The organism is Vibrio alginolyticus NBRC 15630 = ATCC 17749 (genome assembly GCF_000354175.2).
GTDB lineage: Bacteria > Pseudomonadota > Gammaproteobacteria > Enterobacterales > Vibrionaceae > Vibrio > Vibrio alginolyticus.
In genome coordinates this window covers 1,730,147-1,812,170 of sequence record NC_022359.1, presented here as the reverse complement: position 1 = coordinate 1,812,170, position 82,024 = coordinate 1,730,147, and the positions used below count along the sequence as shown (strand labels likewise).

Genomic DNA, 82,024 nt, shown 5'->3' with positions numbered 1-82,024 from the left:
GAAAATAACCTTATAAATACCACCGAATTGTGTCTAATCTAATCTTATCAGACGAAGGCTTCAACCATCGGAGAGACAAATGTGAGCTTTTTAGACAATCTTTTAGAGAATAGTGATTAACTGAGCAAAACTTGTTTGTATTTTAAACTCATTATGTAGACGATTTTATATTCCTCGTGTATTTGGGCCTTTACCGCTGAGCTATTATTAAGAAATGTTTGGTCTGTTAAAAAGGATTGGGTACACTTGCGCGACCAGAATAGTGAGAGATAGATCAATGGCAAATACAGCAGCCGCATTACATATTCTTGTGAAGCACAAAGAGCAAGCGGAAGACATAATCAAGCAACTGAAAAAAGGCGCAAAGTTTCAGACATTAGCGAAGAAGTATTCAACTTGCCCGTCAGGCAAACGCGGTGGTGACCTTGGTGAATTCCGCCGTGGTCAAATGGTACCTCAATTCGACAAAGTGTGCTTTTCTGGCGAAGTGTTAACGCCGCATCTAGTTAAAACCAAGTTCGGTTGGCATGTTGTAAAGGTGCTTTACAGAACATAAGGCTTGGTATCGACCTAAACATTGTCAGATGAAACCCACAAGCATTAAATATCATCTGCACGGTCTCTTTTAACCAATCACTACCGTTATGACATGGCAGATACATTCTGATCTGCCATGCCCCACCAAACGCTAATCTTTCCAAACTAGAAACTCATTTATATGCAGTTAACTTGGCTTTTCTCATAAGTCGTTATCCTATTTCAAGCTTTGGTATGAGAATACGTTTGCTGGTTGTATCAATTATCAATGCTATTCCTTGCTGGCGAACTTTGGTTCATGTTCGGGCGCCATTCGCATATGATAGCGACCTTATAAAAATTAACCCCGTTCATAATTTAAGATGTCCCTGACTCATAAAGACTATTTTAAAATCGCATTTCCTTTCATTGTTTCTACTGTTACCCAACCATTGTTGGGGGCGGTGGACACCGCGGTGATCGGTAAACTCGGTGTGGCTGAGATGATTGGTGGTGTAGCGATCGGCACCGTCATCATGAATACCTTGTATTGGCTGTTTGGCTTCTTCCGCGTCAGTACTACCGGGCAAAGTGCAATCGCATTAGGTAAAAATAGCCCAGAGGATCAAGCGAGTAGCTTATTGCGTCCTTTCGTGCTTTCGCTCTGCCTTGGCTTGATTTTCATTGCGTTGCAGTCCGTGATTTGGATGGGGGCAGAGCTGATTATCTCCCCTGATGCAGTCGTGGCCGAAAACGCTAAGACTTACTTCGATATCATGATCTTTGGTGCGCCGTTTGTACTGCTGAACTACACCGTGATTGGTTGGTTGATGGGGCAGGCGAAAGCCAAAGAAACCTTGTTCACGCAAGTGTTTGGTAATGTTCTGAACATCGTGCTGGATATCGTATTTGTGTTGTACTTTGATATGGGCATTGCTGGTGTTGCGGTGGCGACACTTATCGCGCAAATCTCGACGTTTGTTATTGGTGCGGTGCTGGTGTTGAAAACCTGTCGCTTCCCGCTGTTTGATCACATTCAGACCGCAAAAATGACGCGTAAAGCTCTCAAAGTCATTGCGTCTTCCAATATGGATCTGCTGCTTCGTACTGTGTGTCTATTGGTGTTCTTCAACATGATGGCGCGTGTAGGCTCTCAGCTTGGTTCTGATGTGCTTGCTGCGAACGCAATCATGATGCAAGTGACCTTTATCGTCAGCTACATGTTCGACGGTGTAGCGAACGCGTCGAGCGTCTTTGCAGGTAAAGCGGTAGGCCAGAAGAATACGACATTGCTTGATAACGTGATTAAGCTAAACACGCAATGGACCGCGGCGTTCGTTGTTGTCTTGACCTTGCTGTTAGTGCTGTTCAAACACCAAGTGGTGATGTTGTTTACCACCTTGCCAAACCTTGTTGAACTGTATCTAGACATGAGCCCTTGGTTATTGGCATTCCCGTTGGTTGCTGGTTTTGGTCTTACGTTTTACGGCATCTTTACCGGTACAGGGACGACGCGACCAGTGCGTAACTCTACCTTTCTAACCATGGTGTTGTTCTTAGTGACTCAATTTATTGCGGTGCAATATTGGGGCAACCACGGTTTATGGCTGGCATTCACTCTGTTCTACGTTGGGCGCTTTGTCTTCTTGTTCCCATACCTCGAACAAGTCAAACAAAAGTGTCAGTAATTCACACTGTCACAAACGACCTAATTTAGATGTTCTTATAACAAGGGTGGAGCCATCTGCCCTTGTTGATAAATCTGAAAAAGGTGATGAAATAACCCCTCCGACTGGTTTCCTTGCTTTAACCCGCATGATATTATTTGTGATGTTATATTATTACATTTATTTTGATGCCGTGATTTCTCGACCAATACTCTCCGTTAATAATCTCAGCCTTACAGACTCAGAGCGCACACTCTTCAAAGACATTTCTTTTGAGCTGTTTCAAGGTGAAGTTCTTGCCATTATGGGACCTTCCGGCATTGGTAAATCCATGTTGTCGAAAGCCGTCGCAGGTTTTTTGCCGTCTGATATTTGGGTAGACGGAAGTATCCAGCTTAACAGCAGTGAAGTCGCACAAACTGTCATGCTGCAACGCAGTCAGTCGCAGCGTCCCGCGGTCATTTTCCAAGATGCACTCAAAGCACTGAATCCATTGGCCTCTGTCGAACAACAACTGTGTTTGGCATTGACGGGCAACAAAACGCGCTTGTCTTCAGCAAACCGAGACACGGTGACGACCTTGTTGTCTCAACTCGGATTTGCGGATCCAAAAGCAGCATTGGCGCAGCATCCAAGTCAGCTATCTGGTGGTCAGCGCCAGCGTATTTGTATTGCCATTGCATTGCTTGGTAGTGCCAACTTGATCATCGCTGATGAGCCCACCAGTGCGCTCGATCCAATCACCGAAGCGGAGATCCTTGAGTTGTTCCGCAGCAGTGTTCAGCAACGCAACATCAGTGGTTTGTTGATCACGCACGATCTGTCTGCGGCTTTGGCGTGTGACAAAGTCTTGGTGATTGCGGACAACACCATGGTGGCTTATGGCGCACCATGGCAAGCCATTCAGCAAAGTTCGCATCCTTTCTGCCAACAACTTGCGCAACTGCTGCCTTAACCTCATCTCTGGAGCCTATTTTGACTAAGCACAACTTGAGCGGGCACACGCAGCCTAAATCGGCGGAAGTTCGCTTTGAGCAAGCCAGTGTTCACTATTACTCCAAACCAAGTTGGTTAGGGGGCAAACCGTTCAAAGCGCTCGAACAATTGGATCTTGCCATCGACACAAAGAACATTGCGATTGTTGGTCCGTCTGGTGCGGGTAAATCGACCTTGATTGAACTTCTGTTTGGTCTTCGTAAACCCACATCTGGTGAAGTGTATGTGTGTGGTTATCCGTTATCGCGTAGCTCGGCTAAGCAGCGACAAGAGTTGTGTCAGCACATTCAGCTGATCCCACAAGAGCCGCAATCGAGCTTGAATCCGTACTACACCGTTCGCCAGATCTTACTGGAGCCGCTAAGCAACATTGGTTTGACGCAAGAGCTTAACGAGAAGGTGGAAAAGGTCTTAGCGGATGTCGGTTTGGATCTCACATTGTTGGATCGTAACCCGCAGCAATTATCAGTTGGGCAAGCCCAACGCGTGGCTATCGCTAGAGCTTTGATTGTCGAGCCTTGTGTGTTGGTTGCCGATGAGCCAACCAGCAGCCTAGACCCCGTCAGTCGTAAACAGATTCTCGAATTGTTGGCAGGCATTCAAAAGAGTCGTCAGATGCGCCTGATTTTGGTGACACATGACCTCGATGCGGCACAAACCCTATGCGATGAAATCCTAGTGTTAGACAAAGGACGCGTTGTCGAGCACGGCACGGCACAAAACGTGACAAATAACCCATCGCACTTGATCACGAGAGCCTTGATGAGCGCTCAACACAAAAGTAATGAATTCACAAAAACCATTGGAGAGGTTTCTTATGCACCTTAGTACTCCCAAGTTAGCTTTGTCGCTGGCTTTAAGCGCATTGCTGACGGGTTGTTTTGACTCTGGCGAAAGCAAGCCAGAAGCGGAAAAAGCAGCTGCACCGCAAGCAACGGAAATTCGCGTTGCCATGATGCAACCACCACGCACAGGTTTGTCACCACTTTCAGATGACGCGTTCAAACTGTCACGTTGGAGCACAGCAGAAACGCTAGTGAACCTAAACGATCAGTCGGTAGCAGAGCCTATGCTGGCAACGGAATGGGAACAAGTTGATCCGATGACGTGGCAATTTACAGTACGTAAGGGCGTTAAATTCCACGATGGTTCTGACCTTGACGCCAACGCGGTTGTGAACTCTCTACAAAAAGCATTAGATGCCGCACCTAAGCCACGCATTTTGGATGGTATCGAATGGCAAGTTCGCGCATTGGACGACTTCACTGTTGAAATCAAAACGACCTTTAACGATCCATTGTTGCCAAGCCGTCTATCTAGCCCACAGCTAGCGATCCTTTCTGGTGCTGCATATCAAGAAAACGGTCGTGTTGTGCCAATCAATGCGGGTACGGGTCCATTCGTTCTGACAGAAATCAACGGGACAACCAGCGCAAAACTGAAGCGTTTTGACGGTTACTGGGGTGAAAAAGCAAAAGTAGACAGTATCTTTGCTGAATACGTACCAAACGGTTTTGCTCGTGCTGCTGCACTGCGTACCGGTGAGGCGGATGTCGTTGAAGCGGTTCCTGTATCGCAAATCGCGATGATGGAATCTTCACAGTTGCATGAAGTCGCAATGCCACGTACCAACACGCTTTACCTAAACAACAAATCAGATGTGTTTAGCCAGTTCGGTTTGCGTAAAGCAGCAGCTCAAGCGGTTAACCGTGAGCAAATCATCAAAACGGTTTACGAGAACCACGCCGATTCAGCAAAAGGTTTGTTAGGTCCTGCATTGGCATGGGCTCAACCAATTCGTGACGCGAACCCTCGTATGGAAACCATGGAAATGCGCCACGCGAACGGTGAGAAGATCACCATCGGTACATTTACCGACCGTGCTGAGTTGCCAGAAGTAGCGGTGCTATTAAAGCAACAACTTGAAGCGGCTGGCTTTGTGGTTGAACTAGACGTTCGTGAATACGCACAAATCGAAAACGATGCACTAGCAGGTAAGTTCGATGCGTTCTTGTTGTCACGTGCAACAGTGTTGGATTCTGGTGATCCAGTGGCGTACATGCAAAGTGACTTTAGCTGTAAAGGTTCTTACAACCTAGGTCAGTTCTGCTCTGAAGAAGTGGACGCAGCATTGAAACACGCTGATCGTCAGCCGTTGGGTGAGAAACGCCAACAAGCGATCATCGAAGCAGAAAGCAAAATCCTTGAGCAATACGCTGTGATTCCACTGCTTCACGAGCGTGTAATCCAAGGTGAGAGTGACCGCGTGAAGAATGCACAACGCGACCCACGTGAGCGTCGCCTGATCGACCAGTTTACTGAGGTGAACTAACTCGATGTCGTCTGTTGCCAACATGCGCTCTCGTTGGAGCGCTTGTATGCCTGAATGGTTTACGCGTTTTTTGTCGCGCTTCCTGTCTCTCGGGGTAGTAGTTGTGATGGTGGGTTTGATGCCGGATATTGCCGGTATCGATCCAAGCCAATCAATCCTCCGTGCCCGTGCGGGTGCTCAACAATTGCTGACGGCGGAAGCTCTGCAAGCAATTCGAGAAGATCTTCAACTTGACCGCAGCGCTGCTGAGCGACTGTGGGATTGGTTGACGCTTGCCATGCAAGGTGACTTAGGTGTCTCTTGGGTGAGTGGCGCATCCGTGATGGAGAGCGTTCAACAAACCGCAAAAACGTCGCTATTACTGATGCTTACAGCGCTAGGCATGGCATTTGTAATGTGTATGGCGAGCGTCCTTTACACTGTGCGTCGTTGGCAACAGAATCGTTTAGACAAACATCATGACACGCTCAGTTCGGTGTTGGTCTCACTGCCTGAATACGTGATTGCTTCGTTGCTGATCATGGTGTTTTCCATTTGGTTGGGCTGGTTCCCGCCTTATGGTTGGCAAGGCGTGCAAAACCTCTGGCTACCAAGTTTGGCAATGGCATTGCCTGCTGCTGGTTTGTTCGGGCGCTTGCTCAATGACAGCCTCAAGCGTGTATTGGATGAGCCTTGGGTGATCACTTGGCTATCGGCAAACGTCAGTAAGTTTCAAATCTTACGCTTTGCCTTGTGGCGTGCCGTTAGTAACTTGATTCCTCAAATCGCAATGACGGTGATTGGTTTAACCGGCGGCGCGGTTGCTGTGGAACAAGTGTTTTCCATTCCGGGCATCGGACGACTAATCTTAGGTGCAGCGAAGTCACAAGATCTGCCGATGCTGCAAGGCGGCTTGTTGGTGTTGTTGGTGTTCTCGATGTTAATCAGCAGTGCGAGCATCTTATTGCAACGTTGGTTACTCGGGCACAGTGTCACAAGTGGCAAGTTGATCAGCAGTCACAGCACGTTCCGTTTTACCCAAAGCACCACCAAACGTATCGTCAGTGCCACAATCTTTGTCTTGCTGATTGGTTGTGCTGGATGGGCGTTAATGCGCGATCCTTACACCATCCAATTTACCCGCCTTGAATCGCCAAGCTTAGCTGCCCCGTTTGGTGCAGATGCGGTCGGGCGAGATCTGCTTGCTCGCGTTGGCGGCGGTATGATGTCGACAATCAAAATGGGCATCATCGCAACGTTCCTAAGTTTGGTGATTGGTTTGCTGCTCGGCTTCGTGACTCGTTATAGCCAAGGCTTAATTGAGATCACCAAAGGTGTGCCATACATTGTGGCGGGTCTGCTGATTGCTGGTCTAACGGGGATGAACCCAAACAGTGCTTTGATTGCGATTGTTATGGTGTCGTGGGCACCATTAGCGGCGCACTGTGCGAGCTTGTTGATGGAAGCCAAAGCGCAGCCTTATACGCATCTTGCGCCCATTTGGGGAACCAGTCAGTGGCAAGTACTCCGTTACTACTTGTTGCCTTACGTACTGCCGCCATTGATTCGTCACGCGTTTCTACGTTTGCCATACATTACGCTCAGCCTGACGTCTCTGAGTTTTATCGGACTTGGCGTTAAGCCGCCAGAACCTGAGTGGGGCTTACTGATTGCAGAGAATCTGCCTTATATCGAGCGCTCACCATTAGGTGTCTTACTGCCAATCTCAGGTTTAGTTTTGATGGCAATTGCGGTGAATTTGATTTTTGATGACAAATGACGAGCAGCGATAAAGCGAAGTGAGCTTCCATATCCAGATGTAATAAGTAATTTGGTAATTTAGAAAACAAAAGGATGTGTTTTCTGCCAGAAAGTACACAGCACGGTCTATGTATATTGGAAGCACCTATAAATTAACGAGTATAAAAGTTACGCGAACTCAGATGTTTAGGTAGTGTTACTCTTTATACACACGTAATCCTTTATCCGTTAATTCTTGAGTGACCACTTCGGATAGGTTTCGATCGGTAATAATTCCGTCCAATTGCTCGATGTCTAATGCATGAAAGCTCGCTATCTGACCGTATTTAGTTGAGTCTGAGATCAGATAATTGGTTTGTGCCGCCTTGATGATTGCTTTTTTAACGAGAACTTTATTTTCATTAGGTGTTGATAAGCCTTTCAAGCTCCAAGATGAAGTCGAAATAAAGGCGATATCAATATTTAGCCCATTCAAGAACTCTGCGACTTTTCCACCAATGGTGGATTGGTTCTCGCGGTCAATTTTTCCCCCAGTGTGGTAAAGCTCACATTCACTGTGCGCCATAAGGAAAGCAGCAATAGAGAAGTCATTGGTGATCACTAAAAGATCATTACGATTTGCTATTTGATGGGCGATTTCTAGAGAGGTTGTTCCCGCATCCAAGTAAATCGTAGCGTCTTGACCAATTAACGTAGCCGCCAGCTTACCAATTTGAATTTTTTCATCCGCTTGTTGCTCGACCTTCGCATCATGGGAAAGTTCGGAATGTAGAGCTTGAGCGAGTTGCACTCCACCAGAAACAGAAACGACTTTACCTGAGGATTCAAGCTTCACGATATCACGACGAATGGTCATATGTGATACGCCAAGGTGGTCGGTTAAATCTGAAATGCTTAACACTTCTTGATGTGATAACAGGGATAATATGGTTCTTTGACGTTCTGCTGGGATCATAGTTTCACTTCTATATTCTTGTTTTTCAGTATCCTACCAATCTTTTCATTTGTTGTGAATATCTGTGAATTATGTTCTCAACGTTGTAAGAACAGCCTTCGCTTGTGTTAACTGCTCGGAATATCTCTGCCCATAAAGAGGTATATATCACGACATTGTTAATTTGTGTGAAAAAATGTGATTCAAAGCGAGGTCTTAGTATTAATCTTCACATATAATCACACCAACCAAACAAGAATTAACAAAGTTTAATAGACCAGAAGGCATTGTTTTTATGAGTGAAGTTCAATCTGTAGGTGTTATCGGTTTAGGCTCTATGGGAATGGGCGCCGCAAAGTCATGTGTGCGTGCAGGCCTAGATGTCTATGGTTTCGATTTAAATTCTCAAGCGCTTGAAGAGTTAGGTTCATTCGGTGCAAAAGCTGTTTCTACAAATGCAGTTGAGTTTGCAGATAAGCTTGATTCGGTTCTAGTTCTTGTTGTGAACGCAGCTCAAGTTAACACGGTCTTGTTCAAGACCGGTCTTGCTACAGCGCTTAAGCCGAATACGCCAGTAATGGTTTCAGCAACCATCTCAGCAGAAGACGCAAAACAAATTGAAGCGAAATTGGCAGAACACAATCTTGTGATGCTTGATGCACCGGTATCTGGTGGTGCTGCAAAAGCAGAATTAGGTGAGATGACTATTATGGCGTCGGGAGCGCAAAGCACATTTGATGCACTTGAACCAGTACTCAACGCAACGGCAGCTAAAGTCTACAACATCGGTGAAGCGATTGGCCTAGGCGCAACTGTGAAGATTATCCACCAATTGCTAGCAGGTGTTCATATCGCAGCTGGTGCTGAAGCAATGGCATTAGCGGCACGTGCAAACATTCCTCTTGACCTGATGTACGACGTGGTGACGAATGCAGCGGGTAACTCTTGGATGTTTGAGAACCGCATGAAGCATGTAGTTGATGGTGATTACTCCCCTAAATCTATGGTCGACATCTTTGTGAAAGATTTAAACCTCGTATCGGACACAGCAAAAGATCTCAAATTTCCACTTCCTCTATCAAGCACAGCACTAAACATGTTTTTGAGTGCAAGCAATGCTGGTTTTGGCCAGGAGGACGACAGTGCCGTTATCAAGATTTTTGATGGTATTGAGCTTCCAGGTGTAGAAAACAAACAGAAATAAGCGCACGTAAAACGGAGAAAAAATGATGTTATTAGGCGTTATCGCAGACGACTTTACTGGCGCAACAGACATCGCAGGTTTTCTTGTAGAAAACGGCATGCGCACAGTTCAGCTTAACGGTATTCCAAAAGAAGAGATTGATGTAAACGCAGATGCGGTCGTGATCAGTCTTAAATCTCGCTCTTGTCCTGTAGATGAGGCAATCGAGGATTCAGTAGCGGCGCTTAAGTGGCTGCAAGCAAATGGCTGTCAGCAGTTTTACTTCAAGTACTGCTCAACGTTTGACAGCACAGCAGAAGGTAACATTGGTCCTGTAACGGATGCACTGCTTGCAGAGCTAGGTGAAGCGTTCACCATTGTCTGCCCATCATTACCAGTGAATGGTCGCACAGTTTTCAACGGCCATCTATTTGTATTCCAAGACTTGCTAAGCGACTCAGGTATGCGTAATCACCCTGTGACACCAATGACTGATTCAAGCCTAGTTCGTATGATGGATGCTCAATCTCAAGGCAAATCTGGCCTGGTGAACTTCCAAATAATTGAACAAGGTCCAAAAGCGGTAATTGAGCGCTTTGAAGAGCTAAAAGTACAAGGCAACCGCTACGCAGTGGTTGATGCATTCAATGCAGAGCATCTTGTCACACTTGGCCAAGCGGCGAAGTCTCTAAAACTGGTAACTGGTGGTTCTGGTTTGGCTGCGGGTATTGCTAAGAACTGGATAGAGAGCCTTGAAGATCAAAGTGATGCGAAGCAAGAGGGGAACCCTAAAAAGGCACCAACCGTTGTGTTATCTGGATCTTGTTCTGTCATGACCAACCAACAGGTCGCTGTTTACAAAGAAAAAGCGCCACACTTTGCTATTGATGTGAAGGCGTGTCTGACGGAAGAAGACTACTCAAATCAAGTGTTTGATTGGGTCATGACCAACATCGAAAGCGAGTTCGCACCACTGGTTTACGCAACCGCAGATGCAGCGGCGTTAAAAGCGATTCAACAAGAGTTTGGCGCGCATGCTTCAAGTCACGCGGTTGAACAATTCTTTAGCCAACTTGCAATCAAACTTCAGCAGCACGGTGTGAAAAATTTCATCGTTGCGGGTGGGGAAACCTCAGGGGTTGTAACCCAAAGCCTAGCCGTAAAAGGTTTTCATATTGGTCCTCAAATCGCACCAGGTGTACCTTGGGTGAAGTCACTTGAAGGCGAGCTTTCTTTGGCTCTGAAATCGGGCAACTTCGGCGATGAACACTTCTTTGCCAAAGCACAGTCGTTTTTTGAATAGGTGAGGTTGTGATGAATAAAGAATTGATGACAGAACAACAACTGCGAGAGCAAATGGTCACTATGGCGCGCTCTATGTTTGAACGTGGCTATGCGACTGGCGGCGCTGGCAACCTTTCTCTAAAACTGCCTAATGGACACTTTCTGGCAACGCCAACTGGTTCTTCGTTCGGCCGCTTGATTGCTGAAGAGCTTTCGGTTGTGGATATTGATGGCAACCATATCTCTGGTGAAAAGCCATCAAAAGAAGTGGCTTTTCATCTGGCGATTTATCGAAATAACTCAAAGTGTAATGCGATTGTGCATCTGCATTCTACTTACTTGACGGCGCTTTCTTGTCTTGAAGGTCTAGACCGCGAGAATGCCATCAAAGCTTTCACACCTTACTTTGTAATGCGCATTGGCGAACTGCCAGTGATTCCGTACCTGCGCCCGGGCGACCCTCAGATTGCTGAAGAACTTGCGCAGCGGGCTAGTGACTACAGAGCTTTCCTCCTGGCGAACCATGGTCCAGTGATCACGGGTACGGACTTTGAAGATGCAGTGGATAACGCAGAAGAGCTAGAAGAGACAGCGAAGCTAGCGTTCATTCTTAAAGACAGCAACATCCGCTACTTAACGGATACTGAGATTCAAGACCTAAAAGGGAGAGGTAAGTAATGGCTAAATTCGCGGCAAATCTGACAATGTTATTCACAGAAGTTCCTTTTCTAGATCGTTTCGAAAAAGCACACCAAGCGGGCTTCAAAGCGGTGGAATACCTTTTCCCATACGCATTCGAAGCGCAAGAACTAGCAAGCAAGATACAGCAGTTTGGTTTTGAGCAAGCGTTATTCAACATGCCTCCAGGTGATTGGGATGCAGGTGAACGAGGTTTTGCAGCTATTCCGGGGCGTGAGGATGAATTTAAAACGAGCGTCGAGACTGCGCTGATGTACGCCAAGGCACTGAACTGTAAAAAGGTTCACGCTATGCCTGGCATTGTTGATTCACGCTTCACTCGTGATCAGCATATTGAAACCTTTATCTCAAACATTCGTTATGCAGCGGATAAGTTTGCCGAACAAGGTGTTGAGCTGATGATTGAGCCACTCAACAATCGCGATGTACCGAACTACTTTGTTGCACATCAACGTGAAGCGGTGGAACTCATCAAACAAGTGGCTCGTCCAAACGTGAAATTGCAGATCGATCTCTATCACGCACAAATTATGGACGGTGATCTGAGTACGTTGATTCGCGATGTGGCGCCATACACAGGCCATATTCAAATTGCTTCTGTGCCTGAAAGGCACGAACCATCGGAAGGCGAACTGAATTACCCACACCTATTCAATGTTTTGGATGACTCTGGTTACCAAGGCTGGATCGGTTGTGAATACAACCCAAGGCATAGCACGCAGCTGGGCCTTAGTTGGGTTAAACCATACCTATAACAATTTTAATTTCTATCCATAAATAACTTGAAACCAATTACAAAAACAAAGGGTCGTGACTATGAATATTATCATAACTGGAGGGGCGGGTTTTCTCGGAACCCTACTTGCCAAATCACTACTAAAAGAAAACAAAGCTGAAAGTATTACTATTGTCGACATTCAAAAGTCGCGCTTAGAGGGCATTGATGACCGAGTCGTTTCTTTAGTCATGGATATGACAAAGCGAGAAAATATAGACCAAGTTATTACTGCCGAAACGACACACATTTTTCATTTAGCGGCAATTGTATCGAGCCATGCTGAGCAAGATTTTGATTTAGGCGTAGCTGTAAACCTGACGACCACACAGTTATTGCTTGAGCGTTGCCGTAAAGTAAACCCTAATATTCGTTTTACGTTTGCTTCATCTTTAGCTGTATTTGGTGGTGATCTTCCGGAAACGATTACACCAATAACAGCTCTTCATCCTCAGTCATCCTACGGGACGCAAAAAGCCATAGGTGAATTATTGGTTAACGACTATGCCCGTAAAGGCTTTGTTAAAGCTGTATCCGTACGTTTACCGACTATTTGTATTCGCCCTGGGAAACCAAACCTTGCCGCTAGTTCTTTCGTAAGCGGAATTATTCGTGAGCCTTTGAATGCTCAAGAATCAAATTGTCCTGTAGACCCTACGCTAAAACTTTGGATATCGAGCCCGTCTAGAGTGGTGGACAATATTCAATATGCAGGGCTAATGCCTTATGAGCAGTTAAATAATCTGTCCTATAGAACGCTTAATTTACCTGGTATTCAAACTACACCAGCTGAGATGATTCAAACAATGGACACTCTAATGGGTAAACAACTTTCTAATTATATTACCTATGAGCATGATGCGGGTATTGATCGTATTGTGAGTAGTTGGCCACAAAAAATTGATTGTACTAAAGAACTGGAGCTTGGATTTAAAGCAGACAGTAATTTCAAGGATGTATTACAACAATTTATTTCTGTTAACAATATGGAGATTGTCTAATGTTACCAACCTCAGTAATTGGACTAATAGTAGCCGTATCAGTCCTTGTTTTTCTTGTATTACGTACAAAAGTACATGTGTTAATTGCGATGTTAATTGCGGCATGTATCGCAGGTATTATTGGTGGGTTAAGTGTTGACGACACGATTGCGACCGTTAGCAAAGGATTTGGTGGAACATTAGGCGGTATAGGGATTGTCATCGGTCTCGGCGTTATGATGGGGGCTATTTTAGAGGCTTCTGGAGCAGGAGAAAGTATTGCCTATAATTTTATAAAGTGGTTAGGAAAAAAGAAAGAAGAGGCCGCTCTTGCTGTAACTGGCTATATTGTTAGCATCCCAATCTTTGTGGATAGCGCGCTTATCATTCTTTATCCAATAGCGAAGTCTTTGTCAAAAACGTCTAATCGCTCGATTTTAACGCTTACGGTTGCTCTGGCGGGCGGCTTGGTCGTAGCGCATCACGCTATTCCGCCGACTCCAGGGCCTTTGGGAGTTGCTGGTATCTTTGGTGTCGATCTTGCCAGCATGTTAGGTTTTGGTTTGATGATCGCAGCGCCTTGTGTCATGGGTATTGTTTGGTATGCAAGATGGTTAGAAAAACAGTTTCCTGAATTCATTCCAACCGAACATTTCTCGAAGTCTAGTGAGCAACTGATTAATGATCACAAAGAGTACATTGCAAGTAAAGAAGCGAAAGACCTACCATCTTTAAGTAAATCTATCGCTCCAATTATTATCCCTATTTTACTTATACTTGCGAAATCAGTGATGGGTTTATTAGAGGGGACTTTCGGTTTCGAAGGGCTGACTGCAACAACATTTGGTCAATTTATCGCTTTTATCGGCAGCCCTACTATTGCACTATCAATAGCGACGTTATTAGCGGTTTACACTTTGGGTAATAACCTTACCAAAGAAGAAGCGAATGAAAAGATGGAACAAGGAATCTCCACTTGTGGCATCATTTTGTTAGTAACAGGAGCTGGTGGCGCGTTAGGTGCCGTATTGCGTGAAACGGGTGCGGGCGCAGAGATTGCTAACCAAGTTGCAGGGCTTCCTATTTCTGCGGTTATGATTCCATTTATTATTGCGACGTTAGTTCGTATTATTCAGGGCTCTGGTACAGTCTCCATGATAACCGCTGCTTCTATATCTGCCCCAGTTTTAGTAAATATTCCTGACGTTAACCTTTTATTCGCAGCGACGGCAGCTACGATGGGATCTCTATTTGCTGGCTACTTTAATGACTCGCTATTCCATATTGTTAATCGACTAATGGGGGTGACTGAGGTTAAGAAACAACTCATTATTTGGACTATTCCAACAACAATTGCTTGGGCTATTGGTGGTTCATTAGTCATGATTCTTAACTTATTCTTCGGATCTCATGGTTCAATCTTTGATCCTGTGTTACCACTTGCTGTACTTTTGGGGTGTGTTGCATTTACAAAATCTTACAGCGCTAAGCACGTCGAATTACAAGAGGTATAAAGGTTTACTTGTACTCTTCCATAAAGTAAAAACCTATCACAATATGTATTTTTATCAGATAGTTTAGAGTTTTTTAATAATATGAACGGCCCTATGTTTGGGCCGTTTTAGTTCTTATAAATAAACTATTTAAATTGAACCGATATAGGTTCCGTTTTCAACTTAATCAATATGAAATGGAATTGTTATTTCCCGCTTAGTAAGCGATTACCTATAAAGGATCTATTCGAGTTTAACCCTAGTGACTTTACTCTAGCGAATTAGGGTTACTTTATATAAGAGTCCAGTACTTTTAATACGACTTCCATATCTTTTTCACGTTGAGTTTTGTCTTCCTCAAGTACAACGTGCTCAAGTAAGTGACCTTTAATTACTTCTCGCATCAAACCATTTACTGCTCCCCGAATAGCGGCAATCTGCTGCAATACATCTTGGCATTCATGCTCTTCTTCCAGCATTTTTTTAAGTCCATTCACCTGACCCTGTATTTTACTGACTCGAGTGTTGAGCTTCTTTTGATCTCTGGTTGTATGCGACATGTCTTATCTTCTTTAAGTTACGGGCCGAGTTATTCTAACTGATAATGTAGCACTCAATTTATACTGGGGGGTAGTATTTAATACTAGGGGGGAGTATAGTTTGCGATAAATTAGAATCAACAACAGAGAACAACAATGGATTTTGTCGCGTTACTACAACAAGGTAATGGGTGGTTCTTTATTCCCAGTGCCATTTTGCTTGGCGCCTTGCATGGTTTAGAACCTGGGCACTCTAAAACGATGATGGCGGCGTTCATTGTCGCGGTGAAAGGAACGGTCAAACAAGCCGTGATGCTGGGTTTAGCTGCCACACTTTCTCACACTGTAATTGTATGGTTAATCGCTGTTGGTGGGATGTATATTAGCCAGAAATTCACCGCTGAAGCGGCTGAACCATGGATGCAACTTATCTCTGGAGTCATTATCGTGACAACCGGCGTATGGATGTTTTGGCGGACATGGAGCGATGAGCGAGCTTGGAACAAAGCTCAGGATCATGCTCGCGACTGGACGACACAAGTTGTGGATACAGGACATGGGCATGTTTCGCTTTCGATTACACAGGAAGGGGACCATCACCGTTTCCAGTTGCGAACACTCAGCGGTAAACCTTTAACTGCTGAAGGTATCAAGGTTTCGGTATCGAGTGATGGTTATCAACCTGCTGATATTTATCACTTTATAGAGCGTGATGGATACTTGGAATCGGCGTCTTGCATTGAAGTCTCTAATGGACTTTCTGTCACTTTGATCATCGGGCACCATGATCATACCCATGACTTTGATGTACATTTCCGTCCTGGTTCTCATTTAGAAAGCGAAGATAAGGAATATCAAGATGCTCACGAGCGCGCTCACGCTTTAGACATTCAAAAGCGCTTTGAGAATCGAGACGTGACGAATGGGCAAATTCTGCTGTTTGGATTAACGGGCGGTTTGATTCCATGCCCTGCTGCGGTAACGGTTTTGCTTATCTGTTTGCAGCTTAAGGCAATGACTCTTGGTGCGACTTTAGTTGTGTCATTCAGTATTGGCTTAGCCTTGACTCTGGTTGCTGTTGGCGTTGTGGCAGCAGTGGGCGTGCAAAAAGCGACATCTAAATGGAGCGGTTTGAATGATGTTGCACGTCGAGCTCCCTACTTATCGGGCGTCTTGATCAGTGCAGTTGGTTTATACATGGGTATGCATGGATACATATCGCTGACGAGTTAAACTCTGTGGTAAAGATTTTTTCCTTTCTTTTTGTATGGGTAATGGCTTAATGCCTTGGTTTGCATATTTTGCTACCGATTCTTGATTGAGAATCACTCGATCTGACATCGCTGCCATATCTACAAACCAAGTCATTCTCGCTTCACCAAGCATCTCGGATTACAACCGCTGCGATTGTGGCTCTAATATCTGAATCTGAGATACTAAATGATAAAACGGGAGCACTGACCACAGCGCTCCCGACGGTCAAAACGCTAATTAGAAGTCTTTTCTTTAATGTTCGATACCAATTTGGTCGCATAGTTAAATTTAACTATGTAAACGTTTCCTTTTTGCGTACTCGTCCCTTCGCCAAACCTCGTAGAAATGTGACGTTTTGAAGACTTTTTTCCTTCTGTCTAAAGTAATCGGGAACCAAGCAGATACATAGTTATAAAGTTATGTCTTGCTCTGCCAAACAGACCCAAAATGCAGTTTGGTTGGTTTTGGAGAAGAAAGGCTTAGCGCTCGATTAATGAGCATCAATTGAATTGTATTGAGACAATTATAATGAAAAGAATCATCTTATTAGCAGTCTGCGCCATGTTTGGTATTGCTGTCGTGGCGAGTATGGCATCAACGTACCTAATTTCGAGTCAGAAAATCGATGACATCATCTTAAACAAATCCCAAGTTCAAGCTGAGTTTCTAGCGGGAAATGCGAGTTATATTTTGGAGAACTCAGCCAATCCAATGCAAGATTTACAATCGCTTGTTGAGGGGCTGAAACAACGTTCAGACGTGAGTTATGCCGTTGTAATTGACCGTAACGTAACGGCAGTAGCCCACAGTGATAAGCACAAGCTGAACAAAACCTATAACGATGAATATACTGTTGAAGGCGCGACGAGAGGTGTTCAACAGTACTCAAAGTGGTATGCCGATGTCCAGAAAGTATGGGTGTTTGACATCATGGCACCAATTTATGTGGATGGTCAGTTATACGGTACTTTTGATATTGGTATTCCTATTACCGAAGTGAGCCAAGCGACGAATGGAATTATTACTTACCAGTTGATCTCTATGGTGGCGATCTTCGTTATGTGTGTTTTGATTCTGTCACTTCTGCTAAATAAACTGATGAGACCGCTTTCTGCGCTTAAAGACGCTCTACAAGACATCTCAAAAGGAGACGGAGACTTAACCGTTCGTTTGCCAGCGAAAGGTAATGACGAAGTCGCGCAAATTTCTTCTGCTTTCAACGTTTTTGTTGGGAAAGTACATGAGATTATTACACAAGTTGTAAATACTGGTGTGGAGCTTAATAGTTCAGCTGTCGCTTTGCGTGGGCAATCTCAACAAGCGCTCACAAGAGGGCAAGAGCAGAACGAGCAAACCATGCTGGTTGTCACATCCATGAACGAAATGATTGCGACGGTCAATGAAATTGCCTCCAATGCTGCTGGAGCGGCAAATGCTGCGAGTGCAGCAAGTAATGAAGCGCAAGATGGCTACACGACGCTAGAAAGAACCAAAACGGCGATGACTAATCTTGAAAACGAGATGAACAGCACTTCCAACATTATCGTGAGTCTTGCTGAAAATACTCAGTCGATTGGTAGTATTCTAGAGGTGATTAGAGGTATTTCGGAGCAAACCAATCTATTGGCTCTCAATGCGGCTATCGAAGCGGCACGCGCTGGTGATGCCGGCCGAGGTTTTGCAGTCGTAGCTGATGAAGTTCGCAACCTAGCGACTAAAACGGCTCATTCTACCGATGAAATTGACAACATGATTCACCAGCTACAAACTGAAGCTCAAAGTGCGGTGAATTCAATGAGCAATAGTAAGGCTCTTATTGAAGAAGGAACGGCAGAAACCGAGTTAGCTCGACAGGCTTTAGAAGCAATAGCTGCACAAGTGACGACTATTTCAGATATCAATACTCAAGTAGCAACCGCAACAGAACAGCAATCAACGGTAGCAAACGAAATTAATATGAACATGGATACCGTCAGCCACTCAGTGAAAAGTGCGCTAACGGCGAGTGAGCAACTAGAAGAATCAAGTCAACAACTCGCGGAGCTATCGCGAACACTCGATCGTCACGTAGGAGCGTTTAGAATCTAAACGCCAACTGACCCTCTTTAATAAAAGCCAGTAAATGTTAATTGCTGGCTTTTTTATTTGAAAAAATCGAGTCTCAAATCGCTTAGCGGTGTTTGTCCTTTCTAGACGATAAAACAGAGTACGATAAATTAGTTGAGTAAAGCTTAGCTAGGCGTTAAGTTTTGCGTTTTGCTTTAAATGTTCAACAAACATAGATATTTTCTTAGCTACATGTTTTCTTGACGAGTAAAAGGCGTAAAGTACTAAATCCTCAGGTTCGTACTCTAGAGTGACGATTTCTAGCTCACCATTTTTGATCTCATTTTGGCATGACTCAATTGGCAATATTGCGTATCCAAGCCCTGATAACGCGCCATATCTGGCGAGATGACCGCTGTTTACTTTGAATGAAGATTGCACAGTTTGAGTAATATGGCCCCCAGCAGGGTTTCTGAATACCCATGGTGCACCATTTACTGCGGTAAGCGTCGTGATGCAGGGAACATGACTTAGATCCGTAATTTTGTAAGGGGGGGCGTATTTCTCAATTAGTTGAGGCGCGGCTAAAATGGCACTGGGCCAGCGTTTTATCTCTCTCGCCACCCAGTTACTGTCTGACAAAGTACCTCTGTGAAAACTCAATATTATATCAAAGCCATCGATAGCATCGCCTTTAGGGGCGAGCGTTGTATCACAATGCAAAGAGATTGCTGGATATTGATTGCAAAAGGAAACAATAGCTTTTGCCAGTACAGGTGTGTCTGGCATAAGAATTCGCAGTTCCCCTGTTACCGTGTGCGAGTGGCGCGTTACAGTTTCTAGTGCGGCGTTGAGTTGCTCCAATAACGGACGAGTGCTGCTATAGAGCTCTTCTCCAGCCTCGGTAGGCGTCATTCGCCTTGTTGTTCTATTGAACAACCTAATGTTTAACTTTTCTTCAAGCAGGGCAATGTGTCGGCTGACATTTGATGTTGGTATGTTCAAACACTCAGCGGCTCGCTTAAAGCTGTTGTTCTCATAAACACAGTGAAAACTTTTTAACCAGATTTGGTCAACGTTATCAAACATTTCATTATCCCACTTTATTGGATTATCAAGCCAGCATATCGCACTTTATCCCTGTACTAAGTTACATACAATTTTATTTACAAGTTTAAGCGAACAAACAACGAGATATCGCGCTAGAACGTAATCAATAGTGGTGAATTTATGAGCTGGTTAGAACGGTTATTTGAGAATAAAAATATAATAGGTTCGCGCAAAGCGTCTATCCCTGAGGGCGTTTGGACAAAGTGTCCTGAGTGTGAACAAATACTTTATCGTGCCGCGTTAAAAGAAAATTTGGAAGTATGCCCTAAATGCTCATATCACATGAGAATGGCTGCGCGTCAAAGGTTGATCTCTTTTCTGGACCATGGAACACAACAAGAGTTGGCAAGTGAGTTGGAGCCACAAGATATTTTGGGTTTTAAAGACTTAAAGCGATATAAAGAGCGAATTGCTTTAGCACAGAAAACGACTGGAGAAAAAGATGCGTTGGTGGTGATGGAGGGCAAGTTATTGGGGCTGCCTGTTGTTGCGTGTGCATTCGAATTCTCTTTCATGGCAGGCTCGATGGGCGCAGTGGTTGGCGAGAAGTTTGTCCGAGCAGTTGAAAGCGCAATTAATACAAAATCTGGGTTAGTATGTTTTTCCGCTTGCGGAGGGGCGCGCATGCAAGAGTCTTTGGTGGCACTCATGCAAATGTCAAAAACCAGCGCCGCGTTAAACCACTTATCTGAGCACAGATTACCCTATATCTCAGTATTGACGGACCAAACTTATGGTGGCGTCTCGGCGAGTTTAGCGATGTTAGGAGACATCAATATTGGTGAACCTAAAGCAAGTATTGGCTTTGCGGGAAGACGGGTCATTGAGCAAACGGTACGTGAAAAGCTACCAGACGAGTTTCAGCGAAGTGAATTTTTACTAGCGCATGGTGCGCTAGATATGATTGTCGATAGACGTGAAATGCGCGATCGCGTTGGCCGCTTACTGGCTAAGTTAACCAACGCGAGGGTGGTCTCAGAATAGGTTGTATTAAAGTTAGACTTAGTACTTGCGTTTATTGAGCCGTAATCATTACAAACCGTTCATTTTGCTCCCATCTTGGTTCCGCATTCATTAGGCTGAGATCCAACGCCGTTTGGTATGGGTCAACAGCAAAATGGTCGCTTACTAACCCCCAGAGCATCCAGTTGATTGCGGTTTCATTCTCGGTAAGCTCTTCGAGTGGCGCTTGGAGGAAAAAGTACTCATCTTCGCCATCGTAACCGAGCCGATCATAGATAATGTAGCGTAGCTCTCGATCCAAATCATGTTGGAGGTTGATTGAGTCGTACAGTTGCTCTTCTGTTGGGCCATTCTCATGGTGATAAACATTGCGTTTTGACTCTTTGCGTAAAGTACCTGCGCCAGTTTCAATGCTTACTTTCTTTTGTGAGTGTTGCTCAAGAACTTGAATGATTTCATCCTCTAGTTGATCGAGTTTACTCAGCAAAACTTGATTGTTTATGTCACCAGCGGGGGAGGCCATCGTTTGGAAGGCTTTCACTCTCTCGTAGACTGCTTTCCCGTGAGGAAGGGCTGCAAAACACTGTTCTTGGAGCGCTTCATTGGCTTGCCAAATGCCCGAGTAGAGCTCGTAATCATGTGTATATGGTGGAAGCTCTTCAGTATCTTCCCCTAATAATTCTCGCCAGTGCTTTTGCCACTGTTCTTCTTTTGCGTGTTTTACACGCGCGTATTGCTTAACCCAGCGGTTACGAAGTTTTACCCCAAAAATGGCAAGTCCCCATGGAGCGAGCAAATAAAAATAATAGTGAGAAGAGTTATCCCAAAAGTAACCGTAAACGTAAACACCAAAAGCAAGCACCCAAGTTCCAATAGTACAAGCAATAACCCCGGACATTATTGATGATTGGCGCTTTGTTTCTCTTAATGTATTACCTTCAGAACATAACCAAAAAATGCCGCCAAAAACAAAGGCAAACGTTGTCATGAAGTAGGCAATCCCCGTTCCCAAAAATCCCCAAAGTGACATGTATTATCCCTAGCCAAATATCTGCTTTATTCACTCATCAATGACTCGAGGAGTAAATGTGTTTGATTTGGCGGAGAATTTACCATTAATGCCAACCTTTTGATATGCACTCGATGACTTATTGGGAATGAGTCACAAATAAAAATAGATGGTATCAAGCATCAAAATTTAATTTAGAACCTTTGATTGTCGTGAACTCTATCTGGAAGAGTTAAGGGGGGCGTTTAAGGGCAATTTTCCTCATAAAGTCGTTATTTAGAAAAAGGTAAATTAATGTTTTTATTGATAATTGTGAGTTTTTGGGGAGTGGGATTGCTCCCATTTAATTAGAGTAAAAGACCTATTTTTGGGAGCGGTTTCATAAATTTTATGACACTGATTTCACTGTTTGAGCTGTAAAGAATATAAACCCCCACTCAATGTATGTTAATAATCAATGAGTGTTGTTATGTCTCATATCCGTTTTTTCCCGCGCCATCGTTTGGCGCTTGCTTGTATGCTAGCGAGTGTGTCTGGCTTCTCTTTTGCACAAAATCAGTGTGCTGTTGCTGATTTACAACAATCGCGAGATCTGGCTACTGCCGTTTCTGGTGCTGAGTATGATTGCTACCACGCTTGGTTTTCAGCACCTTCAGAAACGCTGAATGATATCTATAGTGAAGCGAGCCTAAGCCGTATCCAAGTCGCGCTGGATCAAGAAATCGCTCGCTATCGTGGTGAAGCAGATCAAGCTCGTATTCTAGAGAACCTAGGCGAATTTATTCGAGCGGCCTACTACGTTCGCTACAACGCTGGTACTGGTACACCTGAGTTTTCGCAAGCGTTGAGTCAGCGTTTTGCTCAGTCGACGAACCTATTCCTAAACAACCCTCATGCTTTGGATCAAGGTCGTGAACAAGTTGGTGCAATGAAGAGCCTGACTTTGATGGTTGATAACGTTAAGCAGTTGCCGCTGACCATGGATAGCATGATGGCCGCGTTGATGCACTTTAATCGTGAAACCGCGCAGGACACGCAATGGGTCGATGGTTTAAACAACTTGTTCCGCTCTATGGCAGGCCATGCGGCGAACGATGCGTTCTACCGATACATGGCAAACAATACACACCATATTGATACGTTGGTGAAATTCGCATCTGATAATGCTTGGGCATTAGATACGGATGCAAGCTTTATCGTTTTCAATGCATTACGTGAAACTGGTCGTTTGCTCGCGAGCCCAGATCAGGAGACCAAACGCAAAGCATTGGCAGTAATGCAACAGGTGATGCAGCGTTATCCACTGGGTAGTGAGCATGACAAACTATGGCTTGCTGCCGTTGAAATGATGAGCTACTACGCACCAGAAGGCCTAAATGGTCTGAATATTGAGCAAGCCAAGCAAGATTTAGCTGCACGTGTAATGCCAAATCGTTTTGAATGTCAGGGACCTGCCATTATTCGCTCTGAAGATCTGACTGATGCTCAAGCAGCGAAAGCGTGTGAAGTGCTAGCGGCAAAAGAAGCCGACTTCCATCGAGTTGCGAATACGGGTAATCAACCTGTCGCTGATGATTTGAATGATCGTGTTGAAGTGGCGGTATTCGCGAGTAACGCTAGTTACGTTGATTACTCTTCATTCCTATTTGGTAATACAACGGACAACGGTGGTCAGTACCTAGAAGGTGACCCTTCAAAAGCGGACAATACTGCCCGTTTCGTCGCTTATCGCTACGCGAATGATGAAGATCTCTCTATCTTGAACCTAGAACATGAATACACGCACTATTTAGATGCACGATTTAACCAATACGGTTCGTTCAGCGATAACTTGGCTCATGGTCATATTGTTTGGTGGCTAGAAGGTTTTGCTGAATATATGCATTACAAGCAAGGTTACCAAGCTGCGATTGAGCTGATTGCAGATGGTAAACTGAGCCTTTCCACTGTGTTTGATACCACGTACTCTCACGATACCAATCGTATCTATCGTTGGGGTTATCTAGCTGTTCGATTCATGTTAGAAAATCATCCACAAGACGTCGAAAGCTTGTTGGCATTGTCGCGCTCTGGCCAGTTCGAACAATGGGCACAGCAGGTGACGTCTTTAGGTCAACAATACGATGCTGAGTTTGAACGTTGGTTGGACACATTAAAAGTGGAACCTGAGCAACCTGATACAGACCCAGAGGAGCCAACAGAACCAACAAGCCCTGAAGCACAAGTGACTGAATTGACGGCGAACCAAAGCCTTCAGCTCAGTGGCGAAGCATACAGCGAAAAACTGTTCTACGTTGATGTTCCAGCCAACACCGTTAACTTCAATGTATCTATTGAGGGTGCGGGTGATGCGGATCTTTACATGAGCTACAACAAAGTCGCGCATTACTATGATTTCGAAATGAGTCAATATGCTGATGGCAGCAATGAAGAGATTGTGTTTGAACCAGAGCAAGATGGTTACGTTAAAGCGGGTCGTTACTACATCAGCTTAACTGGACGTGATAGCTATGACTCAGTGAATCTTGTGGCTGCGTTAGAAGTGGAAGCGCAAACACCGCCAACCCAAGTGCAAGATGATTTAGCACCTGTGGTATTAGAGTCTGGTGAAGCCAAAATGCTTACCGTTCACAAGCAGCGTTATGCAGCAGTTTATGTGCCTGAAGGTGTTGAAGAGGTTCGTGTATGGCTAACGGCCCACTCTCAAACTGGTAATGTCGATCTATACGCGAGTAGGGAGCATTGGCCTACAGTAGAGCAGCACGAGTATGCGTCCAACTATGCAGGCAGCAATGAATACCTTGCGATTCCTGTTACTGAAGTAGGGTACGTGCACTTCGCTCTTCAGGCTCCAGAGCAAGGCGATGACGTTGAAATGCTAGTGCACTTCAACTAAAAATTCGATTAACTAAAGTCGAGATAAAACGTCGCTGATACAGCGGCGTTTTTGTTTATATCGGACACGATTATGAACAAACAGCGGCGAATGCTAGTTAATCGGCTGGTTTATCGAGTTATCAGTTGCCCTTTTTCTAAACGGCTTTAGGTTTGTATTGCAATTTACCGCGTACATAAACTTTTTTAGCGACGCGTTCTGTGACCTAGCTTCTGATTTGTGCTTCCCAAATGGATACAATATATATGCACCCCGTGCAATAAAGTGAAAAGGGAAAGACATGAAAACGCTTATTTATGAAACGTTGATTAGCCTTGCTAACCAAGAACCAGAACAACATGCAAGAATCCGACAAAATCTCTATGAACAGTTGGATCTGCCGTTCGATAAGCAGCTGGCTTTGTATTCTTGTGCCCTTGGTCCTGCAAGTTCAGGTAAGTTGGAGAGCAGTCAAGGCATTAACAACGCGGTAGATTGCGCAGTTAAACTGCTTGAAACTCCTGAGCGCTAATTCACTCGTTGTTTTAATCACGGCCCGATCCCCAAGGGCCGTTTTTAATTGCGGTTAAATTGATTTCAACGTTGTTATTACTCTGCTCTTTCCGCTAGCACTTCTTTGAATGCAAACATGCCGTTTAATGCCGTGGGAAACCCTGCGTAGACGGACATCTGCAAAATGATCTCTTTAATCTCATCCTCGCTACAGCCTACATTCAGCGCTGCATTTAAGTGCACTTTTAGTTGCGGCGCGCAATTCCCCATTGCCGTTAGCGCGGCGACGGTTGCGATTTCTCTCGATTTTAGGTCTAAGCCCGGGCGAGCATAAATATCGCCAAACGGATACTCAATGGTGTACTGAGCTAAATCTGGACAAATATCTTGTAAGCTTTCGATGACATTATGACCAGCGTCGCCATCAATTTGAGAGAGTAGTTCTAATCCTTTGTTAAAGCGCGATTGTTCCATCGGTATGTTCCTAGTGAATAAATGTAAACACACCTTAATCGTTAGAGTTAACTCTAAGTCAACGAACTTTTCCACTTGTATACAAGGCAATTTTTTCTTCTAGAGCCGATAAGTGCTTTTTCTGTTGCTCAATGTGGCGTTTGAGGTTTTCTTGGTGTTGTTCTAACAGGGCTTGACGTTGTGGTACAGATTGAGAGCCGACTTCCCTTAATTTGGCATACTCTAGAATCTCTTCAAGTGGCATTGCAGTTTCTTTTAAACGCTTAACAAAGCTTATCCAGTTTAGATCTTTCGAACTATACATTCGATGTCCACTCGCGTTTCTATGGACATGTTTAAGTAAACCGATTTTTTCATAGTATCGAAGTGTATGAGCAGATAGCCCGACGAGGTCAGAAAATTCTTTGATATTCATTATTATCCTCCAAGGTAGAGCATACCCCATAGAGATAAGCTAAGTTTCGCATTTTGAAGTCATTTCGGGACAGATACAAACAGAAATCTTTAGTCTTTTAACGCTAGGTATGGTGATTTACTGGATTTTTGAAACGCGCCAAACGTGATCCATCTGCCAGTTTCGTTTTATTAACAATTGATTACTCAACGGGTTGGCTTGGCTATTTTTATCCTTTGGGCCTATTTTAGGGCGTACATAGGTCTTATGTTCTATCTTTTTAAATTTAAGTTTTTGTTAATCAAAACAATGCCTTAGTTTTATGTTGGTCTGTTCGGGTTGTATGTCGTGTGCCCGTTATTCACTCAGAACGATTTATCGCTGTGCAATGGATGAGTCGCTACGCCTTCGATTTCAGCCTTGAGTTAGTGCTAAAAGGGTGAGTGCCTCTGATGAATAGCTTTTATAATTTCGATTATTGAATTCACTCACAAAAAAATGCAAACAAGTAATCGTGAGTGGAAACGAGCAGGAGAACAACATGAGTGGCTCACAGGAAACACAATCATTCGGTGCAAACGTTATCTTACATGCGTTTGATTGGAAGTATGCTGACATTGCCCAACGAGCAAAAGAAATCCGCGAGCTTGGTTATGGCTCTGTGTTGGTTTCGCCACCAATGAAAAGCGCACACGATGAGCGCTGGTGGCAGCGTTATCAACCACAAGATTATCGTGTTATCGATAATGCTTTGGGTGATACCAAAGATTTTATTCATATGGTTCGTGAACTGGAGCAAGTTGGTGTGTGGGTTTATGCCGACGTAGTGTTTAACCATATGGCAAATGAGGCCCACCTTCGCAGAGACCTTCAGTACCCAAGACAAGAGGTCTTGGAGGAATACCAGAACAACAAACAGAAATATCAGTCGCTAGCGTTGTTTGGCGATCTATCTCAACCACTTTTTGATGAAGAGGACTTTGTTGAAGCATTCGGCATCAAAGACTGGAAAGATAAGTGGCAGGTTCAAAACGGACGTATCACAGGTGGGCCAACCGATCCTGGCTTGCCAACTCTTCGTGTTTGTGACCATGTCGTTGAGCAGCAGCGAGCGTACCTAAAGGCGCTGAAAGCTATTGGTGTGAAAGGTTTTCGTATTGACGCTGCGAAACACATGACGTTAGAGCATCTTAAGCGTGTTTGGACAGACGACATCACGCGGGATGTGCATATATTTGGTGAAATTATTACCGATGGCGGTGCGACGGAAGAAGAGTATCAGCTGTTTCTTGAGCCGTATCTACAGGAAACTCGCCTAGGTGCGTACGATTTCCCTTTGTTCTCAACCATGTTTAAGGCGTTTGCTAAAAAGGGCAGCTTCAAGTCTCTGATTGATCCCTATTGTTTTGGTCAGGCTTTGTCCCCCGGTCGTGCGATTACATTTGCTATCACACATGATATTCCTAACAATGATGTCTTTCTTGATCTCATCATGGACGAGGAAAACGAATGGTTAGCTTATGCCTATATTCTAGGCCGAGATGGCGGTGTGCCGTTGATTTATACCGACTTAAACACCAGCGGTATTAAAGGTAAAAATGGTCAGCCAAGGTGGCAAGGTGCATGGAGCGATCCGAGAATGGCAAAAATGATCCAGTTCCATAATATGACGCATGGCGAGCCGATGAGTGTTCTTGAAGGTAACGATGGCATGCTCGTACTTAAGCGAGGTGACAAAGGTATTGTGGTGCTTAATAAATCACAGCGTCAACAGTCTTTGACATTAAAAACGGATGGCAATTGGGTTGATTTGATGACAGAACAAATCATTCCAACTGACGGTAAGTTAATCGTACCATCTAAGTCGTCGATGTTACTTGTCGCGAACTAGAAGATGTACACACCGAGCTTAGCAACTTCGGTGTGTATGTTTTTCATCGTCATTCACGTTCTGCTGAAGTTCAATAGAAACTCAAACTCTCTCGTTTTTGCTAGAAATTTATGAGCACTCGTTAACGCAACATTCTGCTTTTAAAAAACCAATTACGTCATCTAAGCACTGATACTCTGCAACACAAAAAAGGGTTCTACCCTCGCGGCGCTGGGTGAGAAGACCAGCTGAAGCAAGGCTCGAGATATGATGAGAGAGAGTGGATGCTGGAATGCCAAGCTTTTCTTGTACGCCGCCTACCGCGATACCTTTGTATCCCGCTTTGACGACTTCTTTGTAAATACTTAAACGAGTCGGATGCCCTAACTCTTTTAGTGCTTTAGCAACGGCTTCAAGCTCCATACTGACCTCTAAAGAATGACCACAGTAATTTTGTTTCGATAATAGGGAAAGTCTCGGTAAATGCCAACTATTACGATCTCAGAACAATTTAAATCAGATGAGATTCATACTGGCTCTGCCTTCATGACAACAATTGTCTGTTCTAATGAGACAGATCAATCTTCATTATTATTTCACGCCACGTTCAAAATCCCTCGTCTACACTCAATGTTGAGTTGTCAGTTGGCAGACCAAGGAGGCGGCCATGATTGCGGTTCATAGAGATTATTGTTTGTCTAACAGTTCGGAGTTACATGCCCACGTTAAAGTCAATCCTGTCGGTAAATTAGAAGTTGAGATTGTTGAACTTCAAGAGCGCCACACCACAGAGTTTGATGATTTGTCTTTTGAGAGTCGTGGGTGTGAAACTCGAATCTGTGGTAAAGAAGACACAACTCCGTGGCAGTTCAATCTTGCAGTTACTGATGCGTTAGAGCTTTCTCATTTAGTGGAAGAAGCAAACGAAGAGTATGAGATTTTAATGAATGATCTTATGTAATATCGAGAAGATCATTTTATCCTGCACGGCGTGTGGCTCTGTACTGAAAAAATAAAAACCTCCCAAGTGGGAGGTTTTTAATATGGAGTGCGTTATCGTTGGATAGGCTCTTCTCTTGGTGGTGTTAGCTCTTGGACATTATCTTCATTAAAGTCATCGGCGTAACCTTTAGGTGGCGGTGTCCAACCTCGTTCTGACCGCGATAGTTTGTCATGACGATCTTTTTGCATCTCTTCCGCCATTTTCTCCTCTAACTGAATAAACAGTTGTCGGAAATTGTTGTCATAGCGTTCACCTTCAGAATCATCTTCCCAAGCTTTGTAGAGTATTTCTGACTTACGTGCTTCAACACGCTTATATGTCGCCTTCTGTTGTTCAACAAAGAAGGGGTGAATGCCAAGTGCTTTCATTGTGTGACCGCCCATCTCCAATGCAGAATGGTAGGTCTCTGATTCAATAATATCAGCTCCCGCTTGACGCAAAAGATAGCCATGTCCACGGTCAAAGGCACGTGCAATCACTGTTACTTTTGGGTACGTGTGCTTAACGTACTTCACCAGTTCTACACTCGATTCTTGGTTATCAATCGCCACAACCAACGCAGCGGCGTGCTCAATGCCGGCTGTATGTAGCATATCTGGTCGAGTCGCGTCGCCAAAATAGGCGCGAGTGCCAATCTGGCGCATGTTATCGACTTGGTCAGATTGATGGTCAAGTACCACGGTAGTCACGCCGTTTGATACCAATAGGCGATTCACTATTTGTCCAAAGCGGCCGATGCCGGCGATGATCACCGTGCCTGTTTCCTCAATCGTATCGCTTTCGCGTTCATTTGACTGGCTTTCAAAGCGCGGCAGAATCACTCTATCAAACAGAATAAACAAACCTGGTGTCAGGAACATCGAAATCGCAACCACTAACGCAAGAGTTTGTGAAAGTTCAAATGGGATGACGTGGTTTTGCACTGAAAAGCTTAGAAGCACAAAGCCGAATTCACCTGCTTGAGCCAAGCTTAGGGTAAACAGCCAGCGGTTGCTGCCTTTCACCCTAAATATCAGTGCAAGAATAAACAGCACCAAGGCTTTCAAAACCATCACGCCAATGGTCAATGCCATGACCAACCAGAAATCACCAAAAAGGACCGAGAAGTTGATCCCTGCGCCAACGGTAATAAAGAACAGACCTAACAATAAGCCTTTAAATGGTTCGATGTTGGATTCTAACTCGTGGCGGAATTCACTGTTCGCCAATACAACGCCAGCCAAGAAGGTTCCTAAGGCAGGAGATAAGCCCACTAAGCTCATCAGCGCAGCGATACCAATGACCAGCATTAGTGCAGTTGCGGTAAAGATTTCTCGCAAACCAGAGCTAGCCACATAATTGAGCAGAGGTCGACTTAAAAAGTGTCCACCAACGACGACGATTGCAATCGATGCTGTGATTACGATGCCGTATGCCCAGCCGGGCAACCCCGCAACGAGGCTTAATTCTTCATGGTGCGCTGCGGCTGTTTGAGCCGCGGACTGTGCCTGTTCAATTAATTCAGGTAAGGCCAATAGAGGAATGAACGCCAACATTGGTATCACTGCAATATCTTGAAAAAGCAACACGGAGAAAGCGTTTTGTCCACCTTCCGTCTTCGTTAATCCTTTTTCGCTAAAAGTTTGCAAAACAATCGCAGTAGAAGAGAGGGCGAAGATCAAACCTATGGCTAAGGCTATGGTCCAAGGCTGGTCAAAGTACAAGGCAATACCCATAATCGCCGCGACGGTACCACCGACTTGCAGACCTCCTAAACCCATTAAGCGATTGCGCATCGCCCACAACATTTTGGGTTCGAGCTCTAAACCGACGAGAAACAGCATCATCACCACGCCAAACTCGGCAAAGTGCTGTATTGTTGTTGTTTCTTCACCGACTAAACCGATAATTGGGCCAATGACCACACCTGCGATGAGATAGCCTAAAACGGACCCAAGTCCCAAACGCTTAGCAAGTGGGACTGCAATTACAGCAGCAATCAAATATACGAAGGCTTGTAAGAATATCCCTGTCATGAAGCCTCCTTAATGAGCTCTGGCAATGCGCTGTTAAGCTTGATTAATGACGCCGCAGCTTCAACATCCAACCTATCTTCGACTAAAGCTGTTAGCAGGCTCTTGTACCGCTCAACATGACGAGGGATTCGCCCTTCTTCATCTGCTGTACGTGCGCCAAACATCGCGAGAGGGGCAATGTAGTTCATGCCGGTCAGTGCGGACATTTGTTCAATAGGCGCAAGCAGTTGACGAATCGTAAAGTGGTTGTAGCCCTCTGCCTTATAAGCTTCTTCTTTGCCCCCTGCAGACAGCACACAAAGCATGGTCTTGCCTTGCAGTGCTGTGCCATCTGTACCGTAAGCAAAGCCATATTCCAAAACCAGATCTTGCCACTCTTTTAAAATCGCAGGCGTTGAATACCAATATAGTGGGAATTGGAAAATCACCACGTCATGCTCACGTAAGCGTTGCTGCTCACGGTCGATATTAATATCGAAACGAGGGTATTCGCCATAGAGATCAACACATGTCACGCCTTCAATTTTTTGAGCTTCTTTGAAAAGTGGAGTATTCACTTCTGAACGATGCTGGGAAGGATGAGCAAAGAGAATGAGTACTTTTTTATTTGCCATAGGGATCCTTGCTATCTAAATAACCATGCCCAGTAGGAGCGCGGGTTGGTTAGAAAATGTAACTCATAAATGATCGCCAAGCTAGTTTGGAAAACTGTTTAAGCTGTTTCAATATCAATAAAAAACCACCAAATAAATTGGTGGTTTTGGGAAGTGTTACGTTTTACTAATCATGAATAGGGACGACTAGAATATCCACCGGTGACTTGTTAATTAAGTGTCTGGAGTAAGAAATAATCTTGCTCCAGAAATCTTGGTGGTGGCCACAAATCAGAAGATCCACTTCTTGCTCTTTAATGGTGACCTCTAATTTATCAGCTAAGTCGCCAGTACCTACGAAGAAATGTTTAAGTGGGTAATCCATGTAATCACTAAATGTTTTTAAACATTCCATTGAATGCTCATTCAACGGCCTTTGATCCGGGTTTTCTTTAATGTCTACAAGCTCACGATAGATTTCTCCGTGCGTACCATCAATATGAATAAAGGAGATATCGGAGTCGAGATAGTTTGCCATTGATACCGCTCTGTCGATAAGCACGGTGCTTTCATCTGACAGTTCGAGTGCAACAAGGATATGTTTGTATTTCATAACCACGCCCTTATGTGGATTATCTTTACCCTAAGCATAGTATGGCTTGGATAAAAATTGTGTTGCTAAGATCTCGAAATTGTTCAAAGACTTGTTAAAAAGTTAATGTGATATAACAACTTACTGTGAAACTTTCTTTTTGTTCACATTTGGTTAGAAAGCTTGCTTTTTGAACAAAAAAGCGGCTACACTCTGTGCATCATTTCTCTAGGAGATTACGCCAACATGAAGAACTAAACCTGTCATCCATATTTTTACTTATTTTTTGGATCTGCAGGGTTAGTAGGCGTAGCTCACTTTCCGATATTTCTTTGCAACAAGACGACTTTTTGATTTGACGTATATCGTCGAGCTTTACATAGAGCTTAATGCGTTTGTGCACGCGTTTTGTTGCCATTTCAAATCATAGCTACGGCTGTTGTCCCTGTCATACAGGAGGCAAATTATGCCAGTTTTACAAGCTTTTAATGTTAGCCATCAGTTTGATAATGGCGATACGCTATTCCAGTCTATTTCTTGTTCCATGACTAAACGACGTGTTGGTTTGGTTGGGCGCAATGGCATCGGCAAGTCGCTTTTGGCTTCCATTTTAGCGGGAGAAACTCAGCCTGCCAGCGGTGTTGTGACTGCTCCCTCTTCTTTCATGATGTATCGCCAGCAGCCGTCTGATCTGCTATCAGGTCAGCAATCGATCGCCCAGTTTCTGGGCAAAGATGCGGTCTTGCATGCTTTAAAGCAGATTGAACAAGGTGATGTTTCTGAACATTGGTTCGAACTGGTTGGTGAGCAGTGGGATATTGAATTAAAACTCAAACAGCAGCTCGCTGCGATGGGATTACCGCAAGACCCTGATTTCTCTTGTGCTCGGCTCAGTGGTGGTCAGTTGGCACGTTTGCAGCTATGGCAGTTGTTTGAAAACGAAACGGAGCTTTTGATTCTCGATGAACCATCCAATCACCTCGATACCCAGGCGAAACAATGGCTGATAGAGTCTATGACGCATTTCAGCGGCGCGATTTTACTCATCAGTCACGATCGTGAGCTGCTGCGAGAGATGGAGGAAATTTGGGAACTCTCGGGCCTAGGCTTACAAGTTTTTGGTGGAAATTACGATGTGTACGCCGAGAAAAAACGCACTGAACTGCAAGCGATCGAGAGGCAGTTAGCGCAAGTCGATAAACAGAAAAAACGGTTAGCCGAGCAAGCCCAGAAAAATCGCGAAAAAGCAGACCAACGCGCCGCGCAAGGGAACAAACTGCGCAAAGAAGGCAGTCAGCCCAAAATTTTGCTTGATGGAAAAAAGGATAGTGCGACCGCCAGCGCCTCAAATCGCAATAAGAATGAGCAACTCAGACAAGCGCATTTACAAGCCAAAGAACAGGCGTTGCAATTGCGACATGAGCAACTCAAGGCGCAAAAGCTTTATCTTACAGATAATCCGAACCGTTCGCGAAAAGTATTGTCGATACAAGAAGGTATATTACCTTTTGGGAATTCTACACCTATCACGTTGCAGATTTTTGCGAACGACAAAGTCCATCTCAAAGGGAAAAATGGCTGCGGAAAATCAACCTTGTTAAAGACGTTGCTTGGCGAGTTATCGTTGCAGAGTGGTGAGCTGAAAGTGAATACGCCTTTGTATTATCTCGACCAACATTTTGGTGCAGTGAATCCAAATCTTTCGTTACTTGAGAACGTAATGGAGAGCTGCCAAGAGATGACGGAAAGTGAAGCGAGGACCTTATTGGCCGGGATCGGTTTTCGTCGAGATGCAGTGTTTCGATTGGGGCGCCTACTGAGCGGTGGCGAGAAGATGAAGCTCGCGATGCTGATAGTCAGCCACCAAAATTCTCAGCCTTTGCTGCTGCTTGATGAACCAGATAACCATCTCGACCTCGAGTCAAAAATAATGCTTAGTCAGGCGTTAAATACATACAAAGGTGGATTTGTTCTGATCAGTCACGACCAAGATTTCGCTTCTGAGTCTGGGGTTTTGCGCCAAATCGAGCTGACTTAGACGAAAGAGAGTAAACGCCATCGTAGCTCTTCAGTATTGTTCCCAAGTTCTACACCGCCACTTACTAGTTTGTAGAACTGGAAGGAAATGAGGGAGTTAGGATGGCTTTCACAACTCGTTTAATGAAATTAGATTCATTTTGTCGATATATAGTAGAGTTCTGATGTATTGCACAAAAAGACAACAGAAAAATAAAAAGGAATTTCATGAAAAAGAATACCCTAGCACTCACAACGGCTCTCGTACTCGGAAGTGTGTTGTCTGTGGCGTATGCAAATGAAGCGGCGCAATCGTCGGTTGAACAGGTAAGCCCCAAAGCCATCACGTATCCAACCACACAAAAAGTGGATGTTGTCGATGACTACTTTGGTACAAAAGTGAGTGATCCTTATCGCTGGTTGGAAGACGATCTCAGCCCAGAAACCGCAGAATGGGTTAAGGCACAAAATGCAGTGACGTTTGATTATCTGTCGAAAATCCCTTACCGCGAGCAGATTGAAGAGCGCATCACTAAGCTCATGGACTACGAAAAGCAAAGCCAACCGTTCAAAGAGGGTAAGTTCACTTATTTCTACAAAAATGACGGGCTACAAAACCAAGATGTGCTTTATCGGCAGTTAGGTGATGGCGAAGCAGAAATTTTCCTCGATCCAAATACTTTTAGTGAAGATGGCACCACATCGTTAGCGGGAGTGAGCTTTTCACGAGATGGATCTTTGGTTGCATACAGCATTTCGGAAGGCGGTAGCGATTGGCGCAAAGTCATTGTGTTAGACACAGAAACCAAAAAGCCAGTCGGTGAAACGCTGGTGGATATTAAGTTCAGCGGCATCAGTTGGCTCGGCAATCAAGGTTTCTATTACTCAAGTTATGACAAGCCACAGGGGAGTGAACTCTCCGCGAAGACAGATCAACACAAGCTCTACTTTCATAAGCTTGGGACGAAACAAAGTGAAGACCAACTGATTTTCGGCGGGTTTGAGGAAGAGAAATACCGTTATGTTGGCGGCTATACGTCGGATGATGAACGCTACTTGTTTATCTCAGCCAGCGTATCGACATCGGGTAACAAACTGTTCTTTAAAGATCTGAGTAAGCCAAACAGCCCACTTAAAACCATTTTAGATAACACCAGTTCTGATACTTGGGTAATAGACAACCAAGGCACGAAGCTGTACTTGGTTACGAACCTTAACGCGCCGAACAAACGCGTCGTGACGGTGGATGCGAGTCAGCCGCAGCCCAAAAACTGGAAAGATTTGATCCCTGAAACAAAGAATGTGTTACGCGTTTCTACCGCGGGTGGCAATTTGTTTGCGAGTTATATTGTTGATGCGATCTCGATGGTGAAGCAATACGACATGAACGGCAAACTCATCCGAGAAATCAAATTGCCTGATATTGGCAGTGCATACGGTTTCTCGGGTAAAAAAGAAGAAACCGAAGTCTACTATTCTTTCACCAACTACAAGATGCCAAGCACTACGTATCGTCTGAACATCAAAGATGGTGATAGCGAGGTGTACTACAAATCTAAAGCGCCATTTGATCCAGCTTTGTATGACTCTCGCCAGGTGTTTTACACCTCAAAAGACGGAACAAAAGTGCCGATGATCATCACCTATAAAAAAGGGACACCGATGGACGGCAGTGCACCAACCATCCTATATGGTTATGGCGGTTTCAACATTAGCCTCACACCATCTTTTAGCCCGACACGTGCAGCTTGGTTGGAGCTTGGTGGTGTTTACGCGGTAGCGAACATTCGTGGCGGTGGGGAGTATGGTAAAGAGTGGCACAACGCTGGCATTCAAATGCAAAAGCAAAATGTGTTTGATGACTTTATTGCGGCGGCTGAATTCCTAATGGATGAAAAGGTAACGTCATCAAACAAGTTAGCCATTAACGGTGGATCGAATGGTGGCTTGTTAGTGGGGGCAGTTATGACGCAACGTCCAGATCTGTTTAAAGTGGCGCTGCCAGCAGTCGGCGTACTGGATATGCTGCGTTACCATACTTTTACCGCAGGTGCTGGTTGGGCGTATGACTACGGTACGGCAGAGCAAAGTAAAGAGATGTTCCAATATCTGAAAGGTTATTCGCCAGTGCACAATGTAAAAGCGGGGGTGGAATACCCAGCAACATTGATTACAACCGGTGATCATGATGACCGTGTTGTTCCTGCTCACTCATACAAATTTGCTGCTGAGTTGCAATCGAAGCAAGCGGGTTCAAATCCGACTTTAATTCGCATCGAAACCAATGCAGGACATGGTGCAGGCACACCAACGCGTAAAATAATTGAGACAAATGCAGATATTTATAGTTTTGCACTGTTCAATATGGGAATAGAGAAACTGCAATAGTGCGAATTGTTTGCGTTTTAGTTATCGAAACGCATCGGCGCTTTATCGCTCGATAATAAAAGGGAATCACAGAGAGTGATTCCTTTTTATTTATTATAGGCCTACTATTCTAATCTGATGCTAGGCTAATCAAACTAAGGTTTTTTACATTATTATAATGTTCTAATTAATCTGAAGAGTGTGGTACGATCGAAATGAAACATTGATCGCGATCACCTAAATCCATTGCACTCTCTATTTATATGGTAAAATTAATTAATCATTTGTTCTAATGATAATTGAATTTTCATAATTTTTAATATTTCCTTCTTCATTAGTATTACCAAATTTCAAGTTATATAAGATATAAGTAGCGGTGATTGAACTTTTACGATGCTTTATTTTATTTTAATTAAAACGTCGAATGTTTCGTCATTATTGAATTTGCTTTGATAATTTATGTTATCCAAAGCGAGTTGTGTTGCTTGCTATTTATGATGACCTCATGACGTGAATAATTTTATAATCATTAAAATGGATACAGTTTTATGAATTTAGTGAAACCGTCTGTTGCCATTGTGGTTGCAGCCCTACAACTCGCGTCTTCTGCCTATGCGCAAACAAACAATAGCGAAGAACTACAAGATATGTCTGACCCACTTGCGGTATACACCCAAGCTGGCTTTGGTATTACTGATAAAGGCGCGAACATCAAAATCGGTCAAACTTACCAATCTAGCCAGCCTGGTACCATGGCGATGAACATCATTGAAATGAAAGGCATTGGTGGTGAGCTATTTGGCATTCGCGACAATGACGATCCAATATATGCCAACGTTGATGACAGCATTGACTCTTTCCGACTACGTAATTTCCAAGTAGAAGTCGCAAAAGGTCTAGGCCGTCAATTAGATGTAAACTACGACGTTGATAACGATAAATTAGATGCATCTTATAGCTTTATTCAAGGTCTACCTAAGTTTGGTATGTTGCAGCTATTTCCTTTAGCTGGTGCGGGTGTCACTATTGCTAATGATTTTAGTGGTGATGACAAAGGTTATGAAATTCCAGGTACTTTCACTGTTGTGGGTATGTACTCAAAAATTGAATTAACCGATAAAATCTGGATTAACTACAACCCAATGTATATGCATACGTTGTCAGGGTCTAGTCAATATAAAGATACTTATTACGCGGGTGAAGATAATATCTTGACTCATGAGTTTGCGTTGTCTTATCAAATTAATCCTCGCGCAAATATTCGTTACTTTGCAAACTGGAATGAGCACGTTAATTTCGGTGATGGTGATCACCGTATCGAATTTAACTACCAATTCTAACTCCCTCGTTTATTTCCAGAATAGAAAGTGTGTTTATCCATATATTTAAATATTTAGGCTAGGGCACTTTCTAAATAAAGTAGGTTTATCATGAAAGCCAAATATAAATTTGCGTTGGTATCTATTGCTATATCTTCTGCATTACTATCAGGATGCAAAACTGGCGATATCGCAACGAAAACAGCCCAAGCACCCTCTGTTGAAACCGTTACCCTAACCGAAACAAAAATCACTCCTTATCATACTTTTATCGGTCGAACTGAAGCGGTAAATGACGTTGATATTATGCCTCGAGTCGGTGGCGAATTAACCGCGATTCATTTTAAAGATGGCGATATGGTCGAAAAAGGCCAATTGCTGTTTGAAATCGACGACCGTCCTTACAAAGCGGCACTGGCGTATGCAAAAGCGTCGTTGCAAAAAGCAAAAGCACAACTCGTTCAAACTACGCGTGATGCAGAACGTGTGAAGAAACTCATCAAAGATAAAAGCATCAGTGAGCAGCAATACGATGACGCCATTGCCGCGCACGCCGCAGCGATTGCTTCGGTAGAAGAGGCGAAAGCGACGCTGGTTTCAGCAAGGCTCGATCTTGAGTTTAGCTCTGTGCGTGCTCCTTTCTCTGGCCGCGTGGGTTTCAGCAACTTCCGAGTGGGTGACCGTATTTCGAAAATTCAACTCGTTCCTCTTGTTTCGATCACTCAAATCGACCCAATTCGCTTTGGCTTTGATGTGGATGAGAAGCTCTACCGCCGAGTAAGAAGTGCCATTGATGTGGCTCATCGTAACGATGACAAACTGGATGTTGATTTAACACTGACGCTTTCAGACGGCTCATTGTATCCACTTGATGGCAAGATCTACGCCGTTGGCAACAAGATCGATTTAGAAACAGGCTCAATTCGAGCAGAAGCACAATTCGATAACCCAACTTACGCGCTTATGCCGGGTGAATATGGCAACTTGACCATCAAGCTGCGCAACAAAACCATTGATGGTTTGCTTATCCCATCGGCGGCTGTTCAACAAGACCAAGCGGGTGACTACGTCATGGTGGTTGGTGATGATCACGTGGTGTCTCGTCGTAACGTTGAACTCGGTCAGACCTACGGTGTGAAACGTGCTGTGCTGACTGGTTTGGCGGCTAACGAAAAAGTCATCGTCAATGGTCTACAAAAAGTGCGTCCGGGTGCAACGGTGAAAGACGTTGAGCTACAGAGTGAACAAGGCTGAGTGAGTACTGATGTTAAGTAAATTTTTCATTCACCGGCCGAAGTTTGCTTTGGTGATCTCACTGGCTATGACATTGATGGGCATGATCGCCCTGAAAGTCTTGCCAATTTCTGAGTATCCTCAAATCTCTCCAACGGTAATTACGGTGAGCACCATGTATCCGGGGGCAAACGCGGACGTGGTTAAAAAGACCGTAGCACAACCGATAGAAGCCAAAGTCAACGGCGTTGAAGACATGATTTACATGTCTTCTGTGATTGGTAACGATGGCTCATACACATTGCGTATTTACTTCCGAGTGGGCGCAGATGGCGATATGGCGCAGGTTCGTGTGAACAACTTGGTGGCACAGGCGACGTCGTCTCTACCACAAGAAGTAAACCAAATCGGTGTGACGGTTAAGAAGAAATCTTCCGACATGCTGGGCGTTATCACACTGCGTTCTCCGAAACAGTCTCACGACAGTATCTACCTTTCTAACTACGCGGATCTCAATATTGTCGAGCGTCTAAAACGTATCGAAGGTATGAGTGACATTACGCTGCTGGGTAAGAAAGACTACTCAATGCGTATTTGGTTGAACCCAAATAAACTGGCTACCTTGAAGCTTTCTGCTAGCGATGTTATTGGCGCAATTAAAACGCAAAACATCCAAGTGGCGGCGGGTAAGATCGGTGGTATGCCAGCTCCGGGTGACCAGCAATATCAATATGTTTTGCAAACCAAAGGCCGCCTTACTTCTGCGGAAGAGTTCGAGAACATCATCATCCGCGCGAGCAAGAAAGGTTCTTTGATTCGCTTGAAAGATGTGGCTCGTGTGGAAGTTGGCGCACAAGGTTACGAAGCTGATGGTCGTATGAATAACGAACCAGCCGCCGTTCTGGCATTGTACCAGTTGCCGACAGCGAACGCGCTAGACGTGATGGAACGCGTGAAAGAGGCAATGAAAGAGTACGAGAAATCGTTCCCAGATGATTTGGTTTACGACATCGCTTATGACTCTACCGAATACGTAGAGACATCGATTGATGAAGTGTACGAGACGTTGGTGATTGCGGTACTTCTTGTCACCTTCGTTGTGTATGTTTTCTTGCAGAACTGGCGAGCGACCATCATTCCAACCTTTGCGATTCCGGTTTCCATCATTGCGACGTTCGCAATCATGGGCGTGATTGGCATGACCATTAACACGATCTCGTTGTTTGGCTTGATCCTCGCCATCGGTATCGTGGTGGACGATGCGATCATCGTGGTAGAGAACGTGGAGCGGGTTATCCATGAAGAGCATTTAGACTCGATTCCGGCCACGATCCAAGCTATGAAAGAAGTGACGGGGCCAGTATTGGCAACAACGCTTATTTTGTTGGCGGTATTCGTACCGGTTGCGCTATTGCCGGGTATTTCCGGTCGAATGTTCAACCAGTTCGCAGTCACCATCTGTGTGTCGGTGCTGATCTCTGCGATCAACGCATTAACGTTAACGCCAGCGCTTTGTGCGTTGATGTTGAAATCAACTCACTCGCAACCTATTGCGCCTTTGCGTGCGTTTAATCGAGGTTTTGAAGCAATAACGCGCAAATACCAAGGTTTAGTTGGCTTCTTGAGCCGTCGTATTGTGCTGAGTATCGGTGTGTATGGCGCGCTTATTGCGGTGCTGGCATTTGCGTTCATGACCGTACCTTCCTCTTTCGTACCGAACGAAGACAAAGGCGTGTTCATGGTCGAAATGCGTTTGCCAGACGCAGCAGCATTGCAGCGTACTGCACCATTAATGAAGAAGTACGTTGATGAACTAAAACAGATGGAAGGTGTGGAGAACGTGGTTTCGGTTGCGGGCTTCTCGGTAATTAACATGGCGTCGATTCCAAACTCGGGCATGTTGATCATCAAACTGGATAACTGGAGCAAACGTAAAGACCCTGAGCTACACCAACGCGCATTGATGAATAAAGTTAACCAAATGCTGAACTCAACACCAGATGCCGCTTCGTTCGTTTTCGCGACGCCGGCAATCAAAGGTATGGGTGCGGTAGATGGTTTCAACCTTGTGCTGCAAGACAACTTGGGCCGTTCTCCACAAGAGTTGGCAAAAACAACCGCTGATTTTGTTGCCCAAATCAACCAACTGCCTGAAGTGGCGCGTGCGTTCTCGATTTTCCGTGCCAACATTCCGCAACGTTACATCGATATTGACCGCGATAAAGCGATTTCGATGGGCGTACCGTTGAATGAAATCTTCAGCACACTGCAAGCGCAGTTGGGCGGTGCCTACATTTCTGACTTCAACTTGTTTGGTCGTTCGTACCAAGTGAAAGTGCAAGCAGAAGAGCAATATCGTGACAACATCGACGACATCGACCATCTGTTTGTTCGTTCTAGCTCTGGAAAAATGGTGTCACTGGCAACGCTAGTGAAAGTGAAGCCGATCTTCGGCCCTGATACCTTGTCGAACTACAACATGTTCAGTTCTGCAACCGTGAACGGTGCGCCAGCGCCAGGCTACAGCTCGGGTGATGTTGTAAAAGCCATTGAAAAACTGGCTGCAGAATCTTTGCCAAGTGGTTACTCGTACGAGTGGTCAGGCATGACTTACCAAGAGATGAAAGCAGGCAACATGGCACCAATCGCGTTCGCATTGTCTTTGCTGTTCACCTACTTGTTCTTGGTGGCTCAGTACGAAAGTTGGACCATTCCTGCTGCGGTAATGATGGCGGTTCCAGTCGCGATTCTCGGCGCAATGGGCACGCTACTGCTGGTGGGACAACCGTTCGATTTGTATGTGCAGATTGGTGTGGTCATCTTGATCGGTATGTCCGCCAAAGTGGCGATTCTTATCGTGGAATTTGCCAAAGTTCTGCGAGAAGAAAAGGGCTTATCCATCATTGATGCTGCCAAAGAAGCTGCTCGAATCCGTTTCCGAGCAGTACAGATGACCGCATTTGCCTTCATCTGGGGGGTATTCCCGTTGGTGATTGCATCGGGTGCCGGTGCGGCATCTCGTCACTCACTGGGCTTTGCGGTATTCGGCGGCATGATTCTCTCTACGTTTGTTGGCACGTTACTGACGCCAGTGTTCTTCGTGATGATGCAATCTCTGCGCGAGAAGTTTAAGCGAAAGAAACCCACTGAACTTGAGGTGAGCGAGCAATAACGCTGATTTCAACTGACTGACTCCACAACACCCCCACGCTGTGTGCGATTGGCCAATGCCTTTCATTGATATACAACCACCGTCGCAGCGTGGGTTCCCCTAACAATAATAGGTTTTAACATGAAAAATCTTTCAAAAATCGTCGTAGCGAGCTCTCTACTGACTTGTGCTGCTGCGCAAGCGGGTGGGTTATACCTTTACGAAACTACAGCATCGGATATTGGTTTGGCATCCGCTGGTATGGCGGCTCGTGCGCAAGATGCCTCAGTAATGGCAGCAAACCCGGCTGGTCTGGCGAATGTTTCTGGTAAATCTTTCTCTGGTAACCTGATTGGCCTTTACGGTGACGCGCAACTAGACACGATGACTGGCGATGCGGGCAACGTGATTGGTTTTGTTCCTATGGCGTCGGCATTTTACAGCCAACAAGTGAACGACAAATGGACGCTGGGTATTGGTCTGTATGGCAACTACGGTCTTGGCCTAGAGTACGAAGGTCTTTTGGATAATCATTTAGATATTCCTACAGCAACGACACAAGCGTTGACCATTCAACCTTCCGCTTCTTACCGCATCAATGATCACTGGTCTGTGGGTGCGGCGCTTGGCATTCAGTACGGTATGTATGAAGTGGAAACGAAGGGAGCCTTGAACTTCAATGACGAAGACCAAGATACTCAGCTCAACGGCCGAGTAGGTGTGCTTTATGAAGCAACACCAGGCACGCGTCTTGGTCTGTCTTACTCTTCTGAAACCGAATTTGAATTCGACAATAGTAACTCCATTGCTCCGCAACAACTGATCTTCAGTGCTTACCACGAAGTGAATGATGACCTAGCGGTGATGTGGAACGTGAACTGGCAAGACTGGAGCGAATACACAACCACGCTGAACGTAGAGACACAAGACACTTACCAAATCGCATTGGGTACTCAGTACAAACTGAATGAAAAAATGATGTGGAATGCAGGTTTTGCATTCGATACCAGCATGTATGAAAGTCAATCAAACGGTGACATTACCGTTCCTACTGGCAAGGCGTACCGCATTGGTACAGGCATTGATTACAAATTGGATTCAGAAAACTCAATTGGTTTCGCGTTTGAAGCGATCTTGATGGAATCGTCAAAAACGCCACGCTTACAAGCTGGTTTTGATGAGCCTGCGCTGTACTTCATGAGCATGAGCTACAACTGGAAAAACTAATCATTCCTAATCGCTAAAACGCCTTCCTTACAGGCCATTCTACCCTAACTACCTGCACTGGATGCTGTCACACCATCTAAGGTAGTTAGGGCGCTTCTGTCACATCCAGTGAGTGATGATTCAAAAAGTATCTGCGCAGCTAAGTGCGGGTATTCAACATCTCAAAGGACTAAAAAATGAAAAATAAACTAGCGTTAGTGTGTACGACTTTGTTGGTTAGTACGCTGGCTCATGGTGCCGAGCATCGAGTAAAAGACAATAAAAACAAGTTGGCGGATGACCCAACAAAAGTCATCACGAAATTTGGCGCGTCGTACGCAAACAACTACGATTTTGATGATCAAAACATCTCATTCTCGGGCTCACTTGCGCTTGACCAAGCGCGCAAAATTAACCTGCGTATCAATGATGATGCGAGCGAGTGGCGTATTGGTGGCTCGTGGTTGTTTCCGGTCGGTATCGTGAACTTCAACTTCGGTAAAAATGAATACGTAAACGGCGCGGATCAAACCAACTACAGCGTTGGTACCTTTATGCCGCTAAGTTATTTCGGGATTGAGCCAGCAGGCTTCCAAATTTTCCCAATGGCAGGCTATACGTACAACACTGGTGATGTTCCTGTTTGTGACGGTGCAGAAAGTAGTCTCTGTAGCGAGCCTAACTTTACGGGGACGCCAAGTGCAGAGAATGGCTTCAACATGATGAGCTCTTCAGGCAGTAGCGGTTACGTTGGTGCATTTGCGCTGAAATTGTTTACCAAAGAGCTGACGTTAATCAGCTTCGCAGCAGGCACTTACGGCTCAGAAAACAGTGAAGGAGAGAACTACAAAGGCTTCTTTGGTGGTATTGGTCTTGGTTACCTCGTGAGCAAACGCCACTCTTTTAACGTAATGACGTTTGTCATGGACAACAACACCTATTTGGATGAAGCAGACAAGCGCATCGTGTTATCATATCAATATCAATTTGAATAAATAAAAACGCAGCCCAAATAGCTGCGTTTTTACTTTGATAGAATGAACTAGTGAATTGAGTTGTTTTCTTCGATCTTTTTCTGGTACTGGTGTTTTAATATATACATGCGCTTAACATCGCTGTAAGCGCCGTTAATAAAGTATTCTTCTACAAGGTGACCTTCTTCGATAAAGCCGCACTTTTTGTATAAGTGAATAGCGACTTCGTTATCCACTGCGACTAATAAGTAGATTTTACGTAGATTAAGAATTGAGAATGAGTAATCTAACGCACGATTAATCATCTCTGTCGCATAACCTCGGCCTTGATGCTCTGGGGCGATGATTATCTGAAATTCCGCGCTGCGGTGAATGTAGTTAATCTCGATCAGCTCAACTAAGCCAATTACGATGCCGTCTTCATCTTCGACGACAAAACGCCTTTCAGCGTCATCATGTATATGTTTTCGATAAAGTTCTTCGAGCTCGTCATAAGACTCGTAAGGTTCTTCGAACCAGTAGGCCATGATATTTCGGTTGTTATTCAGTTCATGAATAAAGCGCAAATCAGAACGCTCTAATGCACGCATTTTTAGGCCTTTCTTCATCATTTTTCTCCAATGAGGGCGGAGAATACCTCCGCACTTGATGCTAGAAAATATTACCTTATTTCACAAGAATAGCGCATCTTTTTTTGGAAAATATCCTGTGATTTTCAATGTGGAAACTTAGAGTTCACGACAAATATAAATTAATCTTTACGATAAAAAACTCGATTAGGTGCTTTGCCTAATATCGTATTAAATACCGCGCAACGACTTAGTGTCTTAATCTAAACAAACAAGGTATTCAATATGTTTTCAATCGGTGACGTAGTAGTAGCGACTAAAGGTATCGATCTTGGCGAAATGGTTGTTACAGGTTTAAGCAGTGGCGGTTTTTACACACATGTAAAAGCAGGCGAAAAAACACTAACTTACCCAGCTAAAGATCTTAAGAAAGCATAATTAAATTTGCTCATTCTTATTTTTAACTGGCTTAAAGTTCGTATTAGTTATTTTAAGCGGGTTAGAATCGATAAAAGGTAGCGCAATGAGTCGCTACCTTTTTTTATTTTTTCTACCTTTCTTCACCAATATGAAACTCAACGCGATTTCTTCCAGTTTCTTTTGCCTTGTAAAGTGCTAAGTCGGCGCGTTTAACTAATGGTTCAAATGAGTCGTCGAGACGACAGACTTGAGTTACCCCAATACTCGCGGTGAAGCTCATATCACAACCTGAATGTTGAACGGTCGTCGTTTCTAGTGCATTACGAATCGTTTCTAATGTGTCTAGAGCTTGCTGTGATGAGCGACTTCTTAATACGATGGCAAACTCTTCACCGCCAACTCTGGCAAGTAAGTCACAATCAAGTAGATGACTTTTAATAGTATTAACTGCATGGATCAGTGATTTATCGCCTGCGTCATGACCAAATCGGTCATTGAGGCTTTTAAAATTGTCGAGATCTAAAATAGCAACATGGAAGTCAATGCCCTGGGTTCGGTATTCATTTAGGCGGCTTTCGATTTGTCGCATGAACTCTCTGCGGTTTGGAATACCTGTTAGATCATCCGTCGTGGCGAGGTGCTCCATCTTCATAATCTGTATATGAAGGGCAATGTTTAAAGCAATCCAATTAGCGATGCACTGAAGCTGTGCCGCTTGTTCGTTTGTGTAAATGTGCGTTTGATGATGCGCAACATTAAGCGTTCCTAGGCAGACTTTACCGTGCATTAAAGGCGCGTCCATACACGTACCCATACCATTGGATGCGAGCATCATACAATCGATCTCATCAGATTGCGTAACATCATCGCAGATCATCAGTTGTTGCTTTTTGAACACTCGGCCAACAAACGCTTGATGAATGGGCACTAAAAATTCAGCGGGAATCGCTTTACTACCAGAGAAAGAGTAGACCTTTAGATGATCATTGTTTTCATAAAGTGTGATACTCGCACGGTCAGAATTAAATATACGATTTATCCATTCTGCCACCGTATCAAGTACTTGCTGTAGTGTTTCCGATTGAGCTAAAAAGTGAACAAACCCTATCGGCATACATATCGGACTTTCCATGTTTTGCATCGATAAGTCATCAGGGTTAAAAGTTCTTTCAAGTCTCAATAGACATCTCCTTGGCAATGTTGCAAATACCAACAATAAATTACGTGAAGCTATTTTGTAGAAAATGTGCTTCTTGGTAAGAGTATGGTTTAATTATCGCCGTTTGTGTGCATTTGGTTGCTTAATGTGGGCGTTAACTCACCCTAAATAAGTAAATCTTATACCTATTTATAAGTAAGTCATTACTCAATAAGTGATGTTTTTAAGATGGAAGTACAGAATGAGCCCTTCTGGAAGAGAAGGGCTAGAAAAGGATACAAATGGGGTCAGGTGAGTAGAGACTTAATTGTCTTTGTACTTTTGTAAAATCAACTGACTTATCTGCGCAACGAGCTGGTCCCTAGCTTGAAGTGAGAGCTCGGTTTCTGTGACATAAATACTAATGTAAACAGGTCGATGATTTTCCTTCCATATAATCGCGTTAATGCCACGCGAACCATGACCACCCGCACCAGAACGGTCTGCAATAGACCAACCTGTTGGTAATACAGAACGCATTAACGAGTCTGAAACTTTGTTGTCTTGCATCCAGATTTTTAATTGTACACGAGACTCATAAGACAACGTTTCGCCTTCGATCAAGGTTCGCAGAGTGTTTAGTATGGCGTTAGGTGTGGTTGTATCGCGGCTGTCGCCTGGTGTGGCTTCGTTCAAGCGAGGTTCTATTCTGTCTAGGCGCGTTGCTTTATCTCCAATTGTTCGCAGAAACATTGTTACGGCTTTAGGGCCGCCAATTTCATTTAATACCAAGTTGGCTGCAGTATTATCACTCATTAACATAGCGGCTTCACACGCGTGCTCTATGCGTGTGTTTTGGCCTGCGAGCTTATCCATCACTGGAGACCATACAACGATACTGCGCTCATCGACTTTTGCGGTCGCATTTTTACTTAGCTTACCGCTGTCCATATCACTTAGCATTTTGGCACAAGCTAGGGTTTTGAATGTGCTCATGAGTGGGAAGCGTTCATCGCCACGGTAATCCCAACGCTCGTCTGCTTGGGTATCCCAAACTGACACCCCAATTCTGCTTGAGGTTTGTTGCTCGAGGAGAGAAATGTCCTCATTCAGTTGGGACGCGTAACTTAGGGTTGAGCAAACCATTAGCCCAGCCAACAAAAATAACTTTTTCATGGATCGTGTTCTTCAATTTTAGTTTTAGTTCGCACCGTAGCGATGTCACGTAAACTATAACGAGCCAATACTCTAAACACTGTTAAATCTATGTCTATTTTATGTAGGATTCTTTGCAATACGCTTAAACGGTCTCAATATGGGGAGAAGAGTGTTGCTATCAAGGCCTGTAGTTTGGCTTATATATTACGTCGGTGATTCGGTCATAAAAATATCTTAGCGTGAGACACTGGCTCAGAATTTCTTATCATGAGCTAACGAATAGTTTGATCCAGAGAAATAAAAGGAGCTGAATCATCAGCTCCTTTGTCTAGTTGGATAATTACTTACAGTTCAATCTTTTTAACCATGCCCGATTCTGCATGGCCCGGAATGTTGCACGCGAACTCAACCTTGTTGTCACCGTGGAAGTGCCACAGTAATTGCTTCGCTTTACCTGGTTCTACCGTAACTGCGTTGCCTGAGTCATGCATGTGATCGCCGCTCATTGTCTTCATCATTTCGCGATGTTCTAACTGCTCTTTGGCAGAACCAATCGTGAACTCGTGGTTGATCTTACCTGTGTTCATGACTACAAACTGCACCACATCGTTTGGCTCAATCTTGACGTCTTTCTTGAACTTGATGGTCATGTCATCACCCAAGATTACGTGTACCACCTTGTCTGGCTTTGCCCCTTTCGCTGGCATACCTACTGCCGACATGCCCGGCATATCCATCATATTTGAATGGTCCATTTTACTGTGGTCCATCTTCATGCTGCCGTGGTCCATATTTTCATGCTTCATGTTGCTATGATCCATGTTTGCGTGGTCCATGTTTGAATGATCCATTTGGGCAAACGCAGTCGTTGTTGTTAGAGCTAGAGCAAGCGTGATTAGTGTCTTTTTCATTTTCATATCCTTGTTTTAATTCATTAATAACTTGGTTGCTTCCCCTCAAAACGACATGTTTGAGGGAAAGGTAGGGATTAAGCGTTGTTGTTTACATCACTAGCTTGTGTGCCAGCTTGGTGATTAGTTGCATTGCTTTGGCGCAACTCGCGTTGTTTCCACAGCTTGAAGATGGCTGGAAGTACCAACAGTGTCAGCAGCAGTGCCGATGCCATACCGCCAATCATTGGCGCGGCGATACGTTGCATTACTTCTGATCCTGTACCTTCGCCGTACATGATCGGAATCAGACCAATAATGACCGTCAGTACCGTCATCATTACTGGGCGAACACGCAGGCCTGCACCTTCACGAATGGCATCAGTTAGGTCTTTCGCTTCAAGCTTCTGTTGGCTCTCTTCCGCATCCAGCTTTTTGTAGTGCCATGCTTGGTTGAGGTAGACGAGCATGATGACCCCAATTTCAACCGCGACGCCTGCTAGGGCAATAAAGCCGACCCCAACGGCAATCGAGAAGTTGTAGTTGAGGATATGCATGAGCCATAAACCACCGACCATAGCGAGCGGTAGGGTAAGCATGATGATCATCACTTCGCCAACGCGACGGAAGCTGAAGTAAAGCAGTAGCATAATGATGGCGATGGTGATTGGTACCACGACACTCAAGCGGTCTTTCGCACGCTCCATGTATTCGTATTGACCAGACCAAGCCAGCGAGTAACCCGCAGGAAGTTCCAATTGATCAGCAACAACCTGTTGCGCTTCTACGACGTAAGAGCCAAGGTCACGACCATCGATGTCGACAAATACCCAGCCGTTTGGACGCGCGTTTTCCGTTTTGATCATCGGAGGGCCGTCTTCGTAACGAATGTCCGCTACATCAGCCAGCGCAATACGGGCGCCATTTGGTGTCACCAAAGGTAGGTTTTGCAGTTTAACCACTGAATCACGGTAGTCTTGTGGGTAACGAACGTTGATTGGGTAACGCTCCAAGCCTTCAATGGTTTCACCCACATTCATGCCACCCACCGCAGTGGAGATCACTTGCTGAACGTCTTTGATGCTTAAGCCATAACGCGCTGCGGCACGACGTTTAATGTCGATCGTGACATAACGACCACCTGCTACACGCTCAGCGTAAACCGATGCGGTGCCTTGTACGCCATTAAGAATTGGCTCCAACTGAGAACCGATCTTCTCAATCACTTTCAGGTCAGGTCCGGCGATCTTAATGCCGATAGGGGTTTTGATGCCCGTTGCCAGCATGTCGATACGCGTTTTGATCGGCATTACCCAAGCGTTAGTAAGACCAGGGAACTGAACCAGCTTGTCGAACTCTTTGCGCAGTGACTCGGTTGTTACCCCTTCACGCCATTGATCGCGTGGCTTCAACTGAATCACGGTTTCAATCATGGTGAGTGGCGCTGGATCGGTTGCGGTCTCAGCTCGGCCAATCTTGCCCCATACGGTTTTCACCTCTGGAACGGTTTTGATCAGTTTGTTGGTTTGCTGTAGAAGCTCACGCGCCTTACCAATTGAGATACCCGGATAGGTCGTTGGCATGTACATCAAGTCGCCTTCATCCAGCGGCGGGATGAACTCGCTACCCAGTTTACTGGTTGGGTAGTAAGCCGATGCCATCAGACCTAATGCGATAACAATCATGGTCTTAGGGTATTTTAAGCTGGTGTTCAACAGCGGACGGTATAATGCGACCAAGCCACGGTTAACTGGGTTTTTGTGCTCCGGTAACACCTTACCGCGAATGAAGTAGCCCATAAGCACAGGCACGAGCGTGATTGCCAAACCTGCTGCCGCTGCCATGGCGTACGTCTTAGTGAAGGCAAGTGGCGAGAACATCTTGCCTTCTTGGCCTTCTAAGGCGAACACCGGTACGAAGCTAAGAGTGATGATCAGCAACGAGAAGAACAGCGGTGCGCCAACCTCTTCTGCGGCTTTACCAATCACTTGCCAGCGGTTTTTATCGGTCAGTGGCGTTCGTTCAATGTGCTTGTGAACGTTTTCAATCATCACGATTGCACCATCCACCATGGCACCGATGGCAATCGCAATACCACCCAAAGACATGATGTTGGCATTGATGCCTTGCCAATGCATTACGATAAACGCACTAAGAATACCAACCGGTAGGCTCAGAGCGATAACCAACGAAGAACGAATGTGGAATAGGAACAACGCACACACAATCGCAACGACGATGAACTCTTCTGCAAGCTTCTTCCATAGGTTTTCTACCGCTGAATCGATAAGGGTAGAGCGGTCGTAGGTTGCCACAATTTCCACGCCTTCTGGCAGGCTGCGTTGTAGGTCTGCGAGTTTGTCTTTGACTTTCGCAATCACTTCACTGGCGTTTTCACCAAAGCGCATCACGATAACGCCACCGACCGCTTCACCTTCGCCATTCAGCTCTGAGATACCACGGCGCATTTGTGGACCAAGGTTAATGTCTGCGATATCACCTAATAGCAACGGCGTGCCTTTCTCAGTGACTTTTAGCGGCAGTGACTTGATGTCTTCAATGCTGGTTAGGTAACCCGTGGTACGAACCATGTGTTCGGCTTCCGCAACTTCGATAACGGACGCGCCGGTTTCTTGGTTGCCGTTTTGGATTGCCATGTTCACTTGTTGCAAAGTGAGGTTGTACGCACGCAGCTTGGCAGGATCAATCTGCACTTGATACTGCTTCACCATACCGCCCACGGTCGCGACTTCAGAAACGCCATCCACGGTTTGCAATTCGTATTTCAAGAACCAGTCTTGCAGGCTGCGAAGATCCGCCAAATCATGCTTGCCGGTTTTGTCCTGTAATACGTAGCTGTAAACCCAGCCCACACCCGTTGCATCAGGACCTAGCGTTGGTTTTGCGTTCGGTGGCAGCTTTGGTGCTACTTGGCTTAAGTACTCCAACACGCGTGAACGTGCCCAGTACATGTCGGTATCATCGTTGAAAATGATATAAACGTAAGAGTCACCAAAGAAGGAGTAGCCACGAACTGTCTCAGCGCCTGGCACGGCAAGCATGGCGGTGGTGAGTGGGTAAGTGACTTGATCCTCGACGACTTGAGGAGCCTGACCCGGATAGCTTGTCTTGATGATCACTTGCACATCAGAAAGATCCGGAATCGCATCAACAGGCGTATTCTTTACACTGTAAAGTCCGCCTAATACAAGGGCTAAGGTCGCGACCAACACTAGGAATCGGTTGCTCAGTGACCAACGAATAATTGCATTGATCATAATTAACCCTCGACGGCTATTGTTGCAGGAACTAGCTGTTTAAGAACATAGTCAGATCCTTGTTTTTCAACTAGAAACCGAACTTTCTGTCCTTCTTCAAAACCCGATAGATCAACATCTTCACCCACAGAGAAGTTCATCTCGCCAGCATCCCAGTTCCATTCTGCAACCGGTAGGTGGTTTAAGGTGATCATGCCAAAATCAGTCATCAGCATGCTAATGTCACCAGTTAGCCAAACTTCTGCGGCAATGACGCTGTTGTCTGCCTTATAGTCGATGATTTGGTACTGACCGGACTCCGTCTTTTGCATTTCAAATTCGATAGCCTGACCTTTTTTCAAGTCACCCATTTCAACGCCATCTGCGAAAGTGAAGTTCATTACCATGCCCGGCCAATCCCATTCTGGTACAGGCTGGTGGTTGATGGTCAGCATGCGGTGATCTTTCATCACATCCGTGATCTCACCTTTGGCCCATGCCGTTTCTGCCGCTGCTTCTACACCATTGATGCGAGACAGATCCGCCGACTGGCTTGATTCAGAATCGAGCATGAAGTGAGATGAAGTAACGATCTTATCGCCTTGTTTAAGTCCTTGTAATACTTCGATTTGTTCGCCAGCTTCACGGCCAACTTCAATTCGAGCTGAGCGGTATTTGCCTTCGCCCTCAGCCAGAACAACGCGAGTCATACCGCCAGAGCGAATAACAGATGATTTAGGAATCGTTAATACTGCGTGGTCAGTAACAGGCTGCAAGGCAATATTGGCGAACATGTTTGGCTTCAATGCGCCATCTGGGTTAGGGAATTTAAGGCGCACACGCAACGTACGTGTTTTCGGATCGAGGATTGGGTACACGTAATCTACGACACCTTGCCATTCATTGCCCGGAATCGCGTCAAGGGTCATCGTGGCTTGAGAACCCGCTTTCATCCAGTGCGCTTGACGCTCAAAGACTTCCGCATCAACCCATACATTGTCCAAAGGACCTGCACTGATCACCGCTTGAGCAGGAGACAAATAGCCACCTTCACGCACGTTTAAGCTCGCGATAACGCCATCAGCAGGCGCTTTGATTTCAATGGTTTGCGATGCTTTACCACTACGAGTAATGGATTTGATTTGAGCGCGGTCAACACCAAGCGTTACCAAGCGTTCGGTCGCGCCTTTTACAAGACCTTTGCGGCCAGTGCGGTACGCATTCAGCAATTCTTCTTGTGCTTTAACCAGTTCTGGAGAGTAAAGCGTGAAAAGCACATCGCCTTTCTTCACTTTCTCGCCCACGGCATTGATGTAGAGTTTTTCTACCCAACCCGCCACACGAACGTTGGTTTGCCATAACAGACTTTCATCAAAGGCAATATAGCCAACCGTTTCGATGCGTGGTGATAGCTGTTGCAGTGTCGCGTTTGCGGTTTTAACCCCGAGGTTGTTTTCTACTGAAGGGTCAATAGTCACCGTACCAGGTGCGTCCTGTTCGCCGGATAGGTCTTCTGCGTAAACCGGAATCAAATCCATGCCCATTGGGGATTTACCCGGCTTGTCGCGTTTGTAATTCGGATCCATTGGGGCAACCCAGTAAAGCGGATCATTAGAGCTTGCAGCAGATTCGCCACCCATCGCACTCATGTCGTGAGTCGAGCCCGCAAGAAAATGATTAGCACCAAACCCTAAAGCACCACCAACAATCAGCGCGATAGTTGCAATTTTTAATGTTTTCATTGTTTTACCTTATTTTCCCCTTCACATTTGACGCTACAGCGTTGTTGCCTGCTCTCGTTCACCCAAATCACATAGAGGATCCCTTAGTTTGTTAGGGAAAGTGCTCATGGGATTCTCTCGTTTGCCGCCTAGCTGTAGCCCCAACTGTCTTGGGGAATCACAAATTAATATGTCGAAATAGAGCGAGCTTCCGGTGAAGCCACTTGGTAGTCGAAACCACCGAGTAGGGTGGCTAAATTGCTGTTTGCGATGTTGAGATCGGTCAGCAGACGTTGTTGCTCTAATTGCAGAGCCAACTCGTCTGTGGTGGCAGAAATCACATCGTTAAACTGCGCTGTGTTGTTTTGATAACCTCGCTCAACGGCTTGAATGCGCGCTTTCGCTTGAGGCAATAAGGTGGATTGATAACGTTCTAAGCGTTGGGTTAAGTTGCCGCGATCAACCAGCAAAGTGTTCACCTTGGCATTCATCTGCGTTAGTAAGGTGTCTTTTTGCGATTGTGCCGCGCCAACTTGGTATTGAGCGGCAGCAAGATTGCGATCTTGGCGGTCACCTGTGAACAGCGGAATGTCCATGGTGAGGTAAGCGCTGACCAAATCAGAGGCGGGCTCACCCATCATGTTGTCGGCTTGGCGGTAGGCGTACATTACTTCGACGCCAAATTGTGGGTTGTAGGCTTGCTTAGCAATTTCCACCTGCGTTTTATTGGCAGAAATACTGACGTCGGCCATCTTAACCATCGGGTGTTGGCTGAGTTGTTGATAATGCTTGGTAGAATTCTGACTCGCAGCAAGTTTGCTGTTCAGTGTGTCCCAGTTCAATTGATTGCTCGCGTGCAGAGCCTGTTCGTTTGCCAACCAATCTGACCCCAACCATTCGGAGAGTTGAGAGATAAGACGACGTTGCATTTGTGCGTTGGCTTGCAGTTTCTCATCCAACTTGCTGACTTGAAGTTGGGCGTTAAGCAGATCTTGCGCTTCACTCTTACCAATCGAATAGTTGGTTTGAATAAAGCTTTCCATCTCCTTCATCAACTTGCGGTTCTCAAGCATGATTTGCTCAGCGCGTTGCTGGTAACCAAGTTCTAACCAAAGTTGAGTCATGCTGTTGGCTACCTCAAGCTCACGAGCATGCACTTGAAGCCCAAGGCCGTCGGCTTGTTGATTGGCTTTCTTCTGCTGTAAATCAAGCGTAGAGCCACGCTCAAACTGTTGCATTAAACCAACGGAGATGTTGGTCATTGGGTCTTCATCGAATTTGAAGCTGTCGACAGGCAAGCCACCAAAACCTACTTTTAGTTTTGGGTCCATCAAGGTCGCACTCGCGACGCCCGTTTCACGCATGGCAGCAGATTGCGCTGAGTATTGCTTACGATTGCCATCGTTACTCAAAGCGACGTTGATCAGTTGGGCAAGCTTGGTCGTTGAAGCTCGCTCACTTGATGCGGAATTTTGCGCTGCGTGCGTCTCTTTACCTGCGGCGTTAACCAAGGTTGGCGCAGCGACCAGAGCCACCATAAAAATAGGTGCAGCTAAGCGGTATGGTTTGATATCCATAATCTAAATCCAGTGTTCGCCGGATCGATGGAGGTGCTGATTTTATTGCGGGAACAGTAAAGCCTTGTCACCTCATCGTTCAGGCGCATTAAAACAACCTGCGATACACGCGCAGGGTCGAATGCTAGGACGGATTTAGGCTATAGGAGGTCGGTATAGGTCGCGGCTGACGTGTACGACTGGGGAAGCAACTTCAGGAGTAATAGTTGCGCGATAGACGACGGGCATTGGGCTATTGATAGGATTCGGTAGGGGGACGAAAACTATCGTACACGCGGCAGTGCAGCAGGTATGAACCATGCCAGAGCCTCCACCACAGTTCATGCTGGTTTCTCTTGCATCGCCATCTTCGGACATAGAAGCGTCTGTCATGGAGACGTCCATCATGCCGGGCATACCGCAGTGTTCGCTGTCACTCATCATAGAAGGATGATGAGCCATGCCAGTAGACATCATTTGAATATTCATCAACGGCTCACTGTTCGCCACACTAGATACCAATAGTACTAGCGTCGTGAAGAGAGTTAACCAGATTGTATGCAGCGATTTTAAGTGCATACCTTTTCCCATGTGTTTGATGAAAATGATGAAAACCCTTCGATTCTAAAGGTTAACCTAAGGGTAAGGTCAATCATTTATTACTCTTATTATCAAAATAGTCCACCCCTACAGTTTTCGCACTTTCGAGGGAGTAAAACGTTTGTTAAACACCGAGTGTTGAAAGTTAGCGAAAGAAGCCCTCGCTTTTTATGACACGTGAAAAATGTGGTTTATAAGTTTTACATCACACTAACTTGTCTTACAAATGATTATCCTTATAGAATGCATGGTTTTACTTGTGCAGATTTGGATTTGCTTTGCTGCGGGGGTTGCATGATAGAAATTGTCATCGATGGAAAATATAGAATTGTAGAAGAGGGTCTAACCCTTTTAGAAGCAGCAAAAGTGTGTGGGGTCGAGATCCCATCGCTGTGCGGAATGAACAAAAGTAATGAAAAAGTACCGTGTGACTTGTGTGTGGTTGAAGTCGAAAGCGGCGGTACTAAGCGTGCGTGTGAACTCGAAGTTTACCGCGGCCTTAATGTGGTCACGCAATCAGAACAACTAAGCGAGCACCGCAGAAAAGCACTTAACCGCATCATGACGGACCATTACGCCGATTGTGAAGCGCCATGTAAAACCGCGTGTCCTGCGGGCGTGGATATCCAGTCGTACCTTTATCACATTGCACAGAACGATCATCAAAAAGCGATTGAAGTGATTAAGCGTACGCTTCCTATGCCACTATCGATTGGCCGTGTATGCCCAGCATTTTGTGAGAGCGAATGTCGCCGCTCGTTAGTCGATGAACCAATCGCAATTCGTCAGCTAAAACGTCACGCCGCGGATGCGGATTTGTCTGCGCATGAAGCCTACGTACCGGAAAAGAAACCAAGTAAAGGTTTGAACATTGCCGTCGTGGGCAGTGGTCCTGGTGGTCTAACAGCTGGCTACTACTTATCGAATGAAGGCTACGACGTTACGGTCTTTGAATCCATGCCAAAAGCGGGCGGTTGGTTGCGTTACGGTATTCCTGAATACCGTTTACCAAAAGACATTCTCGATAAAGAAATCGAATTGATGTGCCGCAACGGTATGCAAGTTCACACCAATCAAAAGCTAGGTGTGGATTTCACGCTTTCTCAATTGAGCGAAGAATACGACGCGGTGTGTTTGGCGGTCGGCGCGTCTCAAGCGGTCGAAATGCATTACACAGGCAGTGACCTTGAAGGTTGCTACTTAGGTGTTGATTACCTCAAAGATTACGTGACTGAGCAAAACTATGTAACGGGTCAGAAAGTCGCGGTGATCGGCGGTGGTAACACGGCAATTGACTGTGCTCGTACTGCGCGTCGTGCTGGTGCAGACACCACGTTGATTTACCGTCGTACCCGTGACGAAATGCCGGCAGAAGACTACGAGATTGTTGAAGCGGAACACGAAGGGGTGAAATTCCACTTCTTGACCAATCCTGCAGAAAACCTTGCCGATGAAACCGGACGCGTGAATGCGATTCGTCTAGAGCGCATGGCGTTGGGTGAGCCGGATGCATCTGGTCGTCGCAGCCCTAAACCAACTGGCGAGTTCTTTACCGAAGAGTTCGACACCGTGATTGCAGCAGTATCGCAAAAGCCAGATCTGAGCTTCCTCGAAGGCGAAGATTTGTCGATTCCACTTACGCGCTGGAATACTTCTGATGCCGATGAAAAGACCATGCACACCGGCACGGGTAACATCTTCAGTATTGGTGATTTCCGCCGTGGTCCAGCAACGGCAGTTGAAGCGGTGGGTGATGGTCGTGTTGCGGCAAAAGCAATAGACCTATTTTTGAATGGTGATATGGCGGATATGCCAAAGGCGGCGTTCAACTCACGAAAAGAGAAGAAGCTCTCTCAAGTCGATCCGCTTCACTTCGAGAACATCCAGAAAGTTGCTCGATCTATCATGCCTGAGCTGACTCCAGTACAACGCGAGCAAAGCTTCGCTGAAGTGGAGTTGGGCTTTGATAACGAAGAAGCAATGAAGGAAGCGGCGCGCTGTCTAGAATGTGGCTGTCAGGCAAATACTGATTGTGCGCTGCGTGATTACTCCACCGAATATGAAGCTGAGCAAAGCTTTGACTTCTCCTTGCAGATTAAATCACACCAAGATTGGCTAGATCTTCGTGCGAAAGACTTGCGTCATAAGTACGAAGTTGACCGCAGTTCTGAGTTTATTGAGTTTGATGCTAACCGCTGTATTAGCTGTGGTCAGTGCATCCAAGCGTGCCGCGACAAAGCCGTACACGGTGTACTGAACTTCGTGTGCGATAAACAAGGTCGTCCTGCATTACGTCCTGACGATCGTCCACACTTTGGAAGTAACAAGAATGGCTTAACCCTAATGGGTGATTCGAACTGCGTGCAATGTGGCGCGTGCGTTCAAGTGTGTCCAACGGGCGCAATGGTCGATAGTCGTGACCGTTCACAAGGTCGTACCGAAGATCTGAAAGCGGTCGACACCATTTGTACATACTGTGGTGTGGGCTGTAAGTTGACTATGTTCGTGGATGAAGCAACCAATACGATTCGTTACGTGAAGGGCGGTGACTCGCCAGTGAACCAAGGCATGCTGTGTGTGAAAGGGCGCTTTGGTTTTGATTTCATTGGCAGTGAAGAGCGTCTTACCACGCCATTGATTCGTAAAGACGGTTGGTTGCAGCCTGCAAGTTGGGAAGAGGCGATTCAACTGATTGCGAGCAAGTTCTCTGGCATCAAGCAAGATTTTGGCAGCAACGCATTGGCGGGTTTCTCTTCAGCGAAAACCACCAACGAAGACAACTACGCGTTCCAAAAATTTGTCCGTCGTGAACTGGGCACCAATAACGTCGACCACTGTGCGCGTTTGTGCCACGCATCGAGTGTAACCGGTCTTGAAGCGTCACTGGGTAGTGGTGCAATGACCAACGACATTCCAAGCATTAAGCACTCGGATGTGATCTTTATTATTGGTTCGGATACCACATCGGCGCACCCGATTATTGCTTCACATATCAAACAAGCAATTCGTCACCACGGCGCTCGTTTGATTGTGGCTGACCCGAAACGTGTCGATATGGCAGAGCATGCTGAGCTGTATATGGCGCACCGTCCGGGTACGGATGTGATGCTCCTAAACGGTGTCATGCAGCAGATCATCAAGAACGGTTGGTACGATCAAGAGTACATCGAAGAACGTGTCGACGGCTTTGATACCTTACTGCAAGAAGTGATGTCGCCAGCCTATAACCTCGATAAAGTGGAGTTGGTTACGGGCGTAAAAGCCGAAGACATTCAAGCAATGGCGCGCATGATCGGTACAGCAGATCGTACGGCTGTTTACTACTCGATGGGTATTACTCAGCACACGACAGGTCATGACAACGTGCGTTCTATCGCTAACCTGCAATTGCTGTGTGGCAACATCGGTATTGAAGGTGGTGGTATTAACCCACTACGTGGTCAATCTAACGTGCAAGGCGCGTGTGATATGGGCGCTTTGCCAAACAGCTTCCCGGGCTATCAAAAGGTATACAACCCAATTGTGCGTCAGAAGTTTGCGATTGAATGGAACGCACCAAATCTGCCTTCTGAGCAAGGTCTAACCCTGACAGAAATCATTGATGCGGCTTGCCATCGTGACGTTCGTGGTATGTACATCATGGGTGAGAACCCAGTGTTGAGTGACCCGAACCAAGCGCATGTGATTGAAGGTTTAGAAGCGCTCGATTTCTTGGTAGTTCAAGACATCTTCCTAACGGAAACCGCGCAATACGCGGATGTGGTTCTGCCTTCTTGCTCGTTTGCAGAGAAAGCGGGTCACTTCACCAATACGGAGCGTCGTGTTCAGCGCGTGAATCCGGTTGTCACGGCGCCGGGTGAAGCGAAAGAAGATTGGTGGATTATCCAAGAGATCGCCAATGCCATGGGTAGTGATTGGGATTACCACTGCGTGTCTGATATCACTAATGAAATTGCACGAGTGACACCTCAATACGCGGGTCTTCGTTGGGATGCCATTACGCCAAACGGTGTGCAATGGCCTAGCAACAAGAACAACCCTGCGGGTACTCGCATCATGCACCAAACCCAGTTTACTCGTGGTAAAGGGCAAATGGTGGGCGTACCGTTCCGTTATGCGGCTGAGCTGCCAGATGAAGAGTACCCACTTGTGTTAACGACGGGTCGCGTACTTGAGCAGTTCCACACTGGCACCATGACGCGCAAAACCAAAGGGTTGGATAACCTTGCTGGCCCTCGCGCAATGGTTAGCGTGGAAGACGCAGAAGCACTTGGCATCAGTAATGGTCAGCGTCTGACAGTGTCTACACGTCGCGGCAGCATTGAGATTGATGCCTTTGTGACTAAGCGGATTCAAAAAGGTGTGGTGTTCATTCCTTTCCACTTTGTTGAATCGCCAGTCAACCGCCTAACGACAACGGCAACTGACCCGCATGCGAAGATCCCTGAGTTCAAGGTCGCTGCGGTTAAAGTGGAAGTGAGCGAAAAGACAACGCAGACAGAGTCTCTCGAAGATAGTTACCAACACGTTTAAATTCGGCGAGTCACGTTGTTGTGGGCACTGACAATTTGAGCCTAGTTGATGGGCGGATAATCTACTCTTGATTTCCGCTCTCACTACATTCACTCGGATTGTCTTTTTCTTCAAACTCCTTTTACTTTTCTGTTATCACCGCGCTCCGGTTAGTTTTCCTTTCTTACTTCTTACTTCTTACTTCTTGCTGTCTCTGTGGCGTATTTTTGTTCAAGCCCATGATGAGAGTGCAATAAAGTTTGTTGTTGAGCTTGTCATAGAATTGACTGTCTCTGACTGTCCCCTGTTATTTGGGCAAGTTCTATAACCTAAACTTTGCTCGCTTCCTATACTGAATTAACGAAGCAAGATTTTTATAACAACAAGAGGAAGCTTGTATGACAAGAACAACCTCATTTGCACTCGTTTTATTACTTATGTGCGCATACTTTGGTTACAACCGTTATTATGTATACCCCCAGCAGTTGGAAACACAGGCGAAATCGATGCTAATACAAATGGCAAATCGCGAAGAGTGGGTAGATGTGTTTGAGATGATGAATCGCGTAGACGCGCATAAGGGCCATTTGGAACTTGTTGCTGACGTGACATCCTCTGATGGTCAGCGAGCGTACAGTGAAGGTATTATCACGTACACGGATCGCGAAGGCGTTGTCTGTAAACAGGTAGTGTTCAACTTTAAAATAAACTCTTTGAAAAACTACAATATTTCCGATTTACGAGATTGTTCCTACGGTGAGTACTATTAATATTGTCTGAGAGTTGAGCTCGATAGCACAGTGTATGAATACACCAACAAAAAATAGCCCTTCGTTGGGGCTATTTTTGTTTTTAAGGAATGAACGCAATATCGTGGGATTAGTCGAGTGATTTTTTGAAGCGAAATGAAGCGACAATAAGGCCGATAACAGTGAATCCAAGTAACCAGACTGTATCTCGCCATAGCTCCATTAAATCTGCACCACGCAACACCACACCACGAATAATGCGCATAAAGTGAGTGGCAGGCAGGGCTTCTGAGATCCATTGTGCCGCGACGGGCATTCCTTCATAAGGGAACATAAATCCGGACAGAAGAATCGATGGCAAAAGAATAAACACCGTCATCTGCATGGCCTGAAGCTGTGTCGTCGCAATGGTGGATATCACCAAACCTAAGGTTAAACTCGCGGCGATAAACAGCAGCGTGCCAAACAGTATCTGACTAATGGCGCCGTTTATTGGCACGCCAAATATCCAGTGCCCCAAGCCTAAAATGATAAACACCTGTATCAGACCAACAAAGATGTAGGGAATGATCTTCGCCACCATGAGTTCGATGGAGTGGATTGGCGTAGTAATCAGTAACTCTAAATTGCCGCGTTCCCGCTCACGAACAATGGCTGCACTAGTGAACAAGATCATCGTCATAGTCAGAATCACGCCCAATAAACCGGGGACAATGTTCACCGCCGAGCGCCGACTCGGGTTGTAATACAGCGCAACTTCAAAGGTTTTGGTTGGGGCAGGGCGTATCTCAAAATCAAAATCCGTTAACGGCATGGTTTGTAGCGAGAGAATCGCAGAGCTGATCATGGTGTCTGAACCATCCACAATCCACTGTCCAAGTTCTCGACCTTGCACCATACGTTGGGTTAAGTCGCTAGGCAGAATCAAAGCCGCTCGTACCAAGCCGTCTTGAATGGCTTGCTCGGCTTCTGATGCGGTAGCGAAGGTTTCGACCACATCGACCACTTGTGTGACTTTGACGGACTCGGTAATCACGCGCCCGGCAGTACTGCCACTTTGATCGACGACGCCAACGGGAATGTTGCGAATATCGGTATTAATGGCAAAGCCGAACAGCAGGAGCTGAATCAACGGGATCATCACGACCATGCCAAAGGTAATGCGGTCACGTGAAAGCTGACGGATCTCTTTGATCATTACCGCTTTCATACGGGCAATAGATTTCATCATTGGCGACCTTCTCCCGTAACACTGACAAACACATCTTCCAAGCTCGGGCGAGCAATGTTCATCTCGCAGCCCTCAAGCTCTGGAAAGGTTTGGGTTAACCATTCGATCGGTTGTTCGATGTGCTGGTGGATCAAAATGCGTAAGCGAATGCCGAGCTGTGCGGCAGAACGGACTTCTTCGCGTCGAATGACTTTCTCTTTTAGCTCGCGTAAGTTATCCGCTTTGACTTCGACGATGTTAACGCCCATTTGCGTCATGAGTTCTTCTGGCTCACCATCGGCGCGGATTTCCCCAGCTTCCATGATAGCCAGACGATGGCAACGCTCCGCTTCATCCATGTAGTGCGTTGTGACCAAAATCGTCGTACCTTGGTCAGAGAGATCAAACAACTGCTCCCAGAAATCGCGTCGGTTCTCTGGGTCAACCGCAGACGTGGGTTCATCGAGAAACAACAGTTCTGGTTTATGCATGGTGGCTGCGGCGAGAGACAAGCGTTGTTTCTGGCCGCCGCTCATTCCTCCGACGCGCTGTTTACGCAGTTGGTCGAGACCGTAGGTGGCTAGTTGTTCTTCGATGCGAGCCTTTAGGGCCTTGGTTTCCATACCAAAGATTTGTCCAATAAACTCAAGATTCTCTTGAACCGTCAGGTCATCATAGAGGGAAAACTTTTGTGTCATGTAGCCAATCTTGAGGCGCAGCAATTCCGATTGTTTTGGGATCTCGAGTCCTAGTACATCAACATTGCCCTCACTTGGGCTGAGTAGGCCTGTTAACACACGAATGGTTGTCGATTTACCGCAGCCGTTGGGGCCAAGAAAACCATAAATACTGCCTTTGGGCACATTAAGCGTGATGTTGTTGATGGCGGTGAAGTCACCAAACTTCTTCACTACATTTTCAGCTTGAATCGCGTATTCGGTCATTGGCTTACTCCACCAAATCCACTTGCGCTGGGATACCTGAAGGCAAGGATTGTGCGGAGTCTTGTAGGTCGACTTCTGCTAGGTACATCAAACGCGAGCGTTCTTCCTCGGTAAGCGCGAAATAGGGCGTGAATGAAGGCTCAGTTGCTACCCAACGAACGGTGCCGCTATACGGTTGCTCAACGCCATCTACATGCACGTTAACCGTTTTACCCGGCACAAAGTCGACTCGATAGTTAGCAGGAACATAAACGCGAGCGTATGGGACGCGGCTGGCTTGAATTACGGCAACAATACCATTAACAGGAACGCGTTCACCAAGGTTAAACGGTAGGTTATCTAACAAGCCATCTCGCGTGGCCGTGATGGTGAGTTCTGCCAGCTTTTGTTCTTGCAGTGCTACATCGGCTTTTGCAGCCATGAGTGCGGCTTTCGCTTGTTCAATATCTTCAGGGCGAGAGCCAGCCGTCAGTTTACTGAACTCTTCTTGTGAGGAGTCCAATTCAGCGCGGGCAGAATCTCTGGCTGCTAAAGCGGTGTCTTTTTCTGATTGGCTGATGAGTTTCTTGCGGACTAACTCCGCTTTACGTTGGTAGTTCTTTTGCGCTTCAACCAATTGAGCTTCCGCTCTGGCAACGCGTGCTTGCGCTGCGGCAATGTCTTCTGGTCGCTCACCATTGGTCAATTTCAAAAGATAGGCGTCAGCCTTGGCTTGTTCGGCAACTGCGTGAGCTAAAACGGCTTCTTGGTTCTTTGTATCGAGCTGAACCAGCACTTCTCCTTCGGTGACTTGGCTGCCTTCCTTAATGGGTAGGGCACGAATTATCTCGCTAGAGGTGGCAGTGAAGGTTACGCGGTCACGTTCTAATGTGCCAAGGGCTTGCTGTCCGTCATCTTTGGAACAGGCAGTTAAAAGAGTCAGGGCTAGGGTGCCAAGAATGATTCGCTTCATCATGCGACGCTTCCTCTAAGAAGGTGAGCTCGAACTCGTATCAAGCTATAGAAGAGTATGGGACTGCATTCAGTGTAACGTGAGTCAGTTTTGTCCGGCTAGGAAGTTAATTCCTTCAATATTCATCAATTGATTAATTATTGAAGCTGGCTTGATCCTGCGGAAGCCGTGCTTTACTTGGCTCTTTTAAGTTGATTACATGAAAATCATTTAAACAAAAATCTTGCCTTTCATGTAGAGCACGCCGTCGCCAGATACTCTTACTTGTTCGCCAGTAACTTCACAGTGCAAAATGCCTCCGCGCTGAGAAGCTTGGTAAGCGACCAGTGATGTTTTGCCTAACGCTTCTGCCCAGAACGGTGCTAACCCAGCGTGAATCGAGCCAGTTACGGGGTCTTCGTCACCACCATTTGCAGGCCAAAAGTAACGAGATACAAAGTCTTGTTGATCGCCTTTTGCGGTAACGACCACATCGTAAGGAGCGAGTGTCTTGAGGTGCTCTGAACGGTATTGAACCTCAAGTACCTCCTGCTGGTTGCCGACCACCACGAAATACGCTTGAGGGCTAAGCAGTACGCGTTCCACATCGCAACTTAGGCCTTCAATCAATGCCGAGGGAATATCAGAAACGGCTTTTGGAGGACGAGCAGGGAACGTCATCTCGATCTTACCTTGCGCATTCTTCTCTACGGTGAGGGTCCCTACTTCCAGAGTATGAAATTCAATCGTGCCATTAATGCCAAACTCATCAAACAGAACTAACGAAGAGGCCAGTGTTGCGTGTCCACAGAAATCGATTTCAGTAATCGGAGAGAACCAACGAATCTCATATTGGTTTGCGCCAATGGACTTTAGGAAAGCCGTCTCTGATAAGTTGTTTTCTGTCGCGATATTTTGCATCAATTCTGGGGCTAGCCATTCCTCTAATGGTATCACCGCTGCTGAGTTGCCTTTGAATTGCGTATCGGTGAAGGCGTCCACCACGTAGATATCCAATTCCATTTTCCTTCCTTGTTCCGTGAGCGATTAATTAGCATAAACCAAGTGCAATTAAGAGAGTAAGAAATTTGTGTTAGAATCTTAAAGTGTCAAAATTATAGATTATTTTGTGTTTTTTGATACTTACTGACAAGGGTTCGGACTGCTGGGTACTTACACTAGTGTTGAATTCATTGAAAGGAAGAAAAACATGAAAGCGATCTACAAATCAGTTTTGGCATTGAGTGTTTTTGCGGTCGGTTCTGCCCATGCATTTGAACTCGTGAGTAGAGATATTCAAGAAGGCCACCCGATGGCGAAGACATTTGAATACTCTGGTTGGGGATGTGATGGCGGGAATCAATCACCACAATTGATGTGGAAAGAAGCTCCAAAGGGCACAAAAAGTTTTGCGATCACCGTGTATGACCCCGATGCGCCAACAGGCAGTGGTTTTTGGCATTGGATAGCGTTTAATATTCCATCCACCGTTAGCGAGCTGCCTCGAGGCATTGATATGAACAAGTTAGGCGGCAAAGAATCTCGTATTGACTACGGCACAACGGGGTTCGGCGGCGCGTGTCCTCCAAAGAATGATGGGATGCATCGTTACCAGTTTACGGTGTGGTCATTGCCAACTGAAGAACTGAATTTGGCTGAAAACACGCCTCCAGCCATTGTAGGGTTTACTTTGAATAGTGTTGCTTTGGGTAAAGCGACATTAACCACGACTTACACGCGATAATTGAATATAAGGGGAGAGAATGGGTCACCAATATCAGGTTACGCTGTTTCGTGCGGAGCAGCAGCAGAAGCTTCGTAATGTCAGGATTCACTCCCCAAGCCTTATTCAGATTGTTAAGGGGAGTAAACATCTTTTCTGGAAAGATGAAGTACTCGACATCCATGATCCAAATATCATGCTTTGTGAAGCAAATGCATCCCTAAATTTTGAAAACCTTCCTCTACAAGGGCGATTTCTTTCTCGAATGTTCAGTTTTCACTGTGTGCCTAGCGATGAAATGTTGGAGCTAAGCATGAGCAACGCATTAGGAAACTATGTACCCGTTGTTGAGACAGATAAAGCATTGAAAGCGACGTTAAATGCTTTGTTTTCGTTTGAGCGGGAAAGCTTAAGTGAAGCGACACAACGCTATTGGATTATGGGCCTATATCAGCAGCTAGCTGAGAGAGGGTTATTGCATCGGTTGTTCTCGAGTTCACATATCTCTTTTAGTCAGAAACTTAGTCGTTACTTATCGCGCTCTCCAGGGGAGGAGCATCCATTAGACATGGTCGCGGGGCACTTTGCTATGAGCCGAGCAACATTGATACGCAAACTGAAACAAGAAGGTACCCAGTATCGTGAAGTATTGGCGGAAGTGCGCTTAAATCACGCACTTTACTTGATGCAAAATGGCTCGTATAACGTTGCTATGCTCGCACAGTTGTGTGGTTATCAGTCAGAGGGGCGTTTTAGCCAACGCTTTAAAAGTAAGTTCGGCCTAACGCCCAGCGAGTATATTAAAACGGTAGTGAGTTAATGTTTTACCGCTTTTGTATTTTTTGTGCTTTTTAGGTTAGCCATAATATTTGGCTTTCATTCGCAATGCTACATTCACCAAAGCAATCAACACAGGCACTTCGATCAGCGGGCCAATGACACCAGCAAAAGCTTGGTCTGAGTTTAGGCCAAACACCGCGATAGAAACCGCAATTGCCAATTCAAAGTTGTTGCCTGTTGCCGTGAAAGCAATCGATGCATTTTTGTCGTAGTCGATGCCCATTTTCTTACCAACGAAGAAGCTGACAAAGAACATCAACACAAAGTAGATAGCCATTGGAATTGCTACACGGAATACATCCATTGGCAGTTCAAGAATCATTTCACCTTTCAAGCTGAACATCAGTACGATGGTCGCAAGCAGGGCGATAAGCGTAATTGGTGAAATGCGTGGGATGAACACGTCGTTGTACCATTGTTCACCTTTCGCAGCGACCAGCCATTTGCGGCTTAGGAAGCCCGCTAGGAATGGAATACCAAGGTAAATCAGAACACTTTCCGCGATGTCCATCATCGAGATATCAACCACGAAACCTTCGTAACCAAAGACTGGTGGCAACACAGTGATGAACAACCATGCCATCACACTGTAAGTCACGATTTGGAAAGCGCTGTTTAGTGCAACTAGGGCTGCGCCGTATTCTTTGTTACCGCCACCGATATCGTTCCATACAAGCACCATCGCAATACAACGAGCAAGACCGATCAAAATGATACCAACCATGTAACCCGGATGATCACCTAGGAAAGTCAATGCAAGGATGAACATCAAAATAGGGCCGACAATCCAGTTCATGACCAAAGACAGCGTGATCGCTTTTTTATCTTTCGTCACTGTACCTAGCAGGTTGTAGTTCACCTTTGCGAGTGGCGGGTACATCATCAAAATCAAACCAATCGCTAGCGGTACGTTTGTGCTACCAACTGACATTGACTCGTTCCACTCAGCAACTTGAGGGAATGCTGCGCCAATACCTACACCGATTGCCATTGCAACAAAAATCCACACCGTTAGGTAACGGTCCAAGAAGCTCATTTTGTCGCTGGCACTATTTAAAACTTGAGTAGTCATAGTGTTCTCTTATTCGTTTATCGTCGAAAGGCGATAGTTAAAGGTATAGTTTATCTGTGCACGCCTGACCAGCGTGCAAAGGGAATTAATCAAATAACTTGGAAAATCCTAGATTGAACTGATCAAACGCGTCGCGTTGAATGCGGTAACACACCTTAGGTGGGTTTGGCTCGGCGCTGATAAAGCCAGCTTGCTTTAGAATACGCAAGTGCTCGGAAACAGTAGATTGCGCAAGACCGAGTTCAGAAACCAAATCACTGTTCAAACAACCGCCCATGGTATCGAGAGTGTGCAGGATATGCAGAATGCGCAAACGTGCTGGATGTGACAAAGCTTTTGCTTGTGCTGCTAGAGTTTGTTCTTTCTCGAGCTGTTGTTGTGTTGTCTGAAAAACAACTTCGCACGTGTCGTTGCACTTATCACTCATTCGCTGGCCTTAATAGTTAATCGTCGAATTGCGATAAAGTGTACGCCTGCTCTGTGGAAGATGCAACAAATCGATGAAAAAATTAATCGGGAAATAACGATGAATAAAAAGTTGAAAAAATATCTCTTTTAAAAACAGTAATATAATCAAAATTCAAGTAGGTTACTAAAAGTTAACTAATTGCACTATATTTCTAGGTTACCATAATAAACCACATCCGACGCACAATGGTTATTGCGTCATCTTGTGAACTTATTTAAAGGTAATCCCATGAGCAACGTACTGATCATCAATGCACACGAACCATCACCATACTCAGAAGGTCGTCTAAACGCTTCTCTTGTCGACAAAGCACAGACGCTTCTGCAAGCAAAAGGCCATGAGGTTCGCGTTGTGACAATGCAAGATGAGATCAACGTAGATGAGCAACTCGCACACTTTGAATGGGCTGATCGCGTGATCATCCAAAGCCCAATCAACTGGATGTCTGTGCCTTGGTCATTCAAAAAATACATGGACGACGTGTTTACTGCGGGTATGGGCGGCGCACTGTGTGCATTCGATGGCCGTAGCGCAGAAGAACCAAAGAAAAACTATGGTACAGGCGGCACTCAAACCAACAGCAAATACATGCTGTCACTGACATTCAACGCGCCAGAAGAATCGTTTGATGATGAGAACGAATACCTATTCCAAGGTAAAGGCGTGGACGATTTGATGTTCCACATGCACGCTAACTTCCGCTTCTTTGGTATGTCAGCACTGCCTACATTCGCTTGTTACGACGTGATGAAGAACGCAGATATCGAAAACGATTTTGTTCGTTTCGAAGCGCACATTAACGAAAACTTCTAATCCTTTTAGAAACATAGTGCGAACTGAATGATGAATTGAGATGGACTGCTGCATGCGGTCCATTTTTATTTTCAGCCCTAAACCACCTACTTCAGTAGGTGGTTATCATCCGTTTCGGCTTTGCCTGTAAAACTACTCATGCTAAATGCGTCTTTGATTTTTCCAGAAGTCAAAGAGGACAAATAACATGAGTAGATACAATCAAGCTTCCCACGTATTTTGGCGTTGTCAATACCATATAGTGTGGACGCCAAAGTATCGATTTAGGATCTTGAAGAACAATATAGGTAAAGAAGTTTATCGATGTATTTATGTTTACTGTAATCAACTTGGATGTGAAGTCGTAGAGCTAAACGTACAAGTTGACCACGTACATTTAGTTGTAAAGGTCCCACCAAAGCTTTCGATATCCAAGTTGATGGGGGTATTGAAAGGCAAAATAGCCTTAAAGCTATTTAGCAAGTTTCCTCACCTTAGGAAGAACAGGCTTTGGGGTAATCACTTTTGGCAAAGAGGCTATTTTGTCGATAGTGTTGGAATCAATGAAGAAATAATACGCCGATATGTAAGACATCAAGAGAAGCAAGAGCGAGTAGAGCAGCAGCAATTGGCGCTGGACTAAACAAAGGCCCCCTTTTAGGGGGCTCACACAAAGCCACCTTCTTTAGAAGGTGGTAATTTACTTGTTTGCGGCGAGGTGACGTTTTTATTACTCTAAAGCACTAAATGTATCTAGCTTACTTTTCGTTACCTAGATTAGGTGCGTATCTTGAGGTGTATTGTGGAAAGCAGAATCAGTGTAGATAGCAAAGGTCGTAAGTCAGTGGCGAACGTATGTGCGGAGCCATGTGCTATCGAGAAAGGGATGCGTCTAATTGGTGGTAAATGGAAAGGCTCTTTGATTTTTCATTTGAAAGACGGCCCAGTTCGTTTCAATGACTTAGCACGCATGCTAGGCGGCGCAAGCAAAAAGATGATCGACCAGCGCCTCAAAGAGCTAGAAGCGGAAGGTATGGTGGTACGCAAAGTGATCAGCGATCGCCCAATTGCAGTCAGCTATGAGCTAACAGAGTTCGGCCGTACCGCACTTAAGATTCTTGATGATTTGCGAATTTGGTCTGAAAAGCATCAAATTGAGCTTCGTTAAGACCAAAGTAGTTAATCGCAAACGTCACTCTCTTTTGAAAGCTGATTAACAATACATCGCCGTTTATACCCAAGTAACTTAGATGTGCTTTATTCAAATCGTAATTTGTTTCGTAAAACAACGTACTCTTTCTAGTCAGGCATATCGAAGCTACTTGAGCATAATCGTACTTTTTAACTTTTTGATTTTTAGTTATTATTTTATCATGCTTAATAAGTTGTAGAATAAATCACTCACTTCAGTTGAATTTAAAAAAGCACTATTTAATTCCAGTTTCTTTTCAAAATCGGAATATTTATCGAATTCCTCTTTCTCAACTAAACCTATTGGTGAGTTGTCGTTAACGTGGCTTTCATATTTTTTGATGGTATATAATTTAGACTTTTCGTCAAAATATTGAATTATCTTAATGTTAACGTCAGGTCTCTCCGTATTATACGTGATCGTAATTTTTTCATAATCTTTATTAATCGGAGTCGTAAGCCCTGTAGGGTAGATGATTTTAAACCTATTAATGTCATTCTTCTTCGTGCTTTTATAATGTTTTGAGTATGAAAAGTTTTCAATTGCACTTTTAGTGACGATAATTGACTCACCTTTCTTTAAACCGTATTCGGTACATTCATAATCGTCGACAACCGTAGAATTTCTTTTCTTTTCAATCAGGTAGGACATAGTTGCAGATGTCCCTCCGTGTTCCAGTTTTTGTTGGTTTACAGAACAATAGAAATGACCTTTGTCCACCGTCATTGCGTTGACTTGTTCCGGATTTGAAATGGTGGGATGTATATCTTTTGCTGGATCGTTGTCGCTTCCTCCTGAACCGCATCCAACTAATCCGATACAAACGGCCATATAAAGCAAAGAGATTTTATTCATACTGTATTTCTCAATTAAGATGTGTGATTGCAAATAACGATTAATTACATTTTTATAAAGTGAAATGTTTTTTATTTTAATTGAACGGTGTTTTATTGGTAATTTAATCGTTTGCTTTTATTTTGTCTCTTACGGTATCTATGTTTTCATTTATGGTATGAATTATTAGATTTGCACAATTGTGAGTTGCAATAGGATAATAATCGCTAGCCAACTACTTGTGTAGGTACCGTTATGATTTATATATCCGTTAAGTCTAAGTTTTTAGTCTTAATTTCATGTATTTATCGCGAAAGTGACTTAGAAGTAAATAACTAACGTTGTTTGAGGGGAGCCTGGGCTTCACTGATCTTGTTTTTCATCAAGGCGTTGTATAATGAACAAGGACTCTATTTCCAACTTGTTGATACATATCAGATCTCACGGATCTGATATGCATTCCAAGTTATTCTCACTAAGGCAAGAATCTTAGCTTATTTAAGGATAGAAAGTTTACTTGGGTGTAGAAGATATTAGTAATCCAATGTGCCACGGATAGGGTAGTTATTGTTTGGATCGCGAATCCATGCCAATCCGCGTGATAGCGCGCCAAGCTCAGGGCGAACAAACGGGTTGTTTGAAATATCCACCACGTGTAAGTCGCCGTGTTCATTCACCACAAACAGACCTGGTTCTGCGAAATTATGATCGGTTTCCTGTTCAGATCGAGGAATAGATACATACAAGCCTAGCGTTTTCATTTGTTCTTCGGTCAGGCCGTAAGCGATAGGGAAGCTGATTTCGAGTTTCTCTAGATGCCCCTCTAGCTGTGCTTTTGAATCGCCAGAAACGGCAAGAATATCGACGCCAGCATCAGCGAAAGCCTGTTTGTAACTCTCAAGCTCGTTGAGGTACTTAGTACAAAGAGGGCAGTGTTTACCACGATAAACGAATACTGCTTGCCAAGTCGCATCACCTTGCGGCTGACCCAACGTTACGCTTGAACCATCTAGCAAAGTGGCTTGAAGATGAGGGAAGCTGTCGCCCGCTTTAAGTTTCACTGAAGTTGCCATATTGACTCCCGAATTGGTGGTGTATATCCATGAATGCCCCTTTCTCAACAAAGCGATTGGGGGATGAGACTTCAATGTAGACTCTGTTTTGCTGTGTTTCAACTAGTTAACTTTTAGTAACCTGCAATAAGGTAGTAGAGTGCAAAAGATGAAAAAGCAGAACTTAAGATACAACGAAGTGGGGGTGTAGTATCAGGAGCTAAGTTCTGCTTGAGGTTAGGCTATGACCACTGGAACATATCGTTAAGATAAACCAGAGTCATCACTTCTATTTTATTACTCGATTGAGCTAGGCGTTGCTGAAAAAAGTACGCCATCATTGGCTTCTTCATTTCTTCCTCCTTTACGCTGACGAGTAAATTATGTGTATAAAAGGGGATATAAAAAAGAGAGTGCTTTTGTTGGCTTTTTTCCTAATAACGTAAATATATGGGGCTTTAAAGCCGAATTTGGAGGTTAATTGTGGAAAAGGGGAACAGATAATTAGGAAGTTTTCTTATTTTATTACCGCCAACTTAAGTAAACTATTCCTATCCACAAACTTCACAGATCTAAGGTTGATTCAGTGTCTGATCTCAATTTGTTTCGCTATTACCAACGATTACTCTCGTTTAGCGTTGGTGATGAAACAAAAACCACGTTACAGGACATTGCCGACATCATGTTCACTTCTTCTCGGCATGCTCGTAGCCTGCTAACGCAGATGCAGCAGAAGGCGTGGTTGAGCTGGCACCCGAAAGCTGGGCGGAACCAACGATCGACTCTTATTCTGAATATGGAGTTAGACGTTTTAAAAGAGAGCTTGGCTCTTGAACGTATCAAGTTAGGCAAGTATGAAAAAGCACTGGCGATATTAGATGAAGACGAAATGGCATTTGGCCGTTTGTTAAAAACAACGTCTGGTGCTTCTGTTCAAGAAGGACAGCTCAATATTCAATTAACCTATAAGCGAATGTTTGAGCGCGTCGTTCCACATCAACTTCAGCGTAGCAGCGAACGTTTCTTATTAAGGCAAATCTATTGTTGCTTAGTTTCGAGTGATCACAATGGGAAAGTGCAACCAGAACTCGCACATCACTGGCGTTATGACGAAGACACCTACGAATGGACTTTCTACCTTCGTCCAGGTCTGACTTTTCATAATGGTAATTCCATTGATGCAGAAACAGTGGTTAGCTTGTTTGCAAAATTGAGTTCACTACAGTATTACGAAAAAGAATTGGCACATGTCGCTAACATCACTGCGCCAACGCCATTGAAAGTTGTTTTTAAGCTTAATCGAGCTGACTTGGGCTTTGCTGGACTTATTTCTGGGGTGAAATACGGCATTCAACCAGTAAGCCAAGTTAACGTAGCGAATAACAAGCTGGTGGTCGGAAGTGGCCCATTCTCTGTTGTCGAGCACAATGAAAGTCGTTTAAAACTGCAAGCATTTAATGGTTACTACGCATGTAGAGTTCTAACGGATTTGGTGACTATCTGGATTGTTAATGACGAGCAAATGGAGAACCCGTCATTGGCAGCAAATACGTTGCAAAGGGATGCTTCGCCCGAGGAGGATTTGTGTGGACACTATATGTCGACGCAAAACCGAGAAAACTCATCGGCGAGCAAGCGTAGCCGAATAGAAGATGGTTGCTTATTCACCTTATTTAATCAGCACGCTAAGCACAAACTCTCTTTAGCGCAGCGCCGTTATATTAGTGAGCTAATTCAACCTGAGCACTTGGCCGAAGTGATGCGCCGCGAGAATATTGTGTTTGGGAGTATACCCGCTTATAACCTGCTACCAGGTTGGAAGCCAGTGCTCCGTCCGTTCAGTGAGCCGCTTAAGTTACCTAAACACATTACGATAGCAGGATATAACTATACCGCATTGCGTCGCTGTGCGCGGGCTATTTCTAATCGTTTGGCGAGTGTTGGCAGTAAAGTAGAAATTGTTATGTATTCCTACCGTGAGCTGAACGAGAAGGCTAAGAACGGTGAGCTAAATGAGACAATGGTCGTAACGAACATAAACCTAGATGATAATCGTCATGCCTCAGCGTTCACGAACTTCTTCAGCAACGCTGTGCTATTCCACACTTTGGGAGAAAAGAACGCACAATGGTTAGATGAACAACTACAGAGAGTCAGATCTTTCGTTCCACTTGAGGAGTACCTTAATGCATTGGAGCCAATTGCATCGACGTTGATCAGCGAGTATTGGATTGCACCTATGTTCCACCATACACAAACTTTGCGCTTCCAAGGTGTGTTAGAAGACGTCGCTTTAACTAACTGGGGTTGGCCAGATATTCGCTCGGTGTGGTCAGCGGATTAACTGCCTTAGTTATTTAGCAAAGTGCTGCTTCACGAATTCAATGAAGGCTTTGGTTTTCGCCGATTGATAGATAAGTTGCGGATACACCAAGTACACTGCGTTGTGCTGGTGGTCCGTTTCTTCCGATAGAACCTGCACTAGTCGGCCATTATCAACGTCTTGCTCGACAAAGTAACTTGCTAATCGAGCGATGCCATTGCCGGACAGGGCCGATTCTTTGAGTAGGCGGTTTTCATTGCTTGAAAGCCAACCTTGGGTTTGAACCGTTCCCGTTTTTAAAGGCCATTCTTTTTGATGCAACGTGGTTAAGCATTGATGGCTTTTTAAATCACCTAATGTCTCCGGCGTGCCTTGTTCTTGCAGATACTCAGTAGAGGCAACCAGCCAGTGGTAGTAGTCCAAAAGGTGATGAGCAATCATATTCTCTGGCGGCGTTCTTGTCGCTCGAAACGCAAAGTCGACGCTGGTTTCCGTCAGATTAAACGCTTGATAGCTAGAAAGGATATCGAACTCTACGTTTGGATGTAGAGCGCGAAACGCCACACATAAATCATGCAGTACCGCTTCAGCAAACATCTTGGGAGCGGTAAGCCGAATCAGGCCGTCTATTTGCTCAGATTGCTGACTTAAACTCTTTTCCATTTCCATTACGCGTCGTTTGAGATCTTCCGCTTGCGCAAAGATCGATTCACCTTCTGCCGTCAATCTCACGCTGCGTGTAGTTCGAACAATCAAAGGCGTAGCGAGTTCCGATTCCAATCGCTTGACTTGTTCTGACAGGTAACTTTTAGAAATGCCAAGTTGCTCCGCTGCCCTAGAAAAGTTGAGTGTTTGAGCCACTTCGGCAAACAGCATCAGTTTTTCAATTCTTTTGTAATCTGTCATCTCGATTGTTCGCTAACGAGGATAATGAATTCGATTTTACGGTATTAAACTAATTTTTACGAACGGTAAGATGGTTCGAGTTAATTTCAGAAATTGAAAATGCAGAAATCGGAAAAGTGAGAACAACGATGAACAACCCAACACTACCGCTCGCCAAAACCTTACCTAACGTTAGCCGCTTGGTCTTCGGCTGCATGGGGCTTGGAGGGGAGTGGAATCGCAACCCATTAACCGCCCAAGATGAAAACCAAGCTTATGCCGCTGTAGAGGCAGCATTAGAGGTAGGCATTAATCTCTTTGATCATGCGGATATCTACAAATTCGGTAAGGCAGAAGAAGTATTTGGGCGCATCTTAGCCAATGACTCAACGTTACGAGAACGAATTTATCTGCAATCCAAGTGCAGCATCCGTCTAGGAGATGAGCAAGGTGTGAAGCAGTATGACTTCTCTGCTAAATGGGTGACGGCTTCTGTTGAGAGCATTCTTGAACGCCTTGGCGTGGAAAACCTTGATGTTTTGATGCTGCATCGCCCGGATCCTTTGGTTGAATTTGAAGAACTGGGCACAGCGCTCCAAGCACTGAAACAAGCTGGCAAAGTTAACCACTTTGGTGTCTCTAACATGAACAGTGCTCAAATTGATCTTCTCCAACAAGCTACGGGTGAAGTTATCGTGGCGAACCAGTTGGAAATGAGTCTGGCTAAGTCTGACTTCATCAAGCAAGGCATGGGGCTTCCTTCGTCGGCATCTGATTACGTTGCAGGAACACTGGAACATGCCCGTAAGCACAATATCCAACTGCAAGCGTGGGGCAGTATGGCGCAAGGAAGATTCTCAGAGCGTGGCTTACATTCTGATGATCACAACACCAGACAGACGGCGGAGATGGTGATGGCGCTGGCAGCTGAATATGGCGTGTCGTCTGAGGCGATTGTTTTAGCCTTCCTGACGCGTCATCCAAACCAAATTCAGCCTGTTATTGGTACTGCAAACCCACAACGTATTCGCGCTTGTGCTCAAGTGGAAAACGTCACGCTGTCGCGCAGCCATTGGTATGGCTTGCTCGAGAAAACCCTTGGTCATGAGATCCCGTAGGAGAGAAAAATGAAATACGTACAAGTTCAAACTCTGATTCAAACGGCATTGGAAATTGCGACTGCTCGCAAGCAAAACATTGCGGTTGCCGTGGTTGATACACATGGAGAATTGCTCGGTTTTGCCCGAATGGATGATGTGAGTCTGCAAGCAGGTTTGTTGGCCCAGAACAAAGCTTACACCTCGGCTAGAGACCGTCAGCCTAGCGGCAATCTGGGTGCTTGGGCTCGTGAGACGGGTAAGCAGTTGAGTTATTGGACTGACCCGAAGATCACAGGCTTTATGGGTGGTGTGCCTATAGAACAAGAGGGGAAAATCGTCGGTGCAATTGGCATTAGCGGTTTGGCTGAGCAAGATGATGAAGCACTTGCGATGGAAGTATTAAACGCGCGTTGAGTATAATGTTTATCAGTAGGTGTGATGCTTTGTCCAGCTTTGTACTCACTGTAGGGACTCAAGTTCACAGGCTTCGTCGAGTCACAATGCTATCTAATAGCCTGAAGTAAGCAGAAGTTGAAATCGCGAACTATGATTAATTTATTTGAAAGCTTTGAGGCCTAAATATGTTTCATAAGGTATTCGTTTCGCTATTTTTTGTTCTCCTCTCAGGCTGTGGTACGAGTGACAGCGCGTTAAAAGAGAGCGGTTATGATGAAGCTTATATCCAAGGCTTTCATGACGGTCGGCATAGTGGTATGCAAGAGGCAGGGAATGATTTTGAACACTATATTAAGGACGAAACAAGGTATCAAACCGACTCAGATTATCGACAAGGCTGGGATGCTGGTGAGGTAGAGGGTAACAAGTTACAAAAGCAGGCGACCGCGATAGGACAAGGCATGATTGATAATTCATATGAAGAACGTGATGTCTTTGATCCTGATAAAGTGGCGAAAGATGCAATAAAAGGCGTTGATACATCGGAATTGAAAAGCCTAGAGTAACGGACTGATATAAAGAATAAAACTCGTCATTTGACGAGTTTTTTTTTGTCTAAACGGTTCATGTTTCAACGCTCAACAGGGCATTCATCGTTTGAGTATGAGTAATGTGGTTAATCACCTTTCTTGTTCTTTTGTTCAAGGATTAACGATAACAGGCGAACGAGCAGGGACTGAGCTTCCGGTGAGAGCAATCGCGCTACGGCCGTTAAGTCATTTGCTGTGACATGCTGAACATCACGTACATCTAAAGCAATATCTAGGTCAGTCAAATGAAGCGAACGCAATATGGCACGATATTGTGAGAGTTTAAGATCGGACTCTCCGCGCTCGATCCTTTGATATGTTTTTACGCTCATTCCAGCGATGTTTGCCATTTGCTCACGGGAGAGGCCATTCGATTTTCGTCTTGCGATCAGTGCTTGAATTATTGGGTCTACCTGCATGTGCTCTCCTGAAAGGACAGTTTTGACCTAAACGGAGCAAGAAGTGGACCAGTTTAACCACCACATATTTACCTGCTTTGCAATCAGTATAAAAATAACTGTCTTATAAAAACGTAAATATTTTAGTCAGTTATTAACTCAATGGAAAAGTATCAATCATACAAATCAATAGAAACGAAAGCTTCTATTCGCAAAATGCAACGCATTTTAGATCATTTATTTAGTGAAATTGATCAGCAACATCGTGAGACTAAAGAGAATGTTGTGACACTGATTCAACAGTCACAACAGCGATTGATGAACTACAAAGAGCTTTACCTTCACAAAGAATCGATAAGTGAAGTAGAGCTGCGGATGGCGCATGAAAATATGAGTGAGACTGAGAAGCAGGTCGCCGATATGGGTATTCCAGTGTTAACTTATATCATTGGCGCGCTAGATAAAGCGTATTAACACAGTCGTAAAGTCGGGCGATACAAGATTTATGCAATTTCGATCAATTGATGACATCTAAAAGAAAGGATGCAAATGCTGGGGAACCACACCCAGCATTCGGACACTCATTTACCTATATTTTCGAACCGTAAATCAGTGTTTAGAGGTATGTGAACCAAACAGTGTCGGTACGCAGCGAATAATAGCGATATTGTCCGATCTAGGCTACGTCCTTGGAATCTAACACCTTCACTTAAACTGTAAATTAATCTGTACACCCAGCCAAATTGAGCCATTGAGCACGTTCTTCCTTCTCTTTAAGCGATAAAAGACTAATTAGTGACGAAAAAAACAACACATCTTAGGTAAAAGATAAGAGTTGTTAAAATATATCGCTATAAGATTGACCTTTTGCTTTTCAATCGTCCTGCTTATGCCTTACAATCTTTTCGAACCAAATCCATTCATAACGAATGGGGTTGATGAATTAAGATGAACAATTTTGCTTCGAACCCAAAGTTGCGCACATTTCATCAACGATGACATCGCCAAAAATGACTCTCAAGTGTTCATGTGCAAATGATTAACCACCTTTTGTTGCATGTTTTCTTAGCCATACAGGGCTCTTGTAACATAGTGCTCTTGTAACCAAATTTTGACTAAGTCGGAGCGTTTTGTTGTGTGCTTTAGATAAAGCACAACTGGCGAGAAATTAACGGATTGAATTTAGAGGTATTAACCGTGAACCTAAAACTTGTCGGCAGCTCCCTGATCGTTGCAGGTACTGCTCTTGGCGCTGGTATGCTTGCTATACCAATGGTGCTTGCTCAATTTGGCCTCCTTTGGGGCACTCTTCTTATGTTGTTCATCTGGGCTGGAACGACTTATGCTGCGCTGCTCCTTCTTGAAGCCAGTTGCAAAGTAGGTGGTGGTGTGAGCATGAATGCAATTGCTCGCGAAACGCTTGGTAAAGGAGGTCAGTTGGTAACCAACAGCTTGCTTTACGCCCTGTTAGTTTGTCTATTAATGGCTTACATCATTGGTGCGGGTGATCTGGTACAAAAAGTAACAGCCTCAATTGGGCTTCCAACATCTACGATCTCAAGCCAAGTCGGTTTTACTCTTTTAGTTGGTATCATTGTTTCGGCAGGTACAGGGGTAGTAGATAAGCTGAATCGCGGTTTGTTCCTAGGCATGATCGTAGCGCTGATCCTGACACTTTTTGCGCTTGCACCAAGCGTCTCGTTTGAAGGACTTGATGAGGTTGTGAGCGACGATAAAATGGCACTTATCAAAACCAGTTCGGTGCTTTTCACCAGTTTCGGTTTTATGGTCGTGATCCCATCGCTTGTAACTTACAACAAAGAAGCGAGTAAAACACAGCTGCGTAATATGATTATCGTGGGCTCAACTATTCCGCTTGTTTGTTACCTATTATGGTTGTTAGCGGTTGTCGGCAACCTACCACCTCATGAGCTTGTTCAATACTCCAACGTAACAGAGTTGATATCGGTACTAGGTCAGCAATACGAGGGCTTAGAGTTCATCCTATCCATGTTTACTGGTTTGGCACTACTAACGTCGTTCTTAGGTGTTGCAATGGCGCTATACGATCAAAATGCAGACCTACTGAAAGCAAGTAAGCCAGTGATTTTTGTTACTACTTTTGTGCTACCACTATTAGGTGCTGTATTTGCGCCAGAACACTTCCTAGCTATTCTCAGCTACGCGGGGATTATTCTCGTGTTTCTCGCGGTCTTTGTCCCATTATCAATGACCATGAAAGTGCGCCAAGTGCCGGTAGAAGATGACAATATTTATGAAGCTGGTGGCGGCGCAATGGGAATGAGCATGATCTTCCTATTCGGCTGTTTCTTGCTGTTTGCCCAAGCAGTATAAAATCACGCTAGCTTATTTAAAAACTGAGCCGCTCGTAGTCAAACGGGCGGCTTTTTTGTATTCATAGCCGAACCCAGGCCACTCAAAGTCATCAGCATTTGTGATGTTTGACGTTTCTCTGATAATCACGGTTAGCGCTGACTTTTTAGTAAAACTCCTTAGCGAAAGGCTGACATGTACAGTGATTCACCCTTCTATTATATCGATGTTGATATGAATAAGAGGCTCTGTTGTGTCAAAGCAATTATCTTTTGCCATGGTTGGCGTTATGTTGTCTTTAGGTGTGTTGAGTACAGAAGCGGTGGCTGACCCGAAGCATAAGCATGGACATCGGTACGATCACCATCATGCACATCACCACCATCATAAACACAAGCGCAAGCACAAGCATAAACATAAACACAAACATCGTGACGTTATTTATGTGGAGACCCGACGACCAAGGCGCAGTTACTATTACCATGACCGAATTCCTCGGAATAGTACCTACATAAAGATTGGAGATTTCACTTATCTAAAAGTGGACGACCGCTATTATCGTCGTTCTAATGATCGCTATATCCATGTCGAGTTCAATTAAACTTGAAAGGACACATAGTCGGCGTTCTTGTAATGTTGAGCTTAATAGCACCAACATGGCACATGTAACATCGACCAATACTAGGGTAGAGGGTTAAAAACAAAAACAGCGAGCCGGTGCTCGCTGTTTTCGCTTAAATGAGTGTTAGACAGTAAATCTATTTAAGATTTGATCTTGTTTATGTACATCTTCTTGTTGCGCCTGCATCGCGTCGTTGGTTCGATTTGCCGATTCGGCGACTTGAGTCGATAGGTCTTTAATATTCACCGTATTGTTGTTGATCTCTTCAGCGACAAGGCTTTGCTCTTCCGCTGCTGAGGCAATTTGCAAGTTCATATCTGAAATACGCTGAATCGCGTCACGAATGCGTTGTAACGCACTATTTGCTAAACCCGCTTTTTCAACGGCCTCTATAGCACTACCTTTGCTTTGATGCATGGCATTTGCCACAGATGAAGCGCCAGATTGTAGTTGCTCAATCATAGTACGAATCTCTGTTGTCGACTCTTGAGTACGTTGTGCCAGTGTACGTACTTCATCTGCAACAACGGCGAAGCCTCGGCCAGATTCTCCCGCACGTGCAGCCTCGATTGCGGCATTCAACGCGAGTAAGTTTGTTTGGTCCGCAATATCGTTGATGACTTTTAGAATCGTTTCGATATTAGCGGTAGCAGATTCCAACACTTGTACTTCTTCGACTGCAAGGTCAATGCTATCGGAAAGCATGTTTATCGTTTGTGTCGATTCACCAACGATAGAAGACCCCTCAACCGTTGCTTGGTCGGCTTCTTTGGCTGCACTTGCCGCACCTTGCGCATTATTAGCAACCTCTGTCGCGGTGACAGACATCTCATGCATCGCGGTAGCAAGTTGTTCTAGCTCTTGCAGCTGAGTGTGAATTGCGCCTGCCGAGTCTTTTGCGCCCTCAGCGGTGATTTGAGTTCCGTTTAAAATTTGATCAGAAATACGTTTCGACTCAATGATTTGCTGTTGTAAGTTCTCCATGAACGTATTGAAGTTTGTGGCAAGCTCAGAAAACTCTTGGTCAGTATCTGTTTCGAGGCGTTGTGTAAGGTCGCCTTTCCCTGATGCTACATCTTTAATCGCATTATTTAGCGTGTCCAAAGGACGCATGAGAGTGCGAATCAACAGAGTTAGGGCGATAATAGATGCAATCACGGCAATGATTGAATAAATAATAGCGTTGTTACGGAGCTCTCCTACGGCAGAATAGGCAACCGCTTCATCGATCACCGAACCTACGTACCAGTTCTCTCCAGGAATGTGAGTCAGGTTAACCATGTAGCGGTTGCCATCAATCTCAACATGTTGTGCTGATTGCGTAAGTTCGATTTGTGGGAGGTAGCTACCGACTTTCTCACCGTTGTATTTACTTTGAGGGTGAGCAATGGTTGTGCCATCAGCGGTGACCAGAAATAAGTAACCAGCATCAAACAGATTCACTTGGTTGACCAGATCTGAAAGGGTAGTTAATTCGAGGTCATAAAACATACCGGCTAAAAACTGGCCATTTTCTTTTACTGGCGTACCAACAGAGATGATAACGTTTTTCGAAGACGCATCGACGTACGGATCGGTTACGACCAAATCGCCTTTGCTCTTAGCTGCAATAAACCAAGGACGCTGACGTGG

The 82,024-nt window shown here is 45.1% G+C and carries 70 protein-coding genes (1 of these 70 only partly in view); 41 read left to right on the top strand and 29 right to left on the bottom strand.

Translation table 11 applies throughout. The features are described 5' to 3' along the window. Positions 1-214: 214 nt before the first annotated feature. The 6 genes from ppiC (at position 215) to N646_RS23235 (ending at position 7,270) form a co-directional block, all read left to right on the top strand. Positions 215-556 (top strand): peptidylprolyl isomerase PpiC, encoded by a 342-nt coding sequence (ppiC, locus tag N646_RS23260; protein ID WP_080276970.1) that lies wholly within the window; start codon positions 215-217, stop codon positions 554-556. A 343-nt stretch (positions 557-899) separates the two neighbouring features. After that, positions 900-2,204, top strand: a complete 1,305-nt coding sequence (locus N646_RS23255) for an MATE family efflux transporter (protein ID WP_017821233.1) — start codon at positions 900-902, stop codon at positions 2,202-2,204. Positions 2,205-2,376: 172 nt separating this feature from the next. Beyond that, positions 2,377-3,138 (top strand): ATP-binding cassette domain-containing protein, encoded by a 762-nt coding sequence (locus N646_RS23250; RefSeq protein ID WP_021707652.1) that lies wholly within the window; start codon positions 2,377-2,379, stop codon positions 3,136-3,138. A 20-nt stretch (positions 3,139-3,158) separates the two neighbouring features. Then, positions 3,159-4,007 (top strand): ABC transporter ATP-binding protein, encoded by an 849-nt coding sequence (locus N646_RS23245; protein ID WP_021036047.1) that lies wholly within the window; start codon positions 3,159-3,161, stop codon positions 4,005-4,007. Then, positions 3,997-5,511, top strand: coding sequence for an ABC transporter substrate-binding protein (locus N646_RS23240; RefSeq protein WP_005441857.1), 1,515 nt, complete (start codon positions 3,997-3,999; stop codon positions 5,509-5,511). The genes N646_RS23245 and N646_RS23240 overlap by 11 nt, the downstream gene beginning before the upstream one ends. Positions 5,512-5,515: 4 nt before the next feature. Continuing rightward, the gene (locus tag N646_RS23235) at positions 5,516-7,270 is read left to right on the top strand and encodes an ABC transporter permease subunit (RefSeq protein WP_021036046.1); all 1,755 of its coding nucleotides are present in this window, start codon (positions 5,516-5,518) and stop codon (positions 7,268-7,270) included. Between the two features lie 177 nt (positions 7,271-7,447). On the opposite strand, the gene N646_RS23230 is transcribed toward N646_RS23235, so the two are convergent. Continuing rightward, positions 7,448-8,206 (bottom strand): DeoR/GlpR family DNA-binding transcription regulator, encoded by a 759-nt coding sequence (locus N646_RS23230; RefSeq protein WP_017821540.1) that lies wholly within the window; start codon positions 8,204-8,206, stop codon positions 7,448-7,450. Between the two features lie 274 nt (positions 8,207-8,480). Between N646_RS23230 and ltnD the strand changes: the two genes are divergently transcribed. The 6 genes from ltnD (at position 8,481) to N646_RS23200 (ending at position 14,620) form a co-directional block, all read left to right on the top strand. Further along, positions 8,481-9,389 (top strand): L-threonate dehydrogenase, encoded by a 909-nt coding sequence (ltnD, locus tag N646_RS23225; protein ID WP_005375356.1) that lies wholly within the window; start codon positions 8,481-8,483, stop codon positions 9,387-9,389. 25 nt (positions 9,390-9,414) lie between these two features. After that, the gene (otnK, locus tag N646_RS23220; RefSeq protein ID WP_031777204.1) at positions 9,415-10,671 is read left to right on the top strand and encodes a 3-oxo-tetronate kinase; all 1,257 of its coding nucleotides are present in this window, start codon (positions 9,415-9,417) and stop codon (positions 10,669-10,671) included. Positions 10,672-10,682: 11 nt separating this feature from the next. Beyond that, positions 10,683-11,330, top strand: coding sequence for a 3-oxo-tetronate 4-phosphate decarboxylase (otnC, locus tag N646_RS23215; RefSeq protein WP_005385078.1), 648 nt, complete (start codon positions 10,683-10,685; stop codon positions 11,328-11,330). Continuing rightward, positions 11,330-12,106 (top strand): 2-oxo-tetronate isomerase, encoded by a 777-nt coding sequence (otnI, locus tag N646_RS23210; protein WP_017821538.1) that lies wholly within the window; start codon positions 11,330-11,332, stop codon positions 12,104-12,106. The genes otnC and otnI overlap by 1 nt, the downstream gene beginning before the upstream one ends. 61 nt (positions 12,107-12,167) lie before the next feature. After that, a complete protein-coding gene (gene denD, locus N646_RS23205; RefSeq protein WP_017635260.1) occupies positions 12,168-13,127 on the top strand; it encodes a D-erythronate dehydrogenase in 960 nt (319 codons plus the stop codon). Beyond that, the gene (locus tag N646_RS23200; RefSeq protein WP_005375369.1) at positions 13,127-14,620 is read left to right on the top strand and encodes a GntP family permease; all 1,494 of its coding nucleotides are present in this window, start codon (positions 13,127-13,129) and stop codon (positions 14,618-14,620) included. Before denD ends, N646_RS23200 begins: the two co-directional genes overlap by 1 nt. Positions 14,621-14,886: 266 nt before the next feature. Here N646_RS23200 and rcnR read toward each other — a convergent pair whose 3' ends face one another. Next, positions 14,887-15,159: a Ni(II)/Co(II)-binding transcriptional repressor RcnR gene (gene rcnR / locus N646_RS23195; protein ID WP_005375370.1), complete on the bottom strand. Its 273-nt coding sequence runs from the start codon at positions 15,157-15,159 to the stop codon at positions 14,887-14,889. Between the two features lie 135 nt (positions 15,160-15,294). Between rcnR and N646_RS23190 the strand changes: the two genes are divergently transcribed. Both N646_RS23190 and N646_RS23185 read left to right on the top strand, forming a co-directional pair. Continuing rightward, the gene (locus N646_RS23190) at positions 15,295-16,371 is read left to right on the top strand and encodes a nickel/cobalt efflux protein RcnA (RefSeq protein ID WP_017821537.1); all 1,077 of its coding nucleotides are present in this window, start codon (positions 15,295-15,297) and stop codon (positions 16,369-16,371) included. Between the two features lie 549 nt (positions 16,372-16,920). Further along, entirely contained in the window at positions 16,921-18,480 is a 1,560-nt protein-coding gene (locus N646_RS23185; RefSeq protein WP_017821536.1) for a methyl-accepting chemotaxis protein, read from the top strand. 147 nt (positions 18,481-18,627) lie between these two features. On the opposite strand, the gene N646_RS23180 is transcribed toward N646_RS23185, so the two are convergent. Further along, the gene (locus N646_RS23180; RefSeq protein WP_017821535.1) at positions 18,628-19,527 is read right to left on the bottom strand and encodes a LysR family transcriptional regulator; all 900 of its coding nucleotides are present in this window, start codon (positions 19,525-19,527) and stop codon (positions 18,628-18,630) included. A 141-nt stretch (positions 19,528-19,668) separates the two neighbouring features. On the opposite strand from N646_RS23180, the gene accD reads away from it, so the two are divergent. After that, positions 19,669-20,532, top strand: coding sequence for an acetyl-CoA carboxylase, carboxyltransferase subunit beta (gene accD / locus N646_RS23175; protein WP_017821534.1), 864 nt, complete (start codon positions 19,669-19,671; stop codon positions 20,530-20,532). A gap of 31 nt (positions 20,533-20,563) precedes the next feature. On the opposite strand, the gene N646_RS23170 is transcribed toward accD, so the two are convergent. After that, positions 20,564-21,541 (bottom strand): hypothetical protein, encoded by a 978-nt coding sequence (locus tag N646_RS23170; protein ID WP_017821533.1) that lies wholly within the window; start codon positions 21,539-21,541, stop codon positions 20,564-20,566. A gap of 448 nt (positions 21,542-21,989) precedes the next feature. Here N646_RS23170 and N646_RS23165 point away from each other — a divergent pair, with 448 nt between their 5' ends. Both N646_RS23165 and N646_RS23160 read left to right on the top strand, forming a co-directional pair. Beyond that, a complete protein-coding gene (locus N646_RS23165) occupies positions 21,990-24,416 on the top strand; it encodes a M9 family metallopeptidase (RefSeq protein ID WP_017821532.1) in 2,427 nt (808 codons plus the stop codon). A 280-nt stretch (positions 24,417-24,696) separates the two neighbouring features. Beyond that, positions 24,697-24,927, top strand: a complete 231-nt coding sequence (locus N646_RS23160) for a PAS factor family protein (RefSeq protein WP_005375384.1) — start codon at positions 24,697-24,699, stop codon at positions 24,925-24,927. Between the two features lie 77 nt (positions 24,928-25,004). Here the strand turns inward: N646_RS23160 and N646_RS23155 are convergent, their stop codons facing one another. Together N646_RS23155 and N646_RS23150 are read right to left on the bottom strand one after the other, a co-directional pair. Then, a complete protein-coding gene (locus tag N646_RS23155) occupies positions 25,005-25,382 on the bottom strand; it encodes a carboxymuconolactone decarboxylase family protein (RefSeq protein WP_017821531.1) in 378 nt (125 codons plus the stop codon). Between the two features lie 58 nt (positions 25,383-25,440). After that, positions 25,441-25,797, bottom strand: coding sequence for a MerR family transcriptional regulator (locus N646_RS23150; RefSeq protein ID WP_017821530.1), 357 nt, complete (start codon positions 25,795-25,797; stop codon positions 25,441-25,443). A 520-nt stretch (positions 25,798-26,317) separates the two neighbouring features. Here N646_RS23150 and N646_RS23145 point away from each other — a divergent pair. Further along, positions 26,318-27,667, top strand: a complete 1,350-nt coding sequence (locus tag N646_RS23145) for an alpha-amylase family protein (protein ID WP_017821529.1) — start codon at positions 26,318-26,320, stop codon at positions 27,665-27,667. Positions 27,668-27,775: 108 nt separating this feature from the next. Here N646_RS23145 and N646_RS23140 read toward each other — a convergent pair whose 3' ends face one another. Further along, entirely contained in the window at positions 27,776-28,069 is a 294-nt protein-coding gene (locus tag N646_RS23140; RefSeq protein ID WP_005375388.1) for an ArsR/SmtB family transcription factor, read from the bottom strand. A gap of 244 nt (positions 28,070-28,313) precedes the next feature. Here N646_RS23140 and N646_RS23130 point away from each other — a divergent pair, with 244 nt between their 5' ends. Next, a complete protein-coding gene (locus N646_RS23130) occupies positions 28,314-28,607 on the top strand; it encodes a hypothetical protein (RefSeq protein WP_005375389.1) in 294 nt (97 codons plus the stop codon). A gap of 92 nt (positions 28,608-28,699) precedes the next feature. On the opposite strand, the gene N646_RS23125 is transcribed toward N646_RS23130, so the two are convergent. From N646_RS23125 to N646_RS23115, 3 genes are all read right to left on the bottom strand, one after another. Continuing rightward, positions 28,700-30,664 (bottom strand): monovalent cation:proton antiporter-2 (CPA2) family protein, encoded by a 1,965-nt coding sequence (locus tag N646_RS23125; protein WP_005375390.1) that lies wholly within the window; start codon positions 30,662-30,664, stop codon positions 28,700-28,702. Beyond that, a complete protein-coding gene (locus N646_RS23120) occupies positions 30,661-31,278 on the bottom strand; it encodes an NAD(P)H-dependent oxidoreductase (RefSeq protein WP_005375391.1) in 618 nt (205 codons plus the stop codon). Before N646_RS23120 ends, N646_RS23125 begins: the two co-directional genes overlap by 4 nt. Before the next feature lie 166 nt (positions 31,279-31,444). Then, on the bottom strand, positions 31,445-31,870 hold the full coding sequence (locus tag N646_RS23115) for a universal stress protein (RefSeq protein WP_005375398.1): 426 nt from the start codon (positions 31,868-31,870) through the stop codon (positions 31,445-31,447). Between the two features lie 445 nt (positions 31,871-32,315). Here N646_RS23115 and N646_RS23110 point away from each other — a divergent pair, with 445 nt between their 5' ends. The 7 genes from N646_RS23110 to N646_RS23080 all read left to right on the top strand — a co-directional run bounded on the left by N646_RS23110 (position 32,316) and on the right by N646_RS23080 (position 44,136). Then, positions 32,316-33,887, top strand: a complete 1,572-nt coding sequence (locus tag N646_RS23110) for an ATP-binding cassette domain-containing protein (protein ID WP_017821527.1) — start codon at positions 32,316-32,318, stop codon at positions 33,885-33,887. A gap of 206 nt (positions 33,888-34,093) precedes the next feature. Continuing rightward, entirely contained in the window at positions 34,094-36,253 is a 2,160-nt protein-coding gene (locus N646_RS23105; protein ID WP_017821526.1) for a prolyl oligopeptidase family serine peptidase, read from the top strand. 527 nt (positions 36,254-36,780) lie between these two features. Then, positions 36,781-37,572, top strand: coding sequence for a hypothetical protein (locus N646_RS23100; RefSeq protein WP_017821525.1), 792 nt, complete (start codon positions 36,781-36,783; stop codon positions 37,570-37,572). A gap of 90 nt (positions 37,573-37,662) precedes the next feature. Next, positions 37,663-38,805, top strand: coding sequence for an efflux RND transporter periplasmic adaptor subunit VmeP (gene vmeP / locus N646_RS23095; RefSeq protein WP_005391278.1), 1,143 nt, complete (start codon positions 37,663-37,665; stop codon positions 38,803-38,805). 10 nt (positions 38,806-38,815) lie between these two features. Further along, positions 38,816-41,956: an efflux RND transporter permease subunit VmeQ gene (vmeQ, locus tag N646_RS23090; protein WP_017821524.1), complete on the top strand. Its 3,141-nt coding sequence runs from the start codon at positions 38,816-38,818 to the stop codon at positions 41,954-41,956. A gap of 120 nt (positions 41,957-42,076) precedes the next feature. Further along, positions 42,077-43,162, top strand: a complete 1,086-nt coding sequence (locus tag N646_RS23085; RefSeq protein ID WP_017821523.1) for an OmpP1/FadL family transporter — start codon at positions 42,077-42,079, stop codon at positions 43,160-43,162. Between the two features lie 176 nt (positions 43,163-43,338). Then, the gene (locus N646_RS23080; protein ID WP_017821522.1) at positions 43,339-44,136 is read left to right on the top strand and encodes a hypothetical protein; all 798 of its coding nucleotides are present in this window, start codon (positions 43,339-43,341) and stop codon (positions 44,134-44,136) included. A 47-nt stretch (positions 44,137-44,183) separates the two neighbouring features. Here the strand turns inward: N646_RS23080 and speG are convergent, their stop codons facing one another. Then, a complete protein-coding gene (speG, locus tag N646_RS23075; RefSeq protein ID WP_005375417.1) occupies positions 44,184-44,723 on the bottom strand; it encodes a spermidine N1-acetyltransferase in 540 nt (179 codons plus the stop codon). Positions 44,724-44,969: 246 nt separating this feature from the next. Between speG and N646_RS24810 the strand changes: the two genes are divergently transcribed. After that, positions 44,970-45,122: a hypothetical protein gene (locus tag N646_RS24810; protein WP_005375418.1), complete on the top strand. Its 153-nt coding sequence runs from the start codon at positions 44,970-44,972 to the stop codon at positions 45,120-45,122. A gap of 112 nt (positions 45,123-45,234) precedes the next feature. Here the strand turns inward: N646_RS24810 and N646_RS23070 are convergent, their stop codons facing one another. The 7 genes from N646_RS23070 to N646_RS23040 all read right to left on the bottom strand — a co-directional run bounded on the left by N646_RS23070 (position 45,235) and on the right by N646_RS23040 (position 55,403). Next, complete coding sequence (locus N646_RS23070; RefSeq protein ID WP_021707655.1) at positions 45,235-46,284, bottom strand: sensor domain-containing diguanylate cyclase; 1,050 nt, start codon at positions 46,282-46,284, stop codon at positions 45,235-45,237. 282 nt (positions 46,285-46,566) lie between these two features. After that, positions 46,567-47,418 (bottom strand): carbenicillin-hydrolyzing class A beta-lactamase CARB-56, encoded by an 852-nt coding sequence (locus N646_RS23065; protein WP_017821520.1) that lies wholly within the window; start codon positions 47,416-47,418, stop codon positions 46,567-46,569. A 326-nt stretch (positions 47,419-47,744) separates the two neighbouring features. Further along, positions 47,745-48,311 carry a copper-resistant cuproprotein CopI gene (copI, locus tag N646_RS23060; protein WP_017821519.1) on the bottom strand — a complete coding sequence of 189 codons (567 nt, stop codon included), beginning with the start codon at positions 48,309-48,311 and terminating at the stop codon, positions 47,745-47,747. Between the two features lie 77 nt (positions 48,312-48,388). After that, the gene (locus N646_RS23055; protein WP_017821518.1) at positions 48,389-51,568 is read right to left on the bottom strand and encodes an efflux RND transporter permease subunit; all 3,180 of its coding nucleotides are present in this window, start codon (positions 51,566-51,568) and stop codon (positions 48,389-48,391) included. A 2-nt stretch (positions 51,569-51,570) separates the two neighbouring features. After that, the gene (locus tag N646_RS23050; protein WP_017821517.1) at positions 51,571-53,289 is read right to left on the bottom strand and encodes an efflux RND transporter periplasmic adaptor subunit; all 1,719 of its coding nucleotides are present in this window, start codon (positions 53,287-53,289) and stop codon (positions 51,571-51,573) included. Between the two features lie 164 nt (positions 53,290-53,453). Then, entirely contained in the window at positions 53,454-54,845 is a 1,392-nt protein-coding gene (locus N646_RS23045; protein WP_017821516.1) for a TolC family protein, read from the bottom strand. Positions 54,846-54,980: 135 nt separating this feature from the next. Then, entirely contained in the window at positions 54,981-55,403 is a 423-nt protein-coding gene (locus N646_RS23040) for a hypothetical protein (RefSeq protein ID WP_017635236.1), read from the bottom strand. A 315-nt stretch (positions 55,404-55,718) separates the two neighbouring features. On the opposite strand from N646_RS23040, the gene fdhF reads away from it, so the two are divergent. Both fdhF and N646_RS23030 read left to right on the top strand, forming a co-directional pair. Continuing rightward, positions 55,719-59,957 carry a formate dehydrogenase subunit alpha gene (gene fdhF / locus N646_RS23035; protein ID WP_017821515.1) on the top strand — a complete coding sequence of 1,413 codons (4,239 nt, stop codon included), beginning with the start codon at positions 55,719-55,721 and terminating at the stop codon, positions 59,955-59,957. 377 nt (positions 59,958-60,334) lie between these two features. Continuing rightward, on the top strand, positions 60,335-60,706 hold the full coding sequence (locus N646_RS23030) for a hypothetical protein (protein WP_005375433.1): 372 nt from the start codon (positions 60,335-60,337) through the stop codon (positions 60,704-60,706). 109 nt (positions 60,707-60,815) lie between these two features. Here the strand turns inward: N646_RS23030 and N646_RS23025 are convergent, their stop codons facing one another. The 4 genes from N646_RS23025 to N646_RS23010 form a co-directional block, all read right to left on the bottom strand. Further along, entirely contained in the window at positions 60,816-61,913 is a 1,098-nt protein-coding gene (locus tag N646_RS23025) for an ABC transporter permease (RefSeq protein ID WP_017635233.1), read from the bottom strand. Next, positions 61,913-62,839: an ABC transporter ATP-binding protein gene (locus tag N646_RS23020; protein WP_017635232.1), complete on the bottom strand. Its 927-nt coding sequence runs from the start codon at positions 62,837-62,839 to the stop codon at positions 61,913-61,915. Before N646_RS23020 ends, N646_RS23025 begins: the two co-directional genes overlap by 1 nt. A 4-nt stretch (positions 62,840-62,843) precedes the next feature. Continuing rightward, positions 62,844-63,794: an HlyD family secretion protein gene (locus N646_RS23015; RefSeq protein ID WP_017821513.1), complete on the bottom strand. Its 951-nt coding sequence runs from the start codon at positions 63,792-63,794 to the stop codon at positions 62,844-62,846. Positions 63,795-64,001: 207 nt separating this feature from the next. Further along, positions 64,002-64,793, bottom strand: a complete 792-nt coding sequence (locus N646_RS23010) for a PhzF family phenazine biosynthesis protein (protein ID WP_017821512.1) — start codon at positions 64,791-64,793, stop codon at positions 64,002-64,004. A 187-nt stretch (positions 64,794-64,980) separates the two neighbouring features. Here N646_RS23010 and N646_RS23005 point away from each other — a divergent pair, with 187 nt between their 5' ends. After that, on the top strand, positions 64,981-65,514 hold the full coding sequence (locus tag N646_RS23005; protein ID WP_017821511.1) for a YbhB/YbcL family Raf kinase inhibitor-like protein: 534 nt from the start codon (positions 64,981-64,983) through the stop codon (positions 65,512-65,514). A 19-nt stretch (positions 65,515-65,533) separates the two neighbouring features. Further along, positions 65,534-66,313 (top strand): AraC family transcriptional regulator, encoded by a 780-nt coding sequence (locus N646_RS23000; RefSeq protein WP_017635229.1) that lies wholly within the window; start codon positions 65,534-65,536, stop codon positions 66,311-66,313. A gap of 36 nt (positions 66,314-66,349) precedes the next feature. Here the strand turns inward: N646_RS23000 and arsB are convergent, their stop codons facing one another. Both arsB and N646_RS22990 read right to left on the bottom strand, forming a co-directional pair. After that, positions 66,350-67,405, bottom strand: coding sequence for an ACR3 family arsenite efflux transporter (gene arsB, locus N646_RS22995; RefSeq protein ID WP_017821510.1), 1,056 nt, complete (start codon positions 67,403-67,405; stop codon positions 66,350-66,352). An 85-nt stretch (positions 67,406-67,490) separates the two neighbouring features. Then, positions 67,491-67,832, bottom strand: coding sequence for an ArsR/SmtB family transcription factor (locus N646_RS22990; protein ID WP_009706198.1), 342 nt, complete (start codon positions 67,830-67,832; stop codon positions 67,491-67,493). 270 nt (positions 67,833-68,102) lie between these two features. Between N646_RS22990 and N646_RS22985 the strand changes: the two genes are divergently transcribed. The 3 genes from N646_RS22985 to N646_RS22975 all read left to right on the top strand — a co-directional run bounded on the left by N646_RS22985 (position 68,103) and on the right by N646_RS22975 (position 69,834). Then, the gene (locus N646_RS22985) at positions 68,103-68,687 is read left to right on the top strand and encodes an NAD(P)H-dependent oxidoreductase (protein ID WP_005375454.1); all 585 of its coding nucleotides are present in this window, start codon (positions 68,103-68,105) and stop codon (positions 68,685-68,687) included. 187 nt (positions 68,688-68,874) lie between these two features. After that, the gene (gene tnpA / locus N646_RS22980; RefSeq protein ID WP_017633711.1) at positions 68,875-69,309 is read left to right on the top strand and encodes an IS200/IS605 family transposase; all 435 of its coding nucleotides are present in this window, start codon (positions 68,875-68,877) and stop codon (positions 69,307-69,309) included. A gap of 159 nt (positions 69,310-69,468) precedes the next feature. Continuing rightward, complete coding sequence (locus tag N646_RS22975) at positions 69,469-69,834, top strand: winged helix-turn-helix transcriptional regulator (protein ID WP_017821620.1); 366 nt, start codon at positions 69,469-69,471, stop codon at positions 69,832-69,834. A 195-nt stretch (positions 69,835-70,029) separates the two neighbouring features. Here the strand turns inward: N646_RS22975 and N646_RS22970 are convergent, their stop codons facing one another. Both N646_RS22970 and N646_RS22965 read right to left on the bottom strand, forming a co-directional pair. Further along, complete coding sequence (locus N646_RS22970) at positions 70,030-70,713, bottom strand: hypothetical protein (RefSeq protein WP_017821619.1); 684 nt, start codon at positions 70,711-70,713, stop codon at positions 70,030-70,032. Positions 70,714-71,225: 512 nt separating this feature from the next. Then, entirely contained in the window at positions 71,226-71,765 is a 540-nt protein-coding gene (locus N646_RS22965; protein WP_005385152.1) for a redoxin domain-containing protein, read from the bottom strand. 565 nt (positions 71,766-72,330) lie between these two features. Here N646_RS22965 and N646_RS22960 point away from each other — a divergent pair. Continuing rightward, entirely contained in the window at positions 72,331-74,088 is a 1,758-nt protein-coding gene (locus N646_RS22960) for an SgrR family transcriptional regulator (protein ID WP_017821618.1), read from the top strand. 9 nt (positions 74,089-74,097) lie between these two features. On the opposite strand, the gene N646_RS22955 is transcribed toward N646_RS22960, so the two are convergent. After that, positions 74,098-74,973, bottom strand: a complete 876-nt coding sequence (locus N646_RS22955) for a LysR family transcriptional regulator (RefSeq protein ID WP_017821617.1) — start codon at positions 74,971-74,973, stop codon at positions 74,098-74,100. A gap of 128 nt (positions 74,974-75,101) precedes the next feature. On the opposite strand from N646_RS22955, the gene N646_RS22950 reads away from it, so the two are divergent. From N646_RS22950 to N646_RS22940, 3 genes are all read left to right on the top strand, one after another. Next, positions 75,102-76,070, top strand: coding sequence for an aldo/keto reductase (locus N646_RS22950; protein ID WP_017821616.1), 969 nt, complete (start codon positions 75,102-75,104; stop codon positions 76,068-76,070). A 9-nt stretch (positions 76,071-76,079) separates the two neighbouring features. After that, positions 76,080-76,466, top strand: a complete 387-nt coding sequence (locus tag N646_RS22945) for a GlcG/HbpS family heme-binding protein (RefSeq protein ID WP_017821615.1) — start codon at positions 76,080-76,082, stop codon at positions 76,464-76,466. A gap of 167 nt (positions 76,467-76,633) precedes the next feature. Then, a complete protein-coding gene (locus N646_RS22940) occupies positions 76,634-77,014 on the top strand; it encodes a hypothetical protein (RefSeq protein WP_005375467.1) in 381 nt (126 codons plus the stop codon). A gap of 110 nt (positions 77,015-77,124) precedes the next feature. On the opposite strand, the gene N646_RS22935 is transcribed toward N646_RS22940, so the two are convergent. Next, on the bottom strand, positions 77,125-77,457 hold the full coding sequence (locus N646_RS22935; protein ID WP_005375470.1) for a helix-turn-helix transcriptional regulator: 333 nt from the start codon (positions 77,455-77,457) through the stop codon (positions 77,125-77,127). A gap of 141 nt (positions 77,458-77,598) precedes the next feature. On the opposite strand from N646_RS22935, the gene N646_RS22930 reads away from it, so the two are divergent. The 3 genes from N646_RS22930 (at position 77,599) to N646_RS25045 (ending at position 80,371) form a co-directional block, all read left to right on the top strand. Beyond that, entirely contained in the window at positions 77,599-77,910 is a 312-nt protein-coding gene (locus tag N646_RS22930) for a hypothetical protein (RefSeq protein ID WP_005375472.1), read from the top strand. Positions 77,911-78,633: 723 nt separating this feature from the next. Further along, positions 78,634-79,791: an amino acid permease gene (locus N646_RS22925; protein ID WP_017821614.1), complete on the top strand. Its 1,158-nt coding sequence runs from the start codon at positions 78,634-78,636 to the stop codon at positions 79,789-79,791. Between the two features lie 232 nt (positions 79,792-80,023). Further along, entirely contained in the window at positions 80,024-80,371 is a 348-nt protein-coding gene (locus N646_RS25045) for a hypothetical protein (RefSeq protein ID WP_017821612.1), read from the top strand. 144 nt (positions 80,372-80,515) lie between these two features. Here N646_RS25045 and N646_RS22915 read toward each other — a convergent pair whose 3' ends face one another. Beyond that, positions 80,516-82,024: the 3' portion of a methyl-accepting chemotaxis protein gene (locus N646_RS22915; protein ID WP_017821611.1), read on the bottom strand. It continues 363 nt past the right edge of the window; only the last 1,509 of its 1,872 coding nucleotides appear in the window; its start codon lies beyond the right edge, outside the window — the gene reads right to left on this strand; it ends in the stop codon at positions 80,516-80,518.

Coding starts and splice junctions, on each gene's coding strand:
- ppiC (WP_080276970.1), top strand. CDS start 215: ATGTTTGGTCTGTTAAAAAGGATTGGGTACACTTGCGCGACCAGAATA.
- N646_RS23255 (WP_017821233.1), top strand. CDS start 900: ATGTCCCTGACTCATAAAGACTATTTTAAAATCGCATTTCCTTTCATT.
- N646_RS23240 (WP_005441857.1), top strand. CDS start 3,997: ATGCACCTTAGTACTCCCAAGTTAGCTTTGTCGCTGGCTTTAAGCGCA.
- N646_RS23235 (WP_021036046.1), top strand. CDS start 5,516: ATGTCGTCTGTTGCCAACATGCGCTCTCGTTGGAGCGCTTGTATGCCT.
- N646_RS23230 (WP_017821540.1), bottom strand. CDS start 8,206: ATGATCCCAGCAGAACGTCAAAGAACCATATTATCCCTGTTATCACAT.
- ltnD (WP_005375356.1), top strand. CDS start 8,481: ATGAGTGAAGTTCAATCTGTAGGTGTTATCGGTTTAGGCTCTATGGGA.
- otnK (WP_031777204.1), top strand. CDS start 9,415: ATGTTATTAGGCGTTATCGCAGACGACTTTACTGGCGCAACAGACATC.
- otnC (WP_005385078.1), top strand. CDS start 10,683: ATGAATAAAGAATTGATGACAGAACAACAACTGCGAGAGCAAATGGTC.
- otnI (WP_017821538.1), top strand. CDS start 11,330: ATGGCTAAATTCGCGGCAAATCTGACAATGTTATTCACAGAAGTTCCT.
- denD (WP_017635260.1), top strand. CDS start 12,168: ATGAATATTATCATAACTGGAGGGGCGGGTTTTCTCGGAACCCTACTT.
- N646_RS23200 (WP_005375369.1), top strand. CDS start 13,127: ATGTTACCAACCTCAGTAATTGGACTAATAGTAGCCGTATCAGTCCTT.
- rcnR (WP_005375370.1), bottom strand. CDS start 15,159: ATGTCGCATACAACCAGAGATCAAAAGAAGCTCAACACTCGAGTCAGT.
- N646_RS23190 (WP_017821537.1), top strand. CDS start 15,295: ATGGATTTTGTCGCGTTACTACAACAAGGTAATGGGTGGTTCTTTATT.
- N646_RS23185 (WP_017821536.1), top strand. CDS start 16,921: ATGAAAAGAATCATCTTATTAGCAGTCTGCGCCATGTTTGGTATTGCT.
- N646_RS23180 (WP_017821535.1), bottom strand. CDS start 19,527: ATGTTTGATAACGTTGACCAAATCTGGTTAAAAAGTTTTCACTGTGTT.
- accD (WP_017821534.1), top strand. CDS start 19,669: ATGAGCTGGTTAGAACGGTTATTTGAGAATAAAAATATAATAGGTTCG.
- N646_RS23170 (WP_017821533.1), bottom strand. CDS start 21,541: ATGTCACTTTGGGGATTTTTGGGAACGGGGATTGCCTACTTCATGACA.
- N646_RS23165 (WP_017821532.1), top strand. CDS start 21,990: ATGTCTCATATCCGTTTTTTCCCGCGCCATCGTTTGGCGCTTGCTTGT.
- N646_RS23160 (WP_005375384.1), top strand. CDS start 24,697: ATGAAAACGCTTATTTATGAAACGTTGATTAGCCTTGCTAACCAAGAA.
- N646_RS23155 (WP_017821531.1), bottom strand. CDS start 25,382: ATGGAACAATCGCGCTTTAACAAAGGATTAGAACTACTCTCTCAAATT.
- N646_RS23150 (WP_017821530.1), bottom strand. CDS start 25,797: ATGAATATCAAAGAATTTTCTGACCTCGTCGGGCTATCTGCTCATACA.
- N646_RS23145 (WP_017821529.1), top strand. CDS start 26,318: ATGAGTGGCTCACAGGAAACACAATCATTCGGTGCAAACGTTATCTTA.
- N646_RS23140 (WP_005375388.1), bottom strand. CDS start 28,069: ATGGAGCTTGAAGCCGTTGCTAAAGCACTAAAAGAGTTAGGGCATCCG.
- N646_RS23130 (WP_005375389.1), top strand. CDS start 28,314: ATGATTGCGGTTCATAGAGATTATTGTTTGTCTAACAGTTCGGAGTTA.
- N646_RS23125 (WP_005375390.1), bottom strand. CDS start 30,664: ATGACAGGGATATTCTTACAAGCCTTCGTATATTTGATTGCTGCTGTA.
- N646_RS23120 (WP_005375391.1), bottom strand. CDS start 31,278: ATGGCAAATAAAAAAGTACTCATTCTCTTTGCTCATCCTTCCCAGCAT.
- N646_RS23115 (WP_005375398.1), bottom strand. CDS start 31,870: ATGAAATACAAACATATCCTTGTTGCACTCGAACTGTCAGATGAAAGC.
- N646_RS23110 (WP_017821527.1), top strand. CDS start 32,316: ATGCCAGTTTTACAAGCTTTTAATGTTAGCCATCAGTTTGATAATGGC.
- N646_RS23105 (WP_017821526.1), top strand. CDS start 34,094: ATGAAAAAGAATACCCTAGCACTCACAACGGCTCTCGTACTCGGAAGT.
- N646_RS23100 (WP_017821525.1), top strand. CDS start 36,781: ATGAATTTAGTGAAACCGTCTGTTGCCATTGTGGTTGCAGCCCTACAA.
- vmeP (WP_005391278.1), top strand. CDS start 37,663: ATGAAAGCCAAATATAAATTTGCGTTGGTATCTATTGCTATATCTTCT.
- vmeQ (WP_017821524.1), top strand. CDS start 38,816: ATGTTAAGTAAATTTTTCATTCACCGGCCGAAGTTTGCTTTGGTGATC.
- N646_RS23085 (WP_017821523.1), top strand. CDS start 42,077: ATGAAAAATCTTTCAAAAATCGTCGTAGCGAGCTCTCTACTGACTTGT.
- N646_RS23080 (WP_017821522.1), top strand. CDS start 43,339: ATGAAAAATAAACTAGCGTTAGTGTGTACGACTTTGTTGGTTAGTACG.
- speG (WP_005375417.1), bottom strand. CDS start 44,723: ATGAAGAAAGGCCTAAAAATGCGTGCATTAGAGCGTTCTGATTTGCGC.
- N646_RS24810 (WP_005375418.1), top strand. CDS start 44,970: ATGTTTTCAATCGGTGACGTAGTAGTAGCGACTAAAGGTATCGATCTT.
- N646_RS23065 (WP_017821520.1), bottom strand. CDS start 47,418: ATGAAAAAGTTATTTTTGTTGGCTGGGCTAATGGTTTGCTCAACCCTA.
- copI (WP_017821519.1), bottom strand. CDS start 48,311: ATGAAAAAGACACTAATCACGCTTGCTCTAGCTCTAACAACAACGACT.
- N646_RS23055 (WP_017821518.1), bottom strand. CDS start 51,568: ATGATCAATGCAATTATTCGTTGGTCACTGAGCAACCGATTCCTAGTG.
- N646_RS23050 (WP_017821517.1), bottom strand. CDS start 53,289: ATGAAAACATTAAAAATTGCAACTATCGCGCTGATTGTTGGTGGTGCT.
- N646_RS23045 (WP_017821516.1), bottom strand. CDS start 54,845: ATGGATATCAAACCATACCGCTTAGCTGCACCTATTTTTATGGTGGCT.
- N646_RS23040 (WP_017635236.1), bottom strand. CDS start 55,403: ATGCACTTAAAATCGCTGCATACAATCTGGTTAACTCTCTTCACGACG.
- fdhF (WP_017821515.1), top strand. CDS start 55,719: ATGATAGAAATTGTCATCGATGGAAAATATAGAATTGTAGAAGAGGGT.
- N646_RS23030 (WP_005375433.1), top strand. CDS start 60,335: ATGACAAGAACAACCTCATTTGCACTCGTTTTATTACTTATGTGCGCA.
- N646_RS23025 (WP_017635233.1), bottom strand. CDS start 61,913: ATGAAATCTATTGCCCGTATGAAAGCGGTAATGATCAAAGAGATCCGT.
- N646_RS23020 (WP_017635232.1), bottom strand. CDS start 62,839: ATGACCGAATACGCGATTCAAGCTGAAAATGTAGTGAAGAAGTTTGGT.
- N646_RS23015 (WP_017821513.1), bottom strand. CDS start 63,794: ATGATGAAGCGAATCATTCTTGGCACCCTAGCCCTGACTCTTTTAACT.
- N646_RS23010 (WP_017821512.1), bottom strand. CDS start 64,793: ATGGAATTGGATATCTACGTGGTGGACGCCTTCACCGATACGCAATTC.
- N646_RS23005 (WP_017821511.1), top strand. CDS start 64,981: ATGAAAGCGATCTACAAATCAGTTTTGGCATTGAGTGTTTTTGCGGTC.
- N646_RS23000 (WP_017635229.1), top strand. CDS start 65,534: ATGGGTCACCAATATCAGGTTACGCTGTTTCGTGCGGAGCAGCAGCAG.
- arsB (WP_017821510.1), bottom strand. CDS start 67,405: ATGACTACTCAAGTTTTAAATAGTGCCAGCGACAAAATGAGCTTCTTG.
- N646_RS22990 (WP_009706198.1), bottom strand. CDS start 67,832: ATGAGTGATAAGTGCAACGACACGTGCGAAGTTGTTTTTCAGACAACA.
- N646_RS22985 (WP_005375454.1), top strand. CDS start 68,103: ATGAGCAACGTACTGATCATCAATGCACACGAACCATCACCATACTCA.
- tnpA (WP_017633711.1), top strand. CDS start 68,875: ATGAGTAGATACAATCAAGCTTCCCACGTATTTTGGCGTTGTCAATAC.
- N646_RS22970 (WP_017821619.1), bottom strand. CDS start 70,713: ATGAATAAAATCTCTTTGCTTTATATGGCCGTTTGTATCGGATTAGTT.
- N646_RS22965 (WP_005385152.1), bottom strand. CDS start 71,765: ATGGCAACTTCAGTGAAACTTAAAGCGGGCGACAGCTTCCCTCATCTT.
- N646_RS22955 (WP_017821617.1), bottom strand. CDS start 74,973: ATGACAGATTACAAAAGAATTGAAAAACTGATGCTGTTTGCCGAAGTG.
- N646_RS22950 (WP_017821616.1), top strand. CDS start 75,102: ATGAACAACCCAACACTACCGCTCGCCAAAACCTTACCTAACGTTAGC.
- N646_RS22945 (WP_017821615.1), top strand. CDS start 76,080: ATGAAATACGTACAAGTTCAAACTCTGATTCAAACGGCATTGGAAATT.
- N646_RS22940 (WP_005375467.1), top strand. CDS start 76,634: ATGTTTCATAAGGTATTCGTTTCGCTATTTTTTGTTCTCCTCTCAGGC.
- N646_RS22935 (WP_005375470.1), bottom strand. CDS start 77,457: ATGCAGGTAGACCCAATAATTCAAGCACTGATCGCAAGACGAAAATCG.
- N646_RS22930 (WP_005375472.1), top strand. CDS start 77,599: ATGGAAAAGTATCAATCATACAAATCAATAGAAACGAAAGCTTCTATT.